At 40.8% G+C, this 115,343-nt stretch carries 106 protein-coding genes (1 of these 106 cut by a window edge); 56 read left to right on the forward strand and 50 right to left on the reverse strand.

Annotated elements, in window-relative coordinates; all coding sequences use genetic code 11:
- The 8 genes from EHW67_RS20780 to EHW67_RS20925 all read left to right on the forward strand — a co-directional run.
- On the forward strand, positions 1 to 857 hold an 857-nt coding region (locus EHW67_RS20780; RefSeq protein ID WP_317126879.1), incomplete at its 5' end, for a hypothetical protein.
- A 147-nt stretch (positions 858 to 1,004) separates the two neighbouring features.
- Positions 1,005 to 1,739, forward strand: a complete 735-nt coding sequence (locus EHW67_RS20565) for a hypothetical protein (protein WP_202911992.1) — start codon at positions 1,005 to 1,007, stop codon at positions 1,737 to 1,739.
- Positions 1,740 to 1,769: 30 nt separating this feature from the next.
- Positions 1,770 to 2,690 (forward strand): hypothetical protein, encoded by a 921-nt coding sequence (locus EHW67_RS20570; RefSeq protein WP_202911993.1) that lies wholly within the window; start codon positions 1,770 to 1,772, stop codon positions 2,688 to 2,690.
- 56 nt (positions 2,691 to 2,746) lie between these two features.
- Positions 2,747 to 2,887, forward strand: a complete 141-nt coding sequence (locus tag EHW67_RS20575; RefSeq protein WP_202911994.1) for a hypothetical protein — start codon at positions 2,747 to 2,749, stop codon at positions 2,885 to 2,887.
- A gap of 99 nt (positions 2,888 to 2,986) precedes the next feature.
- Positions 2,987 to 4,165 carry a gliding motility-associated C-terminal domain-containing protein gene (locus tag EHW67_RS13430; protein WP_126162909.1) on the forward strand — a complete coding sequence of 393 codons (1,179 nt, stop codon included), beginning with the start codon at positions 2,987 to 2,989 and terminating at the stop codon, positions 4,163 to 4,165.
- Between the two features lie 289 nt (positions 4,166 to 4,454).
- Positions 4,455 to 5,189 (forward strand): M15 family metallopeptidase, encoded by a 735-nt coding sequence (locus EHW67_RS13435; protein ID WP_126162910.1) that lies wholly within the window; start codon positions 4,455 to 4,457, stop codon positions 5,187 to 5,189.
- Between the two features lie 32 nt (positions 5,190 to 5,221).
- Positions 5,222 to 5,998, forward strand: coding sequence for a M48 family metalloprotease (locus tag EHW67_RS13440; protein WP_126162911.1), 777 nt, complete (start codon positions 5,222 to 5,224; stop codon positions 5,996 to 5,998).
- Between the two features lie 116 nt (positions 5,999 to 6,114).
- Positions 6,115 to 6,282 carry a DUF6747 family protein gene (locus EHW67_RS20925; RefSeq protein ID WP_317126880.1) on the forward strand — a complete coding sequence of 56 codons (168 nt, stop codon included), beginning with the start codon at positions 6,115 to 6,117 and terminating at the stop codon, positions 6,280 to 6,282.
- 102 nt (positions 6,283 to 6,384) lie between these two features.
- On the opposite strand, the gene EHW67_RS13445 is transcribed toward EHW67_RS20925, so the two are convergent.
- A complete protein-coding gene (locus EHW67_RS13445) occupies positions 6,385 to 6,780 on the reverse strand; it encodes an ankyrin repeat domain-containing protein (protein ID WP_126162912.1) in 396 nt (131 codons plus the stop codon).
- A 241-nt stretch (positions 6,781 to 7,021) separates the two neighbouring features.
- Here EHW67_RS13445 and gpmI point away from each other — a divergent pair, with 241 nt between their 5' ends.
- The 3 genes from gpmI (at position 7,022) to EHW67_RS13460 (ending at position 10,368) form a co-directional block, all read left to right on the forward strand.
- Positions 7,022 to 8,539, forward strand: coding sequence for a 2,3-bisphosphoglycerate-independent phosphoglycerate mutase (gene gpmI / locus EHW67_RS13450; protein ID WP_126162913.1), 1,518 nt, complete (start codon positions 7,022 to 7,024; stop codon positions 8,537 to 8,539).
- A 79-nt stretch (positions 8,540 to 8,618) separates the two neighbouring features.
- Positions 8,619 to 9,437 (forward strand): type I methionyl aminopeptidase, encoded by an 819-nt coding sequence (map, locus tag EHW67_RS13455; RefSeq protein WP_126162914.1) that lies wholly within the window; start codon positions 8,619 to 8,621, stop codon positions 9,435 to 9,437.
- A gap of 166 nt (positions 9,438 to 9,603) precedes the next feature.
- The gene (locus EHW67_RS13460; RefSeq protein ID WP_126162915.1) at positions 9,604 to 10,368 is read left to right on the forward strand and encodes a class I SAM-dependent methyltransferase; all 765 of its coding nucleotides are present in this window, start codon (positions 9,604 to 9,606) and stop codon (positions 10,366 to 10,368) included.
- On the opposite strand, the gene EHW67_RS13465 is transcribed toward EHW67_RS13460, so the two are convergent.
- The 8 genes from EHW67_RS13465 to EHW67_RS13500 all read right to left on the reverse strand — a co-directional run bounded on the left by EHW67_RS13465 (position 10,369) and on the right by EHW67_RS13500 (position 17,975).
- Positions 10,369 to 11,397, reverse strand: coding sequence for an FAD:protein FMN transferase (locus tag EHW67_RS13465; RefSeq protein WP_126162916.1), 1,029 nt, complete (start codon positions 11,395 to 11,397; stop codon positions 10,369 to 10,371).
- Positions 11,378 to 11,737, reverse strand: a complete 360-nt coding sequence (locus EHW67_RS13470; RefSeq protein ID WP_126162917.1) for a Na(+)-translocating NADH-quinone reductase subunit F — start codon at positions 11,735 to 11,737, stop codon at positions 11,378 to 11,380. Before EHW67_RS13470 ends, EHW67_RS13465 begins: the two co-directional genes overlap by 20 nt.
- A 135-nt stretch (positions 11,738 to 11,872) precedes the next feature.
- Positions 11,873 to 13,180 carry an NADH:ubiquinone reductase (Na(+)-transporting) subunit F gene (gene nqrF, locus EHW67_RS13475; RefSeq protein ID WP_126162918.1) on the reverse strand — a complete coding sequence of 436 codons (1,308 nt, stop codon included), beginning with the start codon at positions 13,178 to 13,180 and terminating at the stop codon, positions 11,873 to 11,875.
- Positions 13,181 to 13,182: 2 nt separating this feature from the next.
- Entirely contained in the window at positions 13,183 to 13,920 is a 738-nt protein-coding gene (gene nqrE / locus EHW67_RS13480) for an NADH:ubiquinone reductase (Na(+)-transporting) subunit E (protein WP_126162919.1), read from the reverse strand.
- 24 nt (positions 13,921 to 13,944) lie between these two features.
- Positions 13,945 to 14,592: an NADH:ubiquinone reductase (Na(+)-transporting) subunit D gene (locus EHW67_RS13485; protein ID WP_126162920.1), complete on the reverse strand. Its 648-nt coding sequence runs from the start codon at positions 14,590 to 14,592 to the stop codon at positions 13,945 to 13,947.
- 3 nt (positions 14,593 to 14,595) lie between these two features.
- Entirely contained in the window at positions 14,596 to 15,348 is a 753-nt protein-coding gene (locus EHW67_RS13490) for a Na(+)-translocating NADH-quinone reductase subunit C (RefSeq protein WP_126162921.1), read from the reverse strand.
- Between the two features lie 2 nt (positions 15,349 to 15,350).
- Entirely contained in the window at positions 15,351 to 16,619 is a 1,269-nt protein-coding gene (locus tag EHW67_RS13495; RefSeq protein ID WP_126162922.1) for an NADH:ubiquinone reductase (Na(+)-transporting) subunit B, read from the reverse strand.
- Between the two features lie 3 nt (positions 16,620 to 16,622).
- Positions 16,623 to 17,975, reverse strand: a complete 1,353-nt coding sequence (locus tag EHW67_RS13500) for a Na(+)-translocating NADH-quinone reductase subunit A (protein WP_126162923.1) — start codon at positions 17,973 to 17,975, stop codon at positions 16,623 to 16,625.
- A 149-nt stretch (positions 17,976 to 18,124) separates the two neighbouring features.
- On the opposite strand from EHW67_RS13500, the gene EHW67_RS13505 reads away from it, so the two are divergent.
- Both EHW67_RS13505 and EHW67_RS13510 read left to right on the forward strand, forming a co-directional pair.
- Positions 18,125 to 19,369, forward strand: a complete 1,245-nt coding sequence (locus EHW67_RS13505; RefSeq protein WP_126162924.1) for a type IX secretion system plug protein — start codon at positions 18,125 to 18,127, stop codon at positions 19,367 to 19,369.
- 206 nt (positions 19,370 to 19,575) lie between these two features.
- Positions 19,576 to 20,451, forward strand: a complete 876-nt coding sequence (locus EHW67_RS13510) for a glycerophosphodiester phosphodiesterase family protein (RefSeq protein ID WP_158285128.1) — start codon at positions 19,576 to 19,578, stop codon at positions 20,449 to 20,451.
- 41 nt (positions 20,452 to 20,492) lie between these two features.
- On the opposite strand, the gene EHW67_RS13515 is transcribed toward EHW67_RS13510, so the two are convergent.
- From EHW67_RS13515 to EHW67_RS13525, 3 genes are all read right to left on the reverse strand, one after another.
- Positions 20,493 to 22,268, reverse strand: a complete 1,776-nt coding sequence (locus EHW67_RS13515; protein ID WP_126162926.1) for a TIM-barrel domain-containing protein — start codon at positions 22,266 to 22,268, stop codon at positions 20,493 to 20,495.
- On the reverse strand, positions 22,265 to 23,692 hold the full coding sequence (locus tag EHW67_RS13520; protein ID WP_126162927.1) for a PHP domain-containing protein: 1,428 nt from the start codon (positions 23,690 to 23,692) through the stop codon (positions 22,265 to 22,267). Before EHW67_RS13520 ends, EHW67_RS13515 begins: the two co-directional genes overlap by 4 nt.
- Before the next feature lie 236 nt (positions 23,693 to 23,928).
- Positions 23,929 to 24,852, reverse strand: a complete 924-nt coding sequence (locus EHW67_RS13525) for a dihydrodipicolinate synthase family protein (protein ID WP_126162928.1) — start codon at positions 24,850 to 24,852, stop codon at positions 23,929 to 23,931.
- A gap of 283 nt (positions 24,853 to 25,135) precedes the next feature.
- Between EHW67_RS13525 and EHW67_RS13530 the strand changes: the two genes are divergently transcribed.
- Entirely contained in the window at positions 25,136 to 25,984 is an 849-nt protein-coding gene (locus EHW67_RS13530; protein ID WP_126162929.1) for an AraC family transcriptional regulator, read from the forward strand.
- Here the strand turns inward: EHW67_RS13530 and EHW67_RS13535 are convergent.
- From EHW67_RS13535 to EHW67_RS20870, 6 genes are all read right to left on the reverse strand, one after another.
- Positions 25,977 to 26,654 (reverse strand): hypothetical protein, encoded by a 678-nt coding sequence (locus EHW67_RS13535; RefSeq protein WP_126162930.1) that lies wholly within the window; start codon positions 26,652 to 26,654, stop codon positions 25,977 to 25,979. The two genes, EHW67_RS13530 and EHW67_RS13535, sit on opposite strands and share 8 nt — an antisense overlap.
- A gap of 17 nt (positions 26,655 to 26,671) precedes the next feature.
- Complete coding sequence (locus EHW67_RS13540) at positions 26,672 to 27,943, reverse strand: hypothetical protein (RefSeq protein WP_126162931.1); 1,272 nt, start codon at positions 27,941 to 27,943, stop codon at positions 26,672 to 26,674.
- A gap of 14 nt (positions 27,944 to 27,957) precedes the next feature.
- The gene (locus EHW67_RS13545) at positions 27,958 to 29,079 is read right to left on the reverse strand and encodes a metallophosphoesterase family protein (protein ID WP_126162932.1); all 1,122 of its coding nucleotides are present in this window, start codon (positions 29,077 to 29,079) and stop codon (positions 27,958 to 27,960) included.
- 160 nt (positions 29,080 to 29,239) lie between these two features.
- On the reverse strand, positions 29,240 to 30,895 hold the full coding sequence (locus EHW67_RS13550) for a SusD/RagB family nutrient-binding outer membrane lipoprotein (RefSeq protein WP_126162933.1): 1,656 nt from the start codon (positions 30,893 to 30,895) through the stop codon (positions 29,240 to 29,242).
- Between the two features lie 18 nt (positions 30,896 to 30,913).
- Complete coding sequence (locus EHW67_RS13555) at positions 30,914 to 34,312, reverse strand: SusC/RagA family TonB-linked outer membrane protein (protein ID WP_202911982.1); 3,399 nt, start codon at positions 34,310 to 34,312, stop codon at positions 30,914 to 30,916.
- A gap of 50 nt (positions 34,313 to 34,362) precedes the next feature.
- Complete coding sequence (locus tag EHW67_RS20870) at positions 34,363 to 35,316, reverse strand: PKD domain-containing protein (RefSeq protein ID WP_126162934.1); 954 nt, start codon at positions 35,314 to 35,316, stop codon at positions 34,363 to 34,365.
- Between the two features lie 303 nt (positions 35,317 to 35,619).
- Here EHW67_RS20870 and EHW67_RS13565 point away from each other — a divergent pair, with 303 nt between their 5' ends.
- The 11 genes from EHW67_RS13565 (at position 35,620) to EHW67_RS13615 (ending at position 49,408) form a co-directional block, all read left to right on the forward strand.
- Positions 35,620 to 36,915: a hypothetical protein gene (locus EHW67_RS13565; RefSeq protein ID WP_202911983.1), complete on the forward strand. Its 1,296-nt coding sequence runs from the start codon at positions 35,620 to 35,622 to the stop codon at positions 36,913 to 36,915.
- A gap of 31 nt (positions 36,916 to 36,946) precedes the next feature.
- Positions 36,947 to 38,329: a PhoPQ-activated pathogenicity-related family protein gene (locus tag EHW67_RS13570; RefSeq protein WP_126162935.1), complete on the forward strand. Its 1,383-nt coding sequence runs from the start codon at positions 36,947 to 36,949 to the stop codon at positions 38,327 to 38,329.
- A complete protein-coding gene (locus EHW67_RS13575; RefSeq protein WP_126162936.1) occupies positions 38,316 to 39,233 on the forward strand; it encodes an alpha/beta hydrolase in 918 nt (305 codons plus the stop codon). The genes EHW67_RS13570 and EHW67_RS13575 overlap by 14 nt, the downstream gene beginning before the upstream one ends.
- 19 nt (positions 39,234 to 39,252) lie before the next feature.
- Positions 39,253 to 40,275, forward strand: coding sequence for a polysaccharide deacetylase family protein (locus EHW67_RS13580; protein WP_126162937.1), 1,023 nt, complete (start codon positions 39,253 to 39,255; stop codon positions 40,273 to 40,275).
- A gap of 216 nt (positions 40,276 to 40,491) precedes the next feature.
- Positions 40,492 to 41,382, forward strand: a complete 891-nt coding sequence (locus EHW67_RS13585; RefSeq protein ID WP_126162938.1) for a bile acid:sodium symporter family protein — start codon at positions 40,492 to 40,494, stop codon at positions 41,380 to 41,382.
- Between the two features lie 15 nt (positions 41,383 to 41,397).
- A complete protein-coding gene (locus EHW67_RS13590; RefSeq protein ID WP_126162939.1) occupies positions 41,398 to 42,678 on the forward strand; it encodes a sugar MFS transporter in 1,281 nt (426 codons plus the stop codon).
- 11 nt (positions 42,679 to 42,689) lie between these two features.
- Positions 42,690 to 43,643 (forward strand): alpha/beta hydrolase, encoded by a 954-nt coding sequence (locus EHW67_RS13595; protein WP_126162940.1) that lies wholly within the window; start codon positions 42,690 to 42,692, stop codon positions 43,641 to 43,643.
- A gap of 81 nt (positions 43,644 to 43,724) precedes the next feature.
- Positions 43,725 to 44,804 carry a sialidase family protein gene (locus EHW67_RS13600; RefSeq protein WP_202911984.1) on the forward strand — a complete coding sequence of 360 codons (1,080 nt, stop codon included), beginning with the start codon at positions 43,725 to 43,727 and terminating at the stop codon, positions 44,802 to 44,804.
- Between the two features lie 5 nt (positions 44,805 to 44,809).
- Positions 44,810 to 46,213 carry a neutral/alkaline non-lysosomal ceramidase N-terminal domain-containing protein gene (locus tag EHW67_RS13605; protein ID WP_126162942.1) on the forward strand — a complete coding sequence of 468 codons (1,404 nt, stop codon included), beginning with the start codon at positions 44,810 to 44,812 and terminating at the stop codon, positions 46,211 to 46,213.
- A gap of 11 nt (positions 46,214 to 46,224) precedes the next feature.
- The gene (locus tag EHW67_RS13610; RefSeq protein ID WP_126162943.1) at positions 46,225 to 47,790 is read left to right on the forward strand and encodes a hypothetical protein; all 1,566 of its coding nucleotides are present in this window, start codon (positions 46,225 to 46,227) and stop codon (positions 47,788 to 47,790) included.
- Between the two features lie 238 nt (positions 47,791 to 48,028).
- Positions 48,029 to 49,408 carry an exonuclease domain-containing protein gene (locus EHW67_RS13615; protein WP_126162944.1) on the forward strand — a complete coding sequence of 460 codons (1,380 nt, stop codon included), beginning with the start codon at positions 48,029 to 48,031 and terminating at the stop codon, positions 49,406 to 49,408.
- Between the two features lie 242 nt (positions 49,409 to 49,650).
- Here the strand turns inward: EHW67_RS13615 and EHW67_RS13620 are convergent, their stop codons facing one another.
- Together EHW67_RS13620 and EHW67_RS13625 are read right to left on the reverse strand one after the other, a co-directional pair.
- Positions 49,651 to 51,060 carry an MBL fold metallo-hydrolase gene (locus tag EHW67_RS13620; RefSeq protein ID WP_126162945.1) on the reverse strand — a complete coding sequence of 470 codons (1,410 nt, stop codon included), beginning with the start codon at positions 51,058 to 51,060 and terminating at the stop codon, positions 49,651 to 49,653.
- A 227-nt stretch (positions 51,061 to 51,287) separates the two neighbouring features.
- Positions 51,288 to 53,012 carry a SulP family inorganic anion transporter gene (locus EHW67_RS13625; RefSeq protein WP_126162946.1) on the reverse strand — a complete coding sequence of 575 codons (1,725 nt, stop codon included), beginning with the start codon at positions 53,010 to 53,012 and terminating at the stop codon, positions 51,288 to 51,290.
- Positions 53,013 to 53,158: 146 nt separating this feature from the next.
- Between EHW67_RS13625 and EHW67_RS13630 the strand changes: the two genes are divergently transcribed.
- A complete protein-coding gene (locus EHW67_RS13630; RefSeq protein ID WP_126162947.1) occupies positions 53,159 to 54,034 on the forward strand; it encodes a 3-keto-disaccharide hydrolase in 876 nt (291 codons plus the stop codon).
- A 21-nt stretch (positions 54,035 to 54,055) separates the two neighbouring features.
- Here the strand turns inward: EHW67_RS13630 and EHW67_RS13635 are convergent, their stop codons facing one another.
- From EHW67_RS13635 to EHW67_RS13650, 4 genes are read right to left on the reverse strand one after another with little or no spacing between them, the layout of a single operon-like run.
- Entirely contained in the window at positions 54,056 to 55,240 is a 1,185-nt protein-coding gene (locus EHW67_RS13635) for a cytochrome-c peroxidase (RefSeq protein WP_126162948.1), read from the reverse strand.
- 36 nt (positions 55,241 to 55,276) lie between these two features.
- Complete coding sequence (locus EHW67_RS13640; RefSeq protein WP_126162949.1) at positions 55,277 to 55,915, reverse strand: Crp/Fnr family transcriptional regulator; 639 nt, start codon at positions 55,913 to 55,915, stop codon at positions 55,277 to 55,279.
- Positions 55,916 to 55,924: 9 nt separating this feature from the next.
- Entirely contained in the window at positions 55,925 to 56,704 is a 780-nt protein-coding gene (locus EHW67_RS13645; RefSeq protein ID WP_126162950.1) for an aldose epimerase family protein, read from the reverse strand.
- Positions 56,705 to 56,749: 45 nt separating this feature from the next.
- Positions 56,750 to 57,991 (reverse strand): ABC transporter permease, encoded by a 1,242-nt coding sequence (locus EHW67_RS13650; RefSeq protein WP_126162951.1) that lies wholly within the window; start codon positions 57,989 to 57,991, stop codon positions 56,750 to 56,752.
- A 3-nt stretch (positions 57,992 to 57,994) separates the two neighbouring features.
- Here EHW67_RS13650 and EHW67_RS13655 point away from each other — a divergent pair, with 3 nt between their 5' ends.
- Entirely contained in the window at positions 57,995 to 59,242 is a 1,248-nt protein-coding gene (locus tag EHW67_RS13655) for an exo-beta-N-acetylmuramidase NamZ family protein (protein ID WP_126162952.1), read from the forward strand.
- A gap of 193 nt (positions 59,243 to 59,435) precedes the next feature.
- Here EHW67_RS13655 and EHW67_RS13660 read toward each other — a convergent pair whose 3' ends face one another.
- Positions 59,436 to 59,933, reverse strand: a complete 498-nt coding sequence (locus EHW67_RS13660; RefSeq protein ID WP_126162953.1) for a YkgJ family cysteine cluster protein — start codon at positions 59,931 to 59,933, stop codon at positions 59,436 to 59,438.
- Between the two features lie 63 nt (positions 59,934 to 59,996).
- On the opposite strand from EHW67_RS13660, the gene EHW67_RS13665 reads away from it, so the two are divergent.
- The 3 genes from EHW67_RS13665 (at position 59,997) to EHW67_RS13675 (ending at position 62,080) form a co-directional block, all read left to right on the forward strand.
- Complete coding sequence (locus EHW67_RS13665; protein WP_126162954.1) at positions 59,997 to 60,710, forward strand: class I SAM-dependent methyltransferase; 714 nt, start codon at positions 59,997 to 59,999, stop codon at positions 60,708 to 60,710.
- Positions 60,711 to 60,774: 64 nt separating this feature from the next.
- A complete protein-coding gene (locus tag EHW67_RS13670; RefSeq protein ID WP_126162955.1) occupies positions 60,775 to 61,554 on the forward strand; it encodes a hypothetical protein in 780 nt (259 codons plus the stop codon).
- Between the two features lie 145 nt (positions 61,555 to 61,699).
- Positions 61,700 to 62,080: a RidA family protein gene (locus EHW67_RS13675; protein WP_126162956.1), complete on the forward strand. Its 381-nt coding sequence runs from the start codon at positions 61,700 to 61,702 to the stop codon at positions 62,078 to 62,080.
- On the opposite strand, the gene EHW67_RS13680 is transcribed toward EHW67_RS13675, so the two are convergent.
- From EHW67_RS13680 to EHW67_RS13695, 4 genes are all read right to left on the reverse strand, one after another.
- Complete coding sequence (locus tag EHW67_RS13680) at positions 62,073 to 62,924, reverse strand: N-acetylglucosamine kinase (RefSeq protein ID WP_126162957.1); 852 nt, start codon at positions 62,922 to 62,924, stop codon at positions 62,073 to 62,075. The genes EHW67_RS13675 and EHW67_RS13680 overlap by 8 nt on opposite strands.
- Positions 62,925 to 63,007: 83 nt before the next feature.
- Positions 63,008 to 64,009: a type I glyceraldehyde-3-phosphate dehydrogenase gene (gene gap / locus EHW67_RS13685; RefSeq protein ID WP_126162958.1), complete on the reverse strand. Its 1,002-nt coding sequence runs from the start codon at positions 64,007 to 64,009 to the stop codon at positions 63,008 to 63,010.
- A 24-nt stretch (positions 64,010 to 64,033) separates the two neighbouring features.
- Positions 64,034 to 65,020 carry a 6-phosphofructokinase gene (pfkA, locus tag EHW67_RS13690; protein WP_126162959.1) on the reverse strand — a complete coding sequence of 329 codons (987 nt, stop codon included), beginning with the start codon at positions 65,018 to 65,020 and terminating at the stop codon, positions 64,034 to 64,036.
- 195 nt (positions 65,021 to 65,215) lie between these two features.
- Entirely contained in the window at positions 65,216 to 69,526 is a 4,311-nt protein-coding gene (locus tag EHW67_RS13695) for a translocation/assembly module TamB domain-containing protein (RefSeq protein ID WP_238389939.1), read from the reverse strand.
- 105 nt (positions 69,527 to 69,631) lie between these two features.
- Between EHW67_RS13695 and tsaD the strand changes: the two genes are divergently transcribed.
- The 6 genes from tsaD (at position 69,632) to EHW67_RS13725 (ending at position 74,908) form a co-directional block, all read left to right on the forward strand.
- Positions 69,632 to 70,660: a tRNA (adenosine(37)-N6)-threonylcarbamoyltransferase complex transferase subunit TsaD gene (gene tsaD / locus EHW67_RS13700; protein ID WP_126162960.1), complete on the forward strand. Its 1,029-nt coding sequence runs from the start codon at positions 69,632 to 69,634 to the stop codon at positions 70,658 to 70,660.
- 104 nt (positions 70,661 to 70,764) lie between these two features.
- Entirely contained in the window at positions 70,765 to 71,112 is a 348-nt protein-coding gene (locus EHW67_RS13705) for a TfoX/Sxy family protein (protein ID WP_126162961.1), read from the forward strand.
- Between the two features lie 17 nt (positions 71,113 to 71,129).
- The gene (locus EHW67_RS13710; protein WP_126162962.1) at positions 71,130 to 71,834 is read left to right on the forward strand and encodes a 16S rRNA (uracil(1498)-N(3))-methyltransferase; all 705 of its coding nucleotides are present in this window, start codon (positions 71,130 to 71,132) and stop codon (positions 71,832 to 71,834) included.
- A 145-nt stretch (positions 71,835 to 71,979) separates the two neighbouring features.
- Positions 71,980 to 72,630: a DUF4159 domain-containing protein gene (locus tag EHW67_RS13715; RefSeq protein WP_126162963.1), complete on the forward strand. Its 651-nt coding sequence runs from the start codon at positions 71,980 to 71,982 to the stop codon at positions 72,628 to 72,630.
- 3 nt (positions 72,631 to 72,633) lie between these two features.
- On the forward strand, positions 72,634 to 73,722 hold the full coding sequence (locus EHW67_RS13720) for an AI-2E family transporter (RefSeq protein WP_126162964.1): 1,089 nt from the start codon (positions 72,634 to 72,636) through the stop codon (positions 73,720 to 73,722).
- 7 nt (positions 73,723 to 73,729) lie between these two features.
- Positions 73,730 to 74,908: a THUMP-like domain-containing protein gene (locus EHW67_RS13725; RefSeq protein WP_126162965.1), complete on the forward strand. Its 1,179-nt coding sequence runs from the start codon at positions 73,730 to 73,732 to the stop codon at positions 74,906 to 74,908.
- A 268-nt stretch (positions 74,909 to 75,176) separates the two neighbouring features.
- Here the strand turns inward: EHW67_RS13725 and EHW67_RS13730 are convergent, their stop codons facing one another.
- From EHW67_RS13730 to EHW67_RS13760, 7 genes are all read right to left on the reverse strand, one after another.
- Positions 75,177 to 75,950, reverse strand: coding sequence for a M15 family metallopeptidase (locus tag EHW67_RS13730; RefSeq protein ID WP_238389940.1), 774 nt, complete (start codon positions 75,948 to 75,950; stop codon positions 75,177 to 75,179).
- Between the two features lie 103 nt (positions 75,951 to 76,053).
- The gene (locus EHW67_RS13735) at positions 76,054 to 76,773 is read right to left on the reverse strand and encodes a gluconate 2-dehydrogenase subunit 3 family protein (RefSeq protein ID WP_126162966.1); all 720 of its coding nucleotides are present in this window, start codon (positions 76,771 to 76,773) and stop codon (positions 76,054 to 76,056) included.
- A 3-nt stretch (positions 76,774 to 76,776) separates the two neighbouring features.
- The gene (locus EHW67_RS13740; RefSeq protein ID WP_126162967.1) at positions 76,777 to 78,498 is read right to left on the reverse strand and encodes a GMC family oxidoreductase; all 1,722 of its coding nucleotides are present in this window, start codon (positions 78,496 to 78,498) and stop codon (positions 76,777 to 76,779) included.
- A 551-nt stretch (positions 78,499 to 79,049) separates the two neighbouring features.
- Positions 79,050 to 79,757, reverse strand: coding sequence for a gluconate 2-dehydrogenase subunit 3 family protein (locus tag EHW67_RS13745; protein ID WP_126162968.1), 708 nt, complete (start codon positions 79,755 to 79,757; stop codon positions 79,050 to 79,052).
- A 4-nt stretch (positions 79,758 to 79,761) separates the two neighbouring features.
- Positions 79,762 to 81,480 carry a GMC family oxidoreductase gene (locus EHW67_RS13750; protein WP_126162969.1) on the reverse strand — a complete coding sequence of 573 codons (1,719 nt, stop codon included), beginning with the start codon at positions 81,478 to 81,480 and terminating at the stop codon, positions 79,762 to 79,764.
- 221 nt (positions 81,481 to 81,701) lie between these two features.
- Positions 81,702 to 83,765 carry a thioredoxin domain-containing protein gene (locus EHW67_RS13755; protein WP_238389941.1) on the reverse strand — a complete coding sequence of 688 codons (2,064 nt, stop codon included), beginning with the start codon at positions 83,763 to 83,765 and terminating at the stop codon, positions 81,702 to 81,704.
- 188 nt (positions 83,766 to 83,953) lie between these two features.
- Positions 83,954 to 84,676: a carboxylesterase family protein gene (locus EHW67_RS13760; protein ID WP_126162971.1), complete on the reverse strand. Its 723-nt coding sequence runs from the start codon at positions 84,674 to 84,676 to the stop codon at positions 83,954 to 83,956.
- Between the two features lie 241 nt (positions 84,677 to 84,917).
- Between EHW67_RS13760 and EHW67_RS13765 the strand changes: the two genes are divergently transcribed.
- Complete coding sequence (locus EHW67_RS13765; RefSeq protein ID WP_126162972.1) at positions 84,918 to 85,940, forward strand: sugar kinase; 1,023 nt, start codon at positions 84,918 to 84,920, stop codon at positions 85,938 to 85,940.
- Positions 85,941 to 85,957: 17 nt separating this feature from the next.
- Positions 85,958 to 86,626, forward strand: a complete 669-nt coding sequence (locus EHW67_RS13770; protein ID WP_126162973.1) for a bifunctional 4-hydroxy-2-oxoglutarate aldolase/2-dehydro-3-deoxy-phosphogluconate aldolase — start codon at positions 85,958 to 85,960, stop codon at positions 86,624 to 86,626.
- Positions 86,627 to 86,713: 87 nt separating this feature from the next.
- Here EHW67_RS13770 and uxuA read toward each other — a convergent pair whose 3' ends face one another.
- Entirely contained in the window at positions 86,714 to 87,901 is a 1,188-nt protein-coding gene (gene uxuA, locus EHW67_RS13775) for a mannonate dehydratase (protein ID WP_126162974.1), read from the reverse strand.
- Positions 87,902 to 88,212: 311 nt separating this feature from the next.
- Between uxuA and nagB the strand changes: the two genes are divergently transcribed.
- On the forward strand, positions 88,213 to 90,141 hold the full coding sequence (gene nagB, locus EHW67_RS13780; RefSeq protein ID WP_126162975.1) for a glucosamine-6-phosphate deaminase: 1,929 nt from the start codon (positions 88,213 to 88,215) through the stop codon (positions 90,139 to 90,141).
- A gap of 69 nt (positions 90,142 to 90,210) precedes the next feature.
- On the opposite strand, the gene EHW67_RS13785 is transcribed toward nagB, so the two are convergent.
- The 3 genes from EHW67_RS13785 to EHW67_RS13795 all read right to left on the reverse strand — a co-directional run bounded on the left by EHW67_RS13785 (position 90,211) and on the right by EHW67_RS13795 (position 93,612).
- Positions 90,211 to 91,068: a hypothetical protein gene (locus EHW67_RS13785; RefSeq protein ID WP_126162976.1), complete on the reverse strand. Its 858-nt coding sequence runs from the start codon at positions 91,066 to 91,068 to the stop codon at positions 90,211 to 90,213.
- A 13-nt stretch (positions 91,069 to 91,081) separates the two neighbouring features.
- Complete coding sequence (locus EHW67_RS13790) at positions 91,082 to 93,103, reverse strand: TonB-copper family protein (RefSeq protein ID WP_238389942.1); 2,022 nt, start codon at positions 93,101 to 93,103, stop codon at positions 91,082 to 91,084.
- Between the two features lie 134 nt (positions 93,104 to 93,237).
- Positions 93,238 to 93,612 (reverse strand): hypothetical protein, encoded by a 375-nt coding sequence (locus tag EHW67_RS13795; protein WP_126162977.1) that lies wholly within the window; start codon positions 93,610 to 93,612, stop codon positions 93,238 to 93,240.
- A gap of 270 nt (positions 93,613 to 93,882) precedes the next feature.
- Between EHW67_RS13795 and EHW67_RS13800 the strand changes: the two genes are divergently transcribed.
- The 10 genes from EHW67_RS13800 to EHW67_RS13845 all read left to right on the forward strand — a co-directional run bounded on the left by EHW67_RS13800 (position 93,883) and on the right by EHW67_RS13845 (position 100,649).
- Positions 93,883 to 95,214 carry a cytochrome ubiquinol oxidase subunit I gene (locus EHW67_RS13800; RefSeq protein ID WP_126163189.1) on the forward strand — a complete coding sequence of 444 codons (1,332 nt, stop codon included), beginning with the start codon at positions 93,883 to 93,885 and terminating at the stop codon, positions 95,212 to 95,214.
- Positions 95,215 to 95,216: 2 nt separating this feature from the next.
- The gene (cydB, locus tag EHW67_RS13805) at positions 95,217 to 96,293 is read left to right on the forward strand and encodes a cytochrome d ubiquinol oxidase subunit II (RefSeq protein ID WP_126162978.1); all 1,077 of its coding nucleotides are present in this window, start codon (positions 95,217 to 95,219) and stop codon (positions 96,291 to 96,293) included.
- Between the two features lie 80 nt (positions 96,294 to 96,373).
- Positions 96,374 to 96,808 carry an RrF2 family transcriptional regulator gene (locus EHW67_RS13810; RefSeq protein ID WP_126162979.1) on the forward strand — a complete coding sequence of 145 codons (435 nt, stop codon included), beginning with the start codon at positions 96,374 to 96,376 and terminating at the stop codon, positions 96,806 to 96,808.
- A 98-nt stretch (positions 96,809 to 96,906) separates the two neighbouring features.
- Positions 96,907 to 97,869: a tryptophan 2,3-dioxygenase family protein gene (locus EHW67_RS13815; RefSeq protein ID WP_126162980.1), complete on the forward strand. Its 963-nt coding sequence runs from the start codon at positions 96,907 to 96,909 to the stop codon at positions 97,867 to 97,869.
- Positions 97,823 to 98,119 carry a cupin domain-containing protein gene (locus EHW67_RS13820; RefSeq protein ID WP_126162981.1) on the forward strand — a complete coding sequence of 99 codons (297 nt, stop codon included), beginning with the start codon at positions 97,823 to 97,825 and terminating at the stop codon, positions 98,117 to 98,119. Before EHW67_RS13815 ends, EHW67_RS13820 begins: the two co-directional genes overlap by 47 nt.
- Positions 98,120 to 98,123: 4 nt before the next feature.
- The gene (gene ric / locus EHW67_RS13825) at positions 98,124 to 98,849 is read left to right on the forward strand and encodes an iron-sulfur cluster repair di-iron protein (protein ID WP_126162982.1); all 726 of its coding nucleotides are present in this window, start codon (positions 98,124 to 98,126) and stop codon (positions 98,847 to 98,849) included.
- A 149-nt stretch (positions 98,850 to 98,998) separates the two neighbouring features.
- The gene (locus EHW67_RS13830; RefSeq protein ID WP_126162983.1) at positions 98,999 to 99,460 is read left to right on the forward strand and encodes a hemerythrin domain-containing protein; all 462 of its coding nucleotides are present in this window, start codon (positions 98,999 to 99,001) and stop codon (positions 99,458 to 99,460) included.
- Positions 99,461 to 99,479: 19 nt separating this feature from the next.
- Positions 99,480 to 99,764 carry a hypothetical protein gene (locus EHW67_RS13835; RefSeq protein WP_126162984.1) on the forward strand — a complete coding sequence of 95 codons (285 nt, stop codon included), beginning with the start codon at positions 99,480 to 99,482 and terminating at the stop codon, positions 99,762 to 99,764.
- Positions 99,765 to 99,769: 5 nt separating this feature from the next.
- Positions 99,770 to 100,114 (forward strand): 2Fe-2S iron-sulfur cluster-binding protein, encoded by a 345-nt coding sequence (locus EHW67_RS13840; protein WP_126162985.1) that lies wholly within the window; start codon positions 99,770 to 99,772, stop codon positions 100,112 to 100,114.
- Between the two features lie 136 nt (positions 100,115 to 100,250).
- The gene (locus EHW67_RS13845; RefSeq protein ID WP_317126882.1) at positions 100,251 to 100,649 is read left to right on the forward strand and encodes a group III truncated hemoglobin; all 399 of its coding nucleotides are present in this window, start codon (positions 100,251 to 100,253) and stop codon (positions 100,647 to 100,649) included.
- Here EHW67_RS13845 and EHW67_RS13850 read toward each other — a convergent pair.
- The 10 genes from EHW67_RS13850 to EHW67_RS13895 form a co-directional block, all read right to left on the reverse strand.
- Positions 100,646 to 101,863, reverse strand: coding sequence for a hypothetical protein (locus tag EHW67_RS13850; protein WP_126162986.1), 1,218 nt, complete (start codon positions 101,861 to 101,863; stop codon positions 100,646 to 100,648). The two genes, EHW67_RS13845 and EHW67_RS13850, sit on opposite strands and share 4 nt — an antisense overlap.
- Before the next feature lie 30 nt (positions 101,864 to 101,893).
- Positions 101,894 to 102,676 carry an ABC transporter permease gene (locus EHW67_RS13855; RefSeq protein ID WP_126162987.1) on the reverse strand — a complete coding sequence of 261 codons (783 nt, stop codon included), beginning with the start codon at positions 102,674 to 102,676 and terminating at the stop codon, positions 101,894 to 101,896.
- On the reverse strand, positions 102,669 to 103,379 hold the full coding sequence (locus tag EHW67_RS13860; protein WP_126162988.1) for an ABC transporter ATP-binding protein: 711 nt from the start codon (positions 103,377 to 103,379) through the stop codon (positions 102,669 to 102,671). Before EHW67_RS13860 ends, EHW67_RS13855 begins: the two co-directional genes overlap by 8 nt.
- Positions 103,376 to 104,614 carry a nitrous oxide reductase family maturation protein NosD gene (locus EHW67_RS13865; RefSeq protein WP_126162989.1) on the reverse strand — a complete coding sequence of 413 codons (1,239 nt, stop codon included), beginning with the start codon at positions 104,612 to 104,614 and terminating at the stop codon, positions 103,376 to 103,378. The genes EHW67_RS13860 and EHW67_RS13865 overlap by 4 nt, the downstream gene beginning before the upstream one ends.
- Complete coding sequence (locus tag EHW67_RS13870) at positions 104,614 to 104,910, reverse strand: cupin domain-containing protein (RefSeq protein ID WP_126162990.1); 297 nt, start codon at positions 104,908 to 104,910, stop codon at positions 104,614 to 104,616. The genes EHW67_RS13865 and EHW67_RS13870 overlap by 1 nt, the downstream gene beginning before the upstream one ends.
- An 82-nt stretch (positions 104,911 to 104,992) precedes the next feature.
- Positions 104,993 to 105,436, reverse strand: coding sequence for a nitrous oxide reductase accessory protein NosL (locus EHW67_RS13875; protein ID WP_126162991.1), 444 nt, complete (start codon positions 105,434 to 105,436; stop codon positions 104,993 to 104,995).
- A 35-nt stretch (positions 105,437 to 105,471) separates the two neighbouring features.
- Positions 105,472 to 106,092 (reverse strand): hypothetical protein, encoded by a 621-nt coding sequence (locus EHW67_RS13880; RefSeq protein ID WP_126162992.1) that lies wholly within the window; start codon positions 106,090 to 106,092, stop codon positions 105,472 to 105,474.
- Positions 106,093 to 106,221: 129 nt separating this feature from the next.
- The gene (gene nosZ, locus EHW67_RS13885; protein WP_126162993.1) at positions 106,222 to 108,183 is read right to left on the reverse strand and encodes a Sec-dependent nitrous-oxide reductase; all 1,962 of its coding nucleotides are present in this window, start codon (positions 108,181 to 108,183) and stop codon (positions 106,222 to 106,224) included.
- Between the two features lie 34 nt (positions 108,184 to 108,217).
- Positions 108,218 to 108,772 (reverse strand): fasciclin domain-containing protein, encoded by a 555-nt coding sequence (locus EHW67_RS13890; protein WP_238389944.1) that lies wholly within the window; start codon positions 108,770 to 108,772, stop codon positions 108,218 to 108,220.
- 45 nt (positions 108,773 to 108,817) lie between these two features.
- Positions 108,818 to 109,324: a c-type cytochrome gene (locus tag EHW67_RS13895; RefSeq protein WP_126163191.1), complete on the reverse strand. Its 507-nt coding sequence runs from the start codon at positions 109,322 to 109,324 to the stop codon at positions 108,818 to 108,820.
- Positions 109,325 to 109,904: 580 nt separating this feature from the next.
- Between EHW67_RS13895 and EHW67_RS13900 the strand changes: the two genes are divergently transcribed.
- The 7 genes from EHW67_RS13900 to EHW67_RS13920 all read left to right on the forward strand — a co-directional run.
- Positions 109,905 to 110,384 carry an acetyl-CoA carboxylase biotin carboxyl carrier protein subunit gene (locus tag EHW67_RS13900; RefSeq protein ID WP_126162995.1) on the forward strand — a complete coding sequence of 160 codons (480 nt, stop codon included), beginning with the start codon at positions 109,905 to 109,907 and terminating at the stop codon, positions 110,382 to 110,384.
- A 17-nt stretch (positions 110,385 to 110,401) separates the two neighbouring features.
- Entirely contained in the window at positions 110,402 to 111,880 is a 1,479-nt protein-coding gene (gene accC, locus EHW67_RS13905) for an acetyl-CoA carboxylase biotin carboxylase subunit (protein ID WP_126162996.1), read from the forward strand.
- 48 nt (positions 111,881 to 111,928) lie between these two features.
- The gene (locus EHW67_RS13910; RefSeq protein WP_126162997.1) at positions 111,929 to 113,470 is read left to right on the forward strand and encodes an acyl-CoA carboxylase subunit beta; all 1,542 of its coding nucleotides are present in this window, start codon (positions 111,929 to 111,931) and stop codon (positions 113,468 to 113,470) included.
- Positions 113,471 to 113,512: 42 nt separating this feature from the next.
- Positions 113,513 to 114,376: an acyl-CoA thioesterase gene (locus EHW67_RS13915; RefSeq protein ID WP_126162998.1), complete on the forward strand. Its 864-nt coding sequence runs from the start codon at positions 113,513 to 113,515 to the stop codon at positions 114,374 to 114,376.
- 387 nt (positions 114,377 to 114,763) lie between these two features.
- Positions 114,764 to 114,934: a DUF6747 family protein gene (locus EHW67_RS20930; RefSeq protein WP_317126883.1), complete on the forward strand. Its 171-nt coding sequence runs from the start codon at positions 114,764 to 114,766 to the stop codon at positions 114,932 to 114,934.
- A 28-nt stretch (positions 114,935 to 114,962) separates the two neighbouring features.
- The gene (locus tag EHW67_RS20390; RefSeq protein WP_158285129.1) at positions 114,963 to 115,100 is read left to right on the forward strand and encodes a hypothetical protein; all 138 of its coding nucleotides are present in this window, start codon (positions 114,963 to 114,965) and stop codon (positions 115,098 to 115,100) included.
- 214 nt (positions 115,101 to 115,314) lie between these two features.
- On the forward strand, positions 115,315 to 115,343 hold the 5' end (the start) of the coding sequence (locus EHW67_RS13920; RefSeq protein ID WP_126162999.1) for a DNA polymerase Y family protein. The gene runs 1,186 nt beyond the window's last position; 29 of the gene's 1,215 nt are visible here — the first part of the coding sequence; the start codon lies at positions 115,315 to 115,317; the stop codon falls past the right edge of the window.

Below are 115,343 nucleotides of genomic sequence, written 5' to 3' on the forward strand. Positions count from 1 at the left end.
CCAAGGTATTCAAGGTGAGACCGGTGCGACTGGTTCTACAGGTGCAACCGGAGCAACTGGAGAGAAAGGTGATACTGGAGCTACCGGAGAGAAAGGTGACAAGGGCGATCAAGGAATCCAAGGTGAAAAAGGTGATACCGGTGCTACAGGTGCAACCGGAGAAAAAGGTGATACCGGAGCTACTGGTGCCAAAGGAGATCAAGGTATCCAGGGTATCCAAGGCGAGAAAGGAGATACTGGAGCTCAAGGAGAACAAGGTATCCAAGGTGAAAAAGGTGACAAGGGTGACACTGGAGCTCAAGGAGTTCAGGGTGAGAAAGGTGACAAAGGAGATACAGGTGCTACTGGAGCCAAAGGAATTCAGGGTGAAAAAGGTGAAACCGGAGCAACCGGAGCCAAAGGTGACAAGGGTGACACTGGAGCTCAAGGAGAACAAGGAGTGCAGGGTGAAAAAGGTGAGACTGGTGCTACTGGTGAGAAAGGTGAAACTGGAGCCACTGGTGAAAAAGGAGATACTGGTGCTACAGGTGCGACCGGAGCCAAAGGTGATAAAGGAGATACAGGAGCTAAAGGAGATCAAGGTATCCAGGGTGAGAAAGGTGATACTGGAGCCACGGGTGCTACAGGAGCCAAAGGAGATCAAGGTATTCAAGGTGAGAAAGGTGAAACTGGAGCTACTGGTGCTACAGGTGCAACCGGAGAAAAAGGTGATACCGGTGCTACTGGTGCTACAGGAGCCAAAGGTGATAAAGGAGAGACTGGTGCGACCGGAGCCAAAGGAGATCAAGGTGAGCAAGGTATTCAAGGTGAAACCGGAGCAACCGGAGCAACCGGCGCTCAAGGAGAACAAGGATTAAAAGGAGACACTGGAGCTACTGGAGCAACTGGAGAAAAAGGTGAAACTGGAGCTCAAGGTGAGCAAGGAATCCAAGGTGAGAAAGGTGAAACAGGAGCACAAGGTGAGAAAGGAATCCAGGGTATACAAGGTGAAACTGGTGTAACAGGTGCTACTGGAGCCACTGGTGAAAAAGGTGAAACCGGCGCTACTGGAGCCACTGGTGCAACCGGTGCCAAAGGAGATCAAGGTATCCAAGGTGAGAAAGGAGACAAAGGAGATACCGGTGCTCAGGGTGAGCAAGGAATCCAAGGTGAGACCGGTGCAACGGGTGCAACCGGAGAAAAAGGTGATACCGGTGCTACTGGAGCAACGGGTGCTACTGGAGAGAAAGGAGATACTGGTGCAACTGGAGCCAAAGGCGACCAAGGTGAGAAAGGTGAAACCGGAGCACAAGGCATTCAGGGTGAAAAAGGTGACACTGGTGCTACTGGTGCGACCGGAGCCAAAGGTGACAAGGGTGACACTGGAGCTCAAGGTGAGCAAGGAATCCAAGGTGACAAAGGAGATACGGGAGCCCAAGGTGAGAAAGGTATTCAAGGTGAGAAAGGTGATACTGGAGCAACTGGCGAAAAAGGCGAAACTGGAGCCACTGGAGCCAAAGGTGCAACCGGTGCTACAGGTGCTACTGGAGCCACTGGAGCCACTGGCGACAAAGGTGAAACCGGAGCTACTGGTGCTCAAGGAGCCCAAGGTATCCAGGGTGATAAAGGTGATACTGGAGCCAAAGGTGATAAAGGAGAGACTGGTGCGACCGGAGCTAAAGGAGATCAAGGTGAGCAAGGTATTCAAGGTGAAACCGGAGCAACCGGAGCAACCGGCGCTCAAGGAGAACAAGGATTAAAAGGAGGCACTGGAGCTACCGGAGAAAAAGGTGAGACCGGAGCTACTGGAGCAACAGGAGAAAAAGGTGAAACTGGAGCTCAAGGTGAGCAAGGAATCCAAGGTGACAAAGGAGATACAGGAGCCCAAGGTATCCAAGGTGAAAAAGGTGAGACCGGAGAAAAAGGAGACAAAGGAGATACCGGTGCAACGGGTGAGCAAGGAATCCAAGGAGAGAAAGGCGAAACTGGAGCCCAAGGTGAGCAAGGTATTCAAGGTATCCAGGGTGAAAAAGGTGATACTGGAGCCAAAGGTGACAAGGGTGACACTGGAGCTCAAGGAGAACAAGGAGTTCAGGGTGAGAAAGGCGACAAAGGAGATACTGGTGCAACGGGTGCAACTGGAGAGAAAGGTGATACCGGAGCTACTGGTGCTCAAGGAGCCCAAGGTATCCAAGGTGAAAAAGGAGATACAGGTGCAACGGGTGCAACCGGAGAAAAAGGTGAGACCGGAGCTACTGGAGCAACTGGAGAGAAAGGCGAAACTGGAGCCACAGGAGCCCAAGGAATCCAGGGTGAAAAAGGTGACACAGGTGCAACTGGTGCTACAGGTGCGACCGGAGCCAAAGGAGACCAAGGTATCCAAGGTGAAAAAGGTGATACTGGAGCTCAGGGAATTCAGGGTGAGAAAGGTGATACTGGAGCTACTGGCGCAACAGGTGCAACCGGAGCCCAAGGTATCCAAGGAGAGAAAGGTGATAAAGGAGATACCGGTGCTACTGGAGCCACGGGTACGACCGGAGAAAAAGGTGAAAAAGGAGACAAGGGTGAAAAAGGAGACACTGGCGCCCAAGGTCCGGCCGGAGAAGATGCCAAAGGGGGATCGTTTGTCCGTAATATTAGAACTACCAGTTCCAGTACCACCTTGGCTAGCGATGATTTCACCCTCATTGTTTATGGAAAAAATGATGTAATAACGCTACCAACCCCGTCTTCATCGAACCTTGGACAGGTTTATGTATTGAAAATAATGGAAGATGCTGATAAGAATAAGACCAGTATTAAATACATCAATGAAAAAGGAGACAGGGAAAATAAACTAGACAAAAAACACACCTATTGGCTTCAAAGTGACGGTAGTAATTGGCATTTAATTTTCGAAGGAAGCTAATAGCGACTTTAATAATATTAAAAAAACTCTACTCAAGACAAAGGAGACAGATAAGTCTTCTGGATATTAGGAAGAGGTATTAAAAATATAAAAGGAGTAATGAACACCATAAAGTATATAACCACTATCTTCATTCTGGCTGTGACATTGTTAGGCCATAGCCAGGATGCAGTGCATAATTATGGCAACATGCAAGTTCATGAGTCGGCCATGGTGGGCTTTCATATGGATGTAATCAACGATGGGACTTTTGATGAAAATTTAGGTTTGGTAGGGTTTTATAACGAAGAAAAGACACTTTCCATTTCAGGCGCCTTCTCCCCTGTTTTTTACGATACCGAAGTTTCAATTGAAGACGGACTCTATCTGGACATTCCAGTAGAAATAAAAAACAACTTTAATTTTATAAACGGAAATCTATATACTCCAAAAGATCGGTCCAGTGCATACCTAAAATTTTCCGAAAACTCCTTTTTTGTTGGGGAGGGCAACCGTACAAAAGTAGACGGCTATGTGTCCGCAGAAAACAAGGAGAATTTTACATTTCCCGTAGGTGATGAGGATCGTATTCGTTCTTTGAGCATCTCCACTACCGAGTCCCAAAACACTTTTAAGTGTGCCTATTTTTTTGAAAACCCCAATAGTCCTTTGTCCATGGATAACAATTTTAATACCAGTACATTGGACCTAAACGTCTCTGGGGTTAGTGACAAGGAATTCTGGCGATTGGAAGGGTATGCCCCTGTGAACGCCACCCTAAGCTGGGATGATTACAGTAATATTGGAGGACTGGGAGAATACATTAGTGACCTCACCGTAGTGGGTTGGAGCAAAAAACAATTGAAATGGATGAATTTAGGAAATACGGCACTGGAAGGATCATTTTCCTCTGGGTCTATTACTTCCGCAACCTTTATTCCGAATGAATATGAAATTATCACCATTGGGGGAGCTATTGACATGAACGAAACACTTACCACTATAGAATTAGGTAATTACTTCTTGACCCCTAATGGTGATGGGAAGAACGACTTTCTTGTTATTGACGGCATCGCAGAGTCTCCCAACAACCTGCTTCAAATCTTTAACCGCTATGGGGTTTTAGTCTATTACAAGGAAAACTATAATGATGAATTTGAAGGGCTTTCCAATAGGGATATGGTGGTAAAGGGGAATATAGGCTTACCTTCAGGGGTGTATTTTTACATCATAGTTTTAAAGGATTTAAAAATAAGACATCAAGGATATTTATATCTATCACAAACGGTAAAGAATTAATTTTTCTTTATGTTCTTCCATGTAATTCTTAAAATTAATAAGTTGACCCTAAGCTTCTAATTTAACTCCCCACAATGGCAAAATACACAGTTCTCACCTACTCTATCCATTTAAGCAATTGGGAGAGAAGCAAACCCAAATCTTATTTAAAATGAGTACCTTTATAGTTTACGATCAATTCAATTATTGCACCTTTTGCCTCAAAGTAATCCTATAATTTAAAAGGTGGCAGTATTTTTGTAATCAATAAGTTAATTGGATTGCGTTGTTCATAATTTATTAGTGCCTTATGCAAAGAAGATCTTTTATTAAAAAAAGTAGTTATGCCGGATTAGCCTTATCCATAGTGCCCGGAATAAGCCTCTCACAAGAAACAGAATATTCCATCTCGGAATTAATGGGCAAAGAGGACATTAAACTCTATGGTAAGGACATAAATTTAAGAAAAGCAGCTCACGACTCATTTTTGGAAATGAAAAAGGCTGCTTATAGTGACGGTATGGATCTTAAAATTGTATCTAGTTATCGTAGTTTTTATCGTCAAGAGGCGATATGGGAACGCAAGTATCTGCAATATACCGAAGATAGGGGCCTAACCAAATTGGGGGCCATTGAAAAGATAATTGAATACTCTACTATCCCCGGTACAAGCAGGCATCATTGGGGAACCGATATTGATATAATTGATGGTTACCCTAGAACCACAGGAGACGTTTTGGTTCCTGAAAAATTTGGGGAAGGGGGGCCATTTGAATTACTAAAAAAATGGATGGATGAAAATGCCAACAAATATGGGTATTACCTAGTGTATACCGATCATCCCAAAAGAAAAGGTTTTAAGTACGAACCATGGCATTACAGTTACGCCCCTATTTCCATTCCAATGTTAAAGGCGTTTAGAAGAAAAAACATTTTCAAATTAATTCTGGAAGAGGACATCATAGGCAAAGAAAATTTTACCTCTGGTTTCTTAAAAGGCTATATCCAAAACAATATGTTGGATATAAATCCAAAACTGTTATAAGCACTCAACCTATCTTTAATTACCATTAAATAATGAGAAGGGGAAGTTGGAAAATAAGAATATTTATAGGGCTGGCCATTGTTGCATTTGCCTATATCCAACGGTGCAGTAATAAAGAAGAAAATCCCTATACCGGAAGGATCCAGAACATTGACATGAGTACAGATCAGGAAATCGCCATAGGCCTGCAAAGTGCCCCTGAAGTTACCCAACAGTTTGGAGGGCTTTATCCTGATGAACGCCTACAATCCTTTGTTGACCAACTAGGTCATAAATTGGTAAACAGCAGTATCGCTAGGGAAACCCCCTATAAATATGATTTCCATTTGTTGGCCGACCAGCAGACTATAAATGCCTTTGCCCTACCGGGCGGACAAGTATTTGTCACCTATGCCCTATTCTCCCAATTAAACGAGGCCCAACTCGCAGGAGTTCTTGGCCATGAGATAGGTCATGTTATAGGAAGACATTCCGCTGAAAGGATTGCCGATGGTAACTTCTGGCAAACCGTTACCATGGGGGCTTCCGTTGGTGCGGATGCTGGGGATATAGTTGCCCAAATTGGCCAAAATACCTTATTGACCAATGGAAGGGAAGATGAATTGGAAAGTGATGAATTGGGAGTACTCTTAATGTTACAAGCTGGTTACGACCCTAATGAATTGATTACTGTAATGGAAATATTAAAAGCCGCAGCAGGACCAAATAGGGTACCCGAATTTCAAAGTACCCACCCCGACCCAGAAAACAGAATAGAAAAGATTAAAGAGGCCATTGCCAAATATAGAAACGGTAAGAATTTAAATTAATTTACGCAAAACACTGAAATTCAATAGTTTTTAGTATCTTGCAGCAGATCCCAATCTTCTAACCGTCCCAATTTAACCCTTATAGCTTTGATTTATAAACACTTAAATGAAACTATATGGGAACTTTATTACATTTTAAGAACATTTATTTAGAGGCATTCGAGAATTGTAAACCAGAAATTGTTGTAATCCTTTTAAAGATTTACTCGGTTTTCTGTGTTGCAATGTTAACTATGGCACTTTATGCATTTTTGTTTAGGGCCTTTACAGGATTCGAATTCTAAAAGTCAGATTTGCTCTTTTACTTGAACACTATAAAAGCAAATTTAATCCATAAAAAAACCTATCGAAAATCGATAGGTTTTTTTATGGACCACTACTTTCTATTAGCTCTTAAGACTTAGATTTATTATCTCCAGGGCTTCCTTGGCATTGGATAATTCGGCGTGCTTTTTGGCATTGAAGCCTTTGTCACATTTGATCTTTAAATCTGCCCCGTTTGCTATAAGAAGCTTCAAAATTTCGGTTTTATTATACCGAGCAGCAAAAATTGCAGGAGTTTTTCCCATAGATTTTTTGTTAACATCCTCCCCCAACTCAATTAATCGCTTTACCGTTTCAATATCCCCTTGCATAATTGCCTTGCAGAAAGAGCTAATATCATCTGCCTTTACCATTAACACTGCTTCATTAACAGAATTAAAGGTAACACTACTTTTGGCCCATACCGCGCTAACGCATAGTGAAAAGGCCATGACTGTTGTTAAGATCGTTTTTCTCATGATGAATAAGATTTAATTGATGAATTATGAATAGTTTTTGATTACTATAATAGACTTCAACAAGATCAATTTGTTTCACACATATAGAAGTTATAACATAATTTTAACAGAATCCTGCCATTTAAAATAGTTGTACACGAAACATAAGCTCCCTTCTTAGTGATTTTTAGTAAAAAGGTGTCCAAAATCTTAGCAATACATAGGCAATAGTTTTATTTTTGGCATGAATAACAATCATATTATGAACAAGAAAGTAATTTTAATGATTTTGGATGGCTGGGGTAAATCTCCAGACCCCAAAGTTTCCGCTATAGAAAATGCAAATACCCCTTTTATAGATTCACTGTATACCAAATACGCCAATTCCAATCTTCTGACCGACGGCATGAACGTTGGTTTACCGGAAGGTCAAATGGGCAATAGTGAGGTAGGTCACATGAATTTGGGAGCAGGTCGAATTGTGTACCAGGATTTGGCCAAAATTAATTTGGCGATAGAGGAGGACACCCTTAAAGATGAGCAAGTCTTAAAGGAGGCTTTACAATACGCTAAAGAAAATGACAAACCCGTACACTTTTTAGGACTTTTAAGTGATGGTGGGGTTCATAGCCACACTTCACATCTAAGAGGCCTAATTGATGCCAGTGAAAAATACGGTCTCAAAAACACCTATATTCACGCCTTTACGGATGGTAGGGACGTTGACCCTAAAAGTGGAGTTGGATACATTAATGCCCTAAACGAATACTGCGCCGATAAAAACGCAAAATTGGCCAGTGTAATAGGTAGGTATTATGCAATGGACAGAGATAAAAGATGGGAACGGGTGAAAATGGCGTACGACTTGTTGGTTAACGGGGTTGGCCAAAAGACAGCCAACATAGAAGAATCTGTTTTGGCCAGCTATGAATCTGGAATTACGGATGAATTTTTAAAACCTCTTTTGCTTACCGACGAAAATGGATCTCCGCAATCTGTCATAAAAAATGGAGATGTGATAATCTTTTTCAATTTTAGGACAGACAGGGGTAGGGAGCTTACCCAAGTACTTAGTCAAACCGATATGCATGAACATAATATGCATAAATTAGACTTGTACTATGTTACCATGACCAACTACGACGACTCGTTTAAGGGGGTAAAAGTGGTTTACGACAAGGAAAACATAAAGGATACATTGGGAGAAACCTTGGCAAATGCCCAGAAAAAACAAATTAGGATCGCCGAGACCGAAAAATATCCCCATGTTACCTTCTTCTTTAATGGTGGTAGGGAGATCCCTTTTGATGGTGAGGATCGTATTTTATGTCCTTCACCCAAAGTGGCTACCTACGATTTAAAACCAGAGATGAGCGCCTATGAAATTCGTGACGCCATTATTCCGGAACTGAAAAAGGGCGAAGTAGATTTTGTATGCCTTAATTTTGCAAACCCTGATATGGTTGGTCATACAGGAGATATGAATGCAGCCATCAAGGCTTGCGAAACCGTAGACAGTTGTGCCGAATCCGTAATAACTGCAGGTCTGGAGAATGGATACACCACCTTGGTCATTGCAGATCACGGAAATTGCGAAACTATGGTAAATCCGGACGGCAGTCCAAATACGGCACATACCACCAACCCAGTACCATTAATCTTAGTGGACAATGAATTAAAAAGCATCAAGGATGGTGTCTTGGGCGATATTGCTCCTACTATCTTAAAATTAATTGGTGTGCCACAACCTGAGTTGATGACAAGAAAGGCATTGGTCTAACCCATGTCTACGAGAAATAAAATAGGCCAACCTTCAAACAAGATGGAGGTTTAAAACTATTGTTTTACATTTGCATTCTATGATAAAGATCAAGAGTTTAGAGGAGATCGAATTAATGCGTGAAAGTGCATTGATCGTTAGTAAAACCTTGGGGATGTTGGCCAGTGAGGTTAAACCCGGTGTAACCACATTACAATTGGATGCCTTAGCCGAGACATTTATCAGGGATCATGGTGCGGAACCAGGTTTTTTGGGGTTGTACGACTTCCCCAATTCACTATGTATGAGCCCTAATTCCCAGGTTGTCCATGGCATTCCAAATGACACCCCAATGGAAGAAGGCGACATTATTTCTATTGACTGCGGTGCCCTAAAAAATGGATTTTATGGTGACCATGCCTATACATTTGAAGTAGGTGAAGTTTCTCCTGAAATAAAAAAATTACTTCAGGTAACCAAGGAGTCATTATATGTAGGAATCCGGGAATTTAAAGTAGGCAACAGGGTTGGAGATGTTGGTTATGCCATTCAAAAATTTACCGAGAGTCATGGTTACGGAGTTGTAAGGGAATTAGTTGGTCACGGACTTGGTAGGGAAATGCATGAAGATCCGGAAATGCCCAACTACGGTAAGCGCGGTCGGGGAAAGAAATTTGTGGAAGGAATGGTTGTGGCCATTGAGCCTATGACCAATATGGGCACACACCGTATAAAACAGTTAAAGGATGGTTGGACCATTCTTACGGCAGACGGGCAACCAAGTGCCCACTTTGAGCACGATGTAGCCATAGTGGACGGCAAGCCAGAAATACTATCTACATTTGCCTATATATACGAAGCCTTGGGGATAGAAAGTGATGAGGAATCCGAGTTTAGACAAAAAGCATTGGTCCTTTAAAACAAATAACAGCCCAATCTAGGGCTGTTTTGATTTTAATATTTCACCAACAATTTCATCTTAGACAGCAAACCAAACCCTAATTTTTTTTTCGGTCTGCACTGTTGTCTCTATATTCATAATGGTATAACCAACTAGCCTACATTGAATACGTTATATATACGGTTTGAAAAAATTATTTAAATACTTCCTAAATGCCGTCCCTAGGCCCATACTAATAAAAATAAGCTATTGGGTTAGACCCATTCTGGCATTTAGCATGCGAGGCAAGCGCTACACCGACCCTATTGATGGAAAATCGTTCAAGGCCTTTCTACCTTATGGGTACGAAAATCCACGTGAAAATGTACTCTCCCCCTCCACCCTCTCCTTGGAACGCCATAGACTTTTGTGGCTCTATTTACAGAATGAAACTAATTTTTTCAAGGAAAACTTAAGTGTACTTCATTTTGCGCCAGAGCAAGCTTTTTACAAAATATTTAAAAAACTAAAAAACATAAATTATACCACCACGGATTTAAATTCACCCTTGGCCGATGTCAAGGCCGACATATGTAACCTTCCTTTCCCGGACAATTCCTATGACGTAATTCTTTGTAACCACGTATTGGAGCATATCCCCAACGATACCTTGGCCATGAAAGAATTATACCGAGTACTTAAACCTGGAGGCTGGGGCGTATTTCAAATTCCACAAGACCTAAACAGATCAGAGACATTTGAAGACAATAGCATTACGGACAAAAAAGAGAGGGCCAGGATATTTGGGCAATATGATCATGTACGCATTTATGGGCGGGATTATTTTGACAAGCTAAGAACAATAGGCTTTAAGGTAAATGAGGTAGATTACACCAACGAATTACCTGCAAAAGACGTGGAAACCTATCGCTTGGCCAAGGGGGAAATAATCCCCATAGTTTCCAAATAATTACTCAATAACTTTAGCTTTAAATCCAGGGGTCACATATTCCATAACCTTGCCGGCTGCATCCAAATAGACAATATACCCCTCCAATTCCGCATTCCCGGTAAGTATCTCCTTTGATTTCTCCAAATCCATAGCCATAAATGCCGTAGCAAAAGCATCTGCTTTAGCACAGGTATTAGCCATAACGGTAGCAGCCAAAATATTGGAGTTTTTAGTATAACCGGATTTAGGATCTATAGTATGCACATACTTCTCCCCTGTTGCTGGATCTACCTTATACTTTCTATAATTGCCGGAAGAAGCCATAGCAACGTCTTTCATGTACACCGTTCTTCTGGAAGTCCTTACAGTACCCATCATAGGGTCATCAATAGCCACGACCCATTTTTTATCTCTCATCCTATTCTCTCCCTTGGCCACAAGCTCCCCTCCTACTTCTATCAAATAATCTGTAATACCCTTATTTTCCAATAAAACCGCTATTCTATCTACAGCATATCCCTTGGCAATGGCATTAAAATCGAAATAGATATTTGGGTTGGCCTTATAAATCCTATTATCGGATGTCATTTCAACCTTATCAAAACCTACGAACTCTAGCAGACTATCTACCTTTGTGCTATCCATTCTTAGCTCTTTTCCCGGTCCAAAGCCCCAAGCATTGACCAAGGTTCCCACAGTAGGGTCAAAATAGCCATCTGTTGCCTTAAAGACATTAGCAGACAGTCCAAAAACTTCTTGGAACATCTTATCCACGACAATCGTAGCATCGCCTTGGTTAATTTTGGAAATATCTGAAGTAGGCACATAGGTAGACATGGAACGGTTCATGGCCTGGAAAACAGAATCAATTTCCTTTTCATAATCCAATTCTACCTTAGCAAAATAAATAATGCTGTATGAGGTTCCCAAAGCTCCACCAGTAGAGTGGTTTTTCACCCAAACGTTGCCATTGGACTTACATCCTAAAAAAAAGATGGCAACCAAGCAAAGTGAAACAGCGTAAAATCTATACTTTAATAAGTCCATCGTATTCCAAGATATAAGCTTCGTTTAAATAAACCGGTAAGTTTCTATCCTCGGCATTATAGAGGCCTACTCCGGCATAATAGGCTTCTGCATTTTGTTTTTGTGCGTGGTCCTTGATTTTATCCATAAGGAAGACGTCATAATCTTTGGGATCATTAGGATATGTAACACTTCTGACCACAATGAAATGCAATTTTTTATTTTTTAGACAAACAAACTGCGGATTCTTTTTAGGCTTACTGTTAACACCCATAAACTCAAATCCATCGGCTTCCAACTGCTTGCCAACTATATTCATTGCCAAATTGTGCAATTCCTGATCTGTTAAAGCTTTACTCATTTATTCTCACTATTGAATTTTGGATAAAACAATCACTGCATTAAACTTATAAAACAAAAAGACCTGTCAAGTTTTTAAAGCTGACAGGTCTTTACTGCTGGACCTATAAGGCCTTATCTATTTAGAGATTGATTGTTAACCTCCAAAGTCATCAAATCTAATATGCTCATCAGGGATACCAAAGTCCTCACCCATCTTTTGCACCGCCTTGTTCATCAATGGAGGTCCACAGAAATAGAGTTCAATATCCTCTGGAGCCTCATGGTGATCCAAGTAGTGTTCAATTACACAGTTGTGGATAAAGCCTACAAAACCATCACCAGGTGCATCAATATTTTCCTTCACTTTCCAGTTGTCCTCTGGTAGAGGCTCTGACAAGGCAAGATAAAACTTGAAATTAGGAAATTCTTTCTCCAGTTGGTAGAAGTGATCTAAATAGAACAATTCCCTCTTAGATCTACCACCGTACCAGTAAGTCACTTTTCTATTGGTCTTTAAAGTTTTGAAAAGGTGATAAAGGTGCGATCTCATCGGGGCCATTCCGGCTCCCCCTCCAACGTACAACATTTCAGAATCGGACTCATTGATAAAGAATTCACCATAAGGTCCTGAAATGGTAACGGGATCACCTTTCTTAAGGTTAAAAATATAGGATGATGCAATTCCAGGATTAACATCCATCCATCCATTTTTAGCTCTATCCCAAGGTGGTGTAGCGATACGCACATTCAGCATAATTTCCCTTCCTTCTGCAGGATAGGACGCCATTGAATAAGCCCTTTCCACAGTTTCCGGATTTTTCATCACCAAAGGCCATAAATTAAATTTATCCCACTCTGCCTGAAACTTGTCCGGTGTCTCGTGCTCTTCAGGGTGAGCAGTAATATCGATATCGGAGTACTTAACTTCACAGGCAGGGATTTCAATCTGTATATACCCCCCAGCCTTGTAGTCCATATCTTCAGGGATTTCAACAACAAATTCCTTGATAAAGGAAGCCACATTATAGTTCCGTACTACAGTACCTTCCCATTTTTTAATACCAAATACCTCTTCAGGAATGGTTATCTCCATATCCTGCTTCACTTTTACCTGGCAGGCCAAACGGGCCCCGTGGTTTAATTCCTTTTTAGAGAAATGAGGGGTTTCTGTTGGCAAGGCCTCTCCACCTCCAGACAGCACGTGACATTCGCACTGAATACAGGTTCCACCTCCACCACAGGCAGAAGGCAAGAATATTTTCTTGTTACCCAAAGTGGTCAATAAAGAACCTCCAGAACCAACTTCCAGTTTCTTTTCACCATTAATGGTAATGGTAACCGGTCCAGATGGTGATAATTTTTCTTTGGTAAACAGCAATAGTGCTACCAATAATAAAAGCAATACCATAAAGGCCACTACCGTTATTACTATTGTTCCAATTGTGCTTGTAGCTAAAATCATTTCTACTCGTTTATTATAGCGTTATTAAACGAAACCGTATTCTCTTTGGCCTCCTCGATAATTTTTTCTTCTTCCGATGTCTGAACAGTGTTTTCTTCTCCCTCTTTAGGAGCTTCGTCACCGCCTGTCAACATACCTCCAAAACTCATGAAACCTATAGCCATAAGGCCGGTAGTAATAAAGGTTATCCCTAATCCCCTTAATGGGGCCGGAACATTTGAATATCTAATTTTTTCGCGTATTGCCGCGATGGCCAAAATAGCCAAAAACCAACCGATTCCAGAGCTAAGGCCATAATTAAAGGCCAACCCTAAAGATTGAATATCCCTTGATTGCATAAACAAGGATCCACCCAAAATAGCACAGTTCACCGCAATGAGTGGTAAAAATATCCCCAAGGAGTTATAAAGTGCCGGTGAAAATTTCTCCACAACAATTTCAACCAGCTGTACCATAGTGGCGATGGTTGCAATAAAAAGGATGAACGACAAAAAGCTAAGGTTGTAATCTGCATATTCAGGTCCTAACCACTCCAAAGCCCCATCTCTTAACAAATATTGATCTAACAACCAGTTTAAAGGAACCGTTACTGCGAGTACAAATATCACCGCTGCACCAAGACCTACGGCTGTAGTCACTTTTTTAGAAACGGCAAGATAAGAACACATTCCTAAGAACGTGGCAAACACCATATTATCTATGAATATGGATTTAAAAAATAATTCTACATGTTCTAACATAACATTCTATTCTTATTGTGACTACTAGTTTTCTTCTATTAACGCCTTGTTCCTTGAACGCTGAACCCAGATTATAAGTCCTACCACGATAAGGGCCATTGGAGACAACAACATAAATCCGTTGTTTTCATAGCCAATAGCGTACAATCCTGTTTTTGCAATAGGATCTCCCAATACTTTATAACCAAGCAGGGTGCCAGAACCCAATAACTCCCTAAAGAATCCAATAATAACCAATATTACCCCATAACCTGCTGCATTCCCTATTCCGTCCAAAAAGGACCTCCATGTTCCATTGGCCAAGGCGAAAGCCTCAAAACGCCCCATAATGATACAGTTGGTAATAATCAGCCCCACGAAAACCGAAAGTGTTTTACTAAGCTCATAGGCAAAAGCCTTTAAAACCTGATCCACTATAATTACCAGTGTTGCTACCACAACCAACTGTACAATAATTCTAATTTTGGAGGGTATAATATTTCGCATCAACGAAATTACCACGTTACCCACACCCATTACAAATAGTACGGAAACGGCCATTACAATAGAAGCCTTTAATTCTGCGGTAATCGCCAAAGCCGAACAAATCCCTAGTACCTGAATGGTTATTGGGTTGTTATCCGCTAATGGATCTAATATAAGATTTGCATCTTTTTTTGAAAGTAGTGCCATTGTTTATTTATTAGTTCTTATGGTTTCCAAATAGGATTTATAAAGGTTTACGCTTTCTTTGATCATTGCGGATAGGCCATCACCAGTAATAGTTGCTCCGGCCAAAGCATCAACTTCGTTATCGTCCTTGATTTCGTTGGTAGGATCGTTATTACCTTTGGCAACAGCTATTCCTGCATATTCAGTTCCGTCAAGTATGGACTCCCCTTTAAAGTCGTCCATAAAATAACGCTGTTTAATATTTGCACCTAAACCTGGGGTTTCTCCCTTATGATCAAAAAATACACCCTGAACGGTCATGGTATCATCCAAGGCCACAAAACCCCAAATAGCATCCCAAAGACCTTTACCTCTCATGGGAATAATGTAATATTTCTCACCATCCTTCTCTCCAATGAACAAAGGAAGTTTTCTAGTGTTTCCGGCCTTGGCTGCAGTTTCCTGCTTTTTAAGGTCTATCAAATAAGCCTCATCGTTTTCGGTAATTTGATCACCTTCAATAACAAGTTGTTCCTTAATATACTTATCAAATTCACTGGCAACCTTATCAGTAGATACAAAATTGACACTACCCTCGTCCTCGTTTTCATTTACGCCCATGGCATAAAGGATATTCTGCTGTTTTTCCAGCCTTTCGTTCTCCTTTATCTTACCGCTAAGTGAGGAGGCAAAAAATGCCAATAGTGTCCCCACAATAACCACCATTACTACGGCAAAGATTACCGTATAACTATTTTTTTCTGTATTAACTGCCATAATTATACTGTTTCTGCTTTTAATTCTTCCGATTTCCCCTGGCCATCGCTAGGCAAAATGGTAGCGTTTTTAGCACGCTTTAATCTTTTATTTACATTTCCTCTTATCACATAGTGATCTATTGTAGGAGCAAAAACGTTCATTAGCAGTATAGCCAAGAATACTCCTTCTGGATAAGCCGGGTTGAATACCCTGATCAAAACCGAAATAAACCCTATGAAGAACCCATAATACCACTTCCCTTTATTGGTCTGGGCACCCGTTACAGGGTCGGTTGCCATATACACTATACCAAAGGCCAGACCTCCAACAAGAAGGTGCTGCCAGAAGGTGAAGTTCATTAATTCATAAAATTTACTAGTCTCTGTTATTACCCCTGCGTCTACTACAACATTAAAAATAAGTCCCATGACCAAAGCTCCTACAACGGCGCTCACCATGATTCTCCAACTGGCAATTTTACTATATATCAAGAAAAGTCCGCCCAAGAGTATAAGAATAGTAGAAGTTTCCCCTACCGACCCTGGGATAAATCCAAAAAACATATCGGCAACAGAGTAGCTCATTTCGGTACTTTTACCTTGTGCAAGAAAACCTAAAACAGTTTCTCCGGAAATAGCATCTGGACCACCGGCCCTTTCAACCGCCTGATGAACCCAAACCTTATCACCACTCATCCATGTAGGATAAGCAAAGAACAAAAACGCCCTAATAGTAAGTGCCGGATTTAAAATATTCATTCCCGTACCACCAAACACCTCTTTACCGATGACCACACCAAATACTACGGCTACAGCCAACATCCACAATGGGGTATCTACAGGTACAATCAATGGAACCAACATACCGGTAACCAAATAACCCTCCTCTACCTCATGTCCTTTGATCACGGCAAACAAGAATTCAACCGCAAGTCCAACCACATAAGAAACAATTACCAAAGGCAATACAGTCCATGCCCCCATGATAAAGTTGTCCCAGGTTAGAAAGTTTCCAAATAAGGAAGCTTGCCTAATAACACCATTTGCAGCATCTACAGCTGCATAATGCTGATAACCGGCATTGAATATCCCAAATATAAGTACAGGCACCAAAGCCATGATCACCGTGTTCATGGTACGCTTCAAATCATCCACCACACGCACGTGTGAACCAGAGTGGGTAGTCTCATTAGGAGCATACAAAAAAGTATGGATAGCATTAAATGCAGGGGCCATTTTCTTGCCCTTATACTTCTCCTTTAAATTATGCAAATTATTTTTTAAGCTCATCTTTTATCCTATTTCTTTATATAATAAATCCAACCCTTCCCTAATAATCTGCTGATGGGGCTGTTTAGAGATGCAAATAAATTCTGTGAGTGAAAAATCCTCAGGAGCCACTTCATAAAGACCCAACTGTTCCATTTCATCCAAGTCTTTTACCATACAAGCCTTTAGAAGCTGTAAAGGATAAATATCCATTGGAAAAACCTCTTCGTACAATCCGGTAACCACAAAAGCCCTATGCTCACCATTGGTATTGGTATCCAAATCATACTTCTTCTTGGGCTGCAACCAAGAGAAGGTCAACGCCCTAGTAGGGGAAACCTTATTGAAGACAGGCTTGTTCCATCCAAAGAACTCATAATCATCCCCTTCTGGAATAGCTGTCACCATATTATTATAAAAACCTAGGTAACCATCCGGTTTTGTTTTGGAACCTGTTAGAACATCACCATTGATGACCCTAAAATTTTCCGTATTAACACCACTGGCATATAAAAAGGTAGAAATTTCCGATCCTATAATAGTAGAATAATATTTTGGAGCTTTTACGCTAGATCCTACCAAGGCAACAATCCTTTCTGGATTAAATTTACCACTTAACAAAAGCTCACCTATAATAACTAAATCCTGAGGAGAAACGGTCCAAACCACTTCACCTTTGTTTATTGGATCTATCTTATTTATCTGTGTTCCTACCAAACCAGCGGGGTGCGGCCCTGACACTTTATGAATTTCAGCATCTTTTATATTGGAAAATACGGATCCCCCGTCTTTCCCTATAGACACATGCACCTTACCGGGGGTCAATTTGCCCAAGCCTGTAATAGCTGCCTGCAATTCCTTTTCTTTACCTTTTAAGGTATAATCCAAATCTGCAGCCATAGGACCAGTAGCGTAAGCAGAGATGAAAATAGCCTTGGGAGTCACTGCCGGATTGGCAATAATATCATATGGTCTTTGCTTTATAAAAGGCCAACAACCAGATTTCAAGAGCAAAGCCTTAATTTCTTCGGCTCCAGCATTTTCTGGCGACAAAGGCGCATGTGAAACAAATTCCTGGCTTTTATCTGCCAAAATTTTCAGTGTCAAAATTCTTCTCCTGGCACCTCTTACCACCTCTACTAGCTCCCCGCTTACTGGGGACACAAACAGCATGTCTTCCACATTTTTATTGTAAAAAAGTGGTTCTCCCGCCTTTACTTCGGCGCCCTGTTTAACTAACAATTTGGGTGTAATTCCGTGAAAATCCTGAAGATTAATTGCGTAAACATTACTTAGAACAGCTTTGGAAGTAGTCTTTTCCGCCTCACCTATAAGATTAATGTTCAAGCCTTTTTTAATTCGGATGTCTTTAGACATATTTAGTAGACCTTAGGTTATCAAAATTTCGAGCAAATTTACTACTTAATAAAAAGTTTTCATAATTATTACTTATAAATTTAGGGATTAAACCATCCAAGCCTATTTAGCCTTGGTTTTTGCTTACCTTTACTGGAAAATTTCGACAAATGCGATTGAATATTTACACCGTTTTAGTCCTACTTCTAGCCCATTTTAGCTACGCTCAGGTACAAATGGAAGTCAACCCACCAGAAAATATTAAATCGATAGTATTCAAAGGCAGTACAGACGACCAATTTCCGGTAGTACCTCTTGGGGAATCCGTATTTCTTGAATTTGACGACCTTCTTGCCAATGAGCAGGACTATTATTATAAGATTGTACACTGTGATTATGACTGGACCCCTTCCTCTCTTTTAAAATCACAGTACCTAAACGGTTTGGACAATGAACGGATCGTAGATTACGAGAATAGTTACTCCACACTACAGCCCTATTCCAACTATCAGCTTACGCTGCCCAACGAAAATACAGGACTAAAGGTAAGCGGTAATTACGTATTGGAAATATACAACAGCTACAATGAAATTCAATTTTCACGGAGATTCGTTGTTTACGAAGACCAGTTGACGGTAGGGGGCGTTGTAAAAAGATCAAGGGACTTTTCATACCTCAACGAAAAACAGGTGGTACAATTTACCATCAATACCAATCAAGTTAATTTGGTGGACCCAAAGAAGGAAGTTAAGGTCGCCATTATACAAAACCACCAATGGCCATCTATTATCAATAATATACCCCCCCAATTTATTTTAGGAAGTGAGTTGGTTTATAAATATGACCAGGAAACCAGCTTTTATGGCGGAAATGAATATTTCAATTTCGACACAAAAGATCTACGGGCTCCAAGTTCATCAATATCACATATTGAATTGACCGATCTATACCATCATTATCTGTTCACGGATTACTACAGATACGACAGACCTTATACCTATTACCCGGACATTAATGGAAACTTTGTGGTACGCACCCTGCAGGGCGATGACAGCTCCCGAGAAGCGGAATACAGCTACATTCATTTTACACTTCCTTATAATGAAGCACTAGGCCTCAATGAAGTCTACGTCTATGGCAAGTACAACAACTATGACCTAAGCGAAGAGAACTTAATGACCTACAATAAAGAAACAGGCAATATGGAAGCGATTATTAAAATGAAGCAGGGTTTCTATAATTATAAATATGTAATAAAAAAGGACGATGGCGCTATAGATATGAATACCATTTCAGGGAACTATCATTTTACCGAAAACGATTATCTTATCTTGGTATACTATAGAAATTTTGGGGATTTATACGATAGTATTATAGGGGTAGGATCTGCCAATTCCAGAACTATTACCAATTGATCTTTAGGTATACCTTTTTATCGCGTCTTTAACCCTAAAGTTGCTAACCACCAACGCTAAGGGATTCATCAGCATAGCAAAATTAAAGAAAGGGAACAATAGTAGACATTAACATTTGCTTAAACGTATAAACAAAAAATCTTATTATTTTGCACCAGAATTAACAAAATAGATACATACTCCTTATATAAACACATAACATGGAAATGAACAGCAAGCGTAAACCAATTTGGTTTAGAGTAACTTTGATCTTTATACTTCTTCTGGGCTTTTTTGCCACTGCACAAAATTCCCAACTAGACCTACTTCTCAATGATTACAACAACCATCCAGAGCATATTTTAGTTGCAGCTCATAGGGCCACCAATCCACATTATCCAGAGAACTCACTGGCCGCAATAAAAGAAAGTATTGCCATAGGGGTCGATATTGTTGAGATCGATATTAGAAAAAGTAAGGACGGGGAGCTTGTAATAATGCACGACAAGACTATTGACAGAACAACCAATGGCAAGGGACGGGTTGACGATTATTCCCTGGACCAACTAAAGCAGTTTAACCTAATGTTCCAAGGCAAAACTACAACTGAACAAATACCCACCTTTGAAGAAGTACTACAATTGACAAAGGGTAAAATACTACTTGATGTAGATTTTAAACTGGAAGATGAGGCATCGGTAAAACAAACCTATGCCCTAATTGAAAAATATGGAATGGAAAACCAAATAATATTCTTTCTATATGACTACCCTGAAACCCCACAATTTCAAAAATTGAACAATGACATTTCTATTATGCCAAGAGCCTATTCTAAAAAAGATATCCGTGCCATTCGTAAATTAGATGACATCTCCATTATTCATATAGATGAGAGTTATTATACGAAAAGGACCATGCGCCGGCTTATCAATTCCGGATACAGGGTATGGATAAACGCTTTGGGAAAATATGATGAGATGGAGAGGATCAAGAAAAACAGTGGTTTTGATTCCCTATTAACCAAAAAATATGTCAACGTTATCCAAACCGATTTACCAAAAGAGCTTCTGGACTATCTTAGGTCCAAGGATCTACATCGATAATCCCTAGGGGTGTTCTTGGGTTGAATATGAATGGTACTTGATCAGAACTTTACAGTATACCCACCTTCACTGTATTCCGCGCTGTTCTTTATGATTATTTTTTGATCAAGATCTTCATAATCCCAAAATTTACCCCTTTCTAAAATTTCGCCGTCCAAATAGATTTCCTTTGGACTTATTTTAGAGTGTACTCTAAGTATATGCGGAATTTTGGTTCCACGCAAAGAAAGTTTACACCCATAATTGGTCTTTAGATAGGATATATTGGTTTTCCCTGCTCCATCTGTGTGATAGTAAACAAAGCTATTTTTATTCTTAGGGTACACTAAAATAGTGACAAACCCTTCTGAATTGGCATCACCAAAACCAGTATAGGCACGTTTAATCCTTAAAGGCACAATTGCACCGTCCTTGACAAATACCGGGAATTCGTCCATAGGGAATTCCCTATCCACTACAACTCCCCCTTCCAGCAATTCCCTATCTGCAAAAAAGTACCTCCAATTCCCCTTTGGCAGGGAAACACTTCGTTTCTTAGAATCCATATAGATGGGGGCCACCAAAAAATCATCACCAAACATATAGTGGTATTTACCCTCTTTCAGAGGTGTCTGCAATCTTCTTCCTCCTTTATTGGCCATTACAACATAGTGGTACATATAGGGCACCAATTCTGTATGCAGCCATGAGAATTTGCGTATCACTTGCAACTCCTCCTTACTCCTTTTCCACAATCGCCTTTCCCCATGTCCGCCATTCATAAAAAGACCACAAAAAGTAGAGAACTGCGCCCACCTTATATATAAACGGGGAGGAATGGTCTTTCCAGAAAATCCAGCGATATCGGAACCTATAATATTATACCCCAGATCTGCACTTTTTAGGATACTCTCAATGGCCGACTCAAACCCTTGAATTCCATCCAAAGCAATATCTACTTTTTCATCCTGGCTTTCAGATATCATTTCATCCGTCACCCATTTGTGCTCTTGATCGCCCACCCAACTAACAGGAGAGGCGTCAATGGGCGAAAATCCTTCTGGATGAAAACTGCGATCTATTGACCGGGATAGCGTAACAAACTCCGGGTTTTGTCCAAGTCCATGTAAATATTCGTCCCTATAATAATGATCCATGTAGGTTCTGGTAGACATTAGTCCTTTGGAGGCACTTTTATAAAAAAATGGAATACCCCCCAATTTACTCCAAAATAGTGTTGCTGTTCCGTCCAATTTCCAACCATCAACCCCCAAATCAAAAACATTCTGTTGCATTCCCCGCCACCATTCCATAGCTTCCTTACTGGTGTAATCTATAAAACCGCCTCTACCCTTCCACCATTTGTTGGGACTATCCGATTGTACCAAAAAACCATTACCCATAGCCTGGTTAAACCAATCTTCCGAATCTTTAATTTTTGTATCCTTGCTAGCACTGTTCACCATGGAGGTCATCCATAGCACCACCCTGTATTCATTATCCTGTAGTTTTTTAAACCACTTATAGGGTTGTTTATAAAGACTGGTGTCTATTTGAAAATCATTATAGCGCAAAGACCATGGACTATCTATGAGTATCGTACGCACCGGAATATCATGCTTTTTGTAGCCCTCCAGCAACTCATCCACATAATCGGAAGTATTAACATCATCTTCCCAAAGCCAACATTCCAAAGCCCATGACGGGGTCAAAGGTGGGTTACCATGTCGCTGTTTGTTAAAAGGCATGCCCCACACCGGAAGAATCCAATAAAAATAGGTTATTACACCTAATAATAGCAGTACCGCAACACTTATAAGTACCCCTTTTCTTTTCATTTTTTAACTTTTCTAAAGAAGCGTATATACATAACAAAAAGTGAATAGCCCATAAAGACACTACCAATGATCAATAGCAGGGAACTATATTCTAAAAAGAGATCACTATATCCCTTTACCGCATTGGCACGGACCCAATAATAAAACCCCAATGCAACCAAAAACAAGGCACTTAACAACCCTGCTATGGCGATTTTTTTACGCATGGGAACAAAATATCTCCTTCTAAAATTCCACAACAATTGAACCAGTATTAACCAAAAAAACCAAGACAGAACCTGATACAAATTAAGGGTCCTAAAGTAATTTATCAATGTTATAAACGGACTAAATACAAGATTTGAACTATCATAATATGGCCGGTCATTATACATCAATACCTTTACTTTATCCTGATCCCTTGCCCGAAGCACCTCAAGAATAGCATTCTCCCTTGAAACAAGATCCATTTTATCCCAATTAGGTATGGTAAAGGCGTTCCAAATGGCACAGGCACGACCATATCCATGGAAATCCAACCCTCCTACCATAAGTAGGTTGTGGTCCTCGCAATACTCCTTTAGTTCGCGGAACAACTCTCGATCATAATATAACTCCTTGCCTACATTTTCTATTTCAAAGCCATCTACCCCAAGGTCTTTATAGAACTCTTTTGCCTTACCTTTTCCATCAAACCAATGATTTACCAGCACTGCACCTCCATATTTATGCACCAAGTTTACTATCACGGAATCAGGTTTGCCCTTGGTTTCAAATGTACCCTTGAGTCCCAAAAGACTCATATGGTTAGATCCTGAATGCTCCTGACCTACCAAAATCAAGGGTTCTGGAGGCAACTCCCTTCTTCTTTGCCTCTGCGAAAATTCCAAAGTCTTGGCATAGTTGGCGTGATCTGTTATGAAAAAGGCATCAAAACCATTTCTCCTATGCCATTGCCACATTTTTTCCTGGGACATTAAGCCGTCATGACTAAACTCGGTATGGGCATGGGTAGTAACCAACACCTCGTTGTCCGTATTATTAACAATGGTATTATTGGGCAATGGAAGAAAGAGAATAACCACAAAAATGGCGAAACAAATACCAATCAACAAAGGCAGGTTACCTAAAAACAATAAGACCCTCCTACTTCTCTGCCCATCAGAAATAGTGCTACGTACCTTATAAAGACCATACAGTACATAAAATGTCACTATCCATCCTAGGGCAATGGGTAATTCCTGTAATGGGTAAAGGGAGCGGTTCAAATACAATAACACTCCCAACACAGGTTCAAAAATGACTCTAACAATAGATATCTGTACCCCGTAGCCGGGAACAGACTCCAAGGTGAGGGCATTAATTATATGTACTGGATATTGAAATATAGTCGCTAAGATTGCGATTACCGCTAAAGGAAGCACAACAATATATTTTTTAACCATATCTCAAAAAATCCTTAAATCTTGACCTTATTAAGTATGGCTACCAAGCCTACACTTCAACCTAGGCCTTTTTGCTCGGGCAACTGTAGGCAACTTGCCAGTAGATAAATAATATCAAAATAGACCTGCCTCCAAAAAACAAATACAAAATAGCCCATTATACAACTCAATAGTAACCTATTTTCTTGAAACCGGAAAACTCTACATTCCGTAAACTATGGTCTGTATATACTGTACTAATGTGCGGACTTATATTCGTTCTTATAGTTAAACTGCTCAATATGCTCCTTTATCTGGGACTGCTTGTCTTCACTAAACCGGGACAGTGGCTCAGCGCTATAATCTTGACAAATACCCATGGCCATCAATGCAGATTTAATACCCTTAATATGTCTAGATGAATATTGCCCTACTTCATAAATAGTGCTATGCACTTTTAAAACCTTATCTCGCAGCAATTTAACTTCTTCCAAGTCGTTACGCAATGCTGCATCGTATAAGTCTACAAACAATCGCGGGAAAAAGTTGGCACCCCCCGCCACTGCTCCATGCCCGCCATACATAATAGTCTCTGGCAAAAACAGTTCGGCCCCTGCAATAACGGAAAACAGGGGATCTCCCTTAAATTCCTCGATCAATTGGTACAAATAACTTAAGTCACCGGAACTATCCTTAATCCCTATGGCTCCTAATTTCTTGGCTTTTATTACCACGTCTAAAGATAAATGGAGTTTGGTACAACTTGGCATATTGTACAGCATAAAAGGCAAGGACAAGGCTGGCACTACCCTTTCCAGATAGTCGCCCATTTCCTTTTGTGAAATAGGTAAATAATAAGGCGGAGCCACCACTAGCGCATCGGCGCCAGCACTTTTTGCATGGTTGGCAATTTTCAAAGTACCCGTTTCAGAGGTATCGGTAACACCCACCAAGACCGGAACTCTACCAGCTACTATCTGGCAAGTTGCCGTAATAAGCTCTTTACGCACCTTATAGCTTAAACTAGGGCCTTCCCCCGTGGTTCCCAAGATAAAAATCCCATGCACCCCGCCACCGATCAAATGTTTCAGCAATTTTTCCAAACCTAGATGGTCCAATTCCTTATTTTCCAATAATGGGGTAATCATGGGCGGTATAATTCCTTTTAACGGTAGTTTCATCTTTGCCTATTATTTAGATTAATATTCATAAGACCTACCCCAAAAGACATAGTAGTGTAATTATGGACTTCATAAATGTTGGTTTTAAGGGTTGGTTAATTAACTTATGTGGCGCCAATAAATATACTATTGGACAACATGAAATATTTGAGTAGCTGCTCTAACAAATTAAACCCAATTAAAAATTCCCTACCACTATAATATTGTTTTAATTACATTATATTTTAACCTTATTTCCTAATAAATTAATTATATTAGTCCAAGATTGTCAATATAACAACTTATGGAATTTATTTTTGAAAAGATATTTGTCCCCAACAAGCATTCGTTTATATCTAGAAAACTACCCTTGGCCTCCGATGCCAGAATTCATTCCCACAAAAATTTTGAGTTGAATTTCATCACCTCGGGATCGGGTAGGAGAATAGTTGGGGACAACATCTCTGGTTTTGACACGGGGGATCTGGTCTTATTGGGTCCCAATTTGCCACATTGTTGGGAAGCCTTGGATTATGACAATGGTATGGACCCCTTTTGCATTGTCACCCATTTTTCCGAGGACATTATAAATTCTGATTTTTTTAAAATGCCTGAATTGGAGAAAGTGGTAGATTTATTGAAGCAGTCCAGTACAGGGCTCCGCTTTAAATTGGGAGATGACAGGCACATTAGAAAATGTCTGGAAAAGATGACTCAATTACAGGGCTTGGAATACTATATAGAAATGCTAAAGATCTTCAATTTTCTCCTTCAAATTGAAGACAGGGAAAATTTGTCCAATCCGCACAACAATTCAGCCGTATTCGCTAAAAATTTGGACAAAATAAACAAGGTGTACGAATATGTTTTTCAAAACATACAGGAAGGTGTAAAACTAGAGGAAGCCGCTGCTGTATTGAATATGGCCCCCAGTTCATTTTGTCGATATTTCAAGAAAAAAACCAAACTCACTTTTATGGAGTATGTAAAAAGTGTAAGAGTGGGCATAGCTGCCAAATTACTGGCAGAAACCGATAAGCAGATAACCCAAATTTGCTTTGAGAGCGGCTATAACAACCTTGCTAACTTTAACCATTACTTTAAACATATTATGGGCAAGACACCTTCGGAATACAGAAAGACCTTTAGGTAGCTTTAGGATTGGCTACAGCGGGCTGTTTACCTCTCCCCAATCCATTTGCAAAGAATCCCAAAAGAACCACAACAAACGAAATTAAACTTATTGGAGGCAGTCTGCCTTGCCATTTAGAAGGGGTAAACCAACCGCTGTATCCCATAAAAAAAAGATGCACCCCCATCATAAATAGCAGCCCAAGCAAAAAAGTTTTTGACGTAATAATCTTGATCAACACCTCTTTCCCCTTGGTACGGTTTCCAAAACACCAATGATATAGCCCTAAAACCATAAAGCTGCCCATACCCGCTAGCAAACTAAAGTTGCCTATAACTGAAAGACTGTTATCCCCAGCAAAAAATTTTGGATAATATTGGGGATTGAATATCAAAAAGCTAAGTAGAACATGAAAAATGGTCAACAGCAATCCCACTATCCCCATAATCTTTCTACTTTCCTTGCCCAAATTTAAATTGGCAATCCCCAAATTGTTTATAGGCCTAATAGAAAAACTAAGGGTAAGTAAAATGACGCCTGCCAAGGAAACTCCTTTATTAAAAATAAATATTGGCAAATCTTTCCAAGGTACGGTTCCCACCACATTATATCTAAGAATTGCATAACCAATTGATGTTATCAGTATTGGCCATATAATCTTAATGCACATTCTCTTTTCGCTGCCGCTCATACGTATTCTCTAAATTTTTAACCTATAGGAAATCTATTTCTATCACCCATGTCGCCATGTACATTTATAGCTATCACCGCCCAAATGGCGATTACCAAAAGTACAATGATTAAGTAAAAAAGCCATTTTTTTAGGTCTATCTTATCAACTTCTCCAAATGAAAAGTGGAATCTCTTGGATCGTATCAAGACCAAGATCATTAATATATTCAGAACATAAAGATGATGGTTAAGATGCATTTCTCCCCCAAAAATCCCGGTTACAGCATAGCTCATAAAGGTATATGCTATGAACATGGTAAAAAATGTAACCAAAACATCCTTTTGCGAGAATTCTTGTTTTTTGAATTTCCAAAAGATAGATACGACCATTACCAACAAAACCAATAATACCATTAAAGTGCTTGTAGAGGCAACGGATTCTATATTTGGCAAACTCTCCAAACGTCTGGCAATATGGGCAGAAGTCAATGATTCCCTGTAAACGATCAATGGAATAAAGAGTACCACTATCAACAGGGCAGACCAATTTTCCCATTTTTTGGCACTAGGAATTTCTTTTGGCCATTTGGAACTAAAAACCCCATAGGCCATACCCCATCCACCAAAGAAACCAATACTGTATTCCATAATGTTCCACGTATTGAACGGAATGTGCCAGGTATTGCCCAAAACGTGTAAAAAATTACCAAAACTAAAACCAATACCCCCGCCCAGCATGGCATAAAAAGCTACACGGATGGCAGAATTCCTTTTTTCCCTGGCCATATACCATAACATGGCCAAGCCGGCCCCCAAACAAACTGCCCAGGCTTCGGACCGCGGGGGCGTCATTTTAAAACCGATCTGCTCTATTAGAAAATAGTAACTTATAAGCCCACCTACGGCCATCTCAGACAACAAAGCGCCCCATCTCACTTTGTTTTCCTTGGTAGAATCCAAGGTAAGTCCTACTAGTCCACCTCCCAAAAGCCCAAACAAACCGCCAATAACAAACAACATTGCCAGTCCATAGTAAGCATTGATAAAATTATCGGCAAAGCCATAGCCCACTACCTTTCCATAACTTATCATCCCTCCGGCACCCCATCCAACAGCCGATGCCAGGGCAATCAGCATCATTTTATTGTACCAGTCTTTTCTTCCCGAAACCAATACTAGTGCCAAGCCTCCAATAGCTCCGGCCCAAGCTGCTCCCTGTTCATGCCCAAATTGCCCCCGGATCGCCCAAGCGGTTGCTAGAGCCATGGCTACGATTAACAATTGTTTCCCCATATTAGTAGATTTCATGGCCGTAGTACTAGTTATTTCCTTCTTTTTATCTCAATGGTCTCTATCTCGTTGCCATTTATATCCGTCACATATAGGAAGGCATTTTTCTTGTTTATCTGTACATTGACAAAATGTTCTATTTTACTGGATTTTTTGGTTTCAGGAAGTTCTACCTCAATATCGTATAGTGGGGCCCCAGCTCCAGCCGAGGTTATATAATGTACTCCGTTCTTGGTGGCCCTGTGATAATGATGGTCGTGTCCGTTTAAAAAGACCTGTACCTTATGCCTTTCAAAAATATCACCCCAAAATTTTCGGGTTTCCTCGGCCTCGGCCATCCTATTTTTCATGGCACTATATAGCGGTTTATGCTGAAAAATAAAGACAAAGCCGGCTTCTTTATTTAATTCCAAAACCTGCTCCAGCCATTTCTTCTGGGTAGTAAAATATTCGGAGAAGGCATCTCTCCAAAAGGCATCACTATTTTTATCCGAAACAAATTCTGGTTGCGAAATTTGTTTGCCCTCGCTGTCTAAAACAATAAATAGGGCATCGCCAACCGTGAAGTAATAGTATTTTTCATTGTTGGGCAGGTCAAATAAGTCGTAATAGTAGGGAGAATCCTTTTCATGATTACCCAAAACAGGATAATATGGGGTATTCTTCATGAATTCCTTGTTTACCTCAAAAAAGGCTTCCCAATCACTAATAGACCGACCATTGGCTACCAAATCGCCCGAATTAATGATAAACCTTGGGTTGGTTTCCATAATCTTGGCCACTATTTTAGCGTGTACATCGTGTCTATTTCTAGAATCACCGGTCACGGCAAAATTAAAGGGTATAGCCTCGTCCGGGTAGGTGGTCAGGGTGCCTTTGCCCTCATCACTACCGTCATTAAGCACGTCATAGTTGTAAGTAGTATTGGGCTCCAATTCTCCCAAATGTATCTTATGGTGTTTATACTCCCCTATGGTTTTAACATTCCCCTCTTGATCGGTGATGGTAGGTGTACTTTCCAAGGTAGACCAGCATATGGTAGCATCCTTGGTTCCCATTTGCTGAATATAAGGTCCGAAGGCAATTTTTTGCTTTTCTTGTGCTACAACAATAGCAGTGGTACTTAAGAGTAATAAAAACAGTAATTTCTGCATAATTTAGAATTAATTGAATTGGGTAAACGTATTTTTTTGTGTTGCTTATTTGTGCTTCTAAAAAGATTTCTGGAGAATGAATTAATGGGGCAGCAAAAAGAGGCAATTCTTATCGAACGCCTCCTTTAAATAGCTGCAAACTAACTCAAATAAAATATTATTAATAGGGTTTTCCCGTGCCCTGTAACAACCACATTTTAGACCAGGCACTATTATTACTTACATCCTCACCTTTATATGGAGTGGTCTCCAATTTTTGAATGGCCGCCTCGGCATTGGCTGAATTGTTATCTATCTCATCTATATGGTAATAGAACCGCAATGGCAAGGCATCACGTTTTGATGACGGACCTGTTTGTAAATCTGGGAGACCGGTCCTTCTATAGTCGAACCAAGCTTCGGTAGCTGCCGTCCAGCTGGCTATCCATTTTTGCTCTATAATATCTTCCAATCCACCGTAGGCTGCTCCAGCTATATAATCGTTATAATCATCTCCAACACCCCAGGTTTCCAATGATTGCTTTACACCTTCGTTATAATGGCCCTCAGGATCTCCGGATACCCACCCCTTGAGTGCTGCTTCAGCCAAAATAAAATGTACCTCAGCAGCGGATAGTAAACGCGCCTTTAATAAAGGACCACTAGCGGCTTTATAAATATCATTTAACTGGGAAACATGGGGATTATATATACCCTGTGAAGCGTCTTCTTTTAAATTATATGCCGGACCAAATGCAATGGCCGTTGGCAGCCCCACATATTCCTTATCAAAATCTACCGGCACTCCCAATAGATCCAAGTGGTCATCAACCAATTTTTGGCCTACATAACGCTCCCCATCCCTAACTTCATCGGTATCCTCGGGTTCTCCTTCCGCCAATACCAAGGGTACTCCAACCTTATTGGCCCAAACCCCTAACCTTGGATCATCCAATTCCTGCAAGGCATCTACAAGGGTTTTGGCCATTTTAATTCTAAAATAGGAGCCACTGGGACTTTCATCCAATACGGTATTAGTGGGCCAAGAATCGCTTGAGGTATTACCAACATAAGATAAGGCCGCATCGTCCTCGGTATTCAAAATAAGAGGGTATTGGCCAGAATTGGAAGCTATTCTTCTTATTCCCTCTTCCGCAATGCCTGGTTCTTTTTCTGACAATCTCATATAATAACGCAAGGCAAGGGAATTGGCAAATTTCCTCCATTTGGAAACATCCCCGCCATACAGCACATCTTGATCTTGTTGAATACTAAAGTAATCACCTTGGTTTTTTGACAATAGCGTGTTAGCCCTGCCCAAATCACTCAAAATACCTAAATAGATATCTCTTTGATCATCAAAGGCAGCATCAAAATATTCGGGTCCCTCATCTCCTCTTAAGGCTTCGGAATAGGGTGCATCGCCCCAAAGATCGGTAATCATCCCGAACAAGTAGGCTTTCATTACCAATCCTACCCCAATATGGAACTCCAAATTATCGGTTTCCGCCTTTTCAATAAGCGTTTTATTGTTGGTCAATAAACTGTAATAGCCATTCCAACTATGGGAACGATTATTCCAGTCATAGGCATTATGTCCACTGGACCAGCCGTCTTTTTGTGTATGTTGCATTACACCAGCCATGTCTCCAAATCCAAGGCCAACAACATTTTTGGCAGTTCCAGAAATCAACGTCCCTACCAAAAGGTTGGGATCTACATTTTCTGAGCCTATTTTATTGGGGTTATCATTTAGGTCCTCAAGCCCATGGCAAGAGATTAAGATGCTGACCCCCAACATCAATACGCCAATTTTATTTATTGTTTGATATATCATGATCGTAGTTTTTGTTAATTAAAAAGTTAGGCCAATTTTAAATCCAACGGGAATTACCCATGGATCCACATTATATCGTTCTATACCCTGCTTAAACTGTGTTCCTCTGTTACCGCTACTAGATTCTGCTTGGAAAGCCCTTTCTGGATCTACCCCAAAAGCGGAATCCTTGGTCCATAACATAATATTCCTGCTATAAACAGACACACTAATATTATCCAATCCTGTTCTTTCTATTAGCTTACTTGGTAAACTGTAACTCAGGGACACCTCCCTTAATTTAATGTAATCGGCATCAAACATGTTCTGAGTTCCAAATGCCCATGGATTTGATGCTGAAAAAGGAAAAAATATGGTCCCATCTTCTCCAAGATTTTCGCTTTCTAAAATAAAATTACCGTTCTCGTCATGATACCCCAAAACGCCAGGGTAAAAAACACCATCATACACTACACTTCCTCCCCATTCTTCTGGAAAACCTCCTTCTCCAGGTGTACCTCCAACAGGATAAAATTCTTCACCTTCAAGCAATAGTTCAGAATTATCCAACACCCATTGTTTTAATTCAGGTCCAGGCTCGGCTATACCAGGGTTGATTAAATTATCCAGCAGTTGCTGTCCATAACCATCCTCTACCATATATCTGGAAGTTTGTGACATATATTGTCCGCCAGAACGCCAATCGAAGGTCATGTTCAGAGTAAAATTTTTATAAGAAAGACTGGATTGTAATCCCATTATAAAATCCGGGTTGTAGTTCCCCACTTTCACCCGTTCTTCCTGAGGTAGAAACTCACCTTCATCCCCGTCAATCAATGGATAGCCAAAATAAGGTGAATTGGGATCGGTTACCCTAAGTTTCAATGGAGAATACATATTGCCCAACAAGCCATCCTCTCCGGTTGCCGGATTGGCCACGTACGCTCTGGAAACACTTTTGTTTTCACTCCAAAACTCTATATAATCCACTCCTGGAGCCAAAGCAATTACCTTGGATTCATTGGTTGTATAATTTAAATTAAGATCCCAATTCCAATTTTCTGTCCTAATTGGGGTGATACCAAGTGATAATTCATATCCTTTGCTTTCCAGTACTCCAGCATTAATACTTACACTGTTATACCCTGAGGACCCCGGTATAGGTATACTAGGCACAATTTGATTTTTATTTTCAACGGTGTAGTAAGTTCCTTCAAAACGGAACCTATTGTTGAACATAGTGAGGTCCAAGCCCACTTCTTGGGAAGTGGCTTCCTCCGGTTCCAAGGTTGGAGTACTTAAACTTCCAGGTGCCGAATACAATACGGCATTTTCCCATTGTCCTGCATTGTTGTAATAGGCCCCCAATTGATAAGGGTTGGTGTCATTACCTACACGGGCCCAACCACCCCTAATCTTTAAAAGGTCTACCTTAGGTATGTTAACCACTTCGCTGACCAAGAAACTCAAGGATGCAGAGGGATAAAAATAGGAGCGGTTGTCTACGGGAAGCGTACTAGACCAATCGTTCCTTGCTGTAACGTCCAAATACAACATATCCATAAACCCAAAGTTACCCAAGGCGTACACACTATTTATTCCTCTTTCACTCTCAAAACTGGAATAATTCAAAGCTGTTGGGGCTATATTGGAAACGGTAAAGAGATCAGGGACCACAAGACCTACCCTTGAAAATGCCGAGTTGTTGAGTCCGGTATTTTTTTGATACATTAGGTTACCACCACCGGAAATACTAAAATCAAAATCGCCTAAATCCTTTTTAAAGGTTGCCAAAATATCCACATTGGTCTCCACCCCATCGGTTTTGGAAATACCATAAGTTCCATTATTGGACTCCCTGTCATATCCAGGAGATATTTTGGTTTCCTGTGTCTGATTATAACTGTTTAAATTGTAACTACTTCTAATATTAAAGGATGGTGATATGTTCCAATCCAAAACTAGGTTACCATAAATCCTATATCTGGAGAAACTATTGTTCACACCATAGGCCAAAAAATATGGGTTGTTATAGCCCGGGGCCAGGGTAAGTACATCTGTTCCGGGAAGATCGTAGTCTCTTAGTAACCCCAGATCAATATTGGCCGGAGTGGAGTAGGCCCATTGCAGTGGATTGGTCCCTCTATTGGAAGATGGCCTATTATCTGCAAAACTATGCACCAAGTTTACATTGGTGCTTAATGTAAGTTTGTTATTCATATTGGAGGAAGCCGATAAGGAAAAACTATTCCTATTTACGTCCGAATTGGGTACCAAGCCAGTATTTTGCATATTGGTCACGCCCATCCTGTAATTCATAACTTCTGTACTATTGGTAACTTCAAGACTATTGGTAGTAGTGATACCTGTCTGAACAAAATTTTTAACGTTATTGGGATACGATTTCAATTCGGTTGGGATAGGCACTCCGTTGGCATCCAAGGGAGCATTCCATTGTACTGCAAAATATCCCTTATCCAACTCTGGACCACCGTTACCCCCGGACAGCGCTACATCCGGAAGCAAATAACTACCCCCTTGTGATTCTGGGGAAAAGGAAAAATACCCTGATGCAAACCTAGTTTGTTGTTCCAAAAATTTATAAGGCACATCAAATACGGTATTGGTGGTAAAGGAAACTTTCATTTTTTCCTTGTCCTTGGCTTTTTTGGTAGTAATCAACACCACCCCGTTACCTGCTCTTGAACCGTATAAGGCTGCTGCACTTGGTCCTTTTAGGATACTTACATCTTCTATGCTATTTGGATCCAAATCTGAAATAGCATTTCCGTAATCTACAGCATTCCTATCTCCAAATCCACCAATATTATTTAGGGAATTGGACACGGGAACCCCATCGATTACAAAAAGCGGTTGATTGTCCGAACTCAAGGAAATAGCCCCACGTATTACCATACTAACCGAGGAACCTGTACCTCCGGTTGAATTAAGGGTTACTCCCGCTACCTTACCGGATAACGAATTTAAAACGTTTTCTTGGGCTACCCGGGTCAATTCTTCCCCGGCCACATTTTCTACCGAGTATCCCAGAGACTTGTCTTCTCTTTTAATTCCCAAAGCGGTTACCACTACCTCGTCCAAGGCCTCAGCTCCCGGCTCCATGCTAACGTTAATGGAAGTCCTCCCATTTACGGCCAGCTGCTGGGATTCAAATCCCAAATATGAAAATACCAAGGTTCCATTGCCATTAGGGACATTGATACTGTAATTACCGTCAAAATCGGACGTAACCCCTTGTGAGGTACCTTGCAACACTATACTAACCCCTGGCAAGGGCATACCATCTTCGGAAGACGTTATATTTCCTGTAACCGTGTGCTGAACAGATTGAGCCATTAGGGCATTGGTGCTGAAGAACAGCAGCAGCCAGAACATTTGTCCACCCCACTGAAATTTGTTTTTTAAATACGTATTCATAAATATATATTGTAGTTAGTTATTTATATCGAAAGAAAACTTTTTAAAGCTCAATTTACCGTCTCAAATGTAAGTACCAACCCATTAGTATTGATACCTGGCGCACTGGGTTCCGCTGCCATAAACATTACCAATCGCATAGAATTATCTTTTATATCCTGAATAATCACTTTACGTTGAAAATCCATAAAACCAATAAATTCCGTTCCAGAGAAATCCAAGGTACTAACCCCACTATAAGTCATGGTACCATCACCTCCAAAAACAGAGGAGACCGTTAGATCCTCATTTTCAACATAGGTAAATGTGGCGTCGGACTCTGGGGTATAGGCCCCTGTACACAACCCAAAACTCTGATCACTACTAGGATTTACAATCCCCGCACCACCAGTGGTGAGAAACTGATATACAAGCCCACTAAAAGAAGCCCCATCGTCCTTTACATCGTGACTGTAACTCCCGTCAAAATAAAAAGTAAATTCATCCTCGTATACCTCTCCCAATCCTAGGCCTACACCAAAAATACCTGCAGGAAGTGGATTTGGTGCTCCATCAAATGGTGTAAGATCGGCATCGGCATAGGCAAAATAATCCATATCGGAGTGACCACTGGCCAATCGCCATGTTTTCCCATTTGTAGCCGTAGGTCCCCCTGTAAGCAATATATAAGGAGTTAAATCTATTGCCAATTTAACCTCTTTGCTCACCGAACTACCATCATCGGAAGTAGCTGTTAACTTGGCCGTGTAATACCCACCTTCTGTATACACATGTACAGGATTTTTTTCTGTACTGGTGTTGCCATCTCCAAAATCCCACATCCAAGATGTAGCACTATTGGTCAACCCTTGAAAAGCTACTTTCTTACCATTGACACTATTAAAAATATCAGCGGTTAGCGGAAAATTAGCCGAAGCACCATCATCATCCGAACTACAGGAAGTCAGGAAGAGGGTCAACGAAAATAAAATCCCATACAGCAGTATTAAATTTTTTTTAGTCATAAATTATAGCTTTAAGTTAGTTTATGAAGCCCCAAGATCATAAATAATTGCTATCCCATCTATTGGTTCCAAATAGGATAACAATGAGTTAACAATATGTTAATATTTTAACCATACAGCTTCAATTCATCCAAAAATATATTTAAAAAAATCAATTCTATTCAGGTATTTTATTAATTATGCATTATAATTTAACCCTCGATTTAACTTTTTAATTATAATTTTGCCAAACATGTCAATATTCCTTTTATTATTTATGCATGCATAATAAGGGTATTTTTTAACATTTAAAAGGGAAGTTCTATGGAATATTTTAATTATCCCATGCCCACCCCCAAGGCATTTAGACTACTGCTATTTATTATCATTCTTATATCGGCCCATGGCTACACCCAAGAGTTAAGGGTTGGTGCCGCAAAGCGAATTATTACCCCTTCTCCCTTAATATCTGTTTCGGGCGGGGTAGGCACCCCTAGACCGGCCAGCATAAAAAAAGGAGATTTATTTGTAAGGGCCATGGTACTGGAAAGTGGTGAAGAAAGAATAGCCATTGTTAATGTGGACAATCTAGGCTGGCCGGCCGCCTTGGGCGACAGATCCAGAGCACTAATAAAAGGGATACCCAAAAAAAATATACTTATTGGGGCCACACATACCCATAGCGCCCCTGACGCCTATGCCTTCCCCGACAACGATGGCAATCATGCTGCCGATTTAAAATATCTGGATCATTGTGTAGTACAAATTGCAGATGCGGTAAACGAAGCTTTACGTAATCTGGAAGCTGCAGAATTAAAAATTGCTGTAGGTGAAGCAAATGGAAAAATAGCCTATAACTATTACGCCCCAGATTTGTACGACCCAAGATGCGGTGTAATACAAGCAATAAGTAGTCAAGGGAAAAATAAAGGGCAGCCAATAGTCACCTTGGTAAATTACGCCATACATCCCGAAGTAATTGGTAACGAACAGGAAATTCTTAGCCCAGATCTTATAGGCCCTTTATACGATAGAATAGAAGCCAGAACTGGAGGCATGGCCCTCTTTATGAACGGAGCCCAAGGTGGTATGGTCACGGCCGATAATAGACTCGATAACAACAAAGAGGCCAATGACTGGGAAGAATGCCAACGCATTGGAAATCTATTGGCAGACGAGGCTCTTAAAATTGTTTCAGAAGCCAAAATCCAAAAAAATCCGGCTATTTATTGTGCTTCCAAAAAGGTTACTTTCCCTATAGACTCTGAAATGTTACGCTATATTTTAAGCAATTCCCCACTAAGCATGGGCAACAAAGACCACGACTCTATCAGCAGCACACTTAACCTATTAAATATTGGATCTGCTCAAATACTGACCATCCCGGGGGAGGCTTTACCCAACATTGGCTATTATTTAAAAAGAAATATGCCCACTCAGCACCCCTTTATCTTTGGATTGACCAATGATGCGTTTGGGTATATATTGACCAAAGAAGATTTTAATAGTTTTAAGAGATACGAATATGTGAGTCGCACCAGTCTTGGCGAAAAAACTGGTGAAATCCTGATCAATGAATTGATGGACATGATTAAAAACAATCCAACACCAAAGAAATAGTTTCAATCCAAATATTTAACAACAAAGCGATATGAAAAAAATTTTCACCCTTATCACCATTTCTTTCTTGCTAACCGTAGCATGTAAGGACAATAACCAGAAACTAGCAGAGCACGTTCCACAACCCATTGAGGCCGTTACGCCCGAAACGGCACTTCAAAGCTATCTAAGCAATGATGACCAATCCTATAAATGGGAACTTAAGGACAATTATGCTTTAGGAGAGACAACCGCCTACCAAATATTACTTACTTCACAAAAATGGCGTGAACATATTTGGACCCATGAACTAACCATATTGGTCCCCAAAGAAATAAAACATGATGGGGCCCTTCTTTTTATTACCGGTGGAAGTACAAAAGAAGGCCTGCCCAATTGGTCTTCCAAAAGCGAAGACAAGAAATCCAAAAACTTCTCTAAAGTTGCCATTAAAAACAAGGCCATTGTGGCCATTGTAAGACAGGTACCCAATCAACCGCTTTATGACGGTTTGGTAGAAGACCAACTAATATCCTATACCCTTCATAATTACAAAAAAGACAAAGACCTAACCTGGCCATTGTTATTCCCTATGGTAAAAAGTGCTGTAAAGGCCATGGATGCGGTTCAGGAATTTTCCAAGAAAAACCTAGATAAAGATATAAATAGGTTTACCGTAACCGGCGCTTCAAAAAGGGGATGGACCACTTGGTTGACCGGAGCCAGCGATAAAAGGGTAGAAACCATTGCTCCAATGGTAATTGATGTTCTGAACATGCCCGTGAGCTTGGATTATCATATTACCGCTTGGAATGAATACAGTGTACAGATAAACGACTATATAAAGTTGGAAATTCCGCAAACGGTAAGATCGGCCGATGGCAACGCTCTCAGTCAAATGGTTGACCCCTATTCTTATAGAAAAAAATTAAAGATGCCTAAACTAATCTTTATCGGTACCAATGATGAATATTGGCCTGTTGATGCCATTAAAAATTATATCAATGACATTCCAGGAGAAAACTACATCCACTATGTACCAAATGCCGGACATGACCTAGGAGGCGGTGAACAAGCTATTAGGGCATTGAGTGCCTTCTGGGGAAAATCGTTGAACAACAAACCTCAAACACCACTGTCCTACGATCTAACTACAGAACAAACTGCCGCTACCCTTTCTGTGAAGACCAGCTCCCCAGAATTTGAAAACGCCTACCTATGGACTGCCAGTTCAACGGATAGGGATTTTAGGGATGAGAAATGGACGGCACAGAAATTAAATGTAGAGGATCAGAACCGTATTTTTGAAACAGTAGAATACCCAAATAATGGGTACAAGGCCTTTTATATTGATTTGGAATACAGTGACCCCAATGGTGGTAGCTATACCAAGAGCACCAGAATGTATGTAGCCGACAACGATGAAATTCTATAACAAAAAACGACCTTATTGGTTAATGGGAGTGGTAAGCCTATTATTAATACTAGGCTTTTCCGCTATTTATCTGGGCAATACCCAGCAGTCCTTCCCCGTAAGCCAATATTACGAATATGACCGGGCCATTCCGTTAAAAGACACGCTCTTACCACAACTCAACAATACAGAATATCCGTTGTACCACATCACCTATAAGAGTGTACATGACAAAAAAGTTACAGGTCTACTGTCACTGCCCAAGAGTGGTACCTCTCCCTTTCCGGTAATTATTCTAATGCACGGATTGGGCGATCATAAAAATGTAGACTATATAGCCTATGGCAATGAACTGTTCTTGAAGCATGGCTATGCAGTATTAAGGATAGATTTCAGCAACCATGGGGAAAGGAAAAAAGAGGTGTACGATTTTGATCTCACCGGAAAATATAAATACTGGACCCGGAATGTTATTTCTCAGACTGTATTTGATTTAAGGCGTGCGGTAGATTTTATTGAATCCAGACCGGATCTGGACGCCGAAAGAATAGGGTATTACGGAATAAGTTTAGGTGGTATTACAGGGACTATTTTCTGCGGAGTGGACAAACGGATCAAGGTGCCCATAATTGCATTGGCGGGTGGCCAAATGAATCTATTGTACAAAAAAGAAGCACTGCTAAAAGAATCCAAGGACTTTGTAAGCATAGTAGAGCCCTTGAACTATGTTGAACAAATTGCCCCCCGTCCCTTATTGATGCTAAATGCAAAAAACGATGAAATAGTACCCCCTATAATGAGTAAATTACTGTTCAGTGCAGCAAATGACCCCAAGGAGATTATTTGGTACGATGCCAAACATAGAGACGCCCCCTTGGAGGTTATTTACGGTGACGGACTAAAATGGTTTAAAAAATATTTATAATCACACAAAAATAATTAATATGAAAAAGTCATTCTTACCAAGCATCAGCTTTTGCCTGCTAGTATTACTTGGAGGCTGCAAGGAAAAGAACAAGGATAAAGCCGATGTAGTTCAAAGCACTACTACACAGCAAGTTGACGAACATACTACAAAGACCTGGGCAGAAAAGCTCGGATGGCCAGAAGGCCAAAAGGTGGTCATGCTGCATGCAGACGATATTGGAATGTGTCCTGAAGCCAACATCGCTGCCAAAGATCAATTGACCAAGGGACATATACAATCTGCCGCGGTAATGATTCCATGTCCCAATGCAGAGGAGTTTATTTCATGGGCCAAGGAACACCCCAATATGGATGTTGGCCTTCACCTAACCCTGACCAGTGAGTGGAAGAAATACAGATGGGGCCCTGTAACCCCAAGTGAGGAAGTACCCGGCCTTATAGATCCAGAAGACAAACTATGGCGAAGTGTTCCAGAAGTAGTACAACACGCCAGCGCGGACGAGGTGGAAAAAGAAATACGGGCCCAAATAGAACAATCTTTAGCTTGGGGCTATAAGCCAGACCATATAGACACCCATATGGGCACCTTATTTGGCCACCCCAATTACGTAAAAGCCTATATAAAGGTTGCTCAGGAATACGGTATCCCGGCTAACATAATAGACTTATCGGATCCGGCCGTATTGGCCGAATTTAGATCCAAGGGATACCCTTTGGACGAATCTGTTGTTGAAATGACCGCAGCCTATACCCTGCCCAAACTGGACTACTTTTCCAGCGCTCCCAAGGCCGACACCTATGAGGAAAAAGTGGAACATTTCAAAACCTTGATCAAATCCTTAAAACCAGGACTTACCGAAATTATTTTCCACCCCTCTGTGGAAACCGATAACTTAAGAAGCATTACCGGATCCTGGCAACAGCGGGTTTGGGAATCTCAGATTTTCTCGGATCCTGAGCTTATAAAATTCTTTGAGGAGGAGGGTATCATTTTTACCAATTGGAAGGAAATCATGGAGAGGTTTCAGCAACATAATTAAAATCACCCTAGACTCCTCTCCATGGCAAAGGGAACCAAGACAATCAATTAAAAAATATTAAAATTTTAAGATAATTTTTAACATATGTAGTAGCCGTAAGCAAAATTTAATGTAAATAAAACAATATATAATAAGGAAATATCCCTACAATAAGTTTTATTTGTTATAGCCCGATATTGGGTGATTGATCATGATTTTCCTTAAAACTTATTTATCATGGATTCTACTGCTGGAATAATTCTTGCCATATCCCTGATCATTATTATGTTCGGGATGGGCCTTTCCCTAACCTTGACCGATTTCAAAAGAGTGGTCACTTATCCAAAGGCTATGATTATAGGCCTAATTTGTCAACTATTACTACTCCCGCTAATTGGATATGTAATTGCTATCACCCTATCCCTCTCGCCTACAACGGCAATAGGAATTATGTTATTGGCCGCCTGTCCAGGAGGACCTACATCCAATATGCTTACCTATATGGCCAAAGGGGATTTGGCGCTATCCGTTTCGCTCACTGCCGTCTCCAGTATGACATCTATTCTAAGCATACCATTTATAGTACAATTTGCCTTGGCAGAATTTTCCAATCAGAATATGGCCATAACAGTAGATGCCCTCACCATGATAAAACAATTATTGGTCATCGTAATTATCCCCGTGGCCATAGGAATGTTCATAAAAGCCAAGTATGAATTTTTCGCCCTAAAAATGGAGAAACCCGTTAAGATTGCCTCGGCTATAATATTTATTTTGGTAATTATAGGGGTAACCATTAGCATTAAGGATGTGTTTTTAAGCTATTTGTCCGAAGCCGGGCTTCCTGCCATTTTACTTAATATAAGTACCATGACCATAGGGTTTATGGCCGCTGTTTTATTTAAGCTAACAAGACCCCAAGCTATTAGTATATCTATAGAAACCGGAATACAAAACGGCACCTTGGCCATTACCTTGGCCACAATAGCCTTGAACAATGCGGAATATTCCATTGTACCCGCCATTTATGGTCTTTTAATGTTTGTTACCGCTACAGTAATCATTTTTGTTAGAAAGCCTTTGGGTGTAAAAGATCAATTAAGCGTGGAAAAAGATTCTCCCCAATAATTAGCCTTACCGAGAATGAGAAAGAATCATCTAATAGTAGCACTTATCTTATTTATTTTCTTTGTCATTTCCTTCCTGACCAACATTCTGGGTCCCTTAATTCCGGATATTATAACCGACTTTGAGGTAAGCCTAACCATGGCGGCCTTATTACCTTTTGCCTTTTTTCTGGCTTACGGTGTTTTTTCCGTTCCTTCAGGCATGGCAGTTGAAACCTATGGTGAAAAAACAGCCATACTATTGGCCTTCTCAATATCCTTTTTAGGGGCCATTTTATTTTCCTTATACCCCAATTTTCCTATAGCTTTAATTTCTCTTTTTTTAATAGGTTCCGGTATGGCCATGTTGCAGGTGGCCATAAATCCACTTCTTAGGGTAGCGGGTGGGGAGGAGCACTTTGCCTTTAATTCAGTTTTGGGACAGTTGGCCTTTGGGTCGGCCTCTTTTTTTAGTCCTATCCTATTTTCATATCTGGTACTAAACTTGGAAGATTATTCTGCTACGGAAAACACCAATCCTATCATAGAGCTATTTCACCATATTGTGCCCCCACAACTGCCATGGGTATCCTTATACTGGATCTTTGCCTTTATCTCCTTACTAATGCTCTTGTTGATTTTTCCCATTAGGCTACCAAAAGTTACGCGCAAAGAAGATGAAAAAACAGGATCTTGGGCCACAAACATAAGCCTCCTAAAAAACAAAAAGGTTATCCTTTATTTTATTGCCCTTTTCGCCTATGTAGGTACGGAACAGGGGGTTGCAAATTGGATGTCAAAATTCCTGTCCGAATACCATGGCTTGGACCCTAGGGTTGAAGGAGCCAAGGCTATATCCCTATTCTGGGGCCTCTTAACAGTTGGATGCATTCTAGGCCTTGTATTATTAAAATTCCTGGATAGTAAATTGGTACTTAAAATTTTCACTGGGGCAGCCATCACAAGTTTAACCGTTGCACTTTTTGGTTCTGCCAAAATGGCTATTTGGGCATTTCCCATGGTTGGTTTCTTTGCCTCTGTGATGTGGTCCATTATTTTTTCATTGGCCTTAAACTCCGTTCAGGAAAACCACGGAGCCCTCTCCGGAATCCTCTGTTCCGGTATAGTTGGAGGGGCTATTGTTCCCTTAATTGTTGGTGCCATTGGCGACTTGGCAGGGCTAAAAGGAGGGATGATTTTTTTGTACCTGACCTTAGGATTTATCTTCAGCATCGGTTTTTGGGCCAAGCCATTGGTGAACAACAAAACAGTTACGTTTAAAGAATTATTGGGACGGGGAAAACCAACAGAAACATAAATAAACCAGCTATGAGAGCCTTTCTATATTTATGGGTAATTTTATTGTTTGTCGGCTGCAAGGCCAAACAGTATGATGTATCCATACCTCCCAAAGGCTATTCCAGCAATACTACACTAAAAATTGCCTATGCCACTGGCTCATTAAAACTCATTGAAAATGACTATCCCCTGCCAGCAAACATAACAGAACACAAGGACCTGGTATATAAATCGGTTGATAGTCTTGCACTAAAATTGAGTTTATATCATTCCAAGGACATTAAAAAAAATGCACCCTTACTGATTTTTGTTCACGGTGGAGCATGGAAAAAAGGAAAAAAAGAAGACTATTGGCACTATCTGATCAGTTATGCCCAAAAAGGGTATATTACGGCTACAGTCCAATACAGGTTAAGCGGGCAGGCCAAATACCCCGCCCAGCTACAAGATGTGGACGATGCTATTGTTTATCTGAAACAGCAGGCATCCAAATACCATATCAACAAGCATAAGATTGCCTTGATCGGCGGTTCTGCAGGTGCACATTTGGTCATGATGAGTGCCTATACCAACAGTCATAAGATCCTGAACAACAACCAAGAATCGGCTCAGGTGCAGGCAGTGGTCAATATCTACGGGCCTTCTGACCTTACTACAGAAAAAGCTATTAATGACGCCTCTGTAAAATCACTGTTCGGAAAAACCTATACGGAAGCGCCTGACTTGTACAAAAACGCCTCCCCCATATTCCAAGTTTCGGAAAAAGCCCCTCCCACCCTTAGCTTTCACGGCACTTTGGACGAACTCGTACCTGTAGAGCAGTCGGATAGGCTACATCAAAAGCTAATGGACATAGGGGTGCCTACCCAATACCATAAACTAAAAGGGTGGCCACATACTATGGACATAGCTGTTAAAGTAAATGAATACTGTCAGTTTCACATGGACCGGTTTTTTGAAAAATATATTCCCAAAACCCCATAAAACCTATGGTTGACTTATACTTAATAAATAAGATTACAAGAAAATAAAACCGTAATAAAAAAAATATTTAAACCAAAACTTATGAAGTCATTGCTATTATTTTGTTCCCTGATCATCGTATCTTGTAAAGGAAAAATGGAGAATTTACCCGAAGTAATTCCCCTGGAACATCCGGCCATTCTGGAACAGGAATTTATCTATGAATTAGAGGACGCCCTTACTCCGGAATGCCATGCCTCTACAGTGGAGGTTAGCAATGGGGTTGTCATTGCTTCCTGGTTTGGTGGAACAGAGGAAAAAAATGACGATGTGGGCATTTGGGTAGCACGAAAAACAGCTGGTTCCTGGTCTACTCCCACCGAGGTGGCCAATGGAGTACAAAAAGATGGAACGCGCTACCCAAGTTGGAACCCCGTACTATTTAAACCAAAAGACGGACCATTATTTTTATTTTACAAGGTAGGCCCCAATCCACAGGAGTGGTGGGGATTGTACATGACCTCCACCGATGATGGTAAAACATGGTCCGACCCGGTAGAACTACCTGATGGTATTCTTGGCCCTATCAAGAATCAACCTATACAATTGGCCAATGGGGAAATAATTTCTCCTTCCAGTACCGAAGACGATACGGACGGATGGAGAATTCACCTGGAGTTTAGTTCGGACAATGGAAAAACGTGGTCTAAATCTGCCGCACTTAACGACGGCAAGGAATTTGGCGCCATACAACCGGTGGTCTTAAACTATGGAAACGGAAAATTACAGCTATTGAGCCGGACCGAGAATGAAGTGATCTCCGAGAACTGGTCTGCGGATTACGGCAAGACATGGAGTGCTATGCAGGCCATCTCCCTTCCCAACCCAAATTCTGGTATAGACGGGGTATCCTTGCAAGATGGAAGACAATTATTGGTCTATAATCCCACAGGAAAAAATTGGGGAGATAGGGTGCCATTAAGCCTTGCCTTGTCCAATGATGGCAAAAACTGGAAAAGGGTATTGGACTTGGAGCCTTTGAGGGAAAATACCGACAAGAAAGGGGAGGAGTACTCCTACCCTACTATGATACAAGCGGCAGATGGGAAGGTACACATAGTTTATACCTGGAATAGGAAAACAGTTAAATATATTGTTTTGGATCCACAAAAACTCAACTGATAATAATGAAAGGTAGATGGTTAAAAATATTTCTTAAAACGCTAGGAGGGCTTATTGTTCTCCTAGTCTTATTGTTCTATTTTGCAACCACCCCTATAGATACCACTCCCTATTTTGAAACCCAATACTATAGGAATACCATTCAAAATATTAATGAAGCCGTTAAAAATAGGACAGAGGTCCAAGGATCTTTGTTTGCCGGTTTTGCCAAAACAAACATCACGCCACAAGTAACCAATAGTGTTGCAGATCCCAATCAGGACCTGTTCACCAATATTAAATTGGCAGGATATGGCGATGGAAAAATTGCAACTGGCGTTCATGACTCTATCTATGCAAAAGCCATCGCACTCAGTATTAACAACGAGTCCGTTGTTTTGATCAGCGCGGATCTAGTAGCCATACCGGAGGAAATTGTTCTGAATGTTGAAAAAAGATTAAAGGGCAAAATATCGCGTAATCAACTCTATTTTGGCGCCACCCACACCCACGCCAGTATTGGGAATTGCATGCCAGGGTACGTAGGCAAAAGTTTTGGCGGGGAATACCAAGCAGCCGTAGTGGAGTGGCTGGGTAAAAAAATTTCCGATCTTATTTTAAAGGCCTTGGCAGATAGGCAACCTGCACAATTGTCATCGGGTTACATTAAGGTCCCCAATTTAGTACGCAATAGGATTATTGGAGAAACTGGCAGACTCAATGACAAACTGGATCTTTTATCCATTGTTCAGGAGAACGGGAAAAAAGCCAGCATTGGAGTCTTTTCTGCCCATGCCACGGTTATTGGTCCTGATAACGATTTGTATAGCGGGGATTACCCCGGCTATTTTCAACGCTATTTGGAAGATAAGGCTGTAGACATTGCCCTGTTCTTCGCCGGTACGGTAGGGAGCCATAGCAATAAAGGTGAGGGCCATAAATTTGACAAGGCCCAATACATTGGGGAAACCCTTGCCGATTCGGCCATTGTTGCATTGAACAAAATGCAGTATTCCTCAAGGGTGCAACTGAGCGCTATATCCTCTGAAATAGAAGTACCAAAATTACAATTCCTGTATATTTCGGACCGTTTGCGATTAGCTCCCTTTTTAGCAAAAAAACTAATGCCACCCATGAACCCGATACAGGTACAGGGGCTAAAACTAAACAACCTCATCTGGCTGGCCCTTCCTTATGAATTAAGTGGGGAATACGGCGTGGATTTAAAAAACGCTTTGGAACTCCAAGGCTACAATTCTGTTCTTAGTAGTTTCAACGGACAATATTTGGGCTATATCACCCCGTCTAAATATTATTATTTTGACACCTACGAAGCCCGATTAATGGGCTGGTACGGTCCCACAATGGGGGATTATTTAATGGAACTCAATTATAAAATGGCCAATGCATTAACCCATTCCAGACTATAACAGACAAGGCTATGAAAACACTAAAAAAAGGGCTAAAAATATTTGGGTCGATATTCCTCATACTACTGTTGGTAGCTGCAACTATTACAGTATATAACTGGCGAGACAGGCATCCCGACTACTCGGTAGATATAAATATAAAAAATAAGACTCCCGGACCTATAAGAGCCGGATTTTCAAAAAAACCCATAACACCTACTATAGTAGATACCTGGAACGACGCGAACGGGAACAACAAGTATAGCAAGGCCGAAGGGGACACCTACAACGACAACAATAACAACGGAAAGTTTGATGCCTTTTGGATAGCGGGAATGAGCAATGCCAAGCCTGCTCAGGGCGTACATGACGATGTTTGGTCCAGGGTTATGGTGATAGATGACGGACAGAGCAGGATTGCCATGATATCAATGGATGCCATAGGTTTTTTACATAGTGACGTTGTTGACATAAGAAAGCGCATCCCAGCTGACTTGGGAATAGACTACACCTTATTATCATCTACCCACACCCATGAAAGCAATGACTTGGTGGGTATTTGGGGCGAAAGCATGTTTAAGTCGGGCGTAAATCCCGACATGATGGAATACGTTAAATCGCAAACCGTGGCTGCCATAACGGAAGCAACACAAAATTTACGTCCTGCAAAATTGGTTTTTGCCGAGGACCTTTCCGGAGAAGACGCCAAGCTTATAAAGGATACCCGCAAACCCATTGTAAAAGCTACTGGAATACATCTTATGCAGGTGTTGGATGCCGAAAAAAATACTACTCTGGGAACCATCATAAATTGGGCCAACCACCCAGAGACCCTTTGGTCACAAAACTTATTGATCAGTTCTGATTTCCCCCACTATATAAGAGAAGGCATTGAGAAAGGAATTTTTAAGGGAAATGAACAAGTCCACGAAGGTCTTGGCGGTGTGGCCATATATTTTTCAGGAGCCATTGGTGGACTAATGGCCCCACATCCTTCCTTACCCATCCCCGACCCCTTTACCGAGGAAGAATATCTAGAACCTACATTTAAAAAAACCAAGGCATTGGGCGATCAAATTGCTATAATGTCCCTCTCCGCTCTCAAAAAAGCTAGTGATACCTTGACCCGTTCCAATTTATCCTTAAGAGCTAAAACAATATTGGCTCCATTGGACAATACTACTTTTAAAATTGCCAGTGCTATTGGATTGATCAATATAGGGATGCCCCAATATTTTAAATCCCGGACCGAAGTGGGGGCCATACGCATTGGGCCCGCCTTATTCCTTAGTATTCCAGGAGAAATATATCCCGAAATTGTATATGGCGGAATTGAAGCCCCAGTAGGCAGGGAATTTAATATAGAACCCTTAGAAGTCCCTCCCCTTCAAGAGTTTATTAAGGACCAATACAAATTTTATTTAGGACTTTCCAATGATGAAATAGGGTATATAATCCCGAAAAGCGAATGGGATACCACCAAACCATACCTATACAACGATGAAAGGGACACCTATGGAGAGCAAAACTCCTTGGGCCCCGATACAGGTCCTATAATCTATAAGTCATTGGTAGAGGTTATACAGGATTTAAACTAGACCTGCTACTGCCAGTTGCGAAGCAACCCAGCATCTACAGGTTTTGTTCTGACCTCAAAATAAAGGGTTCACAATTCCCCTAAAATGCAACTCTTTAGCATTGCACAAATCATCCCGGACATGGTCATCCATTTTACGGACCAAAAAAACTTTATCTTCCAATTACTCCTAAAACACCAAAAAGTTTTGATCTAATTCCCATAACTTTAGGGTCCCATTTTGAATAGGCCCAAATTAAATGTACACCATCATAGACATAGAGACCACCGGAAACGGTATAAAGGGTAATAAGATTACCGAAATTTCTATCTTCAAATTTGACGGACATGAGATTATAGATGAATACACTTCCCTTGTAAATCCTGGCTGTGAGATTCCTTATTTTATAACCGGCCTTACAGGCATAGACAACGATCTGGTACGCAATGCCCCACCATGGGAAGAAATTGCACCACACGTCCTTAAAATGACCCAGGATTCCATATTTGTGGCGCACAGCGTAAATTTTGATTATAACGTCATTAAAAATGAATTTCAGGAACTTGGAATTACTTTTTCACGAAAAAAACTATGTACGGTACGCTTATCCAGAAAACTAATCCCCGGCCTTAATTCATACAGCCTGGGCAAATTGTGCAGCGCTTTGGGAATTCCGCTTACCGATCGGCACAGAGCTAGAGGTGATGCGCATGCTACCGTTTTGCTTTTCCATAAATTGCTTAGAACGGAGGGTGCTGAAAAAGTCTTTAAAACCTTTCTAAACTCACGATCACAAGAGGCCACCTTGCCCCCATCATTGCCGAAAGAGGTTTTTCAAAAACTGCCCAACTCCCCAGGTGTCTATTATTTCAAAGATAAAAAAGGCAACATCCTCTATATAGGAAAGGCCGTGAATATTAAAAAGAGGGTATTGGGGCATTTCTATGACAAAGCCACCAAAGAAATATTACTGTGCAAGGCCACCTATGACATAGACTTTGAATTATCAGGTAACGAACTCATTGCCCTTTTAATGGAATCGGCTGCCATAAAAAAGCACTTCCCCTTCTACAATCAGAGTCAGAAACGAAGTCCACAGGAGTATGCAATTTTTTCCTATGAGGATAGGAAAGGCGTATTGCACCTTGCCTATAACAAATTAAAATTGGCCCCCAACCCCCTAGCTACTTTTAATACCATAACGGATTGTCGCCTATTTTTGGAGGAGCTATGCAAGGAGTACCTACTTTGCCCTAAATTTTGTCATCTTCAAGAAAATACCAAAAGCTGCTCCCATTACAGCCTAAGTAGCTGTGAAGGGATCTGTAACAGCACAGAGTCCACAATGGAGTACAATATGAAAGTAAAAATGGCGATTGAGGGTACGTTGGCAAAGAACCAAAATATCTTGATTAAGGAAAAAGGAAGACATGCGGAGGAAGAAGCTTTTATTTTAATTTGGGACAACCAGTACAAGGGATACGGATATATCCCTAAAAGCGAACAAATCAAAACAGTTGACGATTTAGAGAGCTATCTGCAACTACAAAAAGAAAACTCGGACACAAAGCGAATAATTTCATGGTACCTAAGAAAACATCCACAAAAAGCCATGCAAATACCTTCCCCTACCGGTTAGCGATTACAGCAAGGACCTTTCAACACCAATAAACTTCGGGTTCACTATTTTTTGCCGCTATTCATAAGCAAGAGTACGGCGGTTACCAAACCTACACATACAGCTCCAAATATAGAAATCATTATAATTCCGTTACTCCAGTTCACCAAAGGTAAATATTGCACTAACATAGGCATTCATCTTAAATTTAGAAGGCTAAAATATAGACAAACCAAATTTCAAAATATGATAAATATCATCTCCTATAAAGTAGTTGGGCACACATAGTCTGTTACCTCGTAACCAGACTTTTTTATTTCGGCAAATCCGCCAGCAATATCCACCAAATTATGAATCCCCCTACTTTTAAGAATAGAAGCTGCTATAACAGATCTATAACCACCAGCACAGTGAACATAAAAAGTCTTTTCCTTTGGGAATTGGGCCATATAATCATTTAAAAAATCCAATGGTGTATTCTCTGCATTCACTAGGTGCTCAGAAACATACTCGGATTCTTTCCTAACATCAAAAACAGGAATATCCTTATTTGAAATTACATTTTTTAAATCCTTGGCATGCACAGAGCTAAGCGTGTCATACTCCTTACCGGAATCTTTCCAAGCCTTAAAACTACCTTTTAAATATCCAACGGCAGCATCAAAGCCAACCCTTGAGAGTCTTATTATGGTCTCTTCCTCCCTGCCTTCTGGAGTAACCAGTAAAATAGGCTGTTTGGTATCGGCGATAAGAGCTCCTACCCAAGGTGCAAAACTCCCGTCCAAACCAATGAAAATAGACCTAGGTACAAAGCCTTTAACAAAATCGTTCTGATGCCTCACATCCAGGATCACAGCGTCCGTGGCATTGGCAGCTTCCTCAAAATCATCAGGACTCATAGCCGTAGTTCCCCTTTCCAAGACATCAGCAATATCCTCATAGCCTTCCTTGTTCATCTTAACATTCAGAGGAAAATATTTTGGAGGCGGCAATAACCCTTCTGTCACCTCTTTAATAAACTCTTCTTTTGTCATATCGGCCCGTAGGGCATAATTCATTTTCTTCTGGTTGCCCAAGCTGTCCACTGTTTCCTTCATCATATTCTTTCCACAGGCCGAGCCCGCACCATGGGCAGGGTATACAACTACGTGGTTGGCCAAAGGCATTATTTTGTTTCTAAGGCTATCATACAAAAGTCCAGCTAAGTCCTCTTGGGTCATACTTGCCGCTTTTTGAGCCAAATCTGGCCTACCTACATCGCCCAAGAACAAGGTGTCTCCGGAAAATATCGCATAATCTTCGCCTTTTTCATCCCGTAGCAAATAAGTAGTACTTTCCATAGTATGCCCTGGGGTATGCAAGGCCTTAATGGTAATATCCCCTAGACTAAATTCTTGACCATCCTCTGCTATTATAGCATCAAAAGAGGGATTGGCATTGGGACCGTACACAATGGGAGCCCCTGTTTCTTTGGACAAGGTAAGGTGACCACTTACAAAATCTGCGTGAAAGTGGGTCTCAAAAATATACTTAATACTGGCGTTATCGGCTTTGGCCCTTTTTAAATAGGGTTCCACCTCTCTCAAAGGATCAATAATAGCTACCTCTCCCTTACTTTCAATATAATATGCGCCCTGCGCCAAACATCCTGTATATATCTGCTCTATTTTCATCTTTACTTTTCTATTTTATTTAGCGTAAACCACGATTGTCAAAAACGCCAGGCCCACACATAATCCAAACCTTAATCAAACTTAAAATTACTGAATTTCAGTTACTTACTCAAAACCAGCACCTAATTCACAAAGTACACAACCATCCTTTATTAGGGTACTTAAAAACTATTTAAATATAAATTGTCTTACAAAGGTAGATAATCCAACACTTAAGTTTTGTAACATTAGTTGCTCAGATTTTGATGCGCTATCTTTTCCCTTAGAACAGGGATTTTATCAGGGTCTTCATAATGTGCTACCGCTTCCTTTATTTTGACAAAGAGATACTTCTTGTCCAAACAATTAACAATTCCACTTTCAAAAATAATATCCCTAGTAGGACCAATAGCCCCGGCAATATAAAACTGAATATTTCTTTGATGAATCTCCTCAATAACCTTAATAAGCATGGAAGAAGCCGTGGAATCTATGTAGTTGATTGCCTCTGCATTCAATATTACCGCTTTTAATCCAGGCCCCTTAGCTTCAATATACCTAAAGAGTTGACTTTTAAAATAGGACGAGTTCCCAAAATACAGTTGTGAATCAAATCTAACAATCAAAAGGTCTGGACGTACCTCCACCTCATCGCCAAAGCGATAGATATTTTTATAGTAATCTGACCCCTTGATATTTCCCAAAATGGCAAAATGAGGCTTAGAAGTCCTATACACCATTACCAATAAAGACATTAGGACCCCTAGCATAATCCCTTCCACAATTCCCATTGAAAGGGTAAAAAGAAAGGTAATCATGAGTACCGCAAATTCATCTTTTCTTTGATTCCATAAACTTTTGGGATAGGACAGGTCTATCAAACCAAAAACCGACACCATAATTATAGAAGCTAAAGCAGCTTTGGGCAAATTGTAAAAGAGTGGAGTTAAAAACAATAGGGTCAATACCACCATCACTACACTTACCATTGAAGCCACAGTTGTTTTTGCCCCCGCTTCATAATTTATTGCCGATCTGGAAAAACTAGATGTAACCGGGTAAGCCTGAAAAAAGGAACCTATCATATTGGAAAGCCCCAAAGCTACCAGCTCTTGGTTTGGACTAATGGTTTCCACTTTGTTCTTATCCTCAAAGGCCCTACCTATAGAAATGGCTTCCAAATACCCTACAAATGCAAGCGTTAAAGCTATGGGCCAGATGTCTTTAAAATTTTTAAAACTAAATTTATGCCAATTAAACGATGGTAAGCCTGCTGGCACCTCCCCTACCACATGCACTCCATAGCTTTCCAAATTAAAAAAATAAACAACCAATGTACTTAAAACCACTACCAATAAAATGGCCGGAAACCTTTTAAACCAGTTTTTAAAAGAAATAATGACCAATATTCCTACAATTCCTATCGCAAAATCATAAAAATTGGTTTCCTTAATATGGTGCAGGGCATTGATTACAAGCTCATGAAATTTATTGCTATTCTCTATATTGGTTCCCAACAAGTGTTTGAGCTGACTAAAGATAATAATCACCGCAGCTGCCGAGGTAAATCCGCTTATTACCGGCCTTGACATGAAGTTAACCAGAAAGCCCATGCGAAAAATTCCCATAAAAAATTGAAACGCCCCTACCATGAATGATAGGAACAGGGCCATTAAAATATAATTCTCCAATCCCGTAATGACCAAAGTTCCCAGTCCGGCTGCCACCAAAAGCGAATCCATCGCTACCGGTCCAACGGCTATTTGTCTGGAGGTCCCCAAAAAAGCGTAAATTATTACAGGAAACAAAGCGGCATATAAACCGTAGACCGGAGGCAGACCGGCTATCATGGCATAAGCCATTCCCTGAGGAATTAGTATTATCCCCACGGTCATACCAGCCGCCAAATCTTTCCTAAAAAGCTTTTTGTTATATTTTGGAAGCCAATCCAAAAAGGGTAAAAATCTTCTCATCCATCAAATTTACCATTAAATCGCAAATCGCAATGTAACGAAGGTTACCATTTTAAAGCATAAGGTTTAACCTAGCTCAAAACTAAGGGCTAAATCAGGATTAATTATTTTATATTGTACTCCCAAACAACCAATTTACTTTTAGCATGTACAAAATACGTTATATCCTTCCTTGCTTATTATTGTCCGCCATACTTTGCCAATGCAGGTCGGCTAAATCTATCGCCAAAGAAAATAATGATGGCTGGGTATCCATGTTCAATGGCAAGGACATTAAAGACTGGACCACCAAAATCCACCATTACGAGGTAGGCGATAATTATGGTGACACCTTTAGGGTTGAAGATGAAATTATTAAAGTTAGGTATGATCAATACGAAGGCGATTTTAACGAACGCTACGGTCATTTATATTATAACACTCCTTATTCTTATTACCATTTGGTAGTAGAATATCGGTTTGTGGGAGAGTTGCATCCCGGTGCTCCAAGCTATACCATAAAAAATAGCGGGGTTATGTTCCACTCCCAGGATCCCAGGACCATGCCCAAGGAACAGGATTGGCCCATTTCTGTAGAAATGCAGTTCTTGGCCGGACTGGAAGAGGGCAAATCTAGACCTACAGGAAATATGTGTTCTCCAGGCACAGATGTGGTATACAAGGGAAAAATTGACCCTAGGCATTGTATAAATTCTAGCTCCAAAACCTATTTTGGCGACCAATGGGTACGTGCCGAAGCCATAGTATTGGGCGATTCACTAGTTACACATATCGTTAATGGGGAAGAGGTATTGCAATATACCAAGCCTCAAATAGGCGGCGGAGTTGCAAATGGCTACGACCCTGCCATTAAGGTGGACGGTAAATTATTAAAAGAGGGCTTTATCGCCTTACAGGCAGAAGGACAACCTATTGATTTTAGGAAAGTGGAAATAAAAAACCTTAAGGGATGTATGGACCCCAAGGCCAAAAATTACCGCGATTACTATGTAGAACCAGATCCAACAGCTTGCAAGTATTGAGATACAAGAGCCTTTAGCAATCTATTGGATGTTGCCCCCAACAGGCAGCCCACTAGGTACCCTTTCTGGAATTTCTTTATCAAAACTGTCATCGTTCAGGGTGTTTAAAAAAGAAATTATCAAGGACATATCCTTTACACTCAGTTCCAACTCCCTAACAAATGGATCGAACATTTCTTTGGTAACCGATGGATTTCTTGTTTTTCCAAAGGAGATATCCTCATAAAACTCCAATACCTGTTTTAAGTTCTGAAAAACACCGTTATGCATATAGGGTGCCGTAAAACGAAGGTTTCTGAGCGTTGCGGTTCTAAAGGCGAAACTTTCCTCAAAACCGCTATCCGGTTCTTGCACCTTACTGTTATGGGGCACTCCCAAGACGTGCATTTGGTAGTCTGAAAACATAGGTCCGTTGTGGCAATTTATACACCCAACAGACTTAAAGAGCTTAAAGCCTTCTTTTTCGGACTGTGACATAGCATCAATATCACCCGCCATATATTGGTCGAAACGGGAATTATTGGCCACCAATGTCCTTTCAAAGGCAGCAATGGCCATTCCTATTCTAATACTATCTATGGGGCTATTGGCCCCAAAAGCATTAGCGAAAAGCTCCCTATACTCGGGGATATCCTTTAGCCGCTCAGCAACTATGCCCAAAATATCACCCTTTGTATGATGTAGCCCCCTCATTTCCTCCATGGTCTTTATAGGTTCCAAGGCTTGTTTTTCCAGGCTCTTTACCCTATCGTCCCAAAACATAGGGGCCTTCTCTGGAACATAATCGTCTTTGTCCTGGATTCCGTTAAATGCCGTATTTAATATTGTTGGGGAATTGCGCTTCATCAACGGAATAGCATTGGGTTCATTAAACACCCTACGACTGCCCAATCCGCGACCATTGCTCCCAATAGATAGATCCAAAAACTCTGCATAGCCCGTACTTGGGTGGTGGCAAGTGGCACAGGCAATGTCCTTTCCCCCTGAAAGAACGGGGTCGTAAAACAAGAGCTTCCCCAAAAATTCCTTTTCGGGGGTGTTGGCGTTATTAGTAGGCGATTTAATCTGCTTGGGCAATGCCGCTACCTTGGCTACTATTTTAGGTATTTTGGTTTCCTGTTCTTTTTCTTTTGCCGAATTGGCACAGCCCATAAATAAGGTAATCCCTATTACTATGCACACCCACCAAGCACAACGTGTGACCATATCTTTGTTCCTATAACCTTACATTTTCGAAACCCATCACAGATCCAAAACTTTTATCTGATTTCTGGAAAGGGCTATCTTACCCTCATTTTCTATTTTCTTCAATAATCGTGATACCACCACTCGCGAAGTGTGCAGATCATAGGCAATTTCCTGATGCGTAACATAGATAACATCATCATGGGTAACCTTTGCCTTATCTTGAAGGTGTTTTAACAGCCTTTCATCCATTCGTAAAAAAGCCAAGGTATCTATAGTCTCCATCAGCTCCATCATACGGGCATGGTAACTATCAAGTATAAAACGCTGCCAAGTCTTGTATTGGCCCATCCATGTTTCCAGATAGCCAACAGGTATCATCAGTAATTCGGTATCCGTTTCGGCCACCGCCCTAATACCGCTTTTTTTATCGCCCATACAGCAGCTAAAGGTCATGGCGCAGGTATCCCCTTTTTCAACAAAATACAAAAGCAGTTCATTGCCCTCCTCATCTTCCCGCAATACTTTAACCGCCCCGTTAAGCAATAGGGGCATGGATTTAATGGTTTCACCTATTTGCATAAGCGTTTGCCCCTGTTGTACCTTTTTTAGCACCCCTACTTTCTTGATTTCCTCCAATAGTTCTGGCTCAAAAAGATAGCCATAATGGTGCTGCAATGCCTCTGTTGTGGTCATGGTCTAAATTTAATTTGTTGGCGTTATAAAAACCGAAAAATATTTATCGTCCTCTTCCAATGACTGAAATCCGCTATGCAATTGTGTTTGGCCAACGGTATAGGGGTAAAAGCTAATAGGCTCAATGCACAACATATTGGCCACCTCTGTCCAAAGCATAAAATTCCCAAAACCTTCTGTCCTTATTGTTAATTCACCACCGTCCCTTAAGGTAATAGCATTACAATTTAAAACTGGTAACGCCCTATGGCCCACATCCAGTACCTCTTGCAAGGATATGGTTCTTTCCGGGGTTACGATACTTGCGTTTTTGGTATGCAACTTAAAGGCCGGGTGATATCCCAACATAAACGGCATCCCCGGTTCCCCGGAAACTTTAAAACTAATTTGAAGGCCATTTTCCAAAAGCTCGTACCGCTTTTCAAAAATAAAATCATAGGGCCAGGATACATATTCCTCGGTAGATTTGGAAGGGTGCTTGGCGTTCTTTACCAAGGTACCTTTATTATAGGATTTGGTAAAAATTGCCTTGTTGTTGGTTTGGGAGGTATTGTGATATTCCATTTCCCGTAGAAGCCCGTGCTGATCTTGAATAGCTTCTCCCTTAGGGGTGATTACCCTAAAATTAGCCTCATTGGTAGGGCCAATTACCGGAAACATTTCAGTATCGGAACTACGCCATCCCGGACTGCCTTTTTGGTGAATATATTCATGGCCTTCAACCTTATAACTTACCAATTCCCCGGCTTCTATTTTAACTATCTGATTCTTTACTGTTAGAGTAACCATCTAAAACTACTATTTAACTATTGGTTTATGTACAAGTCTTCTTTTTTATTCGAACTGAATGGCCTTTACTGGAGAAATTTTAGTGATGATATATGAAGGCAGCAAAAGCATCAGTAAACATAAAAATAGTACTCCTAAATTTAGCAGCAATATTGTAAATAAATCTATATGCACAGGTATATAGTCTATATAATATTCCTGTGGATTAGGAAATTTAAACATACGAAATTTATATTGTAAGACTATAATACCCAAGCCCATAACATTGCCCAGAAGCAGGCCTATCCCAATTAGATAGGTTGCATTGTATAAAAAAATCTTGCGTATACTCCAGTTGGAAGACCCCAATGCCTTAAGGATCCCTATCATTTGGGTACGTTCCAGAATTAAGACCAATAGGGCCGTAATCATGTTTATGCCTCCCACTATAACCATGATCCCGATAATCAGGGCAATATTAAAATCGAACAGACCCAGCCATTCAAAAATTCGATAGTATTTGTCCCTTATAGTCTGCGTATCCAAATTGGACAGGGTTTTTCCGTATACCTCCATGGCTATATTGTCCATTTCCTCAAAATTATCGACAAAAATCTCAAAGTTCCCCACCTCATCATCCTTCCATTTGTTCATATGTCGAATATGACGAATATCTATAAAGATATAAGAACCATCAAGCTCCTCAAAGCCACTGTCATATATACCGGTAATGGTAAATTTACGTTGATTGGGAATTTTGGACTCATCGTCTTCCTTAAAAAAAATAGACACAAAGCTGTCCCCTGTTTTCAATTCTAAGCGATTGGCCAACACTTGGGAAATCAAAGTCTGGTTATTTACCTCCCCCTCAAAATCTGGCAGGGCCCCATCCACTAGGAATTCTTTAAAAACCTCCCAATTATAATCTGCCCCCACACCTTTTGCAATGATACCCTCAAAAGTTTCTTCTGTTCTAATGATTCCTGCTTTGGTGGCCACGGCCTGTATGTGATCTATACCTTTTACCGATTTAAATTCCGGATAAAACTCCTGCTCAAGAGATACCGGGACCATAGAGACATCGGAATTATTATTATCGTAATTGTATATTTGTATATGCCCATTGAACGCCGCTATTTTCTCCCTAATTTTATACTTTAGCCCTACTCCCGTGGCAATAGCCACCAACATCATAAGTACACCCAATGCAATTGCGGCTATCGCTATTTTTATAATTGGTGCAGATATACTAATTTTATGCTCCTTACCAGTAACAAGGCGCTTTGCAATAAAAAATTCTAAATTCAATTTATGGCAGTTTTTTCCGTTCTCAAAAATACAGTTTTATTATTGTTTTTGACACTTTCTTCCTGTGGAAACCAGGCCAAAACAAATAATAAGGGGCATGAACCTGCCCTAAAAGAAAATGTCACGGCCGTAAATCTGCCTATAGTGGTGGCTGCCAACCGCACACCGGAATACCTACCCCTGCTACAAGGAAAAAAAGTAGGAATTGTGGCCAACCAGACCAGTGTGATTTTTAAGGACACCGATCCACTTAGCTACACCCACATTGTAGATTCCCTATTGGCCCAACAAATTGATATAAAAAAAGTCTTTGCCCCAGAACACGGTTTTCGTGGACAAGCAGATGCCGGGGAAAAAGTGACCGATGGCAAGGACGACAGAACCGGACTACCCATTATCTCCCTTTATGGAAAAAACAGAAAGCCATCCAAGGAGCAATTGCAGGATATTGATATTGTTCTTTTTGATATACAGGATGTTGGAGTACGTTTTTACACCTATATCGCCACCATGCAATTGGTCATGGAAGCCTGTGCCGTAGAAGGCATCCCTGTGATAGTACTGGACAGGCCCAACCCCAACGGACACTATGTTGATGGCCCCAGTATGGAAACCCAACATAGGGGTTTTCTAGGGATGACCAATATCCCATTGGTCTACGGAATGACCATAGGAGAATACGCCCAAATGATCAACAAGGAAGGGTGGCTTGAAAATGGGTTGGAAGCCCAACTTACCGTTGTACCCATGGAACAATACAACCGTCACAAAGATTATATATTGCCCATACGGCCCTCTCCCAATTTACCCAACAACACCTCCATTTACCTCTACCCTAGCTTGGGGCTATTTGAGGGCACCAACATTAATGCTGGCCGGGGAACCGAGTTTCAGTTCCAACGATACGGCGCTCCGTTTCTAGACAGTACCCAATACAACTTTCATTACACCCCGAGTCCTAATTTTGGATCCAAATCACCCAAACACAATGGGGAAGTATGTTATGGAAAGGATCTTTCGCAAACTCCAAAAATGAACAGCGTAGATCTTAATTATATTTTGGATGCCTACAGGAACACCAAGGACAAGAGTCTTTTTTTCAACACAAGCGGATTTACCAGACATGCAGGCACCGAGTTACTACAAAAACAAATAGAGGACGGACTGTCACAGGAGGAGATAAAAAAGACCTGGATAGATGATATTAACAGCTTTAAGAAGATTAGGGCCAAATACCTTATTTACGATTAGTACCGGGAAGAAATATCACTACACCCAATAAAAAGCTTTCCAAATACCATGCTAATTTTATGATGTACCGGCGGCATTATTTCCAAATAAGAATTGGATCCATACAGCCCTAAAAAAGCATATACACCAGGAAGTACCAAACAAGAACCAACATCTTTCCCACAGCCGGGCAATCGCCCTAAATGGCGTTTCACTATCTATTGGCAAGTAACTTTTTCATTTCTTCCACAATATTGTAGGCTGCTGGGCAAATGGCAACATTTTTAAGGGTAAGCTGACTTATTTGATGAAACTTTTTCCTATCGGTATGGGGAAACTCACTACAGGCCTTAGGGCGAACGTCGTAGATGGAACAATAATTATCTGCCCCCAAAAAAGCACAGGGCAGCTCCTGCAATACATAATCATTATCCTCGTCCATCCGCAGATATTGGTCAATGAATTTTTGGGGCTTCATCCTAAAATGCTTGGCAATACGCTCTATATCGTTATTGGTAAAAAGTGGTCCGGTAGTCTTACAGCAGTTGGCACAGTCCAAACAATTGGTCTGCCTAAATTCGGCCTCGTGCAGGTCTCGCATCACATAATCCAAATCCTTTGGCGGCCTTTTGCGCAGTTTGGCAAAAAATTTCTTATTCTCCTTACTCTTCTCCTGGGCCATCCTGGGAAGTTGCTGAATTAGCTTGTCCATTATGTAATAAACTTTTAAAAGTTGGCTAAAAGTCTCACATTTGCATTGAAAATACAAATTTAAATGGCTCAGGACATATTTGGCAAGGCTTTATTGGACTACCAATCTGGCAACTATTCCGAAGATATCATAACCTATTCCTCATTGGACGAAGAAGACCATATTCCCCTGCCCTATCTGTTCAGGGACTATAAAAAAATGCCTTCTTTGGAACAAAAGGCACTTAAACTGTGCAAGGGCAGCGTTTTGGATATAGGCTGCGGTGCAGGGAGCCACAGTCTCTATTTGCAAAAAAAGGGCATCAGTGTAACCGCACTGGACCATTCTCCCGGAGCCATTGAAACTTGTAAACAACGAGGAGTACAACATACGGCCCTTAGTGGAATCCTGGATTTTCGGGATCAAAAATTTGACACTCTGCTAATGCTAATGAACGGCATAGGCATAGTAGGAAAACTTAACAACATAGATAGCCTTTTCACCCATTTAAAATCACTTTTGCGCCCCAACGGACAAATAATTTTGGACTCCAGTGATATTATCTACATGTATGACGAGGATGAAGATGGGGGGTACTGGATTCCTGACAACCAAAAATATTATGGGGAAGTTGTATTTGAGATGGAGTACAAAGGAGAAAAGAGCGGGCCACTACCGTGGTTGTATATAGATTTTAACACTTTACAGCGAGCGGCAAATGCAAATAACCTATCTTGTGAACTGGTCAGCAGTGGGGAGCATTATGATTACCTTGCCAGACTCAGCGTCATAAAGTAATACTTACTGGTATTTATCGTTAGTATATTATGGACCCTATCCCTGAACTTAAATGAAGAAAAAAATGAAGAAGTTATCTTTTGTGCTGTTATTGACGCTCACTCTGTTCCTTGGCTGTTCTAAAGAGAATAGCGATGACAACACACAGACTGTAAACAGGAGTGCCAACCTATTGGGCCCTGGAGATTCAGCAAATGATATACTCTCGGACAACAAATTTAAAAATATGCTGATCGAGATTGCCTATGTTAAGGGTTATGCCCCTACAGAAACGGCCATTTCCAATTTTGTAGAGCAGCTGAACGAACGAATCCATAAAGATGATATCAGTTTAGTGTACAAGGAACTACCGTCTCCAGAAAAAGACAGTCTTAGCGTTTCGGAAATTTCCGACTTGGAAAAAGAAAATAGGACCGTTTACAATGACGGGGACACTTTGGGACTTTACATTTATTTCACCGATGCTTCTTCTGAAGATGATAATCCGGAGGAAGACTTGGTAACCCTTGGTGCCGTATACCGCAACACCTCCATGGTTATCTACGAGGCCACCATTAGAAAATTGGCATCTCGAAGCTCATTAATCACTAATAGCACAGTAGAAACGGCCACCCTAAACCACGAAGCAGGACATCTTTTTGGCTTGGTAGACCTAGGCACCACCCCTGTTAACGACCACCAAGACCCCGATGCAAAAAGTCACTGCAACGAAGAGAATTGTCTAATGCGGGCAGAACTTCAATTTGGATGGGGAATGGCAAAAATGCTCACCTCCAAAAATGGGGCAACCCCAAGCTTTGGCGTGGAATGCATAAGGGATCTACAATCTAACGGAGGAAAATAGTACTACTCTACTATTAACAAAATACAGGGAGTAGAAAAATTTTGCATCCCTATTACTATAAAGAAATTTAAAAATAGTGGGCCAGTGCACCACAGGGATTCCTTTTTTTTTGATTAATTTTCCCAAAAATTAATTCGCACTTTAAATGAAAAAAATTATTACCACCAAAAATGCACCGGCACCAATAGGCCCTTACAATCAGGCCGTTCTTAGCGGGAATACCTTATATATTTCCGGACAAATCCCAATAAACCCAGCAACTGGTGAACTAGTATCCGGGGACATTAAAAAAGAAACTAAGCAATCTCTTGAAAATTTAAAAGCCATTCTTACCGAGGCAGGAATGACTTTTGACAATGTAGTTAAGTCTTCGATATTTGTAAAGGACATGCATCAATTTTCTGAAATTAACGAGGTATATGCCTCATATTTTGATGCGGATACTGCTCCGGCCAGGGAAACTGTTGAAGTGGCCAATCTTCCAAAATTCGTTAATGTGGAAATCTCAATGATTGCCGTTAAATAGACGCCCTATGAAACTCCACCAGCCCCTCTATTGGCCGTTGTCTTATTACCCCTAGTACCAGGTCGTTTCTTTCAATAACCGCAGTTAGTTCCTCGCGCAAGTAATGGGCAATACTCCCTACAAAACTAACAGGTACTTTTGTAGCCAGCTCAAACTGCATAATGTAGTTGTTTACAAACTGCTGAAAGCCTTTGTCTATGACACCTCTACAATAGGGATGATCTTTGTTTTCCACAATAAATCTGGCAAAAGTGGCCAAATAGGTATTGGGGTTGGGTTGTTTGTATAAATTCTCCTTGATTACATCGGCATCCAAATTGTACTCCTTGGCAAATTTGGTGGCCAAATCCATAGGGATCTTATTAAAGTAATAATCCCTGATCAATTTACGCCCAAAAAAGTTTCCACTACCGTCGTCCATTGGAATGTATCCCAAGGAGGTTACCTTTTGATGTAATTTCTCCCCATCGTAATAGCTACAATTTGAACCTGTTCCCAAGATACATACTATACCGTGCTGACCAATTTTGGTAGTAGCGAAAATTGCTGCATAGGTATCTTCTTTTACTTCCGCCTTGGCGTTAGGAAAAAAGTCGTTGAAGATCTCTGTCAAGAACTTCTTCATTCTGTCAGTACCACAACCGGCACCGTAAAAAAACAAATGTGTAACCTTCTCCTTGTTCTTGGAGAGTTCAAAATTATTCGCCAAGCGATCTTCAATGACTGGTCGGGTTAACACTTCTGGACTTAATCCCAGGGTTTGGGTCATAAACAGCTCATTGCCTTTCTCATCCAAAGCAATCCAATCCGATTTTGTTGCTCCACTATCTACAATCAATATCATAAAACAAGTGTATTAAAAAAGAATCCTGAAAATAAGCAAAAAATTACTCATTTTCAGGATTCATAAAATTATTACCAAAAAGATTATAAATTATTTACGTACTGAGCCAAGTCAACCAATTTATTGGAGTATCCAGCCTCATTATCGTACCAAGAAACAACCTTAAAGAATTTAGAATTTAATTCGATTCCGGCACCTGCATCAAAAATACTGGTTCTAGCGTCGCCAATAAAGTCTTGGGAAACTACAGCCTCATCGGTATATCCTAAAATTCCTTTTAAATCGCCGTCAGCCGCAGATTTGAAGGCTTTTTTGATTTCTTCATAAGAAGTCTCTTTTTCCAAACGAACAGTTAAATCCACTACGGAAACATCGGCAGTAGGCACCCTGAATGCCATCCCTGTTAATTTCCCTTGCAATGAAGGAATTACTTTTGTAACCGCCTTGGCAGCACCAGTGGAAGCAGGAATAATATTTAATAAAGCACTTCTACCACCTCTCCAGTCTTTCTTGGAAGGACCATCAACAGTCATTTGTGTAGCAGTTGTTGCGTGAACCGTAGTCATTAACGCCTCTTCAATACCAAAGTTATCGTTCAATACCTTTGCCAATGGAGCCAAACAGTTGGTAGTACAAGATGCATTGGAAACGATATTATCGGATGCTTTAACCTCTTGGTGATTAACTCCCATTACAAACATTGGAGCGTTGCTGGATGGAGCGGAAATAACCACTTTTTTAGCACCACCATCAATATGTGACTGAGCCATTTCCAAGGTTGTAAAGATACCGGTACATTCGGCAACCACATCGGCACCAACTTCGTCCCACTTCAAATTTTTAGGATCTCTCTCTGCTGTGATACGTACAGTTTTACCGTTTACTACCAAGTTACCATCTTTTACTTCAATGGTACCATTGAATTTACCATGAACAGAATCATATTCCAACAAATAAGCCAGATGCTCTACATCCAACAAATCGTTAATGGCAACTACATCTACATCCTCTCTTTGAACCGTAGATCTGAAAACCATTCTACCAATTCTACCGAAACCGTTAATCCCTATTTTTAAGTTTGACATTTCTTTTGTTTTTAATGTTTAAAATTACGTTGTCATGATATCGGAAACCCGCATTAGCTCCTTATCAATTTTTGTATGTCCTTTTATCGCCTTATTGATCGGTGTCAGGGTTATAGTATTGTCCTGTATCCCAACCATTAGGTTCGTTTTCCCTTCCAACAAGGCCTCAACTGCCTTCACGCCCATTCTACTGGCAAGAACACGGTCAAAGCAAGATGGTGCCCCACCTCTTTGCATATGTCCCAAAACCGAGACACGCACATCGTAAATAGGCAGGTGTTCTTCTACATATTCCTTGAGCTCAAAAACATTCTTACCTGTTTTATCCCCCTCGGCCACCACTACTATACTGGATGATTTTCCAGATTCCTTACTGCGTTTTAAGGACTCCAACAATCTTTCCAGACCCAGATTTTCCTCCGGAATAAGGATCTCTTCCGCCCCAGCACCTACGCCTGCATTCAAGGCTATATGACCAACATCACGGCCCATAACCTCAACGAAAAACAATCGGTTGTGGGAACTGGCGGTATCCCTTATCTTATCTATACATTCCACTGCCGTATTAAGGGCCGTATCAAATCCCAAGGTATAGGTAGTTCCAAAGATATCGTTATCAATAGTCCCAGGAATCCCGATTACCGGAAAATTAAATTGTTTATTAAAGGCCAGTGCCCCCGTAAAGCTACCGTCACCACCTATGACCACAAAGGCATCGATTCCTGCGGTCTTCAACTGGTTATAAGCCTGCTGACGCCCCTCCTCGGTTTTAAACGACAAGCAACGTGCCGATTTAAGGATAGTGCCTCCTTTATTAATAATATTGTTCACGCTACGCGCGTCCATTACTTTAAAATCACCTTCGATCATGCCTTCATATCCTCTATAGATACCAACACATTCTACCTTTAAATAGGCACATGTCCGCACTACTGCTCTAATAGCAGCATTCATCCCAGGTGAATCCCCTCCTGATGTAAAAACACCAATTCTTTTTATTGCTGAAGCCATTAATTTTTTTGAAAAAGCAAAACTAGCAAACTTTATCCAATTAATCCCCCACTTTAGCTTTAATTTGAGAATAGGGGAACCACTAAAACGTTTTCGTTCAAAATTTTGTTGAAAAATGTTAAATACATAAACATTTATTAACAACCAAAGAGACTAAAAAAAACCAAAAACAACTACGAAAAGCCGCTGAATCCCCTATTGGTTCCTGCCCAATATTTTACGTAAAAGTTGCTTAAAACTATTAAAATCCACTTGATAGGAAAGCCCTACCCCTTGGGTATAACCTTGCTGGTCTGTTAAAATTTGTTGGATTTCGTTCTCCCTATTAAAGATTTTTGCACTTAGGGTACCTTCTTCATTTAAAAGTATCTGCACTTCAACATCTCCTGCAACCACCGTTTCGGACACCCCACCTACCGGCACCCCTACCCTGCCGTTGAGCAAGACCCTATCACTAAGCTGGGTAGATAATGTTACCCCTATCCTGTTCTCGGTCTGTATATCGGTACTTCTATCCAGTATGCCCTGTTCATAGGATAGCCCCAAATTTAGTTTATCATTGTCACCGGCCAAAAGTGAATTTAGGATACCCGAGGCCGATTGCAGCAAATTCCCTGTTACGGCCTGCTGGTTTATGCCGGTCTGTTCATTTACAAATGAGCCCTGGGCCAATAAAAACAAGGCGTTTTTTTCGGCAATAGTGGGATCCTGCAACCTATATTCCAGCTCGGACTTTACAATGGAAGTGGTACCTGGGAAGTCGATACTCCAATCTATGACCGGACTTTGCAGTTCCCCTGTCAACCTCACCACCACATCTGTTGGAATACGTCTGGTATATCCTGAATTATCCAACAAGGGTGCAGGATTTGCATATAGTGAATATACGGCTTCCATATTTAACTGGGCCGCCAAGGGTTCTTTTTCCCAGGTAATGTTACCTCCTGGCCTCACTTTAAAGGTCTTGTCCACAACCCCTCCAAATTTATAATGAAACTGCCCGGTAACCACTACAAAGTCGCCATACATATTAAATTTTCCATTGGTATTGATCTCAATAAACAAGATACCTGCACCCGTGCCTTTTAAGGAGCTACCGGTTTTGGTGTCCACCACTATTTCTACCTCCGCATCCGGGGTAACGTCCAGATTAAAGGCCAACTCCAGCCCCTCTACTTCTTTTAACACCCGTTGCCCCATATCTTCTTCCTCCACTATCTTGTCCACAAAATTTATAAAGGAAAAATCGCCCACGCTGGCCACATCACTGATGGGTATTTTCAGGGAGGTTCCCTTTGCCGTGGCCCCGTCAACATTAATGGTAAGCGCATTGGTTGGACCAAAGATTTCCCCTGTGCCATTTAAATACCCCGTTCCATAATACAGAACCTCTTCCTCAAAGGGGGTGTTCAGGATTAAAAACCGGTCGTTATTGGTATCCACATCCAAATCCAAACTCCAATCCCTAAAAAAACTATGGGTTATGCTGCCGTCCAGGGTTGCCTTGGTATTCATGGCAATATCGGTAAGCTTAATTTCTTGAAAATTGAAAGATTGCCCTGTTAGCCTCACCCTGGAATAGGGGGCAAAGCTGTAATATACATTTAGATAAGGTATAGCAATACCTGCTTCATTTAAGCTAAGCACCCCACTCATATCTGGATTGTTCACTGGCCCCTTTATGATGGCGCTGCCTTGAAGCTGCCCCCTTATGTTAGTTATGACCCCTTCTCCCAAGGGGCTGAAAGGCTCCAAATTAAATTTGTTGAAATCCACAATAAGATTGGCCTGTGGAATCTCTTCCCTATTGGAGATATTGCCCACTACACTGAACTTTTCCCCTGCCTGATCCACTATGGAAGAATTCACCACAAAATCTGTCAAATCCTTATTCCCCACAATCCCTATGGACAAGTCGCCCAAGGTAGTGCCATTTATTCCAAAATCACCTATATTCAAATTGGAAGAAGGCAGGTATACATTGTCCTTTTGCAAAACGTTCAAGGTTCCGTTGACCTCCCCGCTCAATTTGAGACTGTCTATAGTAGGAGTTATTTTGTTAAGCGATACAATTTTAAACTGCAACTCAATATCCTTATAGGTAGAATCTGCCAACTGCCCCCGAAGCCTAATACGTTCTTCTTCGCTATTGTTCATTACAATCTCCTCTATGGTAATACTATCCAAAGTTTTATTTAGGACCACCTTATTTTTTGTGTTACCGTCTTTATTTAGGATCCATTTATTCCCTTTAAAACTGATATCGGAGGTTTTTAGACCTATAACCGACTTGTTCTCCTTTGTAAAAGTGTGGTAAAAATTTAAATTATAACTGTCATTGTATTCGCTTCCCCCTTTAAATTCTGTCCTAAAGAACAAGGTATCCTTAAGTGTTGTGTTTATGAGGTTAAAATCCTTTACATCATAATAAGGCGTAGCTAGGTCCCCAATAGAAACATAGGTGTTGAAGAGCGGGTTTTTATTGTCTACCTTAACATCTATACTGTCTAGCTCATTGCCGTATGCAACAATACTGGGAGATTTAAAAGTAAGCTTAAAGTCACCTTCATCTGCAATTATATTTCCCTTTATAAAGGTATTGGGGTCGAACTTAACCTCCGGAAAGAACACATCCACTATTTTGTTGTAAATCTTAAAGTTGAAGGCCAACCTTTGATTTTCGGATATTTGGAACGGCTTGTAATTGGTATAGATACTTCCCAAGGAGTTTTGCAGCAGTTGCCCCAATTCCCTTACCCTAAAATTACCTTTTAAATATCCTGTGATGATATCCGGTGAATTAATATCGATGATACGGGTACTGTCATTTTCAAAGGTGGAGGACACCTTAAAATCTTCAAAGTAGTAGGTATCGTTCTTATTCTGGTAATTTGTTTTTGAAAATTTCACATCTCCCCTAATATTATCCAGGGAATTACCAGTAATATCCATGTTTACATCTCCCTTAAAGATGGATACACTATCTTTTATAAAATTCAATTTCCTTAGATCGGCATAATCCACCGATGCGATAAAGTTAAAGTTGTTCCTGTTTTCACCAAAATCTGCCAACCCCTTAAAACTAAATTGTATATTCTGATCCGAACAATAGAGGGAACCATCAAAAAGTTGTTCTTTTAATATCCCGGACACCTTGATATCATTGTAGTCGTAGCCATTAAACTGCAATGAATACACCTCCCCAATTACTTCGGTATTCAGAAATTCCATCACCACTCCCTTGCCCTCTACATTGAAATCCAGATTGGTAATACCTACGTCCTTACTTTCAATTAGCTCGCCCAGATCAAAGTCTATCAAAGAGACAAAACCTTTGTACGAGGCATCGTCTATATGATCTATATCGGTGAGTTCCAAATCTACATAACTACTACCTATCAGGGTATTTATATTGGCTTTTGTGTTGATGGACGACTCCGTAATAACGGCATCTCCCCTTACTGTAAACTGTCCCAATCGCTGTATGGAAGTGGGTAGTACATCCAAAATATTGGGCATCAAGGCCCTTAATTCGTAGTAACTGGAGGTTACATTTTTCATATTGGCCGTCAGGACAAATCCGGCATTCTTATCAAAAAGATTCTCAAAATCAAAATCGCCCCGTATCCCAGTATTGTCCATATTTAAAAACAGGTCGGTGGCTGCCAGATTGTTCAGCACCCCATCAATATTGGCGGTAAAGTTTACAATTTTATCACTCCCAAATTGGTTGTACAATTGATTTACCTCATCCAATGCCACGATAGACTCTGTAAATTGGGCATCAATATTTACCTTATTCAAAAAATCCCGAAAGTCTTCCCTATTGTAATTAAACACAACCTCGCCCAACAAATCGGATTGCAGTGTTTTTATCCTCAGGGAATCAAAGCGCATTTGCTGCTTGGTATAAGTAAACTGGGTTTTCATTTTCTCTACCTCTATCCCTCGTTTACTCTTAAAAGACATATCCTTAATAACTGCCCCCACGTCTGGACCTTCTATAGTAAAATCATTGGCCGAAATATTTAAATCCTCAAAATCCAACATGGTGGTGGTTTCCCTATTTTCATCAATAAGCCTAAAATTACCATCGGTAATTTCCACATCCGACGAAGAAAAGAAAAAGGGCTGTCGTCCTGGTGTACGTTGTTTTTTATTATCCAATTTATCTATAAAGACCTCTAAATTGGTTTTCTGGTTATCTTTGTAAGTCTTAAGCTTAAAATTAAGTTTCTCCAAGGCAATATCCCCAAACTCCAACTTGCCGTTCACCAAGTTACGTACGTTTAGAATGGAGGTCCTTAAATTATCAATATAAAACAGAGTATCTTTCTGATAGTCTTCAATGTAAACACCCTGAAGCGCTGTATCCCAAGAAATAAAGGAAACCCTAAGGCGGTCAATATTAATATTGGTGCCATATTTCTTATTAATTTCAGTAGTAGCATACCTGGCAAATCGGGTTTGCACGAACGGCAGGGAAAGTATTAAACTACTGAACACACAAATAAGTATAAGCACCAAAAATACTCTGACCAGAATTTTTCTTAATTTTTTGATAGGGCTTTATGTTTTACCTTTGTACATTCAAATTTTATTCCAAACAAAGTGGAAAATAAAACTATTTATATTCTTGCCATAGAATCCTCCTGTGATGACACTTCTGCCGCGGTATTATGCAACAACAGAACCTTAAGCAATATAGTGGCTACACAAAAAATACATGAGGAATACGGAGGGGTTGTCCCCGAATTAGCCTCAAGGGCCCACCAACAAAATATTGTTCCGGTAGTACACCAAGCTTTAGCCAAAGCAAATATCGATAAAAAACAATTATCCGCCATAGCTTTTACGCGCGGACCCGGACTTATGGGATCTTTATTGGTTGGAACCTCATTTGCCAAATCCTTATCACTTGGCCTGGACATTCCGTTGATAGAGGTAAATCATATGCAAGCGCATATTTTATCGCACTTTATCAAGGAGGATAATTACAACAGCCCTAGCTTTCCTTTTTTGGCCATGACCATTAGTGGGGGGCATACCCAGATAGTTTTGGTAAGGGATTATTTTGATATGGAAATCCTGGGCGAATCCTTGGACGATGCCGTTGGGGAAGCCTATGATAAGAGTGCTAAAATTTTAGGTCTTCCCTACCCCGGAGGACCATTGGTAGACAAATATGCTCAGCTGGGGAACCCTAATGCCTTCCCGTTCCCCAAACCTAAGGTAGACGGATTAAATTTTAGTTTTAGCGGACTAAAAACAAGTATCCTGTATTTTATACAGCGGGAAACAAAGAAGAATCCAAATTTTATAGCTGAAAACCGCAACGATATCTGCGCCTCCATACAGCATACCATAATCAATATATTAATGGATAAAATTAAAAAAGCGGTAAAACAAACCGGCATAAAACAAATAGCCATTGGAGGAGGAGTATCGGCCAATTCCGGAATTAGACAGGCCTTGCAAAATGCCGAGAAGAAATGGGGCTGGAATACTTATATTCCTAAATTTGAGTATTGCACGGACAATGCAGCCATGATCGGGATTGTAGGTTACCTAAAATATAGGGAAATGGACTTTTCCGATCAAAGTGTATCGGCCAAAGCAAGATATGTAATAGGGAAATAACTCTTAATGGATCAATGAGGGATGTAGGTTGTCCCTCTTAGCATATAGCCTGTAACGATTTTTAGTTGACCAACACATAATAACCAACCTTAAATTTCAATACTATGGCATACAACGAACTTCTTGCAAAAAGAATTAAGGCCAGTTTTGAACTGCAACCCCAAATGGTAAAAACCCATATTTCAGAAAAAAAAATGTTTGGAGGGTTGGCATTTCTGTACAAGGGAAAAATGACGGTTGGTATTATAAAGGAGGATTTAATGGTGAGGGTTGTCTCCCATAAAATGGATCGCGTACTACAGCTGCCCCATGTTAGGCCAATGGATTTCGCCAAACGCCCAATGAAAGAATTTGTGTATGTTTCCTTAGCGGGAATAAATTTGGAAGAGCAATTATTGTATTATATTGAATTAGGCCTGGAGCATGCCCAACATAAATTAAACGAACGCTAACAAACTTTGAATATTCTATGCAACTGTTTTACCATCCCGAACTAGATAACGAGACCAACCAATTTACCTTTCCGGTAGACGAGAGCAGACACATTTCCAAAGTCCTGCGAAAAAAATCTGGGGATATCTTACACATCACCAACGGCAAGGGTATATGGTATGAGGCGGAGATCCTTAATCCCGACCATAAAAAATGTACCGCCAAAATAACAGCTAATAGAGCTGTTTCCCCAAACCCCTACCGTTTGCACATGGTAGTTGCCCCTACTAAATTGAACGATCGGTTTGAATGGTTTTTAGAAAAGGCCACAGAAATTGGCGTACATGAGATAACACCAATTATTTGCGACCATTCCGAAAGAAAGGTGATTAAACAGGAACGCATGGAAAAGGTTATTCAATCGGCCATGAAGCAATCCCTACAGACCTATCTCCCCAAACTAAATCGGGCTATTTCTTTTAAAGAATTTATGACCCTGCCCAATAGTGACAACTGTTTTATTGCCCATTGCGAGAACAATCAAAAAAAAGAACTTTTGCACGCTGCACGCCCAAAGGAAAACACGAGTATTATGATTGGTCCCGAAGGAGATTTTTCCGAAAATGAAATAGAAATGGCCTTGCAGAACAATTACAAGGCGGTTGCATTGGGAAACAACAGACTAAGGACCGAAACCGCCGCCATTGTTGCCTGCACAACGCTGGCCATGATCAACTTATAGGCTTGCTAATTTAAGCATGTAACTTAGCTTAGGAAGTTTTTTGCCTATCATCTTCACTAAACGACCGAGCTATATAGCCGCCCCTAAAATTTTTTAAGTCGTTAATATTCTTAAATTTGAATAGCTTAATGCTTTTCCGTTGCGAATGAAAAAACTCTCTAAAATACTGTTGTTGCTCCATTTACTCTTGGCCCCAACTGTACAAGCCCAAGAAATTGCCATCTTAAAATATGGGGGTGGAGGCGATTGGTATGCCAACCCCACGGCCCTACCAAACCTAATAAATTTTTGCAACCAGCATTTAAGGACAACCCTAAACCCCAAGCCAAGTACCGTAGAAGTAGACAGTCCTAACCTGTTCCAATACCCTTTCTTACATATGACAGGTCACGGCAATGTATTTTTCACCCAAGAAGAGGCCGAGAATTTACGGATGTATTTATTGTCCGGAGGATTTTTACATATAGATGACAATTACGGTATGGAACCCTATCTGCGAAAAGAGCTTGCCAAGGTGTTCCCAAACAAGGAATGGATAGAATTGGGTGCCGATCACCCCATTTTTAAACAGCAGTACAAATTCCCCAAAGGATTGCCAAAGATACATGAGCATGATGGAAAACGCCCACAGGCCTTTGGAATTTTTGACAATAACCGACTTATACTACTTTTCACCTATGAAAGTGATTTGGGTGACGGATGGGAAGACCCTGAAGTACACAACGACCCTAAGGAAGTGCGCTTAAAAGCTTTGCAAATGGGGGCCAACATTATATCTTATGTTTTTAAAAGCTAAAAAATGACCGCAAAAACACTTTCCGAAGGTATTTTAAGAGCCCTGGGGATTATTGCAGGGATTGTTATTCTACTGCTCTTCCTATATAAAATAAGTGCCGTATTAATATATATCGCCATTGCCGCGGTGGCTTCCCTAATAGGCAGACCCATTGTGATGTTTTTTCGCCAGCGGTTAAAATTCAACAATACAGTTGCCGTAATCATCACCATGGTATTTCTTATTGGGATTATTGCAGGGATTATTGCCTTATTTGTACCATTGCTCATCCAACAAGGACACAATCTATCGCTGCTAAACATAGATGCTTTACAAAACAATATAGAGGAACTATACGGCCAACTTTTAGAATACTTTGGTGTAAGATCAGAGGATTTGGAGCGAGGCCTTAAAGATTCCCAATTGCTTTCCAATATCAACTTTGGCCTTATCCCGGAATTTTTAAATTCACTTATAGGGATATTGGGAACTTTTAGTGTTGGACTGTTTTCTATAATATTTATTGTTTTCTTCTTCTTAAAGGACAGCAAATTATTTGAACAATCCCTCTTGACCCTTATCCCCAACAATAAGGAAAATAGGGTTCAGAATTCTATAGAAAAAATAAAAAACCTACTCTCCCGCTACTTTGTGGGATTGGTGTTTCAGATATTGATACTGTTTATCATTTATTCCATTGTCCTTTTTGTTTTTGGCATTGAAAACGCCATTGTCATTGCTTTTCTTTGCGCCCTTCTAAACCTAATCCCTTATGTAGGCCCAATTATTGGAGGCTTGCTCATGGCCATACTCACCATGACCAGCAATGTAGGGGCCGATTTTAGCAGCGTTATTTTGCCCAAGACGGGTTATGTGATGATAGGCTTTACCCTTGGACAGTTGGTGGACAATTTCTTTTCACAGCCCTTTATCTTTTCCAGCAGCGTAAAGTCGCATCCCCTGGAAATATTTTTAATCATAATTATCGGGGGAATACTCCTGGGAGTTACCGGGATGATTATTGCCGTCCCGGGCTATACGGCCATAAAAGTAATCCTAAAGGAGTTTTTTGCCGAAAACAAAATTGTAAAGTCGATTACCAAAAACTTATAAGCTTACATTGAATACAAATATATTAGATAGACCGGTACAAGAATTTATACGTGACCGTTCCCATACGGACCCCATGTCTATTTTACTGAAACCGGCTTTTTTTAAAGAGGTTAGCAACAAGGAATTGGTACGACAAATTGAGGCAAGGAACAAATGCAAGGACAAGCTTCCCATTTGGCACAACTCTCCAAATATTTACTATCCCGGCAAACTTAATATTGAGCAAACCTCATCTGAAGCAACGGCCCTTTACAAAGCAAAACTAGTAGCCGGAACTTCCCTTTTTGATATTACTGGCGGCCTTGGCGTGGACAGTTATTTTTTTAGCAACAAAATTGACCAAGTGCACCACTGTGAAATGGATGGGGAATTATCAAAAATTGCCCAACATAATTTCACGGTTCTAGGCAAAACCAATATTAAGACGCATATGGGTGATGGCATTGCCTTTTTAAAAAATTCACCCATCCATTTTGATTGGATATATGTAGACCCTTCCAGAAGGCATGATGCCAAGGGCAAGGTATTTTTGTTATCGGATTGTATCCCCAATATCCCCAAAGATTTAGCTACTATCTTTAAGAGTGCCCCCAATATAATGATAAAGACCGCTCCCCTTTTGGATGTTTCCGCAGGCTTAAAAGAGTTGCAGTTTGTAAAGGAGATACATGTCATTGCCGTTAAAAATGAGGTCAAGGAATTACTATGGATATTAAAAAAGGGCTATACGGATGCCGTATCAATACAGACAGTAAACCTCTACCCAACCCATACGGAGACATTTCGTTTTATGCCGCATGAAGAGAAATTAACCACTCCTAACTTTTCCGCACCACTGGAATTTTTATATGAACCCAATGCATCCATTTTAAAATCCGGGGCTTTTAAAACAGTAGGAAATCAATTTAAGCTTTTCAAACTCCACGAGCATACGCATTTGTACACCCATCAGGAACTATTAACCTTTCCTGGGCGGGTGTTCAGGATTAATCGGGTAGTGGCATTCAACAAAAAAGAAATTCAGCAACTACAACTAAAAAAGGCCAATATTACAATTAGAAATTTTCCAATGAGCGTAGCGGAAATAAGGAAGAAGTTCAAAATTAAGGATGGTGGGAAAGACTATTTATTTTTTACGACCGATATGTATGGTGAAAAAATAGTTGTTCATTGCCATAAAGTGTAAACACCTCTTTTATTCTGCTATTAATTACAAGGATTCATAGCCAACAACACATAAGACATTCTTGGGCACACATAATATCAAAGGCTACCATTTCTCATAAGCATCTACTACCGCAGCTGTACTAATTGTGGCAGCCCATGCCGTGCCCCTTTCAGGTGATCACTCCCTACCAAAATTAAATACAAGGAAAAATACAAATTGTACGTCTAGCCCAATAGCTTTAATGAGGCAACAATATCAAAACTTAAAAGGGGTACTTGAAATATCTTTAATCACAATCCCATTTAAAATTGGCCACTTTATCATTGGATGCAGTGCCCAAATTGTAGTGCCACCACTCTGTTCTAATGGACCAAAAACCATGTTTCTCCATGGTTTCCTTTAACAGCAGTCTATTGCTCAGGACAGTTTGTGGCAGGTCCATATTATCATGGTATGCCTTTTTGCCAAAAAAATCAAAATCGGTTCCCATATCCAATTCCTCCCCCTCCAAGGTTACCAGAGTAATATCCACAGCCCCCCCTTTGTTATGTATAGATCCTTTGACCGGGTTGGCCACATATTGCGGATTGGGGACTATGGCCCACATTTTATATTGCACATCATTGGGCCGGTAACAGTCGAAAAATTTAATCTTATATCCTTTATCCATAAATTCCTTGTTGGCCAATAACAATGCCCGAGCCGTTTTCACCCTAGTATAACATTCAGCGCAATCATACACCTTGGCCTTAAGAAAATTATTTTCGGTGGCATAGCGCAGATCATAATCAAAATCAGCACTGTAATCGGCAAGTCTAACAAACAAGGTGTCGGCAAGACCTTCAAGTGATTTTAGTACGGGTTTTGGCACCTCTTCTTTTTGCGGCTTTGGGGCTTTTGCAGAATCTGGAATCTCCAGTATCATTTCAACAGCCTTTTCTTGATGCTTCTTGACTACTCTTTCCCTGCAACCAAAAGTAAAAACCAGGGCCATTAGCAGTATACCATTAAAAATTGCCCCCTTTATACCAGAATTTATTTTTATGGATCTATTTCTCACTTTTTCCTTTTGTTCAAATATAAAAAAAGCCCCGGTTTGGAGGCTTTTTATTTTCTAAAGGCATTATCCAACACCTTGTTTAGCTACAATTATTTGTAGGGACCTAGGTTAACAGGTTGCCCTCGTCATCCCAAGTAGCTATTTCGTTTCTGGTGCTCTGATCTATACATTTGGCTTCCCATTCAGGATCATAGGCCACGCCGTGTTGGTCCAATACATCCTTTGGAACACCATCCCAGACGTTTGGTGTATTTCCTTTATAGCCCAGTTCGGCAATTCCTACTTTGGAGGAATAGTAGCCACAAACGGTTAACCCACGAATTAAATAGAAAAACTGTATTTCTAGGGGTTGTACATCCAAGGGTTTTTCTGGATCGTGGTAGCAGATGGTATCCAATATTTGTTTTTGCTGCTCCAGGGTAGCCAACTTAAATTCGGTTCCGAAATCTGCATTGCTCTTATGGTCTAACCACATAAGCCCCCCTTTAAGGGTAAGCTGCATCTCAGGAATATCCTTGCCCATGAATTCTATAAACTCCGGAACTTCTGCCTCAATAGGTCCTCCATTGGGTTCTTTGGGCGGAAGTATCACTGTACTCAATACCGCTATGGTTTCCATTTCATGTTCGGTAAAAAGCTGTTCTGCATTCAATTTCTCAATAAGCTCCAATTCCTCCGGCGTACGGCCAAAGTAATGGGTATCTTCTGCTTGTGCAACGGCTTCCTTAGCCGAATCGGGTCCATCTGTCTTACAACCATGAAAGGCCAAGGCAGACGCACTTGCACCAAGAATTATTGTCTGTATACTCTTTCTTCTATCCATGATCTAGATATTTTGTTGTTTTAATTGTTCAATAATATAGTCACTGGCGCGCCAAGATAATGCCAGTATGGTCCAAGTACAGTTCTTATCTGCCTGGGAAGTAAATGGTCCAGCATCAACAATAAATACATTATCTACATCGTGTAATTGATTAAATTTATTGGTGACCGATGTTTTGGGGTCATTGCCCATTCTTGTGGTTCCCACCTCATGGATAATACGACCAGGGGCTTCCAGTCCGTAATCGCGGTCTTTACCTGGTTTTTCGCCTAAAGGCTCTGCGCCTATATTGTGAAAAATCTCCTCAAAGGTGTCCTGCATATGTTTGGCCTGATTTATCTCCAAATCTGACCATTTGTAATGAAACCTTAATACCGGTATACCGTATTGATCTACAGTGGTAGGGTCTATTTCACAATAATTCTCCTTACGGGCAATACTCTCACCCCTTCCGGCCACTCCTAATACGGATCCGTAATATTTTTTAACATCATCGTGTAAGCTGGCCCCATACCCCCCTACTTTGAGACCGAAGAACTTATTGAACTCATTGGGATTAAAACTAAAGCCATATCCGGGCATCTTCATTCCACCCCCCACTTCAATATGATATCCTCTTGGGAAGTCTAATTTGGAGTTATCTCCCCACCAAGGAGAGTACACGTGGTTACTGCCCACTCCATCTTCATTATAGGATACTTTTCTGTTCATCAATGCAGGGACAAAAGCAGCTCTACTGGCTCCTGTTGAATCGTGCAAATATTTACCTATAAGATCACTACTATTTCCCAATCCGTTGGGATGCTGTTTACTCTTGGAATTCAAGAGAATACGTGCTGAGCTACATGCAGAAGCTGCCAACACCACAACCTTGCCCCTTAACTTGTACTCTTTCCTATCGTCTTTACTGATATACGATACTCCTGTTGCTTTGCCCTCTTCATTGGTAGTAACTTCCCGCACCACACAATTGACGAATAATTTAATTCGCCCTCCGCTTTTTTGTGCCGGAAATATAAGACAACTCCCAGATGAGAAATCGGCATACACAGAACAGGAACGCGAGCACTGCCCACAGTAGAAACACACACCTCGCTCTGTATTTATTCTTTTGGTCAACATAGAGAGTCTACCTGGAATAGTGGGTATCCCAGCCTTCTTGGCCCCATTTATATAAAAAATCTCATGCAATCTAGGCTTTGGCGGCGGAAGGAAAAATCCATCCGGATCGTTTTCCAATCCTTCATTGGTACCAAAAACCCCTATTAATTTATCTACCTTATCATAATATGGCTTTACATCTTCATAACCTATTGGCCAGTCCTCACCATGACCGTCCCTAGTTTTACCCTTAAAATCCTTAGGTCCGAAACGCAGGGAAATTCTTCCCCAATGGTTTGTACGCCCTCCCAACATATGTGACCGGAACCAATGAAATTCCGTCCCGGGCTCATGGGTATAGGGTTCACCTTCTATCTCCCAACCCCCATAGGCAGCATCAAATTCACCAAACGCCCTAGTGGTGCCAGCCCCCCTTCTTGGGGATTCATAATTCCATTTTAATTGATTCATGGTTTTGGGGTCTGCCGGATCAAAAAACGGCCCGGCCTCAACTACCGCTACATTGAGACCAGCATCGGCCAACTGCTTTGTGGCCATACCACCACCTGCACCCGAACCTACAATTATTACATCGTAAACTTCTGGAGATTCTTTTATCTGCATATTAAAAATTGATTAGTTTGAACTTCAATAATAGGTTTAAAACGAAATCAAATTAGAATTTTTTATCCAAACAACCTCAAAATTCATGAAAATTAGCAGAATACCATTAATAATTGATAATATATTATTAAAAGAGCCAAAAGCCCGAAAGCAACCATTTAAATTATGTTACCAATTCCTCTGTATGCAGTTCAAAAAATACACGGTATAATCAGTTGTCCCCACAACTCCCCACTACCATGGATGAAGTGGAACTTGAAGAAAAAAACTAGGGGGAATGCTATTGCCCAAAAACAGATTCTGCTATAAATTATGGAGTGTATTTGGATACCTTTTACGTTAAATTCCTATCCACCCTTAACCAAACACCTACCTCCCAAATACTAATAAATAAAAAAAAGTCCCCGAGTGGAGGACTTTTTATTCTATAATAATTAAATGGATCCGAGGGCCTCGTAATCCTTTAAAATATATCATATCATGTGGCAAGCGTGGTACCTTGGCATTAAATATCCAAACACCACTTACACTATAAAGATGCTTAGGAAAAATTAGGTAATCAGGTTCCCTTCATCGTCCCATTCTGCCATAACATTTCTCTTGCTTTGATCTACGCATTTGGCAACCCACTCCGGGTCATAGGACTTACCATGTTTCTCCAGCACATCGGCAGGAACCCCGTCCCAAACATTGGGCGAGTTACCCTTATAACCCAAGTCCTCTATACCTTCTTTGGAAGTATAATAACCAGTAACGGTTAAATTACGCACCAGTGAAAAGAACTGTTGTTCATAGGTAGGATTCTCCTTGTCCGGATAGGCAATGGCATCCAGTATTTCTTTTTGCTGATCAGCTGTGGCAGATTTAAATTCTGCACCGTACTCTTTATTGCTCTTACTATCCAACCACATAAGTCCACCTCGCAATGGGGTTTGGTAAGAAGGTATATCCTTGGCCATAAACTCAATAAAATCGGGTACACCAGCATCGGTAGCACTACCATAGGTATCTGTGGCGGGCAATATAAGTGCACAAAGCACTCCCAAGGTGGCCATTTCATGTTCATTAAAAAACTGCTCCGCCTGCAATTTTTTAATTAATTCCTTTTCTTCAGGTGTTCTACCAAAATGTTTCTCGTCCACATTAAGGGCCTCCTCTTTTCCTGCCTCGGGCTCGGTTCCCGGTTTACAACCATTTATTGCGAGTCCACCGGCCACGCCACCGAGAATAATGGACTTTATACTTTTTCTTCTATCCATGATATTAGATATTTTGTTTTTTCAATTGATCGATAATATAGTCAGAAGTTCTCCATGCCAATGCCAAGATGGTCCAGGTTGGATTTTTATCGGCCTGGGAAACAAATGGTCCGGCATCCACAATAAATACATTATCCGCATCGTGCAGTTGCTCGTATTTGTTTACTACAGAAGTTTTGGGATCGTTACCCATTCTTGTTGTACCCACTTCATGGATAATCTCTCCCGGATTCAACAATCCGTAATCTTTATCTTTTCCCGGGATGTCTCCCAATACATGTCCGCCCATATTATGGATCAACTCCTCAAAGGTTTCTTGCATGTGCTTGGCCTGTAAACGTTCATGGTCTGACCATTGGTAGTTAAAGCGTAAAACAGGAATACCAAATTCATCCACTTTATTAGGGTCTATTTCACAATAGTTACTCTCCATGGCTATAGACTCCCCTCTACCGGCGAATCCAATCATAGCACCGTAATATTTCTTGACATCCTCTCTTAGGACATTTCCATATCCGCCTACTTTTTCTCCCAAAAACTCATTAAGTGCATTGGGGTTAAATCCGAAACCATAGCTTGGCATACCCAATCCGCCCCAAATTTCTATATGGTATCCTCTTGCAAAATCGAGCTTTTTATTGTCTAGCCACCACGGGGTATATACGTGCATTCCCCCCACACCATCTTCGTTGTAGGTCTTACGGTTCATTAGGTCCGGAATAAATCCGGTCATTCCTCCCCCAGTGGAATCGTGCAGGTACTTCCCTACTACTTCGCTGCTGTTACCCAATCCAGCAGGGTGTTGCTTACTTTTAGAATTTAACAGTATTCTTGCCGTACTACAGGCCGATGCCGCCAAAACAACAATTTTCCCTTTTAAACCGTATTCCTTACGGTCTTCCTTGTTTATATAAACCACACCGGTAGCCTTACCCTCTTCGTTGGTTGTTACCTCGCGGACCATGGCATTGACAAATAGATCTATTTGTCCCCCATTTTTTTGCGCTGGAAATATCAGGCAGCTCCCTGCGGAGAAATCGGCATAAATCTGGCAAGATCTACCACATTGCCCACAGTAAAAACAAACCCCACGATCCTCATTTATTTTTTTGGTGACCATTGACATCCTGGAAGGGATAACGGGAATGTTTGATTTTTTGGCCGAATCTATATAATACAGTTCATGTAATCTTGGTTTTGGGGCAGGAAGGAAAAAACCGTCCGGTTCATTTTCCAAACCTTCCTTGGAACCAAAAACACCGATCAATTTATCTACTTTATCATAATAAGGCCTTACATCCTCATAGCCAATAGGCCAGTTCTCCCCAAGACCATCTACATCCTTATGTTTAAAATCGCGCTCACTGAATCGCAGTGAAATACGCCCCCAGTGATTGGTACGTCCACCTAGCATACGGGAGCGGAACCAAGAAAATTTAGATCCGTTTTTTTGCGTATAAGGCTCCCCATCTATATGCCACCCGCCATATGCGGCGTCATATTCTCCAAATGCCCTAGTAGTGCTTGCCCCTCTACGTGGCGACTCATATGGCCATTTTAGTTGTGTTATCTGTTCTGGATTCTTAGGGTCAAAAAATGGACCTGCTTCCACAACGGCCACTTTTAATCCGGCCTCGGATAGTACTTTCGTGGCCATTCCGCCACCAGCTCCGGACCCAACTATAATTACATCATAAATAGTTGACGATTCTTTTATCTGCATCTTTCAAAGGATTAATTTTAAGGTTCAATATAAGTTTAAAAGGAATATAAGTTAAACATTTTTATACGAATAACCTTAGAACTTACCTCAACAGGCCCAAAACCATCAATAAACGATATCATTTCATTTAGTGCAATTCCTTAGAATTGTATTTTTGGTTATGGGAACACCACTTTATGACCAAGGCATTTTAGTGTTTTTGTCTCTTACAATCTTGAGAATCAAAAATTATTTAATTGCTCCATAGCTTCCTCGGTCGTAGCCACCGGAAGTTTACAGGTATGGTCCTGACAAACGTATATGTAGGTCCCATCATCTGAGTAGCGCCCTTTAAACAAAGGCAGCTCACTCTTGGAGCTACTCCCTACGATCAAGGTATTGGGCAAATGCTTTTTTTGCAATTCGGACACCAAATTTGGGGCGTCACTGCCCACTACCGCTATTTCATAATATGGGTAGGTAGTTTTAAGCAATAGGGAATTCCATTTAGAATAGTTGTAAGCGCTCTCCACCAATGCGGGCACTATGGCCGAAAGCATAGTCCTGGCTTTTAGTGTTGCATCCTTATTGTAATCTATATGCCCCAATAGCAGCAGGTTCTCTGCCATCATAGCATTGGGAGATGGCAACACACCGTCATCGGTCTTAATAATTTTGGAGATCAACTCTTTGCTCGAATTAAAAGTGTACATCCCAGACTCCTCATCGGCAAATTTTGTCGTGGCTGTTTCATGAAGGTTTTTAGCAAAGTCCAAATAGGATGGGTGCAAAACAGTGCTATACAAATTTAGGCAAGCATTGGCCAAGAAGGCATAGTCCTCCAAAAACCCATCCTTCTTCCTACTGCCTTTTTTATAGGTATGTAATAATCCAGATTTGCTATAACTGTTCTTTTTCAAGAAACCGAAGACCTCCTCTGCCCTATCCAAATAGGAACTATCCCCAAAAGTGTTATAGGCATCCACAAACCCATTTATCAAGAGGGCATTCCATGAGGTTATTATTTTATCATCGGTATTGGGCCTTATCCGTTTTTTTCTAGCTGCCAAGATTTTCGCTCTCCACACTTCCTGATAATCTTCCCAGGCTTCCGAAGAAATATTATTTTCCTTTATAAAGTCTTCATCACCATTGGTCCTAAAAAGTACATAGGTATCATTTTCCCATATATTGGAAGGCTTTATATTAAAGTACTTGGCAAATAACTCAAAATCGTCTCCCAGAATAGTTTTCAATTCCTCCTCTGTCCAAACATAATATTTGCCTTCCTCTCCTTCACTATCGGCATCAATGGCTGCATAATAACCCCCTTCGGGGTTTTTCATTTCCCTATCCAAGAAGGCAATGGTTTCTTCCACTACCTTTTTGTACATGGGCTCATCAAACACCTTATAGGCCTTGGAGTACAGACTTAATAATTGGGCATTGTCATACAACATTTTCTCAAAGTGGGGTACTTTCCATTGGGAGTCCGTACTATATCTATAAAAACCTCCGGCAATATGGTCATAGACCCCGCCCCAGGCTATTCTATCCAAGGTAGTTTTTACAAAGCCTTTGGATTCCTCATCTTCGGTCAACACCGCATAGTCCAATAAGAAATCCAGGTTCACGGGAATCATAAATTTCTGCACCCCTTTGTTGCCTCCCCATTCAAAGTCCCAGTTAGCTTTCCAAGTCCCAACGCTCTCTTTTAGTGCATCCTGGTTCAAACCGTCCAAATCGGTTACGGGTTGTACCAGATTGACTTCCTGGATGCCCTGAGCAACCATATCTGCATACTCATTGGCTTTTTCAGGATTCTCCGTATATAATTTGCTTATTTCGGACAAGACTTTTTTCCACTGCTCTTTGGTATGATAGGTTCCGCCATAAATAGGTTTCCCGTTGGGCAGGGTAATAACATTCAATGGCCATCCCCCGTTCCCTTTTATTAGTTGCAGCGCGGTCATGTACACATGATCCACATCGGGTCTTTCTTCCCTATCTACCTTTATGTTGATGAAATTTTCATTCATTAATTTAGCCACTTCCTCATCCTCAAAGGTCTCTTCTTCCATTACATGACACCAATGACAGGAGGAATAGCCAACACTAACCAAAACCAGTTTGTTCTCCTTTTTGGCATCTTCCAAGGCTTCCGGACTCCATGGCCTCCAATTTACCGGATTATGTGCATGCTGCAACAAATAGGGGCTTGTTTCATCAATAAGATCATTGGTGTATTTGTGGTCACTTTTTTGACCCTTTATATCGGCACAGGAAAACAAGAGCATTGCAGACATAATAAACAGATTAATACAAGAAAATCCAAGATATAAACGACGCATCATAAATAATAAAATAACATTAAGCAGTGAAAAATACAACAAATGATTTCAATTGCTATCTTTTTAACACCTACAATAGTATATTATGGCACATGAACAATTGTGGTTCCCTTGTGCGCAACCACCAACACCAGTTATCATTTTTAAGGTGTGATCTTTTGCTGTTCCATAAACCATTGGTACAGCTCTTCATTTTCATAGGTCCTATCCCAGACGTTATGTCCGGCCCCTTTATAAACGGTAAACTCTACCTGATACCCCATTTCCTTTAGTTTATCTACCATGGTTATGGATTCTGTAATAGGTATGGATTTATCCTGATCGCCGTGATAGACCCTAATGGGCATATTTTTATTTATCCAAGAGGCGTAGGGTAGCGGAGCCATCCCGCAAACCACCGCGAGGGCTGCAAATTTATCGGGGTATTGCACCGCCATCTCCCAGGCCGCTCCCCCTCCCCTGCTAAGCCCTGTAAGGTAAATCCTGTTTTTGTCTACTTTGTTGCTGGCCGTTATGGTATCTAAAAGCTGATTTACCGCCCTAGTATTCCACCACATTTTTGGGTGTGGATTCTGAGGGGCTAATATTAAAAAAGGAAATTTCATGCCGCGTTCCATAAGCTTGGCTAAACCATTGTCCTTAAACGCTTTCAGATCGGCCCCTGACTCCCCTCCTCCATGTAGAAATAGTAGTAATGGGTACTTGGCCTCCGGATCTACCCCATAATTTTCCGGATAATACAAATGATATTTCAGAGTTTCGGAAGTGGTCACCTCCATTTGCGAATCTATAAGCCTTGCAGAAGACTGGGAAACACAGCCCTGGAAAATAAACAGACTGCAACAAAATAAGGCAACAACTTTCATATACTATTCAATAGCTTTTATTCATTTTTATCAATATCCAGGTTTACGGATACTTGAATCATATAAAAAACTAAATTGAGAAAATTTAAACGAAATCCTTGGGCTTATTTAATTAATTTAACATTCCGTTTTATACATCAAACAAAAACCAAAAGCAACGTTATAAAAAAGAAAAAAACCTTACTTTTCCAGTTTTCGAATTACCTTAGTACTTTTGTCCTATTACCGTAAATGAATTTGAATGAAGAAAGTTATCACCTTTGGGGAAATCCTCCTAAGATTGTCCACCGAAAGACATCTTCGGTTTTCACAGGCCACAAATTTTAATGCTACCTATGGTGGCGGGGAGTTTAACGTTGCCGTTTCCTTGGCCAATTATGGTTTGGAGACGGAATTTGTAACCCGTCTTCCCAAGAACGACATAGGGGACTGTGCCCTACAAGAGATTAGAAAACAAAATGTATCTACTGCCAATATTCAATTTGGAGGGGATCGTTTGGGTATATATTTCCTGGAAACCGGAGCGGGAACCAGGGGGAGTAAAGTGGTATATGACCGCGCCAGTAGTGCCATTGCCCAGATAGAGCCCAGTAGTATTGACTGGAAATCTATCTTTAAGGATGCCGATTGGTTTCATTGGAGCGGGGTAACACCGGCGATATCCAGTAATGCTGCAGCTGTTTGCCTAGAAGCTGTAAAGGCAGCCCACGCAATGGGAATCACCATTTCTTCGGATTTAAACTATCGTTCCAAATTGTGGAAATACGGCAAGGAGCCTAAGGATATTATGCCCGAGCTTTTAAAATACAGCCATGTTATACTTGGGGATTTGGACACCGCCTTTTTTATGACGGGCCAAGAAAAGCAGGACCCTGACTATCAGGATATGGAATCCCTACCACAGTTGTATGATCTGTTGTACAAAAGTGCGCCGGATTTAAAATATGTAGCCACCACACTGCGCTATTCCATTAATGCCTCTCACCAAAAGATTGGAGGTATCCTTTATGACGGTAAGGACATTTATTACGCCAAGACCAGGGAGGTTACCCCAGTGGTAGACCGAGTGGGTAGTGGAGATGCCTTTATGGGGGGATTAATCTATGGTCTTCTCAACGATGATTTGGACAAACAAGGAACTATAGATTTCGCTGCGGCCGCCTGCTGCCTTAAGCATACGATTACCGGCGATTTCAATCTGGCGAGCATTGCAGAGATAGAACAATTGGCCGGAGGGGATTCCTCTGGAAAAGTTAGCAGATAACCACAAGCAAAATAAATATGTCACAGTTTTCAAGAATAGAAGTTGCAGCATTAATGCATAAGACAGGCTTAGTCCCCTTGTTTTATCACCAAGATGTAGCTCTGGGAAAAAAAATATTAAAGGCCTGCTATGATGGCGGTGCAAGATTAATTGAATTTACGGCACGTGGGGATTTTGCCCACGAGGTCTTTGGCGAACTAAACAAATATGTTATTAAAGAAATGCCGGAGATGGCCATGGGTGTAGGCTCTATCACCGATGCCGCCGCCGCTTCCCTTTATATGCAGATGGGTGCCAATTTTATAGTGACCCCTTCCTTACGAGAAGATATCGCCACGGTCTGTAATCGCAGAAAAGTACTTTGGAGCCCTGGATGTGGATCCCTAAAGGAGATCAACAGGGCCGAGGAGCTGGGATGTGAAATCATCAAATTGTTCCCAGGCGCCCATTTTGGACCTAGTTTTGTAAAAGCTATCAAAGGTCCACAACCATGGACCAGTGTTATGCCTACAGGAGGGGTAACACTGGAAGAATCCAACCTAAGTGGCTGGTTTAATGCCGGCGTCACCTGTGTGGGAATGGGATCTAACTTAATTAGCAAGACCGTCTTGGAAAATAAAGACTACAATGGCTTGGAAAAAACGGTAAGGGAAACTTTGGCCCTGATCCAAAAAATAAGAAGTTAACAATACTTCCATACCGGGATAAAAAAATACACCCTCTGTTTCTTACCAAAAGAACAGAGGGTGTGTTGCTAAAGGGCAGGTACTGTGTTATAAAGATCTACGGATCCCCAATTCCAAGCCCCTTAATTCTCCCAGACCCCTTAATCTTCCTATGGCGGAATATCCGGGATTGGTCTTTTTCTTTAAATCGTCCAGCATTTTATGGCCGTGATCGGGGCGCATAGGCATACGCAGGTCCTTTCTTCCGGCGGCACTTCTTTTTTGCTGTTCTTCCACCAAGGCTTTCATAACCCCATACATATCCACATCACCAAGCAAATGATCGGCCTCGTGAAAGTTGCCATTTTCATCGCGTTGCGTACTCCTAAGGTGCATAAAGTGAATACGGTGCCCCAGTCTTTTTACCATACCTACCAAATCGTTGTCGGCCCTAACCCCAAACGATCCGGTACAAAAAGTAAGTCCATTATTGGGACTGTCCACGGCATTGTAAAGATCCACTATATCCTGCTCTGTACTTACCACCCGCGGCAATCCTAAAATAGGATATGGCGGATCGTCTGGATGGATACACATTCTAACCCCTCCTTCTTCGGCTACCGGTATAATCTGGCTTAGGAAGTAAAAAAGATGCTCTTTTAATTCCTCCGCCCCAATATGCTCATAAGTGGCCAGTATTTTATTAAATTCTTCCAAACTATAACCCTCTTCTGCACCGGGCAGACCAGCTATAATATTTTGGATCAATTTCTTCTGCTCAGCTTCAGTGGTATTTTTTAAATACTCACTTGCGGCCTTCTTCTCCTCTTCGGAGTAGGAAGTCTCTGCTCCGGGACGCTTTAGCAAGAACAATTCAAAGGCGGCGAAGGCATCCTTTTCAAACCTCAAAGCCGTTGACCCATCTTCAAGGCCATAATCCAAATTGGTCCGTGTCCAATCCAGGACCGGCATAAAATTATAGCAAATAGTGTCTATTCCACAGCTGGCCAAATTGGCAATAGTGGTCTTATAGTTCTCAATATATTGCTGAAAATCGCCCTGTTGCGTCTTAATATTTTCATGAATGGGCACACTTTCCACTACAGACCAAGTTAGCCCTACGGCTTCGATCTCACTTTTTCTTTTTTGAATTTCTTCAACTGGCCATATTGTTCCATTAGGAATGTGATGTAAGGCGGTTACCACCCCTGTAGCCCCAGCTTGTTTAATGTCCGCTAAGGATACTGGGTCTTGCGGACCGTACCATCTCCAGGTATTTTCTAACGATAGACTCATCTAGTAAAATATAATAGGGCATGTACGCCCCTTGTTATTGGTATGATTGATTATGTATTTCCACAAAATTACGTTTAAAATTTGAATTAAGGATTTTGATGGGAACAGGAATTAAGTTGCCCAAAAAACCATAATGAGCCACTCTTACCTCCCTATACGGTACAAAACTAATTTCGAAGTAGGGCATTTAAAAACCGATGGGTAGGAAATGGATTAAGAATAGGTTAAAATCATTAACTATTACATGCATTTAATTTCTTTGTATTACTTTTATCGATTCAACCAAAAATGAACAAAAAATCTTGCCACCCATGATTAAAAGTAAAATCGATAAGGTAACCAGTTTTGAAAAAAGGTTTGAAAAAATCAACACTGTTATCTTTGAGTCCTCCGAGGTTGCGTCCAAATCAGCGGCTGCTGAAATTGCGACATTGATCAAGAAAAAACAAAAAGCCAAGGAAATGTGCGTCCTTGGACTTGCTACGGGATCTACCCCAAAAAGATTGTATGCAGAACTTGTACGCTTGCACAAAGAAGAAAACCTTAGCTTCAAGAATGTTATTGCGTTTAACCTAGATGAATACTACCCCATGGAGCCCGATGCCATACACAGTTATGTGCGCTTTATGGAGGAACTTCTGTTTAATCACATAGACATTGAGCCAGGGAACTATCATATCCCTGACGGAACGCTTTCCAAAGCTGACATTGCCGATTATTGTAAAGAGTATGAAGCAAAAATAGATGCTCTAGGAGGAATTGATCTTCAAATTTTGGGTATTGGTGGTAACGGACATATTGGTTTCAACGAGTCCGGATCCCTACCCAACTCAAAAACCAGATTGGTAACCTTGGATCACATTACCAGAGTTGCGGCAAGCAAGGATTTCCAAGGCCTTCAAAACACCCCTAAAACGGCGATTACCCTTGGTATTAAGCAAATAATGCAGGCCAAACAGGTAATCCTTATGGCTTGGGGTGAAGGTAAGTCGTCCATCATCAGAGAATCGGTTGAGGGACCTATTACAGAGCAGGTACCTGCATCTTATCTTCAGGAACACCCCAACAGTATATTTATCTTGGATCAGGGATCGTCTTCCCAACTTACCAGGGTAAGTACACCGTGGATTGTTGAGGAGGTTGAATGGGATGAAAAAATGATTAAAAAGGCGGTTGTAGGATTAGCCCTTAAGCTGGAGAAACCAGTATTGATGCTTACCGAAGCTGACTATATTGAAAATGGTATGAGTGACTTGTTGACGGAAGTTGGCGATGCTTACGATATCAATATTAGAATATTCAACAAACTACAGCACACTATTACCGGATGGCCTGGTGGTAAGCCAAATGCCGATGACCTTAACAGGCCAGAAAGGGCAGAACCTGCCAAAAAACGCGTATTAATTTTTAGCCCGCACCCAGATGATGATATCATAAGTATGGGAGGTACCTTTATGCGTTTGCAAGACCAAGGCCACGAAGTACATGTAGCCTATCAAACATCTGGAAATATTGCTGTTGCCGATGACGAGGCATTACGGTTTTCAGATTTTGTGATAGACTACAACCGTTCGTTTGGACTGGACAACAAAAAGTCTATTGAGATCTACAAAAAGGCCACCGAATTTATTAAAAACAAAAAGGCCAGTGAAATTGATATTGAAGAGGTAAGAAAGGTAAAAGGCCTTATTAGACGTAGTGAGGCTAGGGCTACCAGTTACTATGTAGGTCTTCCTGATGAACAAATACATTTTAACGACCTGCCTTTCTATGAAACGGGTACCATTGAAAAAAACCCACCTTCCGATGCGGACATCAAGATAACGATGGATTTGATAGAGCAAATACAACCACATCAAATTTATGCGGCCGGGGATTTGGCAGATCCGCACGGAACCCATAAGGTTTGTCTGGATATTATTTTTGAGGCCATAGACCGACTTAAATCCAAACCATATATGGAAGATTGTTGGGTTTGGTTGTACAGAGGTGCATGGCAAGAGTGGGATATAGAAGATATTGAAATGGCAGTACCTATGAGCCCAAGTCAGGTTTTGGCCAAACGCTACGGAATCTTTAAACACCAATCACAGAAAGACGGAGTGGTATTCCAAGGATCCGATTCCAGAGAGTTCTGGCAACGTGCAGAAGACAGAAACAAGGAAACGGCCACTAAATATGATGAACTGGGATTAGCGCATTATGCCGCCATGGAGGCATTTGTACGCTACAAGTTTTAAATAACATAGATTTTTAAATATAAAAGGCTGCCCTATCGGACAGCCTTTTTTTATGCCGCTGAGCAAGGTTTAAAATTCCAGTTCCCAGTAAAGACTACTGGCTTCGTTTTCCTCTGTAACATCTTCGCCCTTCAATACTTCCCCATCCATATTCAACAATTTTAAATTAAGTTTCCAATACCCCGTCATGGTCAATGACAATTTTCCTGTGTACATTTTAGCACTGCTGTCATAGGTTAGATCCTCATTGTTTGGAGAACTATGATTGCCCATACCCGGCATACGGGGGTCTAGGGCTATGCTATAGTTTTGCACCATTGGAAAGCTCATCATACTTTCCATTTTATAAAGTAGGGCATGAATATCGTTAACGGCAACCACTGGATCACGAGGCGCTACCATGGCCAAGACATACCTAACATTATCACTCCCTAAAAAAGAGGTGACCCTTTGTTTGCCATCTGACGGAGCCGTAACATCAATGGTCTGGGTAACCGTATACTCCTGCCCTCCTACCTCATAGGTAAAGGTTATGTCCCAATATTCATCCGCATTACCGGCCATTTGAAATATTGCATAACCCTCTACTACCGTATTGTTTTCCGTGCTTATAGCCAGTTCGGATTTAGGACAGGAATGGTTCATACTCTCCATATGCATAACGGGCATCCAGGAAATTTTGGGATTGGCAAAATAGCTGTTATCCGAATCATCCTTTATACGTAGGTACACTTCATTGTATCCAGTGGTAAAGGCATTGCCATCTGAATAAAGTTCCAAGCTGTGTCCGTTGGCATCCACCTTGGTCACTAAATTGTATTCGGCCAAGGGATCTACTTCCAATTGCGGCGAATCATCATCAGAGGTACAGGCAGTTAAACCCAAGGATAAAGCGATTGTAATTAAGACTAATTTTATAGTTTTCATTTGTATTTTTTTTTTAGTTAATGGAATAAGTAAGTGTTAAGAAAAAATTTCGTCCCATTCGGGGAATATTTTTCCAGTCGGTGTAGGTGGAGTAGTAGGTATCAAATATATTCTCTACTCCAAATTTTGCATAGACTGCATCGTTATTAATAGCAAAGGTCTTTCCCAAAGTGACCGAATAAACGGTATAAGCGGCTGTTTCATCCTCTCCAAAATTGGGATTGTAATTCCGTTGTTTTCCAGCACCTTTGACCTGGAAGGCCGCGGAAATAGATCTATTGTCAAATTGTAGTCCAGAACCATAGGTTATCGGACTCATAAAGGGCAGGTTACCCCCTTCATTGTCCGTTCCTCGGTGATAGGAAAGTACAGCATTCCAATTTAAGTGCTCTAGCAGCCCGTATTTCATCTCCAGGGAGGCATTGAAGAGATTGGCATACTCTAGATTCTTATATACTTTTACGCCCTCTGCCCCTATGGTCATAACACTGAGGGAAGGGTCTATATCCCCAATGATATAATCCGTTATATGGAAATAATTAGCTTCGGCCGTAAATTTAAACTTGGATTTTTCCCAGGAAATCTTGGTATTGGCTTCTACCGATTTTTCATTGTCCAGTTCTGGATCTCCAATATAATCATGGTTATCAAAACTGTTAAACAAATAAAACCCGTACCCTTCACTAACAGAAGGTGCCCTATCCCCGTAGGACAGGCCTACATTAAAGTGCCAGGGCATCCACATTTTATGCCATTGGCCCGAAATACTTTTTAAGAATCGTGTTTTGGACTTCTCCATTTCTGGATAAAAGATCCTAAGGCTATTTAAACCAAATTCATCGGCCACCTTCTGATTTTGAACGGTCATCCTAGTGGCAAGCTTTAAAAAGCTACCGTTTAAATCCAGTTCATCCTCAACATAGACTCCCGTATTAGCGGTGCGGACATCGGGCCACGTAAGCATAAACATGGGCAATTCATCCGGGTCATTGGGGTACATGGTCATTTCTGCATAAGACCTATTGTAGTACCCGTCCAGTTTAAACAGAAAACTGTGTTTCTCTTTTTTAAGCTGGGCCTCGCTGAAATATCCGTAGGTATCGCTCCAACCCGGCATATCCATGTGTATGGCCACATCAGGACGCTTGGTATCGTCCATAACATGGGTTACTGTATTAAAGTACAACTTGGATTTCCAATTGGTTAAACTGCCCCAAAGTTCATCCTGTTCATAACCTAAGGAGGCAATCATAGCACGGGCCAGCGAAACATCCATGGTTAGGGCGGGGTAACCTATATCCCGGGCCTCGTCAAAAATAAAGCTTGCTATCAAAGCCTTATCGTCTGCTATTTTATACCCTCCCAAGGCAGAGAAATTATACTTTTCAAACTGTGAAAACGACACTTCTTCCCCACCCCCAGCATAATAATTCCCGGCCTTTCTATAAATAATATCGGTATCCACAAAATACTTGGAATTGGAGTAATTAAGTTGCCCCCCTACAACGTTCATTTCGTTATTGCTCTCAAAACCGGTCTCCAAATTGCCTTCCAATCCCGTATCCCTAAAGTTGCTCTTGTCCAGCTCCAAGTTAATGGCACCTCCAATAGTGGTTCCATGCTCAGCCCCTTGCTGACCCGATGCTATATGGGCCTTGGACAAATTGGACACATCCACATAAGAGGTTATAGGGTCCATCTTGTCCGTACAGGCCCCAAATATCCGCATACCGTCTATGGTAACGGAAAGGCGTTCGGAATACATATTGTTCAAGGTGGGCTCCCAAGCATAGGCACCCCGTTTTACCATATCTACCTTCTTGGAGGATTCCAAATACTCATCCAAAGAAGACAAAGGTTTTGGCTGTTTGTTATAATCCAAGGTCTTTCTAGCCGAAATAAGGATAACCTCGTCCAAATTAATCCGTATAATGGAGTCCTGAGGCAAAACTAATTCCTGAGCCCCTATATACAGGGGAAACATAAAAAGCGCCACGTAAATAGACCAACTAGGGCTATGTATATTTTTTCCCATAAGTATAGTGTATACTATATGGGCATGTCTGAAAATTTTCACACGTTTAAAATTTAGATAATATAATATGTTGAAGTTGCCATTAGGTAGTAAAAGGTTGCAAGCCTCCCTATTACATAATAGCAATGATTATATTATCCCAGCTCTGGCGGCTGTGCAATATCTGTAGTATATAAACCCGGAATCAAAACCAGGGCATTCTTATAATTATTCTCAATGTTTGGTACAAATCCAGATTGGAGCACTAGCAAAAATTCCTTTTCCTGAAAATCAATAAATTGGATCTCCGCATTAAAGCGTTTACCCTCAAAAGGATTTTTATCGCTGCCCTCGGATTCTTTGGCCAGCTGTTTCGCCAAATAACATTTTCCGTCACATTGCATGGCAGGCCTATTCCTGTTCTCACATAGGTTCTCTACAATATAATCATAATTTACCGCATACTCTGCCAAGGGCCATAATGGCTTTATTAGCATGATCAGCGCAACAAACAAGACTAATTGTTTCATTTATAATTCTTCTAAAATAAGGTGGTTCCTATGTAAAACAAAATTCGATTAAACTTGGGCTAAAGTAACAATCCTTTAATTCATCAAAACCTCATATACCTTAAACACAAGGCAAAGATAATGTATATTCTTTAGATAAAAAGATGACAACCATCAGGTTTTGTGCAAAAATATTGATTTAAAAAAATGCTTAATAAGCCGGTCTTTCTTGACATTTTTTTCTCTTTGTTGTTTAAATTTGAGCTACTTAATAACCTAATGCCATTTTCAATGGAGGATATGCTTTTTTATGATAGGATGCAGTTTGCCTTTACTATCACTTTCCATTATTTGTTTCCCCAATTAACCATGGGACTTTCGCTTATCATCGTTTATTTCAAATGGAAATTTCTTAGGACCCAACTTCAATCTTATAACGATGCAGCCAAATTCTGGATGCGGATTTTTGCCCTTAATTTTGCCATGGGTGTAGTAACTGGAATACCAATGGAGTTTCAGTTTGGCACCAATTGGGCCAAATTTTCCGAACTCACCGGAGGCATCATTGGGCAAACACTTGCCATGGAAGGTATGTTCTCTTTTTTCCTGGAATCTTCCTTTCTTGGCCTGTTCTTATTTGGAGAGAAATTACTAGGCCATAAATTACATTTTTTAACTGGCTTTTTAGTGTTTTTGGGATCATGGGCCAGCGGGTTCCTTATCATAGCCACCCACTCCTGGATGCAGCATCCAGTAGGGTACGAAATATTGAGCAATGGTAAATTTGTATTAAATAATTTTGGCGCCTTATTCTCCAATCCCTGGCTTCTTCCCTCCTATTTGCACAATCAGTTGGCGAGTATGGTTACCGCATCCTTTGTTATAGCTGCTGTGGGTGCGTTTTATATACTGAACAAGAAACATCATAGTTTTGGAAAGCTATTTGTAAAGACCGGAGTGTTATTTGGACTAATATCTTCTGTATTGGTAGCCTTTCCAACAGGAGACTGGGCCGCGAAAAATGTAGTGGAATACCAGCCTGTTACCTTTGCAGCCATGGAGGGTTTATTTGAAACCCAGCACGGGGGAGCAGAAATAGTTCTCATTGGGCAACCCAATGTAATGGAAAAGAAATTGGACAATAAACTGGCCGTTCCAAACATTCTGAGTTTTCTGACCTATAAAAAATGGGATGCCACAGTAAAAGGGTTAAACGAATTTAATCCAGAAGTTTATCCTACCAATATTCCCGGCTTATATTACGCCTATCATATAATGGTGGGACTGGGCACCCTTTTTATTGGCATCATGGCAATGGCGGGCGTACAACTGTGGCGTAAAAAATTATACAGCAGCAAATGGATATTATGGTCCCTACTTTTCCTCCTACCCTTTCCCTACATTGCAAACACAACAGGCTGGTATACGGCCGAATTAGGTAGACAACCATGGTTGGTATATAATCTATTGCGCACCTCGGACGGCATTTCACCCACTGTATCCTCTGGAAATACACTATTCACCCTATTAGGGTTTATTGGACTGTACCTATTGTTGGGCATGCTCTTTTTAATACTTGTAGGCAAAATAATAAATAAAGGCCCCCTAACCTCTAATACATAAATATGGAATTATTCTGGTACATTGTTTTAATGAGCATGTTAGCTATCTATGTGGTATTGGATGGCTATGATTTTGGAGCGGGGATCATACATCTCTTTTTTGCAAAAAAAGAAAAGGACAAAAAGGCCATTACAAATGCCATTGGCCCCTTTTGGGACGCTAACGAAGTATGGCTTATTGCATCTGGAGGCATCCTATTTTTTGCCTTTCCCACCCTCTATGCCTCCTCCTTTAGCGGTTTCTACCTGCCTTTGATCATGATTCTATGGCTGCTGATCTTTAGGGCGATAGGCTTGGAACTCCGGGGTCAGATACATAACAAATTGTGGGAGGCGGTATGGGACAAAGCCTTTGGGATCGCCAGTTTTCTTTTGGCCCTTTTCTTTGGAATTGCCTTGGGCAATGTTGTTAGAGGTGTAAACCTGGGCATGGTAGAAAATGGCGTCTCTGCCCATGAAGCCCATTATTTTTTTCTCCCACTGTGGAATCCCACATTTAGTCCTACGGCAGAACATCTAGGCATAATAGATTGGTTTACCATTTTACTTGGCCTGTTGGGAGCGGTAACCTTGACCATCCATGGTGCCAACTGGATTATCTTTAAGACCAATTCCGAGCTGAACAACAAATTAAAGACCGTAATTTTTAGACTCAATATCGTCCTGGTCTCCCTAGTAATTACCTCCCTTGTTCTTTGGCATATAATAGCTCCCAAACCCTTTCATAATTTTATGGAAAGACCATGGTTATGGGTTTTTCCATTACTGACCCTTGTTGGCCTGTTTGGACTATTTGGAGTACGGACATACAAAAAGGACGGCATGGGATTTGTTTGCTCCGCTTTATTCATCTTAGGAGGCTTTGCTACCACCGCTGCCTCCATATTTCCCAAGGTATTGCCATCTACCAATACCGTAAACCCCTCGTTGACCATCTATAATGTAGCGGCAGATGAGTACGGGCTTTCGGTGGGTGTATATTGGTTTATTGTGGCCCTGATCCTTCTTATTGCCTATATCTTTATTCAATACCGGGTATTTAAGGGGAAAATGGACGATATAGGATATGGAGAGCATTAATGCCCACGTTTTCTATTTAAGATAAATTTGTCCGAAATAAGAATAAAAGTTATATTTGTATTGATTTTAAAAGTTTTCCTATGTTTTCCAAAGCTTGTGAATACGGAATAAAGGCCACGATATACATAGCGGTCAAGTCTATGCACCAAGAGCGGGTGAGCCTTAAAGAAATTGCCGAAGAGGTGGATTCACCTGTGGCATTTACTGCTAAGATATTACAATCGTTGGCAAGGCACGGTATAATAGACTCCCAAAAGGGGCCTACAGGTGGCTTTCAGATCCAAGAATCAAAAATTGATGCTATTACCCTGCACCAAATTGTCCATGCCATTGACGGTGACAATATTTTTAATGGCTGTGGCTTGGGACTGAAACAGTGCGATGCCTCAAAGCCCTGCCCCGTGCACGATAAGTTTGTGGGAATACGGGATAATTTAAAGTCCATGTTACATAATACCAGTTTATACGAATTGGCCACTGGTCTTGATATTGGACTTACCCACCTAAAACGATAAAAATTTAAACTAATAAAAGATAAAAGGGTCTTTAATTCTTAAATAATTTAACAGCTTACTAATTTCAATTTTAACATATACATTTTACAATAATCCCTATGCTGGACATTACAAATAAAATAGCTGAAAAATACCAAGCACTTGGTGAAAATCCGGAAACCTATTTAGAGGGCCTGCTGCATGCCAAACCAATTACCTATTGGGAGTACATAGAGGTAGACACCCTTCTTTCTCTTCAAAGAACTCGTACAGCTTTCAAGGATGAATCCATTTTTATCATGTACCATCAGGTAACTGAACTTTACCTTAAAATGATGCTGCATGAACTGCAACAACTAACAACAGAAAAGGTCACTACAACCGAATACCTTATTACAAAACTAGACCGGTTAATACAATATACCTCTATGTTGATTAACTCCTTCGATATTATGAGGGTAGGAATGAACTACGAGGATTACAATAGTTTTCGCAAAGCCTTAACGCCGGCCAGCGGTTTTCAGTCCGCCCAATTCCGGTTTATAGAACTCCATTGCACCTCCATAGGGAATTTAATCAGCCATAGACACAAGAACACCACCAACATACAGCCAGATATGAAGGAATGTTTTGAGCACCTTTATTGGAAAGATGCCGGAACCAATCCTAAAACCGGGCACAAAACCCTAACCCTTCAACTTTTTGAGGAAAGATACCTCAAAGCACTTTGGGAAACCGCTGTACAAGTACAGGGCAGCACCTTGGAGGACAAGTTATCTTCCCTGCCCAATATTCCTGATGCCCTAAGGGAAAGGGTAAGGACGTTTGATACTCTTTATAATATAGATTGGCCTATGGTTCATTTAAAAACTGCCGAACATTATTTGAACAGCAAAGGTGAAAACAAGAAAGCTACGGGGGGATCGGATTGGAAAAAATACCTCCACCCAAAATACCAAAAACGAATATTTTTTCCAGCCTTGTGGACCCAATTGGAGAAACAACATTGGGCTGACAACACCAAAAATGACAACTATGGAAATTGTAAACAGACCGGAATTAACGCATCTACTAGTAGGTGATTCCTTAAAAACAATGCAAATAAAGGCAATGGCCGGTATGGGGATGCCAACACATCTCAATACCCATGAAGCGGTTATTATTGTTCAGGAAGGAAGGGCCCTTCTAAAGACGAAGGACACCGAATACATTTTGGAAAAAGGTTCCTCCTTTCTTATCCCGGCCTATACCGAGCATAAACTTGAGATTCTTAAAAATCTAAAAGCCGTTGCCATAATGGCAACCGACTCCAATATACATTTTAAAAGCTAAAATCATGGAAAATTTAATGACCAAAAACATCGGAGAAATAGTAGCGCAAAACTACCGAGCAGCCCAGATATTCAAGGATCACAAAATAGACTTTTGCTGCAAGGGAAACCGCAGCGTTCAGGAGGTTGCCCATAAAAACAACCTGGATACCCAGCAGCTACTAAATGAAATTGAAAAAGTTGGGCAAGAAGCCAATGATGACCATATAGATTTTAATTCATGGCCCATAGACCTTTTGGCCGATTATATTGAAAAAAAGCACCATCGCTATGTTGAGACCCAAATTCCTATTTTAAACCAATATCTCACCAAATTATGCAGAGTACATGGTGACCGTCATCCCGAATTATTGGAAATCAATGAACATTTCAATAAAAGTGCGGGTGAATTGGCCATACACATGAAAAAAGAGGAATTAATAGTTTTCCCCGCCGTGCGTAAAATGCTACAGAGCAAGCAGATGGGAAGTGCTATGCCCAATATGCATTATGGCAGCATTAAAAACCCCATTCAAACAATGATGGATGAACATGAGAATGAAGGTGATCGATTTAGGATTATTGCTGAATTGAGCAACTCCTACTCACCCCCTAGTGATGCCTGTAATACTTATAAGGTTGCCTTTGCTCTACTAAGCGAATTTGAAAGGGATTTGCACAAACATATTCATTTGGAGAATAATATTCTTTTCCCAAAGGCAATAGCCATGGAAAAAGAAATAAACGTTTAACACTAAACATGGAACAAAACAACATGGACCGCTATTTTAACTGCACTGATTTAGCAGCAACATTCCCCTGCTGTTGGGTATCGCAGTACCAGCGGTCCAAGAAAGGTTGAGACTGCCAGTAATTTTATCAATCCTTAAAGCAATTACGTATGAAACCCAAGCCCATTAAAAGACACCTAGTTCTTCAACCCTTGAGCAGGGAACACCACCAAGGTTTGCTGCTTTCATGGAAAATCCGCACTGGATTTACCAAAAAGATAGCTTACTCAAGGATAAAGGCTTATACAGACTGGTTTTATAAAACCTACCTAATTCCCCATTTTACCGAAGAGGAGACACATATATTCCCCATACTGGGAGAGGACAATGATCTGGTAAAAAAAGCCATAACACAACACCGACGGTTAAAACGCCTTTTTAATACGGAAAAGGACATTGAAAAATCACTCGCTATCATCGAGGAGGAATTGGAGCAACATATCAGATTTGAGGAACGCATACTCTTCAATGAAATTCAAAAGGTGGCCACCGAACAACAACTACAGACCATAGCCGCCCATCAAAACGAAAAAGAATATATAGAAAATAGCTCCGATATGTTTTGGAAGTAACTTAAAATCAACAAACCCCATGAAAATTTATTATCGCTTACTAACGGAATTTAAACGGGAACAAACAGGATATTCCACCATTGCCATTATAGGCCAAAGCTGCATAGGATCTGTTGCCGCTATGATGTTGCTTATGAACCACATACCAACTGCAGTTAAGTTTACATTTCTTTTTTTAATCACTATATTTTGCATGGCCTACAACGCTGCCGTATTGGCACAATTAAAAACAAAAACAACCTTTAACATATTACTTTTGAGTGTCCTTTTCAGTATCTTAACCATTATAGCAAATCTTATTTGAAAATAATGAAACCAAACCATTACGCCATTAGCTATATAGACGAATTTGGGGACATCCAAGACGCCAGCTTTACGCACAATGAATACCACAATCTAATGGAGTTACTTTTTGACAAATATCTGCAGGAGTGGGGAGATTGTAAAGGCAGGGCCTGGTGCGGCACCTGTCATATTCAAATAATAGCAGGCCATACGAGTTCTAAGATATCCGATGATGAGAAGCACACGCTTTCCAAATTGGATAGCAGCAATGCCAACAGCCGCCTAGCCTGTCAAATTCCAATTAATGCCGAGTTACATCAGATGGCTTTTAAAGTGATCTCTGAAAATGATTACGGATCATATAAATAGGTGCATTAATAAACTAAAAAACAATAAAATGGAAGTGCATTACAGGTTTCTATATCCTAGTTTTAAATAGGCCTATAGTGCAAATAAAACAAACCCAGTATTAATACCGTATTCCACAGGAATAGTTATAAAACATATGTTGTTAAAATCAGAAATAAAAGAGAGAAAGGATATTAAACTACTAGTGGTTAATTTCTATGCCAAGATTAGGGAACACCAAATATTGGGTCCCATATTTAATGGTATCATAACGGACTGGGACAGTCATTTGGAGCTGTTGACCGATTTTTGGGAGAGTCAACTTTTATTGGAGCGAAAATATAGGGGCAACCCCATTGCCGTGCACCAAGAGGTAGACAGGAAGATGGACCATGGCATTACCCCAGAGCATTTTGGCCTGTGGCTCAACGAGTGGTTTGCTACTATAGATGAACTTTTTGACGGAGAGGTAGCTTGGATTGCCAAAAACAGGGCTCAGAAAATGTCCACTATGTTATATATACAGATTTACCAGCATCGGAATAAGGAAAATTAGCAAGAAGACTTGGTTTCCTGCCCCTTGGATGTCCAAAGAATGACCATCAAGGAGATTGGGATTAATAAACTGCCCACTGCCAACACATCACTATATCCTTCTATCAACCCCCAGCCCAACCAAGCAGCAGTCCCTCTATAAAAAATAAGCAGCTCTGTAATTACAAAACCTGTGAAATACACTCTTAAACCCGTTTTGGAAAGCTTTATCATTTTGTAATAATCCAAAAAGAAGAACAACCCCAAACTTACAACACCTAAAAAGGTCCAGTGCAAATAGCCTATAGTAAAATCCAGAATTGTAGTGGACAAACTGGCAAAATAGGGTAACGCTGTTAACAACTGCAACAACATTTTTACAATCAGCAATACGCTTACCAATTTTAAGCTACTGTATTGTGTTGGTGACAATCGGGACTTTAACAACTGCCTATTTTTAAAACAGACCCGGAACAGTAACCCAAACCCGAGCAGTTGCAAAAGGGCTCCTAGCCCGCCCATAATATAAAACACCGGTCCGGGTGCCGTCCACAAGGTGGAGAGAAAAAAACTCAATACAATACCAAGACCGGTACATCGGAAAAAGAACCTAGACCTCTTGTCGGAAACCACTATTCCTACCTCCTGCAATAAATAGAACAGCAATCCTGCCAAGGCCATTACCATCCATCCATTATACTGAAAATGCAAGTAGAAATAAATGGCCAATCGGTACCAAATAGATTCCGGTCCCAATACCGTCATTATCCCACCTAGGGCCCATGGACCAATACTGGAACTCACCATAAACAAAAGTGCTATCCGTATACAACGATAGGCCAGGGAATCCTTTGTTCGCTGTGGAACGTTTTTTATAAAAAAGGCAGTAAACCAATAAGATGCCACCAAGAACATGGAAGAAAATATTATAGAAAATAAAGCGTATCCCTGAAAAGGAAAGGACAACAACATTCCCAGTAAACACAACTGTGTAAACCAAAATATTTTGCCATACCGGCTCTTTAGCCCCGCCCCGTGCAAATAAAGGTAATACAACAGTGTTGTTAAGGCAACATATACCCAACCTAGCAAAGCTATATGGGAATGGGTATGAACTATAAATCGGTAATTTACAGGTATTGGTACCACCACAAACATCCTTAACAGCACACCAAGTAGTGCAGCCAATAAAAAATAGCCAAGTGACACCTTTATTTGAGACCTAATGCCTAACACAAATCTTTTGGAACTATTGCTAAGGTACTATTAAAAATCCTTTCTTTTTGCAATATGCCCCAAACGCCATATGGGAAGTACCGTCCATAGCAGCAGCATACATATAGAGATGACAAGGCCCAAACCCGTACCAAAAAATTGTTTAAAAATAGCTCCTGTGTACCCTAAAAGCGCAGAGATATCCAGTTTTAACAAAATCAAGGTCCTTGAAAGATCAATAGGGTTAAACATTGTTGCGGCCAAGGAAAGGCTATCCAATGGATATTCTTCAAAAACAATAAGGGACATTAAAAAAAGGCCGTCATAGATAACCGCTAAAAACAGCCAAGCCAATACCGCATATCCAAAACCCTTTATTTTGTTCTCATTGGACAATGCAATATTGAAGGCCAAGGCTGTAAAGATCAAGGTTAAAAATGCCCCTGTAATCAGTAGCAATGAGAAATCCCAAATGGCATTACTTTGGAAGAGACCATATAAAACAAAGGGAATACCCAAACCTAGAACCAAACTCATAGTTAACGAACCGGCCACGCCAAGGTACTGTCCCAAAAAAATAGAGGATCGTTTTATGGGCTGCGCCAAGAGGAGCTCTGTAAATTCCTTGGAATTGTAGTAATACATTACACCAAAAATGGTTCCTATTAAAGGTACCAGAACAATAATAACATTCATTAAGGTGATTACTGCCTTGGACAACTCATTGTTTAAAAACAACAATACAAATCCCAGCAACAGATAGAAGAGAAAGTAGACATAACTCCATCTACTTCGCATAAGGTCATAAAAGCTATATTTTAATATTTTAATCATGATGGTTGTAGGTTGATATGGCCGCTATGGCATGTTCAAAAGTAGTTTCTTCTGTTTTGGTCTTTAGTTGCTCTATACTCCCCTTAAAGTAAATTTTACCTTCCAGGAGATACACCACCTCATCGGAAACCTCCTCAACAAATTGCATAATATGGGAAGTAATCAAAAAGGTTTTTCCTTTGGCCTTTTCCTTAAAAATAAGCTCTTTAAGATGTATTAGTGCTAAGGGATCCAATCCTGTGGTTGGTTCGTCCAAGACAATTAGGGGGCTATTAAACATAAAGGTGAGTACAATATTTACTTTTTGCTTGGTTCCCCCTGATAGATTACTCAGTTTTTTATCTAAAAAAGGTTCCAATCCAAAAAGTGCAATAAGGTTTTCTTCCTCACTGGGTTTTTGTCGTATATCCTTTATCATGGCGATTAATTCCCTAACTTTTAGATTGCCCGGGAAATTGGCAATTTGGGGCAGGTAATTTATCTCCTGACGATATTTCCACTTATTTTTTATGGTAGTATTAAGCACGGATATACTCCCTTCATTGGGGATCACCATTCCCAGAATGGCCTTGATGAGCGTAGTCTTACCAGAACCATTGGGACCGAGTATGGCAAAAATCCCCCCTTGGTCTATAGTAAGGTCCAGACCAGATAGCACCTGGTTTTTTCCAAATTTCTTATATAGGTTTTCAACGTGTATCATTTAAATTTATGCATTAAGGGTTTTGCATCCACTAGCTCATCTGGCGTAAAGACTGGGGATACTTTCTCGGAAAAATCAATAATATCCATAAATAAACTACGCAGGAGAATTATGGTTTCCGGAGTCCGGTTTACGATATAGGAAAATAGCTTAACAGGCCTATAGGGCACATCCCCTTCCCCATTCTTATCCAGGTCATAGCCGGTGTAATTACTCCAATAGTTCTGTTCAAAAATATTGTCGTTCAATTTGCTGTTATAAGCTAGATCAAAGGAATTGTACATAAAATTGTTGTTCACAAAGGAATTGGTATAACATGCCCCACGTACCTTAATGGCCCATCCGTTATTTATAAAATTATTCCTTAAATAATTTATTCTATTAGACCCTTCAATGCTGATACCAACTGTATTCTCCTCAAAAGTATTGCCTATAATTTCGGCATCATTAATCTCTTTTAACAACACCCCAAAGGAAGCGGCACCCCAATTCTTTTTAAAAACATTCCCCAACATCTTAATCCTTTTGGAAAACATTACAGCAACCCCGGCCCCATTGTTCTCAAAGGTATTGTCCTTGTACACATCATCATTGGAAAACATAAAGTGTAGACCATATCTAAGATTATCCGAACTAATATTGTTCTCTATGGTAATATTGTCCGAGAATTCCAGATAAATACCATCGCGCACATGCTGCACAATATTACGTTCTACCACTATGTTATTGGAATACCACAATTGTATGCCATTGCCAGAATTGTACTCGTCCACGGCATCGCCAATAATCTTGTTATGATATACTCTTCCATTTTTAGCTTTTTCTAAGTATATCCCAAAAAATAACTTCTCCAATACCACGTTTTGGATGAGAAAGTTCTCACTTTCCACTACCCTAATCGCCGCATAGTCTGCCGTATAACTAGTTCCTACATTGATAATAAAAAGTCCCTCTATAGTTACATTATCGCTTAGGATAGTGATTATCTCTCCCTGATCCTCCCCGTCTATAATTGGATAATCTTCCCCTTTTATGGTCAAGGGTTTATTAATCTGTATATTAAATTCGCGATAGGTCCCTTTTTTCACCAAAATGGTGTCATAATCGGCAGACAGCATAACGGCCCTTTTTATGGATGTTACGGTACAACTGGAGCAAACGCTAATGGTTTCTGCCCGCATATTATGGACCAAAAGCAGTGCCGGCATTAGAAAAAGAAGGCGTTTAAATTTCATTATCGAATAATCAAAAATTTAGAATTTTGAACTGCAGATACCCAATGAGGCTCCTCTTTGGGGAAACTAAAGTGCTGCTGCCTACCTATAGAAAAAGATCTATTGTTGATATGAAATGTAATTTCTCCTTCCAAAACAATTAATTGGGCATCCTTTGGGGAAGTGTGCTCTGGAAAAACAGCATCTTTTTCCAAACTAACACTTAGAATCTCAAAAGCCTCTGACTTCACCCATTTCTGCAGTTGCAATTGATTATATTCTTGATTTTCTATTTGCTGGTTTAGGTTGTACATCATTATTTATAACTATTAAAAACTAAAATGTTCAGTGAAATTGCCCAGTGGGCCAAAATTATGGAGCAATCCGAATTTTTGGGCCCTAGTAGCTTAACCAATGGAATCTTGATTTTAACTGTTCCCAATTCAGTACTTCGCCCTTATGTTGTTCCTTTGCTTTGGATGCCGCCGTTTGGGTTTCAAAGGCCGTTAAAAATTCCCCCATCGGACTTGGAATACCGGAACTTATTAAAAAGCTTGCCTTAGTTGCATCAATCAATTTTCCAGGCTGTCCATAGTCGTTTACTAAAAAAAGGGCAATTTTCTGTTGTTCTATATCCTTAACATGATTCATCATACACTCACTGGAATCAAACTTAAAGACCTTACCTTTCTTGGTGACTATTTCTGCCGCATGCTGTTGGTCTACAATAGTCATACTACAAAAGTGACAACCATCGGATCCATAATCAATAGGTTTTGGTCCCCTATTACAAGACGAGAACGATATCAACAATAAAAACAATACTATTTTTAAGTTTTCCATACTTTTATAATTAGTTAATGGGGATTGGCCTTTACTCATTGTTTTTCTGCATCCTGACCATTCTTCCACCCTAGGTAGGAAGCAACCAAGGTAAGGGTCATTCCAAGGAACATCATATAGGCACCTATACTAGGGAGGGAGGTAACATCAAAATTCAACATTTCTTGATTTCCAAAAAGAGGTGGCTTATAGGTCATAGGGGTACCATCTAAATTGGTCACTTTTATTATGGCATGTGGATCTAGGTTGGAACCATAATCCGTGAGCCATTCATTAAAGTCGTACATACCTAAAACACCTAAAACAGACATCAAAACAAACCATCCCAAGAACAATTTATAGCTCACTTTTTCAAAAAAACCCAATAGTCCTATAAGTACTCCAAGGACCACCATTCCGATGATAACCTTTGGAAAAACATTAAATTCCCACATTTCTCCAGGTTTTGGTATGGTCTTCATTCCAATATAATGATTTAATCCATCTATATTCTGTAAATCAAATTCAGAGACACCTTTAATTCCAGTAATGTGAATATTCATGCCCAAGGGTTCTGGATATTGAGGGGCCCCCAACATAATATTCCATAAAGGAAAGGCGAACAAACCCAATAAAAGTAAGGGAGCAATAATCATTATTAAACTTGCATTTTTCATTTCTTATCGTCATTTCGTTATTAACAAACCAAAAAATGTATTGGATGGTTGCCCTTTTCTTCAACTTGTTAAAAAAGCGGGCAGATTTTAAACCTCACCCGCTTTTCAATTAACATAAAATAAACAAGGTCACTCTCCCAAAGACCAAGAAAGGTCTATGTTAGAATTAGCGGGGGAAACTCTTATATATCCTTGCATCTCTTGGTGCAGTGCAGAACAGAAATCGGTACAATAGAACGGCCATACCCCAACTTTCTTAGGTTCCCAAATTATTGTCTTGGTCTGACCTGGCATAACCAACAATTCGGAGGTATTGGCACCTATCACCGCAAAACCGTGAGGTACATCAAAATCCTGTTCTTGATTGGTGACATGGAAATATACTTTGTCGCCTACCTTGACCCCTTCTATGTTATCTGGGGTAAAATGGCTTCGGATCGTTGACATATATATATGTACATCTTTACCGTCACGTACCACTTTGGAATCAGCTGCACCTAAAGTAGCGTAGGGATGTTTGTTATCTGAGAGTTTATAAAACTTTGTCGATTTAGGAGCCAACAGTTCAGCTGGGATTCCTGCTGCATAATGCGGCTCCCCATGAGTGGGGAAATCATAAAGAAGTTCCATTTTTTCACCAGAGATATCATAAATCTGAGCCGAGTGCTCCATCTCTGGACCTACAGGTAAATATCTATCTTTTGTAATCTTATTAAGTGCTACGACGTACTTTCCAAAAGGCTTTCTTGAATTTCCACCTGGAATCATCAAATGACCTACAGAGTAATATGTAGGCTTTCTATCTATAACTTCCCAAGTCCCAAGTTTCCATTTTACAACTTCCGAAGATATAAAGAAGGTGGTATATGCATTCCCTTCAGCATCAAACTCGGTATGTAATGGTCCTAAACCTCCACTTTTTACGGTTCCGGCAAGTACATCCTCAAATTTCAGAATAGGGATACCATAGGCTTCTCCGTCAAACTTTTTACCCTCAATAGCAGCAATCATATTATCAAAAGAATGTATCGTTAAGTCCGCAGATAATTTACCATTACCAATGATGTATTGTCCCGTAGGATCCACATCACAGCCGTGGGGAGATTTTGGAGTAGGCAGAAAGAATACCGCGCCAGGTATATCTATTGGGTTTACCGTAAGTACTTCTTTTTTCATGGTACTCGTTGCAGTATGTGTAGACTCATCATATACATTATGCGCATAATTAGCTGCCATTTTTGTTCCACCACCATTATTCACATACTCTTCAACTTTTTTCCAGTTTATGGCTGCAATGAAATCTTTATCGTTCTGAGAAGAATTCACCTCTTGTAATGTACTGGCTTCCTCAGTATTATATGTAGTAAAGAAGAACCAACCATGAGATTTTCCCCGTCCGGGATGCGAAAGATCGTAGTTAAACCCTGGCATTATAATTTGGAATTTAATATCCATATGGCCGTGTTCCGGATCAACACTTATAAAAGACAGAGCCCCTTGAAAGTTTCCTTTATACTCTTTTATGGGCATATCACGCTGTGGAATAGGTACCGAAAAACGCGTTCCAGCCACCACATATTCAGAATTCTCTGTAACAAAAGATGAACTGTGATTACCAGCACTATTGGGTACCTCAATAATCTCTTCTGTTTCAAAGGTCGTTAAGCTTATCCGTGCAATCCTTGGTGTATTATTACCATTAATAAAGATCCAGCGTCCATCCAGTTCTCCGTTGGTTTGCGAAATATCTGGGTGGTGTGAATCATCCCAAGGCACAAATCCGTGAGAGGTATTTAACATAGGTTTTGTCTCCTCCGAATAGCCGTAGCCAGAAGTGGGAAATTGTGAGAATACAGGGATTTCCTTGAACATTCGTCCAGAAGGTAGGCCGTAAACGGTTAGGTTGCCGCTGTATCCCCCGGACATAAAAGCATAAAACTCGTCATGTTCCCCAGGGGCTACATATACTTTTTCGGCATTACTGGAATTCAATGCTCCAGAGGAACCTTTGCCTTGGTTGCCATTACCGCAACCAGTGAATAAGGCGGCAAAGCCGAAGAGTCCCATTACTAAATAGATATGTTTTTTCATTGTATTGAATTTAATTGTTTATTGAGTTCTATAATTATTCTGTTGGGGGCAACATTACTTTATCTACCACATGTACAATTCCGTTGCCCGCAGGTACACTGGCCAAAATTTTAGCGCCTCCAACCAAGACCTCGTCCCCCACAACCTCAACGGTAACGCTCTGATCATTGGCCTGTCCCAGTTTCTTAAACTTCATTAAAAATTCCTTGCTGTAATTACCAGCGGTAACATGATATTTTAAAATATTGGCCAAGGCATCTTTGTTCTCCGGTTTTAAAAGATCTTCCACAGTGCCTTCAGGCAGTGCGGCAAAGGCCTCATTTGTAGGAGCAAATACCATTAAGGGACCCGCATTCACCAAGACGTTTTCCAACTCTGCAGCTTGCACTGCCGCCACTAAGGTGGTATGGTCAGGGGAGCCTATGGCTATTTGCAATACATTGGGAGTAGAACCATCTTCTTTAATAAAAGCTTGGCCCTGCTTTTGAACTTCCTCCGTTCCTGCTTTTTGCTGAGTAGGAGTCGTTTCCGTCTTCGCTTCGTTTTTACAACTGAACAAAACGCCCAGCATCAGAAACGATAATACCATTAATTTTAAATTGATTGTCGGGAACATAATGCTATGTCTTTATTATTATAAGGTTCTAAAGTATTCCAATACTGCCCTGGCCTGTTCTTCGGTTAGATTTTGATTGGCCATTGGAGCGCCATTGAATTCGGCCAATAAAGCCTTGGCCAATGGATCTTCCTTTACCATCACCTCAGGATTCAAGATCATGTTCATGACCCATTCTGGGCTACGTCTTTCCAATACACCTTTTGGCGCAGGTCCTATGAATTTTTTATCTACCCTATGACAGGCCAAACACATTTGGCTGTAGATCTCTTCTCCCTGTTTGGCCATTTCTTGGTCTATCTCAGCAGCCAAGTTTACCGAAGTAATAGGACCAACTCCTTTATTATCCAAATCTACCGTCTCAGAGGGTTTTGTATCTGTTGCGGCAGGCGCTGGTGCAGGTTGTTCCGTGGTGGTTTTAGCCCTATCTACACTAAATCCTTCTTTCTTTTTTTCTTCTTTACCGCCACAGCTCATCATTAAAACAGAAAAAAGAACTGCGCTACTTTTAATAATTTTTCTCATCATTTTATTTTATTAGTTGTTCATTATTAGATCACTTGTAACCCTATGAAATATCCTGGTCTAACGTTTACAAACCACAGCTTTCAAATCATGACCTATGTTACTTTAACAATTTATTAGGACAAAAGTAGAACCTGACCAAACGATAAAACATGACAAAAATCATATTTAGGATAAAAATGTCCTTTTTACAAGATGAAACGGACCTAAACACACCTAACACATTGTTTACGAACATTTTACACTTTTCAACACTACAGTAAACAACTAATAATCTACACCACTCCTACCACCCCAACCCCGCAGTAATAGTCCCTATGGTAGAAACCGCCCAGGCCCATGGGTCTTTTAATTCTTTTGCATATCTTAGTGAAAGTACAGTATTGCTCATATGGGATTGCAGCATTTAACAGTTCATGGGGCAGCTTTTATGGTATATGGATGTTAACTGAGAATAGTACCCAAAAGCAACTTATGGTATTGTAATCCCGGTGTTGGAAAAATCCTAGTGCATTAAAAACTAACCCAGGTAGCTGCAAGAATCATTACGGCGCATACCTGGGTAAAAAAGAAGTATTATATGACCAACTATACCATTACAATCAATGAGGACAAATACACTGTTGGCCAAGAGGAACTAGATTCTATAGATGCAATACCTACGGGGCCAAGAAACTATCACGTCCTAAAAGATAATCGCGCTTTTAACGTTGCGGTCACCAAAACCGATTTCCCCAACAAAACCATGACCTTGGAAGTCAATGGCAATAGCTATGACTTAAGAATTGGGGATGAATATGATGAGTTGGTGGAGAAAATGGGCCTGTTGCAGAGCATGACCCATAAAATAAACAGTATTAAGGCTCCCATGCCAGGGCTTATTCTCAATATTATGGCTACTGTGGGACAAGAAGTCGTTGCCGGCACACCCCTAGTGGTTTTATCGGCCATGAAGATGGAGAACATCATTACCTCTCCCGGGGAGGGAATCGTTAAACAGATTGATGTGGCTATAAACGATGCTGTTGAGAAAGGGCAGCTAATCATAGAAATGGAATAACCTAATTTTATGGTAAAATGAAAAAAATATTGATCGCCAACAGGGGAGAGATCGCTTTGCGCATAATGCGGACGGCACAAAAAATGGGCATAAAAACGGTAGCCGTCTATTCCGATGCCGATCGGGATGCGCCACATGTACTTTTTGCCGATGAGGCGGTGCACATAGGAAAATCGCCTTCTTCCGAATCCTATTTAAACATGCAGAAAATATTGGAGGTTGCGCAGCAAACCCAGTCCAACGGCATTCATCCCGGCTATGGGTTTCTCAGTGAAAATGCCGACTTTGCCAAATTGGTATCGGACCATGGGATTGTTTTTATAGGGCCCAAGCCCCATGCCATAGAGATTATGGGCGATAAATTAACCGCAAAAGAGGCGGTAAAGGGTTACCGGATTCCCATGGTACCCGGACTGGAGGAAGCTATTACCGATATATCCCTGGCCAAAGAAATTGCCCAGCAAATAGGTTTCCCCATTCTTATAAAAGCTTCTGCAGGTGGAGGTGGCAAAGGAATGCGGGTAGTGAACACCATAGAAGAATTACCCCATCAAATGGAGAGGGCCATTAGCGAAGCAACTGCTGCCTTTGGTAACGGTGCTGTCTTTATAGAGAAATACATAGAATCGCCCCGACATATTGAAATTCAAGTACTGGCCGATTCGCACGGGAATATAGTACACCTTTTTGAACGGGAGTGCAGCGTACAAAGAAGACATCAAAAGGTGGTAGAAGAAGCCCCTTCCACGGTACTCACCCCTGAGATAAGGAAGGCAATGGGAGATGCGGCCATTAAGGTTGCCAAGGCATGCGACTATGTAGGTGCGGGAACGGTAGAGTTTTTGCTGGACAAGGACAAAAATTTCTATTTTTTGGAAATGAATACCCGGCTGCAGGTAGAGCATCCGGTTACAGAATTAATTACCCAGATAGATTTGGTAGAACAGCAGATTAAAATTGCCAGGGGGGAGCCATTGCCCTTTTCACAAGAAGATATAAATATAACAGGCCATGCCTTGGAAGTTAGGGTATATGCAGAGGACCCCTTGGACAATTTTTTACCCAGCATTGGCACCTTAACTACCTATGTACGCCCCAAGGGGGAAGGCATACGCCTAGATGACGGTTTTAAGGAGGGTATGAGCATCCCTATCTACTATGACCCCATGCTGGCCAAATTAATTACCTACGGCCAAGATAGGGAAGAGGCTATTCAGCGTATGGTACAGGCCATTGACCACTATAAGATAAAAGGCATAGCTACTACCCTGCCCTTTGGAAAATTTGTCTGTGAACACCCAGCCTTTACCTCTGGTGATTTTGACACCCATTTTGTTAAAGAACACTATTCCCCGGAACGATTGCGGGAATACTACAAAGAAGAACAGGAAATTGCTGCGGCAGTGGGACTAAAACTTTTTATGGAATACAGGGACAAACTTAAAGTTCCGGATCGGGAAAACTCCAACTGGCAGATAAAAAGAACTATAGGGTAAGCCATAAATGGTCCTACCATATTATTAGGGAGCATAAAGCATTGTTTAATGAAGGAAAAAGCAAAAATACTAACAGACAAGATTAGCAAGGCCCAATTGGGTGGGGGTACAAAACGCATAGAGGCCCAACATGCCAAGGGCAAACTCACTGCCCGTGAGCGCATTCATTTTTTATTGGATGAGGGTTCCTTTGAAGAGCTAGGGGCATTGGTAACCCATAGGACCAAGGATTTTGGCATGGAAAAGCAGCTTGTTTATGGCGATGGAGTGGTTACCGGTTACGGTACTGTAAACGGGAGACAGGTATGTGTTTATGCCCAGGATTTCACGGTATTCGGTGGTTCCCTATCCGAAACCCATGCCGAAAAAATATGCAAGGTAATGGATATGGCCATGAAAATAGGCGTTCCTATCATTGGCTTAAACGATAGCGGCGGAGCGCGGATTCAGGAGGGAGTACGTTCCTTGGGCGGCTATGCCGATATCTTTCATAGGAATGTAAAAGCCTCTGGGGTAATCCCGCAGATATCGGCCATTATGGGACCCTGTGCGGGAGGCGCCGTTTACTCTCCCGCGATGACCGACTTCACCCTAATGGTAGAAAATTCGAGTTATATGTTCGTTACTGGACCCAATGTGGTAAAAACGGTAACCAATGAAGAGGTGAGCTCGGAGGAGTTGGGCGGGGCCATGACACATGCCACCAAATCTGGGGTAACACATTTTACAGCGGTAAACGATCTGGATTGTATAGCACAAATAAAGGAACTCCTAAGTTTTTTACCCCAGAATTGTGAGGATCTGCCCAAGCCATTGCCCTATACCCTGGATACCGAGATCAGGGAAAACCTGGAAACCATTATACCCGAGAATGCCAGTCAGCCATACGACATGCGGCATATCATCAACGAGGTCATAGACAACTCCAAGTTCTTTGAAGTACATAAGCATTATGCCGAAAATATTGTGGTGGGCTTTGCCCGTTTGGCAGGAAGGAGTGTTGGTATTGTAGCCAATCAGCCCATGAATCTGGCAGGGGTTCTGGATGTAAACAGTTCTAAAAAAGCTGCCAGGTTTACCAGATGTTGTGACTGTTTTAATATTCCCCTATTGGTATTGGTGGATGTTCCCGGATTCCTGCCAGGTACGGATCAGGAATGGAACGGAATTATAACCAATGGCGCCAAACTCCTATATGCCCTAAGTGAAGCTACGGTTCCCAAAGTCACCCTTATTACGCGTAAGGCCTATGGCGGAGCCTATGATGTTATGAACTCCAAACATATTGGTGCCGACCTCAACTATGCCTGGCCAGGAGCCGAAATTGCCGTAATGGGCGCCAAGGGTGCCAGTGAAATTATTTTTAGAAAAGAAATCGCCGCTGCAGATGACCCCGAGGCCAAACTAGCAGAAAAAGAAAAGGAATACGCCAATATGTTTGCCAACCCCTATAGTGCCGCGGAAAGAGGGTTTATAGATGAGGTAATCCTTCCCAAGAATACACGTAGAAAATTAATAAAGGCCTTTTCCCTATTAGAAAAAAAGGTGGTGGAACTGCCCAAAAAAAAGCACGGAAACATACCTTTGTAAAGTTACATTTTACCTTTTTACATATTTTTAAAACAATACAGCATGGGCAGTCTTGAAGACCTTATACAACTATTATCCTTGGAGCGTACAGCCAATAATACCTTTGTAGGCCAAAACTACCAAGCCCCATGGGGACGGGTTTTTGGCGGTCAGGTATTGGGCCAATCCCTACATGCCGCATACCAAACGGTGGATTCGGACAGGATTGCACATTCCATGCACGGCTACTTTATTTTAGGGGGAGACCTCAACATTCCCATTACCTATGAAGTGGATAATATTAGGGATGGACGTAGTTTTACCACAAGACGGGTAGTTGCCAAGCAAAATGGCAAGGCTATTTTTAATATGGCTGCTTCCTTTCAGGTTAAGGAAGATGGAGTAGAGCATCAAATAACCATGCCCAATTTAATTACCCCCAAAAAATTAATGGAGAGTATAGATCAAATGGAAGAATTAAAAAATACCGATCCGGACTCCTATGACCTTATTAAACTTACGCACCCCAAGATATTCCAATTTAAACCTGTGGAACGCCTTAGCTCCCTTTTGGCCAAAAATGGACCGCCTTTTAACCATATGTGGATGCGTGCTTCGGAAAAGGTAGAGGCCAGCCTACCGCTTCAACAGCAATTATTGGCCTACGCCTCGGACTACAACATCCTTACCACCGCCTCCCTGCCCCATAGGGAAGAACTTAGAAAGACAAAGACCTTTTATGCCAGTATAGACCATGCTATTTGGTTCCACCGCCCCTTTAAAATAGACGAATGGCTGCTGTATACCATGGATAGCCCCAGCGCTTCCAATTCCAGAGGATTTTCCAGAGGTAGTATTTTTGACCGCAATGGTGTTTTGGTGGCCTCCGTAACCCAGGAAGGGCTTATGCGAAATGCCATAAAATAAGGTTGAAAAGAAATTGGGGGCAGCACCCCAGCTATTGCCTATTGGAAGGTGGGCCAACAAACGCTTTTTACCATCCAGTTTACAACAATAGGACCAGCTTGGATAAACATTTCCAACGCTGCCATTACCCCCTTATTCCTACCATCCAATAACCATTTCCCCTACCCTATTTAAGGTAATCCCTACCCCCTAAAGGGCAGTAAAGACCGCTTACCACAGCTATTCGCCTCAATAAATCATGTGCGCTTTATCCTAAGTATAGTACCGTTTGTCTTTGGGTCAAAATACGGCCCTGCCCTTTATCCTTTTTTTCCCCCTTTTGTCCACTAAATTTAAAAAAAGGGCCCTGCTGACCGAAATTTGCCACATAACATTAAATAAAGAAGGATGAAAACATTATTACTCGTTAAAGAAATTTATGCAGAAGGGTTTAGAAACCTAGGAAGTATTATAGTTAGAAATTACTTCAAATTTTTCCTGTGGTTCAGTGTAGCTATGTTTGCCGTGGTATTGTACGCTTTCATTTTTAGACTGGCAACAGGATTTGTATGGGACTAATATAGAGAAATGCATTAGTATGAAAGGTATGCAGTATTTAAAAGAATTATTGGTAGGAAAAGGTGAGGAATACACAGTTCCGGTGACGCTAAAGTTATTGCTGATCTTGGTCTTCCTTTGCTTTTTCCTAGCCTTGTTCTCTATATTGCTCTATACCTTTGAATAAAACCAATGCATATTCAAAATATTAAGATACAGTCTTTTAAGACTTGTCCCAACTTCTATTTTTTTTGATGTAATGTTTGTTCCCCCAACCGGACAAGACAGATTGGACTGTTCTTAAATCCCTGTTTGGAATATAAGACCGTAAAATAAAATATGGATATTATCCATAATATTGGAAATATTCCATAATTTAGCATACCTTTTTTTGGTATGCTATGAACAAAACAATACTTCATTTGGATTT

The organism is Arenibacter aquaticus, assembly GCF_003957295.1.
Lineage (GTDB): Bacteria > Bacteroidota > Bacteroidia > Flavobacteriales > Flavobacteriaceae > Arenibacter > Arenibacter aquaticus.

What these genes read in the sequence shown, in the direction of transcription:
- EHW67_RS20575 (WP_202911994.1), top strand. Translation starts at nt 2,747, where the DNA reads ATGGAAGATGCTGATAAGAATAAGACCAGTATTAAATACATCAATGAA.
- EHW67_RS13430 (WP_126162909.1), top strand. Translation starts at nt 2,987, where the DNA reads ATGAACACCATAAAGTATATAACCACTATCTTCATTCTGGCTGTGACA.
- EHW67_RS13435 (WP_126162910.1), top strand. Translation starts at nt 4,455, where the DNA reads ATGCAAAGAAGATCTTTTATTAAAAAAAGTAGTTATGCCGGATTAGCC.
- EHW67_RS13440 (WP_126162911.1), top strand. Translation starts at nt 5,222, where the DNA reads ATGAGAAGGGGAAGTTGGAAAATAAGAATATTTATAGGGCTGGCCATT.
- EHW67_RS20925 (WP_317126880.1), top strand. Translation starts at nt 6,115, where the DNA reads ATGGGAACTTTATTACATTTTAAGAACATTTATTTAGAGGCATTCGAG.
- EHW67_RS13445 (WP_126162912.1), bottom strand. Translation starts at nt 6,780, where the DNA reads ATGAGAAAAACGATCTTAACAACAGTCATGGCCTTTTCACTATGCGTT.
- gpmI (WP_126162913.1), top strand. Translation starts at nt 7,022, where the DNA reads ATGAACAAGAAAGTAATTTTAATGATTTTGGATGGCTGGGGTAAATCT.
- map (WP_126162914.1), top strand. Translation starts at nt 8,619, where the DNA reads ATGATAAAGATCAAGAGTTTAGAGGAGATCGAATTAATGCGTGAAAGT.
- EHW67_RS13465 (WP_126162916.1), bottom strand. Translation starts at nt 11,397, where the DNA reads ATGGACTTATTAAAGTATAGATTTTACGCTGTTTCACTTTGCTTGGTT.
- EHW67_RS13470 (WP_126162917.1), bottom strand. Translation starts at nt 11,737, where the DNA reads ATGAGTAAAGCTTTAACAGATCAGGAATTGCACAATTTGGCAATGAAT.
- nqrF (WP_126162918.1), bottom strand. Translation starts at nt 13,180, where the DNA reads ATGATTTTAGCTACAAGCACAATTGGAACAATAGTAATAACGGTAGTG.
- nqrE (WP_126162919.1), bottom strand. Translation starts at nt 13,920, where the DNA reads ATGTTAGAACATGTAGAATTATTTTTTAAATCCATATTCATAGATAAT.
- EHW67_RS13485 (WP_126162920.1), bottom strand. Translation starts at nt 14,592, where the DNA reads ATGGCACTACTTTCAAAAAAAGATGCAAATCTTATATTAGATCCATTA.
- EHW67_RS13490 (WP_126162921.1), bottom strand. Translation starts at nt 15,348, where the DNA reads ATGGCAGTTAATACAGAAAAAAATAGTTATACGGTAATCTTTGCCGTA.
- EHW67_RS13495 (WP_126162922.1), bottom strand. Translation starts at nt 16,619, where the DNA reads ATGAGCTTAAAAAATAATTTGCATAATTTAAAGGAGAAGTATAAGGGC.
- EHW67_RS13500 (WP_126162923.1), bottom strand. Translation starts at nt 17,975, where the DNA reads ATGTCTAAAGACATCCGAATTAAAAAAGGCTTGAACATTAATCTTATA.
- EHW67_RS13505 (WP_126162924.1), top strand. Translation starts at nt 18,125, where the DNA reads ATGCGATTGAATATTTACACCGTTTTAGTCCTACTTCTAGCCCATTTT.
- EHW67_RS13510 (WP_158285128.1), top strand. Translation starts at nt 19,576, where the DNA reads ATGAACAGCAAGCGTAAACCAATTTGGTTTAGAGTAACTTTGATCTTT.
- EHW67_RS13515 (WP_126162926.1), bottom strand. Translation starts at nt 22,268, where the DNA reads ATGAAAAGAAAAGGGGTACTTATAAGTGTTGCGGTACTGCTATTATTA.
- EHW67_RS13520 (WP_126162927.1), bottom strand. Translation starts at nt 23,692, where the DNA reads ATGGTTAAAAAATATATTGTTGTGCTTCCTTTAGCGGTAATCGCAATC.
- EHW67_RS13525 (WP_126162928.1), bottom strand. Translation starts at nt 24,852, where the DNA reads ATGAAACTACCGTTAAAAGGAATTATACCGCCCATGATTACCCCATTA.
- EHW67_RS13530 (WP_126162929.1), top strand. Translation starts at nt 25,136, where the DNA reads ATGGAATTTATTTTTGAAAAGATATTTGTCCCCAACAAGCATTCGTTT.
- EHW67_RS13535 (WP_126162930.1), bottom strand. Translation starts at nt 26,654, where the DNA reads ATGAGCGGCAGCGAAAAGAGAATGTGCATTAAGATTATATGGCCAATA.
- EHW67_RS13540 (WP_126162931.1), bottom strand. Translation starts at nt 27,943, where the DNA reads ATGAAATCTACTAATATGGGGAAACAATTGTTAATCGTAGCCATGGCT.
- EHW67_RS13545 (WP_126162932.1), bottom strand. Translation starts at nt 29,079, where the DNA reads ATGCAGAAATTACTGTTTTTATTACTCTTAAGTACCACTGCTATTGTT.
- EHW67_RS13550 (WP_126162933.1), bottom strand. Translation starts at nt 30,895, where the DNA reads ATGATATATCAAACAATAAATAAAATTGGCGTATTGATGTTGGGGGTC.
- EHW67_RS13555 (WP_202911982.1), bottom strand. Translation starts at nt 34,312, where the DNA reads ATGAATACGTATTTAAAAAACAAATTTCAGTGGGGTGGACAAATGTTC.
- EHW67_RS20870 (WP_126162934.1), bottom strand. Translation starts at nt 35,316, where the DNA reads ATGACTAAAAAAAATTTAATACTGCTGTATGGGATTTTATTTTCGTTG.
- EHW67_RS13565 (WP_202911983.1), top strand. Translation starts at nt 35,620, where the DNA reads ATGGAATATTTTAATTATCCCATGCCCACCCCCAAGGCATTTAGACTA.
- EHW67_RS13570 (WP_126162935.1), top strand. Translation starts at nt 36,947, where the DNA reads ATGAAAAAAATTTTCACCCTTATCACCATTTCTTTCTTGCTAACCGTA.
- EHW67_RS13575 (WP_126162936.1), top strand. Translation starts at nt 38,316, where the DNA reads ATGAAATTCTATAACAAAAAACGACCTTATTGGTTAATGGGAGTGGTA.
- EHW67_RS13580 (WP_126162937.1), top strand. Translation starts at nt 39,253, where the DNA reads ATGAAAAAGTCATTCTTACCAAGCATCAGCTTTTGCCTGCTAGTATTA.
- EHW67_RS13585 (WP_126162938.1), top strand. Translation starts at nt 40,492, where the DNA reads ATGGATTCTACTGCTGGAATAATTCTTGCCATATCCCTGATCATTATT.
- EHW67_RS13590 (WP_126162939.1), top strand. Translation starts at nt 41,398, where the DNA reads ATGAGAAAGAATCATCTAATAGTAGCACTTATCTTATTTATTTTCTTT.
- EHW67_RS13595 (WP_126162940.1), top strand. Translation starts at nt 42,690, where the DNA reads ATGAGAGCCTTTCTATATTTATGGGTAATTTTATTGTTTGTCGGCTGC.
- EHW67_RS13600 (WP_202911984.1), top strand. Translation starts at nt 43,725, where the DNA reads ATGAAGTCATTGCTATTATTTTGTTCCCTGATCATCGTATCTTGTAAA.
- EHW67_RS13605 (WP_126162942.1), top strand. Translation starts at nt 44,810, where the DNA reads ATGAAAGGTAGATGGTTAAAAATATTTCTTAAAACGCTAGGAGGGCTT.
- EHW67_RS13610 (WP_126162943.1), top strand. Translation starts at nt 46,225, where the DNA reads ATGAAAACACTAAAAAAAGGGCTAAAAATATTTGGGTCGATATTCCTC.
- EHW67_RS13615 (WP_126162944.1), top strand. Translation starts at nt 48,029, where the DNA reads ATGTACACCATCATAGACATAGAGACCACCGGAAACGGTATAAAGGGT.
- EHW67_RS13620 (WP_126162945.1), bottom strand. Translation starts at nt 51,060, where the DNA reads ATGAAAATAGAGCAGATATATACAGGATGTTTGGCGCAGGGCGCATAT.
- EHW67_RS13625 (WP_126162946.1), bottom strand. Translation starts at nt 53,012, where the DNA reads ATGAGAAGATTTTTACCCTTTTTGGATTGGCTTCCAAAATATAACAAA.
- EHW67_RS13630 (WP_126162947.1), top strand. Translation starts at nt 53,159, where the DNA reads ATGTACAAAATACGTTATATCCTTCCTTGCTTATTATTGTCCGCCATA.
- EHW67_RS13635 (WP_126162948.1), bottom strand. Translation starts at nt 55,240, where the DNA reads ATGGTCACACGTTGTGCTTGGTGGGTGTGCATAGTAATAGGGATTACC.
- EHW67_RS13640 (WP_126162949.1), bottom strand. Translation starts at nt 55,915, where the DNA reads ATGACCACAACAGAGGCATTGCAGCACCATTATGGCTATCTTTTTGAG.
- EHW67_RS13645 (WP_126162950.1), bottom strand. Translation starts at nt 56,704, where the DNA reads ATGGTTACTCTAACAGTAAAGAATCAGATAGTTAAAATAGAAGCCGGG.
- EHW67_RS13655 (WP_126162952.1), top strand. Translation starts at nt 57,995, where the DNA reads ATGGCAGTTTTTTCCGTTCTCAAAAATACAGTTTTATTATTGTTTTTG.
- EHW67_RS13660 (WP_126162953.1), bottom strand. Translation starts at nt 59,933, where the DNA reads ATGGACAAGCTAATTCAGCAACTTCCCAGGATGGCCCAGGAGAAGAGT.
- EHW67_RS13665 (WP_126162954.1), top strand. Translation starts at nt 59,997, where the DNA reads ATGGCTCAGGACATATTTGGCAAGGCTTTATTGGACTACCAATCTGGC.
- EHW67_RS13670 (WP_126162955.1), top strand. Translation starts at nt 60,775, where the DNA reads ATGAAGAAGTTATCTTTTGTGCTGTTATTGACGCTCACTCTGTTCCTT.
- EHW67_RS13675 (WP_126162956.1), top strand. Translation starts at nt 61,700, where the DNA reads ATGAAAAAAATTATTACCACCAAAAATGCACCGGCACCAATAGGCCCT.
- EHW67_RS13680 (WP_126162957.1), bottom strand. Translation starts at nt 62,924, where the DNA reads ATGATATTGATTGTAGATAGTGGAGCAACAAAATCGGATTGGATTGCT.
- gap (WP_126162958.1), bottom strand. Translation starts at nt 64,009, where the DNA reads ATGTCAAACTTAAAAATAGGGATTAACGGTTTCGGTAGAATTGGTAGA.
- pfkA (WP_126162959.1), bottom strand. Translation starts at nt 65,020, where the DNA reads ATGGCTTCAGCAATAAAAAGAATTGGTGTTTTTACATCAGGAGGGGAT.
- EHW67_RS13705 (WP_126162961.1), top strand. Translation starts at nt 70,765, where the DNA reads ATGGCATACAACGAACTTCTTGCAAAAAGAATTAAGGCCAGTTTTGAA.
- EHW67_RS13710 (WP_126162962.1), top strand. Translation starts at nt 71,130, where the DNA reads ATGCAACTGTTTTACCATCCCGAACTAGATAACGAGACCAACCAATTT.
- EHW67_RS13715 (WP_126162963.1), top strand. Translation starts at nt 71,980, where the DNA reads ATGAAAAAACTCTCTAAAATACTGTTGTTGCTCCATTTACTCTTGGCC.
- EHW67_RS13720 (WP_126162964.1), top strand. Translation starts at nt 72,634, where the DNA reads ATGACCGCAAAAACACTTTCCGAAGGTATTTTAAGAGCCCTGGGGATT.
- EHW67_RS13735 (WP_126162966.1), bottom strand. Translation starts at nt 76,773, where the DNA reads ATGGATAGAAGAAAGAGTATACAGACAATAATTCTTGGTGCAAGTGCG.
- EHW67_RS13740 (WP_126162967.1), bottom strand. Translation starts at nt 78,498, where the DNA reads ATGCAGATAAAAGAATCTCCAGAAGTTTACGATGTAATAATTGTAGGT.
- EHW67_RS13745 (WP_126162968.1), bottom strand. Translation starts at nt 79,757, where the DNA reads ATGGATAGAAGAAAAAGTATAAAGTCCATTATTCTCGGTGGCGTGGCC.
- EHW67_RS13750 (WP_126162969.1), bottom strand. Translation starts at nt 81,480, where the DNA reads ATGCAGATAAAAGAATCGTCAACTATTTATGATGTAATTATAGTTGGG.
- EHW67_RS13755 (WP_238389941.1), bottom strand. Translation starts at nt 83,765, where the DNA reads ATGTCTGCAATGCTCTTGTTTTCCTGTGCCGATATAAAGGGTCAAAAA.
- EHW67_RS13760 (WP_126162971.1), bottom strand. Translation starts at nt 84,676, where the DNA reads ATGAAAGTTGTTGCCTTATTTTGTTGCAGTCTGTTTATTTTCCAGGGC.
- EHW67_RS13765 (WP_126162972.1), top strand. Translation starts at nt 84,918, where the DNA reads ATGAAGAAAGTTATCACCTTTGGGGAAATCCTCCTAAGATTGTCCACC.
- EHW67_RS13770 (WP_126162973.1), top strand. Translation starts at nt 85,958, where the DNA reads ATGTCACAGTTTTCAAGAATAGAAGTTGCAGCATTAATGCATAAGACA.
- uxuA (WP_126162974.1), bottom strand. Translation starts at nt 87,901, where the DNA reads ATGAGTCTATCGTTAGAAAATACCTGGAGATGGTACGGTCCGCAAGAC.
- nagB (WP_126162975.1), top strand. Translation starts at nt 88,213, where the DNA reads ATGATTAAAAGTAAAATCGATAAGGTAACCAGTTTTGAAAAAAGGTTT.
- EHW67_RS13785 (WP_126162976.1), bottom strand. Translation starts at nt 91,068, where the DNA reads ATGAAAACTATAAAATTAGTCTTAATTACAATCGCTTTATCCTTGGGT.
- EHW67_RS13790 (WP_238389942.1), bottom strand. Translation starts at nt 93,103, where the DNA reads ATGGGAAAAAATATACATAGCCCTAGTTGGTCTATTTACGTGGCGCTT.
- EHW67_RS13795 (WP_126162977.1), bottom strand. Translation starts at nt 93,612, where the DNA reads ATGAAACAATTAGTCTTGTTTGTTGCGCTGATCATGCTAATAAAGCCA.
- EHW67_RS13800 (WP_126163189.1), top strand. Translation starts at nt 93,883, where the DNA reads ATGGAGGATATGCTTTTTTATGATAGGATGCAGTTTGCCTTTACTATC.
- cydB (WP_126162978.1), top strand. Translation starts at nt 95,217, where the DNA reads ATGGAATTATTCTGGTACATTGTTTTAATGAGCATGTTAGCTATCTAT.
- EHW67_RS13810 (WP_126162979.1), top strand. Translation starts at nt 96,374, where the DNA reads ATGTTTTCCAAAGCTTGTGAATACGGAATAAAGGCCACGATATACATA.
- EHW67_RS13815 (WP_126162980.1), top strand. Translation starts at nt 96,907, where the DNA reads ATGCTGGACATTACAAATAAAATAGCTGAAAAATACCAAGCACTTGGT.
- EHW67_RS13820 (WP_126162981.1), top strand. Translation starts at nt 97,823, where the DNA reads ATGGAAATTGTAAACAGACCGGAATTAACGCATCTACTAGTAGGTGAT.
- ric (WP_126162982.1), top strand. Translation starts at nt 98,124, where the DNA reads ATGGAAAATTTAATGACCAAAAACATCGGAGAAATAGTAGCGCAAAAC.
- EHW67_RS13830 (WP_126162983.1), top strand. Translation starts at nt 98,999, where the DNA reads ATGAAACCCAAGCCCATTAAAAGACACCTAGTTCTTCAACCCTTGAGC.
- EHW67_RS13835 (WP_126162984.1), top strand. Translation starts at nt 99,480, where the DNA reads ATGAAAATTTATTATCGCTTACTAACGGAATTTAAACGGGAACAAACA.
- EHW67_RS13840 (WP_126162985.1), top strand. Translation starts at nt 99,770, where the DNA reads ATGAAACCAAACCATTACGCCATTAGCTATATAGACGAATTTGGGGAC.
- EHW67_RS13845 (WP_317126882.1), top strand. Translation starts at nt 100,251, where the DNA reads ATGTTGTTAAAATCAGAAATAAAAGAGAGAAAGGATATTAAACTACTA.
- EHW67_RS13855 (WP_126162987.1), bottom strand. Translation starts at nt 102,676, where the DNA reads ATGATTAAAATATTAAAATATAGCTTTTATGACCTTATGCGAAGTAGA.
- EHW67_RS13860 (WP_126162988.1), bottom strand. Translation starts at nt 103,379, where the DNA reads ATGATACACGTTGAAAACCTATATAAGAAATTTGGAAAAAACCAGGTG.
- EHW67_RS13865 (WP_126162989.1), bottom strand. Translation starts at nt 104,614, where the DNA reads ATGAAATTTAAACGCCTTCTTTTTCTAATGCCGGCACTGCTTTTGGTC.
- EHW67_RS13870 (WP_126162990.1), bottom strand. Translation starts at nt 104,910, where the DNA reads ATGATGTACAACCTAAACCAGCAAATAGAAAATCAAGAATATAATCAA.
- EHW67_RS13875 (WP_126162991.1), bottom strand. Translation starts at nt 105,436, where the DNA reads ATGGAAAACTTAAAAATAGTATTGTTTTTATTGTTGATATCGTTCTCG.
- EHW67_RS13880 (WP_126162992.1), bottom strand. Translation starts at nt 106,092, where the DNA reads ATGAAAAATGCAAGTTTAATAATGATTATTGCTCCCTTACTTTTATTG.
- nosZ (WP_126162993.1), bottom strand. Translation starts at nt 108,183, where the DNA reads ATGAAAAAACATATCTATTTAGTAATGGGACTCTTCGGCTTTGCCGCC.
- EHW67_RS13890 (WP_238389944.1), bottom strand. Translation starts at nt 108,772, where the DNA reads ATGGTATTATCGTTTCTGATGCTGGGCGTTTTGTTCAGTTGTAAAAAC.
- EHW67_RS13895 (WP_126163191.1), bottom strand. Translation starts at nt 109,324, where the DNA reads ATGAGAAAAATTATTAAAAGTAGCGCAGTTCTTTTTTCTGTTTTAATG.
- EHW67_RS13900 (WP_126162995.1), top strand. Translation starts at nt 109,905, where the DNA reads ATGACCAACTATACCATTACAATCAATGAGGACAAATACACTGTTGGC.
- accC (WP_126162996.1), top strand. Translation starts at nt 110,402, where the DNA reads ATGAAAAAAATATTGATCGCCAACAGGGGAGAGATCGCTTTGCGCATA.
- EHW67_RS13910 (WP_126162997.1), top strand. Translation starts at nt 111,929, where the DNA reads ATGAAGGAAAAAGCAAAAATACTAACAGACAAGATTAGCAAGGCCCAA.
- EHW67_RS13915 (WP_126162998.1), top strand. Translation starts at nt 113,513, where the DNA reads ATGGGCAGTCTTGAAGACCTTATACAACTATTATCCTTGGAGCGTACA.
- EHW67_RS20930 (WP_317126883.1), top strand. Translation starts at nt 114,764, where the DNA reads ATGAAAACATTATTACTCGTTAAAGAAATTTATGCAGAAGGGTTTAGA.
- EHW67_RS20390 (WP_158285129.1), top strand. Translation starts at nt 114,963, where the DNA reads ATGCAGTATTTAAAAGAATTATTGGTAGGAAAAGGTGAGGAATACACA.